We start from the raw sequence: 82,009 nt of genomic DNA, 5'->3' as shown, positions 1-82,009 counted from the left end.
TGGAGCAGCAGAACCTCGCCGAGCAGGCGATGCTGGCCCAGCGCGCGGCGCAGATGCAAGGGCAGGGGCTGGTCATGAAGCTGTAGGCGGTATCCGAATTCATCCATGCAACACCGCATGGACGAACACGCGCTGCTGGAGCAGACCGAGCCGGGTGAGCCCATGTCGCTGCTGGTGTATCTACAACCCATGTCGGCTCACAGTGACTCTGGCGGTAGCCAGCAAATCAGGCCATGAGCCAATGACTCACGCCAACCCGCCTTCGCCATCGTCGTGGCGTTCCAGTCAACGCTGAGCAGGACATCAGTGGGGTATCGCTATGCGCTACATGGGCGTTTTGCGCTGTCGGGAGCCACGCTTTACTGCTTCCCCTCGGGCCGCTAATCACCAAGCAGACGGGGTTGCCGTTGGCCAGGATGCGGATTACCAATTTGCTCGCAACTGGTTTACCATTTTGCGCATCATCAAAGCCAAACATGGGTGGCCCGCGGCGACGCCGGCCGAGCGTGCGACATGAGCACTACCACCGCTCCCGTTTGAATTACCGCACAAGGCTATCCGAGCAGGCGCCCTTGTGGCGCCTTCTTTGTCTGTTACGTCCTGCCATGGCTGTAAGCCAAGCCGACGTACAGCCGCTCGCCGGTTCCCATTTTCCTTAATTGTCGACGCCCATGATTACGATCACGCTTCCCGACGGCAGCCGCCGTGACTTCGAACATCCTGTCAGCCCCATGGAGGTGGCTCAGTCCATTGGTCCGGGCTTGGCCAAGGCGACCATCGCCGGCCAGGTCGACGGCCGCCTGGTCGATGCCTCCGACCTCATCGACCACGATGCCAATCTGCGCCTCATCACCGCCAAGGACGAGGAGGGCGTGGACATCATCCGCCACTCCTGTGCGCATCTGGTCGGTCACGCGGTCAAGCAGTTGTATCCAGAGGCCAAGATGGTCATCGGGCCGGTCATCGCCGAAGGGTTCTACTACGACATCTACAGCGCACGTCCGTTTACCCCAGAGGACATGGCGGCGATCGAGCGGCGCATGCAGGAACTGATCGCGCAGGATTACGATGTGATCAAAAAGGTCACCCCGCGCGCGGAGGTGATCGAGGTGTTCCAGCAGCGCGGCGAGGACTATAAGCTGCGTCTGATCGCGGACATGCCCGAGGACGTCACCGCCATGGGCCTGTACTACCATCAGGAGTACGTGGACATGTGCCGTGGGCCGCACGTGCCGAACACGCGCTTCCTCAAGGCGTTCAAGCTGACCCGCATCTCCGGTGCCTACTGGCGCGGTGACGCCAAGAACGAACAGTTGCAGCGCATTTACGGCACCGCCTGGGCCGACAAGAAGCAACTCGATGCCTACATCCTGCGTATGGAAGAGGCGGACAAGCGCGACCATCGCAAGATCGCCAAGGCGCTGGATCTGTTCCACTTGCAGGAAGAAGGGCCGGGTCTGGTGTTCTGGCATCCCAAGGGGTGGTCGATCTGGCAGGTGGTCGAGCAGTACATGCGCAAGGTGTACCGCGACAACGGCTACGGCGAGGTGCGTTGCCCGCAGATTCTGGACGTGTCGCTGTGGCAGCAGTCCGGTCACTGGGACAACTACCAGGACAACATGTTCTTCACCGAGTCGGAAAAGCGCACTTACGCGGTCAAGCCGATGAATTGCCCCGGCCATGTGCAGGTGTTCAACCAGGGCCTGCACAGCTATCGCGACCTGCCGATTCGCTACGGCGAGTTCGGCGCCTGCCACCGCAACGAGCCGTCCGGTGCGTTGCACGGCATCCTGCGGGTGCGCGGTTTCACCCAGGACGATGGCCACATCTTCTGTACCGAGCAGCAGATCGAGGCCGAGGTCACCGCCTTCCATCGCCAGGCACTGAAGGTGTACACGGATTTTGGTTTCGACGACATCCAGATCAAGATCGCCCTGCGCCCGGAAAAGCGCCTGGGTGAGGATGCGACCTGGGACAAGGCCGAAGCCGCGCTGCGTGCCGCGCTCGGCGCTTGCGGGGTGGAGTGGCAGGAGCTGCCGGGCGAGGGTGCGTTCTACGGTCCGAAAATCGAGTATCACCTGAAGGACGCGATTGGCCGCACCTGGCAGCTCGGCACCATGCAGGTGGATTTCATGATGCCCGGCCGCCTCGGTGCCGAGTACGTGGACGAACACAGCCAGAAGCGGCATCCGGTGATGCTGCATCGTGCCATCGTCGGCTCGATGGAGCGCTTCATCGGCATCCTGATCGAGCACCACGCCGGTGTCTTCCCGGCTTGGCTGGCGCCGGTGCAGGCGATGGTTATGAACATCACCGATGCTCAGGCTGACTATGTAGACAGCGTGCGGAAACTCCTTGCAAATCAAGGCTTCCGCATCGAGGCCGATTTGCGGAACGAAAAAATCGGCTATAAGATTCGCGAACACACGCTGCAGCGGGTGCCGTACCTGTTAGTCGTGGGCGACCGCGAAAAGGAAAACGGCGCCATTGCGGTACGCACGCGCTCGGGGGAGGACTTGGGGACCATGTCGGTTGCCGACTTCGCCGAGCGTTTACGCGCCGAGCAGTCGGCGTAAGATCACCCTGCCGCGGACGGAACTTCCGTTCGCGGTATTCCGATTCCACTTGGAGATTGCAACATCAGTACCCCTGACAACAAACAGAACCGCAAAAATCAAGAGATCCGCGTTCCCCGGGTGCGCGTGATCGGCGCCGATGGCGAGATGGTGGGCGTGTTGAGCCGCGACGAAGCGCTGGCGATGGCTGAAGAAGACGGCCTGGATCTGGTCGAAATCCAGCCGCAGGCCGATCCGCCGGTCTGCAAGATCATGGACTTCGGCAAGTTCAAGTTCGAACAGCAGAAAAAGGCCAACGAGGCCAAGAAGAAGACCAAACAGGTCGAGATCAAGGAAATCAAGTTCCGTCCGGTCACCGACGAGGGCGATTACCAGATCAAGTTGCGCAACATGCGCCGTTTCCTCGAAGAGGGCGATAAGGTCAAGGTCAATATTCGCTTCCGTGGCCGCGAAATGAGCCACCAGGAGCTTGGCCGCGAGATGGCGGCCCGGATCGAGGCCGACCTGGGCGAAGACATCGTCATCGAATCGCGTCCGCGCCTGGAAGGGCGGCAAATGGTGATGATGATCGCGCCGAAGAAGCGCTGATCCCAGAGCACCTGCGATCGCGTCGCCAGTCTCTGCGGTGAGGCCGCTGTCGGGATGGCGCACGCCGGTCGGTGGCAGACGCGCCGCCCGCATGCCGGTGGCGCGTGGGTACGCTGTCCTCCCGAGCTGCAACGAACTACATGATTTGCAAGGCATTCCAAGCCCTGGCATAATAGGCGGCCCAGTTCGCTGGGTTTGCCGTTTGAGCGGCAATCAGGACCTGCTCTGATCCCTTGCGGATCAAAAGCTTACAAGCCGGTAAGGGCACGGATGGAAAGCGTGGCGCCGCCACCGCCCTGACCAGTGACAAAACACTCTCAAGGACATTGCAATGCCCAAGATCAAGACCAACCGGGCGGCGGCCAAGCGTTTCCGCAAGACCGCCTCCGGCAAGTACAAGGCCGGCCACGCCAACCGTAGCCACATCCTCACCAAGAAAGCGACCAAGCGCAAGCGCAACCTGCGGCAGACGAACCACGTCCGTGCCGAGGACGCAGGCCGTCTTGACCGTATGCTGCCCTACCTCTGAGGACTGAACCATGGCTCGAGTCAAGCGTGGCGTCCAGGCGCGCCGTCGTCACAAGAAAGTTCTGAACCTCGCCAAGGGCTACTACAACGCCCGCCGCAAGGTCTTCCGCGTCGCCAAGCAGGCGGTGATCAAGGCCCAGCAGTACGCCTACATCGGCCGCAAGCAGAAGAAGCGCAATTTCCGTTCGCTGTGGATCACCCGCATCAATGCGGCGGCCCGCATCAACGGTATGAGCTATAGCCGTTTCATGAACGGCCTGCTCAAGGCGGGCATTACCCTCGACCGCAAGGTGCTGGCCGACATCGCCGTGCACGACGCACAGGGCTTTGCCGCCCTGGCGGAGAAGGCGAAGGGCGCGCTGGCGGCATAAATGCGGGTCCCTCGCAGGAACCTGCATGGTGTATGCGGGTTTTTCGACGAGGTGCAATCGCACGCATGCGGGGGAAGGGCGCGAGTCCTTCCCCTTTTGCGTTTTGGGTGTCCCGCAGGCGGGGCGTCTGCCAGGGTGTGAGGTGTCCCGCGTTGGCGGGCAACAGTGGTCACGGCTTTGACCGGAGCAGGTGAGGCGCGAGTGCAATGAGTGAAATCGATTCCCTGTGCGGACAGGCGCTGGCGGATATCGCCGCGGCGCAGAGTCCGGAGGCGCTGGAGCAGTTGCGGGTCGCGCTGTTGGGCAAGAGCGGCAGCATTACCGCCCAGCTCAAGCAACTCGGTGGCTTGGCGCCGGAACAGCGCAAGCAGGCCGGCGAGGCGATCAACCGCGTGCGCGATACCGTGTCTGCGGCGCTGGCCGCGCGTCGTGCGCTGTTGGACACCGCCGCACTGGACGCGCGCCTGGCGGTCGAGCGCATTGATGTGACCTTGCCGGGGCGGCGTGGCGAACGCGGTGGGCTGCATCCGGTCACCCGCACGCTGGAACGCATCACCGAGATCTTCGCGCGGCTGGGCTACGAACTGGCCGATGGCCCGGAGATCGAGGACGATTGGCATAACTTCGAAGCGTTGAATTTCCCGCCGCACCATCCGGCGCGGGCGATGCACGATACGTTCTACTTCGGCAATGGTCGCTTGCTGCGCACCCACACTTCCGGTGTACAGGTGCGCTACATGGGCACGCATGCGCCGCCGTTGCGCATGATCGCCGCCGGCAAGGTTTATCGCAGCGACAGCGATCAGACCCACTCACCGATGTTCCACCAGGTCGAGGGCTTGCTGGTGGACGAGCATTCGACCTTCGCCGATCTCAAGGGCACCTTGTCCGAGTTCGTGCGCGCGTTCTTCGAGCGCGATTTCCAGATGCGTTTGCGTCCCAGCTATTTCCCGTTCGTCGAACCTGGCGCCGAGGTCGATATCGCCTGGCAACAGCCCGATGGCAGCACCCGCTGGCTGGAGGTGCTGGGCTGCGGCATGGTGCATCCGAATGTGTTGCGCAGCGTCGGCATCGATCCGGAGCGTTACACCGGCTTCGCTTTCGGCATGGGCGTGGAACGGTTCGCGATGCTGCGTTACGGCGTCAACGACTTGCGCGCGTTCTTCGAGAACGATGTGCGCTTCTTGCGGCAGTTCGCCTGAATTCCCGCCCGGACCCGTTGCGCAGGACACGCAGGAGCATCGGCTCCGGCGGTCCGCGCGTGGTGCCATCCGAGTCCTGAGTCCAGAATCCCGAGTCCCGGAAACAGCATGAAATTCTCTGAAAACTGGCTACGCAGCCACGTGCCCACTCAGGCCACGCGCGAGCAGCTCGCGGCCACCCTGACCGCCATCGGCCTGGAGGTCGAGGAGGTTGTGCCGCTCGGCGAGGCGTTACAGCAGGTGGTGGTCGCGCGGATCGTCGCGACCTCGCCGCATCCGGAGGCCGATCGGCTCCAGGTATGTCGGGTCGATGCCGGGCAGGGCGATGCGCTACAGATCGTCTGTGGCGCGCCGAACGCCCGGCCGGGACTGGTCGCGCCGCTGGCGCTGGTCGGCGCGCAGGTTGGCGGCATCGCGATCAAGCCGGCCACGCTGCGCGGCATCGCCTCCAACGGCATGTTGTGTTCTGCCAAGGAACTGGGGCTGGACAACGATGCCTCCGGTCTGTTCGAACTGCCCGACGATGCCCCGGTCGGACAGCCGCTGGCCGATTACCTGGGCCTGCCCGACGCCAGTATCGAGATCAAGCTCACTCCCAACCGCGCGGACTGCTTCGGCGTGCGTGGCATCGCCTACGACGTGGCCGCAGCCTGCGGCAGCGAGGTGTTGCCGCTTGCGCTCGCGCCGGTGGCGCAAGCCAGTGTACGCGCACTGGAGGTATGTCTGGATGCGGGCGCCGCGGCACCGCGCTATTGCGGTCGCGTGGTCGAGGATCTCGATTCGACTGCGAAGACGCCGCTGTGGATGGCCGAGCGCTTGCGCCGCAGTGGTGTGCGCCCGGTTTCGCTGCTGGTGGATATCACCCAGTACGTGATGCTGGAACTGGGTCAGCCGATGCATGCCTTCGATCTGGACACCCTGCATGGCCCGATCGGTGTGCGTCACGCCCGCGCTGGTGAGACGCTGCCCCTGCTCGACGGTCGCGAGGCCACGCTCGACCCTAGCTTTCTGGTCGTGACCGACGCCGATCGCGCGGTCGCGCTGGCGGGATTGATGGGTGGTCACGCCACCCGCGTCACCGAGACCACCCGTCATGTCTTCCTGGAGGCCGCGCATTTCGCGCCAGCGGCGATTATGGGCCGTGGTCGAAAGTTGGGCCTGCATACCGATGCCGGCCACCGCTTCGAGCGCGGCGTGGACCCGGGATTGCCGCGGCAGGCGTTGGAACTGGCGACCCGGCTGGTGCTGGAACTGGCGGGCGGGCGCGCAGGTCCGGTGGTCGAGGTCGAGCGAAGCGAATTTCTGCCAACGCCGGCGCCGATCACGCTGCGCCGTGCGCGCATCTTCCGCGTGCTGGGCATCGAGATCGCCGATGCCGAAGTGCAGCGCATTTTGCAGGCGCTGGGCATGGAGGTGATGGCGTCGGCGCATGGGTGGCAGGTCACCGCCCCGAGCCGTCGCTTCGACATCGCGCTGGAAGAGGATCTGATCGAGGAATTGGCCCGCATCCACGGCTACGATCGCCTACCGACCACGTTGCCCAGTGGCGCGGCGCGCATCGCCATGGGCAGCGAGACGTGCGTGGACGAGCGTAGCGTGCGCGCGCAGTTGGTCGCCCGCGATTTGCTGGAAACCATCAACTACGCCTTCGTCGACGCAACCCTGCTGGATCAATGGGGTCTGCGTGACGGGCGCGTGGCGCTGGCCAATCCGCTCAGCACCGAGTTGGCGGTGATGCGCCCGTCGCTGTTGCCGGGGGTGGTCGCCGCGCTGGGGCGGAATGTGGCGCGTCAGGCCGGGCGCGTGCGTCTGTTCGAGATGGGCAAGGTCTTCGCCGTTGCGACCAGTGTCGATGCGGCGCCGGGCGAAACGCAGCGCGTGGCCGCTGCGGTGTGCGGCGATGCCGATGCGCTGCAATGGGGCTTGCCGGCGCGCAAGGTCGATTTCCACGACCTCAAGGGCGATCTGGAGGCCTTGGCCGCCGCGTCTGGGGCACTCCTCGAGTACCGTCCGTCGGCGTTGCCGTTTGCGCATCCCACCCGTTCTGCCGACGTGTACCGTGACGGGACCCGGATCGGTTGGATCGGTCAGTTGCATCCGCGGTTGCTGCAGGCGATGCAGGTCGATGTGGAGGTGATCGGGTTCGAACTGGATCTGGCGCCGCTGGTGGCGCGCCCCTTGCCGCGTGCTGCCGAATTGTCGCGGTTTCCCTCGGTGCGTCGCGATCTGGCCATTGTGGTGCCGGAGGCGGTGCGCTGGATGGCGGTGGCGCAGAGCGTGCGGGCTGCGGTCGGTCCACTGCTGCGGGAGGTGGTGCTATTCGACCGTTATGTCGGTCCCGGAGTCGAGGTGGGTTGCAAGAGTCTTGCTATGGGCTTGATTTTGCAGGACAACTCGCGCACTCTGACAGACCGCGATGTGGAGGCGGTGGTCGCCGATGTGGTTGCGGCGCTGGCCCGCGAACACGATGCGCGGCTGCGTGGTTGAGACGGATAGGGGATAGCAGGGTAATGGCGTTGACCAAAGCGGAAATGGCCGAACGGTTGTTCGACGAAGTCGGGCTGAACAAGCGCGAGGCCAAGGAATTTGTCGATGCATTCTTCGACGTGCTGCGCGAAGCATTGGAGCAGGGGCGGCAGGTGAAACTGTCAGGTTTCGGCAACTTCGATCTGCGTCGCAAGAACCAACGGCCCGGTCGCAATCCCAAGACTGGCGAAGAAATCCCGATCTCGGCGCGGACGGTGGTGACCTTCCGCCCAGGGCAAAAACTCAAAGAGCGCGTGGAGGCATATGCTGGATCCGGGCAGTAACCGCGAACTTCCGCCGATTCCGGCCAAACGTTACTTCACCATCGGTGAGGTCAGCGAGTTGTGCGACGTCAAGCCGCACGTGCTGCGCTATTGGGAAACCGAATTTCCCAGCCTGGAGCCAGTCAAACGGCGCGGCAATCGCCGCTATTACCAGCGCCACGACGTGCTGATGGTGCGGCAGATTCGTAGCCTGCTGTACGAACAGGGGTACACGATCGGCGGCGCGCGGCTACGTCTGGAGGGTGAGGGCGCGCGTCAAGAGTCGGCGTTGAGCAACCAGATCATCAAGCAGGTGCGGCAGGAGTTGGAAGAAGTGCTACAGCTTCTGCGCCGATAGCGCCAACCGGGCCAAAACCGCTATACTTGCCAACGCGCCGTCAGGCGGGTTCGCCGCGATGGCGGATGTACACACCGGGGTATAGCGCAGCCTGGTAGCGCACTAGTCTGGGGGACTAGTGGTCGTCGGTTCAAATCCGGCTACCCCGACCAATTACATATGCCGTCATGTCACGGAATATCACGGAACCCCTGAGAAATTAGGGGTTTTTCTTTGTCTTGGTGTCTTGCAAGTTCCCGGAACAGCACTGGATATCACGCAAGTTTGGCGGTGCGGTTGGCGGTATGCGGCGGACTCCTTGGTGCCGGACTGTCGAATGGATGCCGCCAAGATGCCCAAGCGAATTGCCCCGCTGTCCCCGTCCCAAGTTCAGAATGCCAGGTCGCAGGCCAAACCGTACAAGCTGCGCGACGGCGGCGGGCTGTTGTTGACATCCGTGCAGCTGGGAGTGCATCGGACAGCGTAAGCAGATATGCCTCCTTGGCCATCACCGCGCCTCCATGTTTCTTGTTTTTTGCTACTTGCGTGGCGTGGAAAACGTAGCTACATGCCGTACGTAACCCTGATGCCGGTTAATCCATAAAGATCATCAAAGTCTTCTCTGTCGGCTCCTGCGACACAAGCAGGACCACTTCCGGCACCTGCAAGGTGAGGATCACTGTATCTGCGCATGACAAATAGTTTTGCATGCTTCGGATAGATGGCTGAGGGCGCGCTCAAGATTCTGTTGCGCCAGGCTGAATTGGATCATGGCAAAGCCATGTGGCACGCCAGTGGGTGTGTAGAGTGGTCGATCCGTGAACGGCGCAAGTTCCGGGCGGGGTATGCTTATCCGCATTATCGTTGCTACGTCGAATACATATTATCAGTCGGAGGTGTTCGGAATAAGGTTCACCATTTATTCATGCCGGTTCAACACTATGTGCCAGAACGGCTCCTGCCACAGGGGCGCTTGCTTGGAGGCCGAAAAATCGTTCCTAAAATCCAGAGCTGCAATGAATTTTGGTTCTAACCGTCTTGTTCTCCTTCAGTGCGCAGTGTATTGTCAACTTGTCGAGACATTACGCATAAATGTCGGCAGGCAAAAGATGCTTCAGAAAGTGTGGCATGGATGAAGCATGATGATGCAGATACCTGTCGTTGAAGTCTTGGACGATATTTTTAACCATTTTGCTGACGCCACCAAGACCACCAAGAGGGCCTTATGGAAAAACTCACCAGAAGAATAAAATCCCGACTCGGGTATATAGCTGACATCCCGGACATTCGCGACTTTCATTACATTCCGGATGAAGCCTTGATGAGTAAGCTGCCGCCTGCTGTCGACCTGAAGCCGGCTTTTCCGGTCTATGACCAGGGCCGGATTGGCTCCTGCTCGGCAAATGCCCTGGCGGGTGCTGTCCAGTATGAAAGGGCCGCTCACGGTGAATTGCCTAATTTTATTCCCTCACGCCTTTTCATTTACTACAACGAACGCGTCATTGAAGGCAATGTGAATTATGACTCGGGAGCTATGCTGCGCGACGGGATAAAGTCACTGCATAAACTAGGTGTTTGCCCAGAAAAAGACTGGCCGTATAACGTCACGCCGCCGGCACATGACGGCGGCGTTTTCCCTCCGGGCACTGCGGTAAGAAAGAGGCCCAATGCTGCCTGCTATAAGGAGGCATCCAGGTATGTCATTACCCGCTATGAACGTGTCCATCAGGATATTTCTCATCTGAAAGCCTGTATTGCCAGCGGGACTCCCTTTGTGTTCGGATTCCAGGTTTACGACAGCTGGATGAATGGCACTCAGCCTCCCGCCACGCAAATCCCGATGCCGACGCAGAATGACAAGGTGCTCGGGGGGCATGCCGTCCTGTGCGTCGGATATGATGACAGCACACAGCTGTTCCGTATCCGTAACTCATGGGGGGAAGGTGTTGGGGAGAAGGGGTATTTTTTAATGCCCTATGACTATCTGGCCCATCCTCAGCTGGCCAGCGATTTCTGGATGATCCGAATGGTCAAAAACTGAAATCGAGTTAACCGATATTTGCTTAACAGTAAGTGGTAGCCGTAGAGTGGGTGGTGTCGCGATAAAGATGGTTGGTATAAAATTCCTGCTACCACCACTTTGCTTTGGCCCGCGATTAAGAAGAGCGCGACACCGCGAAATTCTGCGATTTCTATCGCGATAGTTGTAAATGGAAGAGAATCTGCCGAGATGTATCGGGATGGGCATGACGGGCCTGCTGATACAGTGCATGGGCGCTTGCAGCAGGTCCACGTCCTGGCCGGTATGACGTTGTTGCGGACTGACATACCCGATGCCGCTGTGCCGATGCGCGGGTCGCACCAATGGACGCGCTCTCTGGCGGCAGCAACCGCGCCATCGCCTTGTCCTTGAACTGCTGTCCGTATCGTGCCACGTGAACCTCTCGTTATCGCCCCCACTGCAAATCCTATCCGGGCGACAACTACTCTGACATGGGGTGGAGGTTCGCCGGCAATCTCAGCTGCGCCGATTTGATTCCCAGTTACCGGTGACCAAGTATCGCAAGGCTTGACATCGAAGGCCGTGACAACACGATTAGACTGTGCGGATGCCAAGTGTTGCCGCTCGTATCGCCACCTTGCTGCGCGAGTTGTCGCTCCTGCCGCATCCGGAAGGTGGACGCTATGCGCGCGTGCACACCTCTGCGCTGCTGGTACAGCATGGGGAGCGCGAGCGACCGGCATGTACCGCGATCCGGCTGCTGCTGGAGCACGGGGAGATCAGCCATTGGCACCGTATCGATGCGGATGTGACCTGGCATTGGGAAGAGGGCAGTGTGCTGGAATTGCTCAGCTTCGACCCGCACTACGGCTTGCAGCGCTATCAGTTGGATTCCAGCGTGCGCGGCGGCATGCCCTCGGTCGTGATTCCTGCGGGGACCTGGCAGGCCGCGCGCCCGCTTGGTCGATATTGTCTGTTGGGTTGCATGGTGGCCCCCGGTTTCCTGTGGGAAACCTTCGAGTTGCTCGCGGCCAGCGATCCGTTGGCGGCGCATTTACCCAAGTTGGTCGACTGAGGCGGCGTTGCCGCGATGCCTGTAACCCGGTGCGTTGCGCATGCGTCGATGCCTTGCCACTCGCGAACGGTGCCAGTGCATTGTTCGCTGTGGTTTACCTGCGTGGGCCTCAGCCTGCGGCGCTCCGCGGTCGGGCAATGCTGCCGAGTTGCGGCCAGCGCGTCAGCACGGCGGCGCGGATGCCAGCGGCGTCGATGCCTGCTTCGGCCAGAAGTTGTTCGCGGCTGGCATGGTGCTGGAAAGCGTCGGGCAAGCCCAGGTGCAGGAGCGGAAGCGACACGCCCTCGGCGTTGAGTAGCTCCGCCACACCGGAACCGGCGCCGCCAGCGATCACGTTGTCCTCGATGGTCACGAATCCCGCATGGCTTTGTGCGAGTTCAAGCAATAGCGTGCGGTCCAGTGGCTTGACGAAACGCATGTTGACCACGCTCAGGCCGAGTTCGCGGCCAACTTGTTCGGCCGCCGTCAGTGTTGCGCCGAATGCCAGCAGCGCGAGCGTCATGCCTTGCACACGGCGCTGCGCCTTGCCGATCGGCAGGGTGTCCAGCGTCGCCGCAGGGGCGACGCCCGGACCGGCGCCGCGCGGGTAGCGCACCGCTGCTGGGCCACGATGGCGCAGGCCCGTGCTGAGCATCTGCCGACATTCGGCTTCATCGGCCGGGGCCATCACCACCAGATGCGGCACGCAGCGCAGGAAACTCAGGTCCAGATTGCCGGCATGGGTGGCGCCATCCGGTCCGACCACGCCGCCGCGATCGATCGCGAACAGCACATCGAGCTGTTGCAGCGCCACGTCATGCACCAGTTGATCGTAGCCGCGCTGCAAGAATGTGGAATAGATCGCCACCACCGGCTTGGCGCCGTGGACGGCCATGCCGGCAGCCAGCGTGACCGCGTGCTGTTCGGCGATGGCCACGTCGAAATAGCGTTGCGGATATTCCTTGCTGAAACGCACCAGGCCCGAGCCCTCGCGCATCGCCGGAGTGATCGCCAGCAACGCCGGTTCGGCTGCGGCCATGTCGCAGATCCAGTCGCTGAAGACATCGGTATAAGTCGGTGCCTTGGTCCCTTGTTTGGACACTAGGCCTTTGCTCGTATCGAACGGACTGACTGCGTGGTAACCGATTTGGTCGCCCTCGGCCAGTTCGTAGCCTTTGCCCTTGGTGGTGATGACGTGCAGCAACTGCGCGCCTTTCAGTGTCTTGAGCGTCTTCAACGCGCCGAGCAGGGCCGGCAGGTCATGGCCGTCGATCGGCCCGGTGTAGTGGAACCCCATCTCCTCGAACAACGTGGATGGCACGAACATGCCTTTCCAGTGTTCTTCCCAACGACGCATGAAACGTGCGGTCCGGTTACGCTTTTTGTCGCCGAGGATCTTTTTGCCGCTCTCGCGGATCGCATTGAGGGTCTTGCTGCCGGTCATGCGTCCGAGCATCTTGGTGACCCCGCCGACCGCTTCGGAGATCGACATGCGGTTGTCGTTGAGGATCACCAGCAGGTTGGGCTCCGGGTCCATGCCGCCGGCGTGGTTCAGCGCCTCGTAGGCCATGCCCGCGGTCATCGCGCCGTCGCCGATCACCGCCACCACCTTGCGTTCGTCGCCCATGCGTTGCAGCGCCACGGCCATGCCCAGTGCGGCCGAGATCGAGGTGGAGGAATGGCCGACGCCGAACGTGTCGTACTCGCTTTCTTCGCGTTTTGGGAATGGCGCCACGCCGTCGGCCTGCTTGACCGTGTGGATGCGGTCGCGGCGTCCGGTAAGGATCTTGTGCGGATAGGTCTGGTGGCCGACGTCCCACACCAGTTGGTCCACCGGTGTGTCGTAGAGATAATGCAGGGCCACGGTGAGTTCGATCACGCCCAGCCCGGCGCCGAAATGGCCGCCGCTCTTGCCGACGCACTCGATCAGGTAGGCGCGCAGTTCCTCGGCGATGGCAGGCAATTCCGATGTTTCGAAACGGCGCAGGTCGGCGGGGATCTGGATGCGCGCAAGGCGCGGATAGCGGGTGGAGTCGATCATCGGAGTGCAGGGTCAGCGACCGGGATATTTTCCTCCCCATTCCGGGCATGGGCAAGTAACCCGTCCAACGGCCAAACGTTGTGGCACGGATGATCGCCGGGGTGCGGCAATCGGTCGCAGGGTGCGGCGTGGGGCGTGTCGGCTTGCGGATTTACCGCGAGAGTTTGGAGCGCTTGGGTAGTTGTGCCTTCAGGAACGACATCTGGTCGGCAAGGATGTTGCGATTGGACAGGATCAGGTGTTCGATCCAGCTCGGTCGGTACGGCACCGCCAGCAGCGGCATCGACGCCTGTTGCGGGGTGCGGTTGCCCTTGCGCGAGTTGCAGTGGAAACACGCAGTGACCACGTTTTCCCAAATGTCGCGCCCGCCCTTGGAGACGGGCAGGACATGGTCGCGGGTTAGCTGCGGACGGCTGAATTGCTGGCCACAATACATGCACAGTTGTGCGTCGCGGGCGAATAGTGCGGTGTTGGTCAGCGTGGGAGTGGGATCCAGTGCGCGTGAGCGGGCATGGCCGCGCGCGGCGATGATCGGGTGCAGGTGCAGCACGCTGCGCTCGCCGCTGGCGCGCGATAGGCCACCGTGGATCTCCATGCACGGCTCGCCCAGGGTCCATGCCACTGCGCCGCGTGCGTAGAGGCAGGCGGCGTCCTGCCAGTTGATCCAGTCCAGTACGCGACCATGCGCGTCCAGCGACAGCAGACGCACCGAAGGTAGACGCGTGGAGCGCGGAGAGGTCGCCGTCGGAACTGCCTCCGACGCGGCATGGGCCCCGGTATCGATCAGACCAAGCGTGATTGTGTCTGTCTCCATCGAGTAAACAGCTTATACCCGATTGTTGACGGTTTGTGTATCTGCTAGTGCGGCGGATCCGCATGCCGGGTCGTATCTTCGCGTCAGGCGGCGATGTGCCCTGTATCTTTTTAAGCCTCGGACGGGCTCAGAACTGTGCGTCGGCCAGTGTCATCAGCGGCTCGGCACCGGCATCGATCGCTGCGGCGTGGGTCAGCGTGCGTGGTAGCAACTTGGTGTAGTAGAAACGGGCGGTTTCGCATTTGGATTGTTTGAATGCTTCGCTATGTGTCGAGGCAGATGCGGCGGCGACACTGCGCGCCCACCAGTACGCCAGCACCACATAGCCGGAATAGAACACGTAGTCGTAGCTTGCCGCCCCGAGTTCGTCGGCGTTGCTGGCGGCACGTTGCAGGATGCGCTTGGTAAGTGCTGCCCATTCCTTTGCTTTCTCGCGCAGCGGTGCGATGAACTCTGCCAGCGCTGGCGTGTCGTGGTGTTCGGCGAGGAATGCCTCGATCTGCGCGAGGAACAGCGTCAGTCCGGCGCCTTGGCTGGAGGCGGTCTTGCGCCCGATCAGGTCCAGCGCCTGGATGCCGGTGGTGCCCTCGTACAAGGTGGTGATGCGCGCGTCGCGCGCCAGCTGCTCCATGCCATATTCGTGGATGTAGCCGTGGCCGCCGAAGCATTGCAGCGCGTGGTAGGTGGTTTCCACTGCCCATTCGGTCTGGCAGGCCTTGGAGATCGGGGTCAGGAAGCTGACCAGCACGTCGGCCTGTTCGCGCTCGGCCGGGTCGGTGGCGCTGTGGGCGATATCGATCAGGCTGGCGGCATGCAGTGCCAGCAGTCGGCTGCCTTCGGTCAGGGCCTTCACTGTGAGCAGCATGCGGCGCACGTCCGGATGCACCAGGATCGGATCGGCGGGTTTTTCGGGTTGTTTGGCACCGCTGAGCGAACGCGATTGCAGGCGCTCGCGCGCATAGCGCAGGGCGTTCTGGTAAGCGCGCTCGGACAGCCCCAGGCCTTGCAACCCGACGCCGAGTCGCGCCGTATTCATCATGGTAAACATCGCCTGCAGGCCCTTGTGCGGCGGCCCGATCAGATAGCCCTGGGCACCGTCGAAGTTCATCACGCAGGTGGCCGAGCCATGGATGCCCATCTTGTGTTCCAGTGCGCCGCAGCGCAGTGCATTGCGTTCGCCGAGTCTGCCGTCGCGCGCGACCCTGTATTTGGGCACCACCAGCAGCGAAATGCCCTTGGCCCCTGGCGGCGCGTCCGGTAGCCGTGCCAGTACCAGATGCACGATGTTTTCGGTGAGGTCGTGTTCGCCGGCGGTGATGAAGATCTTGGTGCCGCTGACCGACCACGTGCCATCGGCGTTGGGCTCGGCCCGGGTCTTGAGCAGACCCAGGTCGGTGCCGCAGTGCGGTTCGGTCAGGCACATGGTGCCGGTCCAGCGGCCATCCACCAGTGGCTTCAGGAAGATCTCTTGTTGCCACGCTTCGCCATGCTGCTTGAGCGCTTCCACGGCGCCGTGCGACAGCAGCGGGAAGTTGCCCCAGGCGAGGTTGGCGGCGTTGACCATCTCGTTCAACGGCGCGCTCAGGGTATACGGCAGACCCTGGCCGCCGAACGCGACGGGCGCGGTCAGCCCGGTCCAGCCCCCCTCGGCGAATTGCCGGTAGGCGTCGCGAAAGCCGGGCGCGGTGGTCACCGTGCCGGTGCTCTTGTCCAGCGTGCATCCATGCTCGTCGCCGATCCGGTTCAGCGGCGCCAGCACGGTGCCTGTGAAGCGTGCGGCTTCTTCCAGCACCGCGTCGATCAGTTCGGCGTTTGTCTCGGCATGGCCCAGGCGTGCGAACAGTGCTTCCACCTGCAAGACGTCGTACAGAGCGAAGCGAAGATCGTTCAACGGGGCCTGGTAGATGCTCATGCGATCGCTCGTGACATGGGCCGCAGTGCGGCCGAGAGTTTCAGGATACTACTGCGTACGGGCTGTGCTGCCGAGGAAGCGCTCCGAAGGTGGGGCCGTGTCGGGATCGCCGCATGCCCTGCGATGCCAGGTGCATGTGGCGCGCTGGGCGTGTCTAATGTCGGTCACCAGTGGGGGCGACGGTGCATGCTCGCTTACTCACCCTCATGCTCGGCATGGAAGCGCACCACAGGTGATGCAGGGGGCGCGATCAGCGCAGCACGCCGTCCAGGCCGGGTGCCGGCGAGAGCGTGTTGTGCGTGTCGATGGCGAAGGTGCGCTGTTTCTTTTCTTCGGGCGTGGCCGCGATGCTGCCCTTGAGCGTGTACTCCAGGCTGTGTTGGCTTGCCAGCGCATCGGCGATGGCAAGGCGTGCTGCAGAACTGGGCTGCACGGCGACGTCGATCACATCCGCCGTTTCCGGGCCGATCGAAATTCCGGGTGTCGCCTGCACCGTGCCAGCGGCCTCGCCACCCACACCCAGGTCCAGGCGTAGCCTGTCGTAGCGCATGGGAATGCTGCTGTAGTTCTGCAGTCGTAACTCCACTTTCCAACTGCCATTGGGATTGACGGTGAGCTGCTGCACGCTCGCAGCCGGGTCGGACACGCGCCGCACCATGCCATCCCCGCACGCGCCCAGTAGCGCCGTGAATATCATCAGCAAGCCGAGGCGAAGCGGGTGACGCATGAGCGAAGTCCAGTGGGGTGTCGACATCGGCGAAGGATACTACGCACCCCGCAAAGCGCTTGTGTCCGGGTGACATCGCCGTGTTCTCGACGGACGCTAATGGGGCGCCTGCTCGGACCGGCCTGTAGTCAGGTCAGGCCGCGACGGAGTGTGCGGTGCAAGAAGAAAAAGCGCCGCAGTCCTCGACGATGCGGCGGGCGGTTTTCGTGGCGGCGTTCGTTTATTGGGCAGATCCGATGCCAAGGGGGCTTGGTCCTTGGTCAGGCTGGCCCTTGCTGTGTCGGTCAGCATATGGAAGGTCGAAACAGCGTGGCTTGCCCAATCCCTATTGCATCGCTATGATGCGCGCCTCGCACCGGTCCTGCCGCGTTGCGCAGTGGCCGAGTAGCTCAGTTGGTAGAGCAGGGGATTGAAAATCCCCGTGTCGGCGGTTCGATTCCGTCCTCGGCCACCATTAGCTCCAGAGCTTTCAGCGACGCAGGCTATCGCATCGTTTATTGAGGTCTCCCCGGTGGCTTCGCGGATCAGTTCGCCAGAATGTCGGAGCGTGATGGCGTGGCTGTTGCAATAGGCCGCCGAGTTTGGCATGCGGCGGTGTCTCTCGCTATGCCGATTTCCCAACGGGAGCCGGACGCTGTCAACTTGTTGCTTTGCAGCAGAGTGACCGCCAACCGCAGCATCCCTTTTGCGATGCATTCGTGAAATCTTGTCTACAAAAGTAGACAAATGCGAAAAATGATTCTTCTTTCGTGACGATTCACTCAACAGGTGACGCGTGCGGTCGTAATCATGTGCGCGGCCGATGGGGACCATACAAACGGCCAATCTGGGGAGTTGCTGATGAATGTTAAACTTGCATTAATTGCCCTGCCCGGGCTGTTGGCATTGATCGCTGCTGGCGACGTTCTTGCTGTGACTGCAATGAAAGCAGAGCCTGGGGTTGGCCTGGATCATCCAGATGCAGAGGGGCCTTACATCGAACAGATTGGGTCCGAGTGCATGATGGTCGACACTTACCTGCAGCAGCATGATGGTGTGTCTAAACGGGTGGTCATGCGTGAGCCGGTGGAGTGTGCCGACCAGCAGAAGGATCGATCACTGGCTAAGCTCGCCATGTGAGTCGGCGCGTATGGCTCGCTGGGGCCTGTCTGACCCAGCTGACGCCGTTTGCCTGCGTGGTGGCGCGCTTCCTCTGGTGCTCCAAGACCGTGGTGGATATTTTGCCTGACCGCCAGTGAGGTTCTAGGCGGTTCAGCCGACTGTGCTCTCACCCTAAACACTTTCTAAGCTGAGACTTTTGTCTCTCCGAGTCGGCGCCTGCGTCTTTCGCCGATTCTGGTACTGCCGCTGTGTGCCGCGCAGCCGGTCAATTCGGTGGCCGAATTCGATCTCGGTCGTTATGCCGGGCAGTGGTGCCAGATCGCGCATCCTGCCGAAAAGAACGGCGTTGCCGATATCAATCACGGCGGGCTATGGGGTGAGCGACGATAGGTCAGATCGGTGCGCGCAACGCCTGTCGGACCGGAAGCGGCGCCATGCTGTTTGCTGAAGGCGTCGCACGGCTCCTAGGCGCTGTCCGCGCCCAGCCGACAGCGACTCGTGACGCCTTTTAGTCGCTCTTAATGAATGAAAGCCGCGCGTGCTGCGGCGAGCAGGTCCGGGCTGTCGCCTTCGCGCAGGGCCTGCAACGCTGTGCGGTCGCCGGTCAGTTGTGTCGTGGTGAACCATTGCGCCATTGCAGGGAAGTCGCCGCCACAGCCGTTCCATACGATGCAGATGGTCTCGCCGACGTTACTGAGGTCGTTCTCGTTCAGGTATCCAAGGGTGCCATCGCGGGCGAGCCAGTCAAGTGCGCGTTGCGCATCCTCTGGGGCACCGTAAGCGGCGCCATCGATCAGCGACAGCATGTCGCTGGTGTTTGCCAGCCTGCCTGCTTTGTGCCGTTCGGCACGGCGCATGCCTTGCAGTACGGCTTTGATGCGGTGTTCGTGGGAAATGTCAGTCATGGCTGCGGGGTAGTTTGGCAGAGAGCGTCGGCGATGGCGAATCGACCCGCAGGTCCAGCTCGCCGTCTAGCAGGCGTGCCCGCAATGGGGCGCCGGGTTTGACTTGTGTCACCGAGCGCACGACGTTGCCAGTGTCGGTGTCGGTTAAGATGGTATAGCCACGCGCCACTGTGGCGAGTGGGCTGATCGCCTCCATTGCGCGCGCCAGCGCGCGCAAGCGTTGGGTCTGGACCTGCAAGCGTCGCGCCATCGCGACAGGCAGATGCCGGCCCAGCGCTTGCAACCGGGTGCGTAGCATCGCAAGCCGACGCTGCGGCTGGGAGGTGCGCAGGATCGCGGCAGCATGACGTAACTGTGCCTGTCGGCGTTCTTGCTGCTGCTTCCACAGTGCGGTCAGCCGGCGTGCGGCATCGCGTTGGCGGCGTTGTAGCAGTTGCAGTTGCACCTGCGGACTTTGCGCTTGCAGGCGTAGTAACGCTTGGTCGGCGCGCTGTTGTGCCTGGCGCAGGCGGTGCCGTTGCCAATGCTGCAATGCGCTGTGTTGGGCGGACAGCCGAGCGGTAATGTCGCGTTGGTCGGGCGCCAGCAACTCTGCCGCGACCGACGGTGTCGGCGCGCGCAGGTCGGCGGCGAAATCGGCCAGCGTCACGTCGGTCTCGTGGCCGACCGCCGACACCACCGGTGTGTTCGAGGCGGCAATGGCGCGCACCAGATGCTCGTCGTTGAACGCCCAAAGGTCTTCCAGCGAACCGCCGCCGCGGGTCAGCAGGATCGCGTCGTAGCGCTTACAGGCATCGGCCTGGCGCAGCAGTATTGCGATCTGCGCGGCGGCGCTGTTGCCCTGTACCAGGGTCGGCAGAATGTCTACCTGCAGCAGTGGCATGCGCCGGCCGAGTACGCTCAGTACATCGCGCACCGCGGCGCCGCTGGGCGAGGTGATGACGGCCAGGCGGCGCACGAAAGCGGGCATGGGACGCTTGCGTTCGATCGCGAACAGGCCTTCGCCAGCGAGTTTGGCCTTGAGCGCTTCGAATGCACGGCGCAGCGCGCCTTCGCCGGCTTCTTCCAGGTGCTCCAGCACCAGTTGGTAGTCGCCGCGCGCCTCGTACAAGGTGAGGCGACCGCGTGCGAGGACGCGCAGGCCCTCGCGCGGTACGAAAGGCAGCCATTGGCTTTTGGGCTTGAACATGGCGCAGCGCACCTGTGCGCGCGCATCTTTGAGGGTGAAGTACAGGTGCCCGGATGTGGGGCGGGTCACGTTGCCCAGCTCGCCTTCCACCCATGCCAGCGGGAATGCGCTTTCAAGTAGATCCCGGGCCAGCGTATTGAGCTGGCTGGGGGTGAGGATCTGGTCGGTGCGATCGGGCATGCAGGTGATGCGGTGGCGTGCTGGCGACTATCCTCGCATGTCTGTGTCTGGTATCGGCTGCGCCAGCGACGTAGGCGGGCATGGTGCAAGTATAGAATCCCGCGCATGTCCGAACGCCTCGATCTCCATACCGTCGCCGCCGCGCGTCGCATCGACGCACAGGCTGTCGCATTGCTGGGGGGGGATGGTGATCGGCTGATGCAACGGGCTGGTCAGGCCGCGTGGCAGACGCTGTTGCAGCGTTGGCCGCAGGCGCAGCGGATTTGTGTGGCCTGCGGCAGTGGCAATAACGGCGGCGATGGCTACGTGCTGGCGCGTCTGGCGCATTGCGCCGGGCGTCAAGTACGCGTGGTGCAGTTGCCGGAGTGTGGGCCGCAGTCGCCGCTGGCGCAGCGTGCCTGCACCGACTACATCGGCGTCGGTGGTCGTATCGTCGTGTTCGATGGCGTGCTTGAACCGGCCGATGTGGTGGTCGATGGACTGCTCGGCATTGGCTTGAATCGCGCGCCAGATGCTGAACTGACCGGGTTGCTCGGTGCGCTGGCCGGGCTTGGTACGCCGGTGTTGGCGCTGGATGTGCCTAGCGGAGTGGATGCGCAGTCCGGTCGCGTGCCTGGTGCGGCGTTGCCGGCGACGTTGACCCTGCAGTTCATCGTCGCCCATGCTGGGCTGTATACAGGTCGTGCGCTGAACTATGTGGGCGAGCGTGCTTTGGCGACGCTGCAGGTGCCTGCCGCGGCGTTTGCCGGTTGCGTGCCGTTGGCCGCGGCCTGGAACGCCGCCGTCCTGCGTGGTCAATTGGTGCCCCGGCGCCGCGACAGTCACAAGGGCGATGCCGGTCATGTGCTGTGCATCGGTGGTAATCATGGCAGCGGTGGTGCGGTCATGCTGAGCGCCGAATCGGCGCTGCGTTGCGGTGCTGGATTGGTCAGCGTTGCGACTCGTAGTGCGCACGTGGCACCGCTGCTGGCGCGTTGCCCAGAGGCGATGGCGCATGCGGTCGAGGGCTCGGAGGCGCTGGCGCCGCTGTTGTGCAAGGCCGATGTGGTTGCGCTTGGTCCGGGTCTTGGTCAAGACGACTGGGCGCAGGCGTTGTGGCATGCCGCGCTCGCCAGCGACGTCGCGTTGGTGGTCGATGCCGATGCGCTGAATCTGTTGGCGCAGGCGCCGCGCCCGTTGCCGCAGGCGGTGTTGACGCCGCATCCGGGCGAAGCCGGGCGCTTGCTCGGTTTGACCGCCGCGCAGGTGCAGCGCGACCGTTTTGCCGCTGCTGCGCTGCTGGCCGATCGCTACCAGGCTGCGGTGGTACTCAAGGGCGCTGGCAGCATTGTCGCCGTGCCAGACCAGCTGCCCCGCGTGATCGCCGCCGGTAATCCAGGCATGGCGGTTGCCGGTATGGGCGATCTGTTGACCGGCGTGATCGCTGCGCTACGTGCGCAGGGCCTGGCTGCGTTCGAAGCGGCCAGCGTGGGCGTGCTGCTGCACGCCTGCGCCGGCGACCATGCTGCTGCGGCCGGCGGCGAGCGTGGCTTGCTGCCCTCCGACTTGCTGCAGGCGTTGCGGCGTCTTTCCAATCTGGAATCCGAACGATGAACTTACAGTTGTTTCTGCCCGACAGCGGTGCCACCGAGCGCCTCGGGCAGGCGCTCGCCGCCACGCGGCCAGCGCAGGCCGCCGTGCATTTGCACGGTGATCTGGGTGCAGGCAAATCTACCCTGGCGCGCGCCTTGCTGCGTGCGTTGGGTGTCCGGGGGGCGATCCGCAGCCCTACCTACACCTTGTTGGAGCGTTATCCGCTGGCTGACGGAGAGGCATGGCATCTGGATCTTTACCGTATAGGTGCCTCTGGGGAGTTGGATTTTCTGGGCCTGGACGAAACAAGTGCCAACCTGTGGCTGGTGGAATGGCCCGAGCGCGGTGGTGATGTGCTGGCGCCGTCGGATCTGGATGTCCTCCTGGCCCTGCACGATGGTGGGCGCATGGCGCAGGTGCGTGCCGGCACTGCGGCAGGGAAGGTGTGGCTGACCCAGATCGTCGATCAGGATGACTTGCGTCAACTTTTTCTTGGCTGACGCTAAAAAGTGGAAGCAGGTTATGGATTATTAAGGGAAAAATGCTTGCGTTTGTGTCGTCGCGATGCTTGAATCAGTGGTATGCGCCTGGGGATACGAGTTTTAGCCTGTTCCGCCATCGCCGCAGGCTGGTGCCTGGCGGCGCATTCGGCGTTTGCGGGTCAGGTTCAGTCTGTCTCACTGGATAACAGCGCAACCGGCACCCGCGCAGAGATCCGTTTGCAGGGCAACGGTGGCTTCAGCACCATATCGTTGGCTCACCCCGATCGACTGGTGGTTGACCTTGCCGACTCTTCCGCAGTCAAGGGCTTGAAGCTGCCCGCCGGCAGCGGTGTGGTCAGTGGCGTGCGTACTGGCCATCCGGTGCCGGGTACCTTGCGCATCGTGTTCGACCTCAGCAACCCGGTGGTCGCGTTCAAGCCGCAGATGCAGACCATTGGCGGTAGTTCGGTGTTGGTGATCGAGTGGCCGGGCGATGCAACGATGAGCACGTCCGTTGCAGTTAGCGACCCGCCGCCCTCGGTATCCGCAGTGCCTGCATTGCCGCCGCCTGTTGCCAAGCCTGACTTGGACCCACGTGCGGAAGCAGCGCGCGCGACGGCGGCATTGACCGCTTCTGTAGTGCAGCATGCGACCCAGCCGGTCGTCGTGGCTACCTCCCCGCCGGTAAGCGATACCGCCGCTGTCCCAGTGGTGACGGAGTCGACGCGTGTACCGCTTGCCAAGTCTGGCGCTGGCGTGACCACGGTGGCGCAGAAAAGCTTGAGTCAGCCCCAAGTAGCGCCGCCGCAGGCCATCGAACCGGCCAACGACCAAGACGATCCGGCAGTGGCCGCGGCAGTCGAAGCGCGGCCGGTGATGCCGAGTGCCCCGTCGCGGGTGCGGATGAGGCCGGGCATGCGGCCGTTGATCGTGGCCATCGACCCCGGACATGGCGGTCAGGATCCTGGAGCCACCGGCCCCACTGGCAAGCACGAGAAGGACGTGACCCTGGCGATCGGTCGCGAACTGGCCCGCCAGATCAATGCAACGCCCGGCATGAAGGCATACATGACGCGCACCACTGATGTGTTCATTCCTTTGCCGATGCGCGCGCAGAAAGCCCGTGCGGCCAAGGCCGACATCTTCATCTCGATCCACGCCGATGCTGCGGAGAGTCGTAGTGCAAGTGGTTCGTCGGTGTATGTACTATCGACCAAGGGTGCTTCGTCGCAGCGTGCGCGATGGTTGGCGGACAAAGAGAATGCCGCCGACCTGGTAGGCGGCGTGCGTTTGCTGAGAACCGATAGCACTTTGGCCAGCGTGTTGCTGGATTTGGCCCAGAGCGGGCACATGAAGGCGTCCGAGGATGCGGCCGCGCATGTGCTGGGCGGGCTGAAGGAAATCGGCAACAACCACAAGCCAGAGATCGAGCGCGCCAACTTTGCCGTGCTGCGGACCTCCGACATGCCGGCGATGCTGGTCGAAACCGCTTATATTTCCAATCCGGAAGAAGAGCGTCTATTGACCGAACCCGCGTATCAGCGCCGTATCGCCAGTGCTGTGCTTGAAGGTGTGAACACCTTCTTTACCCAGCAACCGCCTCCGGGCACGCTGTTCGCCGCGCGCGCGCAGGCCGAGGCGGATGCGGCGGCAGGGACGGTCGCTGGCGGCAACCGCTGACGCGCTCGGCTATCATGGCCGACCAATCCTCGATGGTGGCGTCCGCGCCGTGTGCCGTGCCGATGTGCGTTTTTTGCTGGTGTCCTTGCTCTATCGTTGAGACCGGTGCGCCGATATGGGCATGCGTCGCGGAGCCGGCATGAGCATCCGTCAATTGCCCGAGATCCTGATCAATCAGATTGCTGCGGGCGAAGTGGTGGAGCGTCCGGCCTCGGTGGTCAAGGAGCTAGTGGAGAACGCGCTGGATGCCGGCGCGCGCCGTGTGGACGTCGACCTGGAAGAGGGAGGCGTGCGCCTGATTCGCATCCGCGACGATGGTAGTGGCATCCCCGCCGAAGAGTTGCCATTGGCGGTATCGCGGCACGCCACCAGCAAGATCGCCTCGCTGGATGATTTGGAAACGGTCGGTACGCTTGGGTTTCGCGGCGAGGCCTTGCCCTCGATTGCGTCGGTCAGCCGCTTCACCCTGGCCTCGCGCCGTGCCGACGACGCGCACGGCGCCATGTTGCAGGTGGAAGGGGGTAAGGTCGGTGCTGTGCAGCCGCACGCGCAGTCGCCGGGTACCACGGTAGAAGTGCGCGAGCTGTTCTACAACGTGCCGGCACGGCGCAAATTCCTGCGTGCCGAGCGCACCGAATTGGGCCACATCGAGGAATGGCTGCGTTCGCTGGCGTTGGCACGCCCGGATGTGGAACTACGGGTTTCTCACAACGGCAAGCCGTCGCGGCGCTACAAGCCCGGCGATCTCTATTCGGATGCGCGCCTGGGCGAAACCCTGGGCGAGGATTTCGCCCGGCAGGCGTTGCGGGTGGATCACAGTGGCGCGGGACTGCGCCTGCATGGCTGGATCGCGCAGCCGCATTATTCGCGCGCCAGTGCCGACCAGCAGTACCTGTACGTCAATGGCCGTTCGGTGCGCGACCGTAGTGTCGCCCACGCGGTGAAGATGGCCTATGGCGACGTGCTGTTCCACGGTCGTCAGCCGGCTTATGTATTGTTCCTTGAGTTGGATCCGTCGCGCGTGGATGTCAATGTCCATCCTGCCAAGCACGAGGTGCGTTTCCGCGATGCGCGCCTGATCCACGACTTCGTCTATCGCACCCTGCAGGACACGTTGGCGCAGACGCGTGCCGGCAGCCTGCCCAGCACGGCGGCCGATGCGCCAGTGCAGGCGTTGCCGACGCATGGCTCGGGAGCTGGCGCATGGCCGCCGCCGAGCGTATCGGTAGGTGGTAGTAGCGGTAAGGGGGATGGTGCGCAATGGCGGTCGGCGCAGTCGCCGCTCGGCTTGCGCGTGCAAGAGGCGCCTGCTGCGTATGCGGCGTTGTACGCGGCGTCGGCCGATTCGGGAAGTACGGCGGCTCACCTGCCGAGCCCGCCACAGGACGCGGCAGGCGGGTTGCCGCCCACCGCGCCAGACAGCGGCGTGCCGCCGCTCGGCTACGCGATTGCGCAATTGCACGGCATCTATATCCTGGCCGAGAACGCAGAAGGTCTGATCGTGGTCGACATGCATGCCGCGCACGAGCGTATCGGCTACGAGCGGTTGAAGAGCGCACACGATGGCATCGGCCTGCATACGCAACCATTGCTGGTGCCGATCACCCTGGCGGTTGGCGAGCGCGATGCCGATACTGCCGAGCGCGAAGCGCAGACGTTGGCCGCGCTTGGATTCGAGGTCACTCGCAGTGGGCCGCAGTCCTTGCACGTGCGCAGCATCCCGGCCTTGCTGGCGCAGGCCGAACCGGAGGCTTTACTGCGCGATGTGCTCACCGATCTGCGCGAGCATGGCCACAGCGGTCGTGTCGCTGGCGCGCGCGACGCGCTGCTCTCGACCATGGCTTGTCACGGCGCGGTGCGTGCCAACCGGCGCCTTACGTTGCCGGAAATGAATGCCTTGCTGCGCGATATGGAAGCGACCGAACGCTCCGGACAATGCAACCATGGACGTCCGACCTGGGCACGCTTTACCTTGACCGAAATCGATCGTTGGTTCTTACGGGGGCGTTGATGGACAAGTGGGCGAAGTGGCTATCTGTGCTGCTTGCACTGCTGGCCATGGGAGGATGCAGTAGACAGGCGTCGGCACCGGTTGCGTCGAAGAGCGTGGACGCGCATTTTCTGGCCGACGAACAGGCCTGGCGCGCGCAGCGTCTGCGCGAATTACAGGCTGCCGACGGCTGGACCAGCCTGGTCGGCCTGCATTGGCTGGAGCCGAAGGAACACTACATCGGCAGCAGCCCGGGTAGCGGCATCCGGCTGGCGTTCGGTCCGGCGCGGATGGCCTTGGTATCTCAGGTGCAGGGACAGGTGTATCTGACGCCCGAGCCCGGTGCCGCGCTCCGCGTGGACGGCACGCTGCTGCAAGGGCGTATTCGCCTGTACAGCGACCACGATCCGCAGCCGACGGTGATCGATTTCGATGACGGCAAAGGCAAGCTCAGTTTGATCGAACGCGGTGGTCGCTATGCGTTGCGGGTCAAGCATGCCGATGCGCCGAGCCGGCTGGGTTTCGCCGGATTGCAATATTGGCCGCTGGCCGAATCCTGGCGCGTGCGGGCGCGTTTCGTGCCCAATCCGCCCGGTACTAAGCTGCAAATTGTGGACATCATCGGCGTCAGCATCGCATCGCCCAATGCCGGTGCGTTGGAGTTCGAGCGTGGCGGGAAACGCTTCCGGTTGCAGGCGATCGGTGCGCCTGGACAGCCGCTGTTCGTGGTGTTCGCCGACCGCACCAGCGGACGCGGCAGCTATCCGGCTGGGCGTTTCCTGGACGTGCCTGCTCCGGCGGCCGACGGCAGCGTGGTGTTGGACTTCAATCGTGCCTATAACCCCCCATGTGCCTTCACCCCGTTCGCGACCTGTCCGCTGCCGCCGCCGGAAAATCGCCTCGATCTGGCAGTGGATGCTGGCGAGAAGGTCTACGCCGCTCACCATTGAGGCGAGGTTCCCGATGACTCCGTTATCGCGTCTGTTGCGCAGCGTGCTGCTGGGAGTGTTGGTGTGCCTGGGGCAACCGCTTCTTGCAAGTTCTCCGTCATCGGCGGTTGCGCCGGCCTCGATTGCCCCGCCCACGCCGTTGCTGTGGAAGGTGATTGGCCCGCGTGGCGCGCTGTATCTGCTGGGTTCGTTTCATCTGCTCAAACCGGAGGACTACCCGCTTGCGCACGAGGTCGATGCCGCATACGCGGCATCGACGCGACTGTTGTTCGAATTGGCGCCGAAGGACGTGGATTCGCCCCAGTTGGGCGCGCAGATGCTGCAGGCGGCGCAGCGCCACGATGGCAAGCGCTTGCAGGACGATTTGGATCCGGCGACGTGGCAACGCTTACGCCGTTACGCGGCCGGCCACGGCTTGCCGCTGGCGCAGATGAGTGGCTTGGAACCGTGGTTCGTCGGTCTGAGCATCAGCATCGCTGATATGAAGACGCAGGGGCTGCAGGCCGATGCTGGTCTTGATCGGCATTTTATGGAGATGGCAGTGCTCGGTGGAAGGATTGGAGAGCGCATCGACACAGATCGCGTTGCTACAGGGCATGGACCCTGTGGAGCAGCGGCAGATGCTGACCGAGGCGCTGGACGATGCCGAGCAGGGCGCGACGCAGACTCTGCGCTTGCACGACGCCTGGCGTGGTGGCGACGAGCGCCAGCTGTGGCAGGAGCTTGGCGTGCAGATGAAGCACGACTATCCGCGTCTGTATCAGCGCATCGATGTGGAGCGTAACCGAGCCTGGTTGCCGCGGCTGGAGCAACGTCTGCAGGATGGTCAGGGCGACACGTTGGTGGTGGTCGGCGCGCTGCATCTGCTTGGCCCGGACGGGGTGGTCGAGGGATTGCGCGCGCGGGGTTACAAGGTCGAGCGGCTTTGTGCGGGTTGCCGCACAACGCCAGCGCGGCAACGCTGAGTTTCGTGTCGTGCCATGCCTGGCACGAGATGAGCGGGCAACAGACAGCGCTGGATGCGGATCGCAACCGGAGTTCCGTGAACGATAGTCCGACTTGGAGTAGCTAACAAAACGACTGCATCGTCGCCGGACGCGTGCGGGCAGTGCTTGGAATCCTCATGTATCCCCCCCCTACCTCGCGGTTCCTGCGTGCTGTCCGCGCCCATCTGACAGCAACTGGCGACGTTTTGTTAGCCACTCCTAGTGTCCGTAGGTCACGGACTTAGGAGTGTCGCTGTGCCGGCTGTTCGGTGCACGGATGGGACGACACGCGACGGGTCTTGGGCGCGCGCATTCTTCCCGGTACGCGGTATGGGAATTTAGCGCGGTCGCGATTTCGTCGATGTGGCGCCGGCTGGCGGTTCGCTGGGCTTGTTTGCACCAGCGGCGGGGCGGCCGAAACCGCTGCCAAGGTTGCGCTGGAATTCCTGCCACAACTCCAGGTTACGCTCGGTCAGCTGGTTCATCATCGTCCATGGCGTTTGCCCCAGCAAGTTGCCCATCTGCTGACGGAACTGCTGCTGCTGGTCCAGGAACACCTGCATGCTGCGCTCCAGATAGTTGCCCATGAAGCCCTGCAGCGAGTCGCCGTAGAAGCGGATGATCTGGCTGAGCAACTGGGTGGACAGCATCGGTTCGCCGTCCTGCTCCTGGTCGGCGATGATCTGCAACAGAACCGTGCGGCTAAGGTCTTCGCCGGTCTTTGCGTCGCGTACCTCGAATTCCTCGCCGTCGATGATCAACTGGCGGACGTCTTCGATGGTGATGTAACTGGAAATCTCGGTGTCGTAGAGGCGGCGATTGGGATACTTCTTGATGATGCGGATCTCAGCCATGAAGCGATCGCTCTTTGACGGTAGGCGCGCAGCATGGCGCAGCGCACCAGGGCTTGCAACTGTCGCAGTGCGTTGAATGTTCTAGATGTCATCTGAAAAATGCTGCGCAGCATGCCGGACAGGTTGCGCAGCATAGGTTGCAGGCGGCGAGTGGTGGCGTTATCGCGTTGCTACCGATCGCATGCCGGGGGGCGTGCATCACCAGCCCATGTGGTGGCCGCCGTTGATGTCCAGATTCGAGCCGGTGATCCAGGCCGCCTCTTCCGCCACCAGGAACGCCACCGCGTAGGCGATCTCCCCCGGCTTACCGAGGCGTCCGGTGGGGATGTCGGCGATGATCTTGGCGCGCACTTCCTCCGGCACGGCCATGACCATGTCGGTGGCGACGTAGCCGGGCGAGACGGTGTTGACGGTGATGCCGTAGCTGGCGTTCTCGCGTGCCAGCGAGATGGTGAACCCATGCATGCCGGCTTTGGCAGCGGCGTAATTGGCTTGGCCGTACTGGCCCTTGAGGCCGTTGATCGAGCTGATCTGGATGACCCGCCCCCAGCGCTGCCGGCGCATGCCCTCGATCACTGGGCGGGTGACGTTGAACACCGAATTGAGATTGGTGTTGATGACCTCGTGCCACTGCTCTGCGGTCATTTTGTGGAAGGTGGTGTCGCGGGTGATGCCGGCATTGTTGACCAACACCTCGATCGGACCGAGTTGGCGCTCGACCTCCTGCACCAGTGCCTGCGCGTGTTCGGGCGAGGCGACGTCGCCTGCGATGATGGCGACCTCGCAGCCGCGCTCGCGCAGGCGTTGCTGCCAGGCTTGAGCCTTGGCCGCGTCGCGATAATTGCTGGCGACGCGGTGGCCTTGCGCGGCCAGCCGCTCGCAGATCGCGGTTCCAATTCCGCCGGTACCGCCGGTCACCAGCGCAACGCGTGATGTCATGAATTTTGCTCCGAAGCAATTGGGGGAAGTGCGGCCGCAGCGCGACCGGGCTTCCGATTCTAGTCAGCCTTTAGGGCGCTGTGGATGTTTAAAGTACATCTCACGTGTTAAGAACTCCTGCGTCGGCAGCTGCGCTGGATCGAACGCACGCTGCGCCGCCGTCAGCAGTGCGGATACCTCGCCGATGCCGGCCAGTACCGCTGGCGCCTGTCCTAGCGCCGCCCAGACCAGGCGCAGCGCTGGCAGTGGGTCGGCATCGTCCAGCGGCAGCGCCGCATCCGATTTGGACAGTTTGCGTCCGTCGGCTCCAAGCAGCAGCGGCAGGTGCAGATAGCGCGGCGTCGGTAGACCCAATGCCCGTTGCAGCAGGATTTGCCGTGGAGTGGAATCGAGCAGGTCGGCGCCACGCACGACGTCAGTGATGCCTTGTGCTGCATCGTCGACCACCACGGCCAGTTGGTAGGCCCAGCAACCGTCGGCGCGCAGCAGCACGACGTCGCCGACCTCGGCGTGGACGTCCTGAGTCAGTGTGCCGCGCAGGCCATCGTCGAACGCGACCACGCTGGCCGTGCCGGGGGCTACTCGTAGGCGCAGTGCTGGCCTGGGCCGTGTCTGCGTCGCGACGCAGCGATGATGTACTCCGCTCTGGGCGGCCAAGTCGCTGCGACTGCAACTGCAGGCGAAGGCTTGGCCGGATTGCCGCAGTTGCTGCAGTGCGTCCTGGTAGGCCGTCTCGCGCTCGCTCTGGCGCAGAACCGGTCCGTCGGGCTCCAGTCCGCAGGCGCGCAGGCTGGCGAGCTGGCGCTCGGCGGCGCCGGGGATGATGCGCTGCCGGTCCACGTCCTCGATGCGCAGCAGCCATTCGCCGCCAGCATGGCGTGCCAGCAGCCAACTGCCGAAGGCGGCCAGCAGCGAGCCCAGATGCAGCGGGCCGGTGGGCGAGGGCGCGAAACGGCCACGGTAGAGAGACGAGGACATGGATAAGCTGAATCCTCACGCAGATACGCGCTTGAATTCAAGCCGCCCGCACCGCAGATTCTACCCGACGACTTTTACTCTTACCTTGCGGAGCGCGCGCATGTTCAATCGCATTGTCCTGTTCCTCATCACCAACCTGGCGGTGCTGGTGCTGGCCGGCATTGTCATGTCGGTGTTCGGCATCAACCCCAATCAGATGGGGGGTTTGTTGGTGATGGCCGCAGTGTTCGGCTTTGGCGGGTCGCTGGTGTCGCTGTTGCTGTCCAAGTTCATGGCCAAGCGTGCCACCGGCGCGCAGGTGATCACCGAGCCACGCAACCACACCGAGCGTTGGTTGCTACAGACGGTGCAGCGCCAGGCCCAGGCCGCCGGCATCGGCATGCCGGAGGTGGCCATATACGATGGCCCGGAAATCAACGCCTTTGCCACGGGCGCCAACCGCAACAATGCTTTGGTGGCGGTGTCCACCGGGCTGCTGCACAACATGACCGAAGACGAGGCCGAAGCGGTGCTCGGTCACGAAATCAGCCACATCGCCAATGGCGACATGGTGACGATGGCTTTGTTGCAGGGCGTGCTCAATACCTTCGTGATCGTGCTGGCGCGGGTGGTCGGCGGTGTGCTGGACAGTTATCTGGGAGGCAACCGCGATGACCGCCGGGGGCTGGCGTACTACGCGATCGTGATGGTACTGGAGTTGGTGTTCGGTCTGTTCGCGACGATGATCGCGATGTGGTTCTCGCGCTACCGCGAGTTTCGCGCCGATGCCGGCGGCGCCAGCTTGGCCGGCCGCGCCAAAATGATCGCGGCGCTGCAGCGGCTGGAACTCAACCATGGGCAGAGCACGTTACCGTCGCAGGTTCAGGCGTTCGGGATTGCCGGTGGGTTGGGTCAGGGACTGCGCCGTTTGTTCATGAGCCATCCGCCGTTGGCCGAGCGCATCGCTTTTTTGCGCGCTTCGCAGTTCAATACGACGGTGAGTTGATCAGTCGGCACCGCAAAGGACTATACGAAGGTCTAGTGTCTTGGCGTTTTCGCAGGCATTGCGTTCGAAGCGAAAAGGCGCGGGGGTCAGTTGAAGTCGAAGTTCATTTCCCCTGTTGCCAAGCCGACGAATTCGCCTTGCATGTAGTCGATTCCGGCGTTGAACAGCAGGCTCATCGAGGTGGCGTCTGAGACGAATTCGGCGATGGTACGGATGCCAGCCGATTGCGCGCGCGCGGTGATCTCATGGATTTTGTCCTGTTGTTCGCGCGTCTGGGTCAGGTCCCGTGTGAAGTCGCGGTCCAGTTTCAGAAATGCGGGCTGGAAGTGTGCCAGCAACTGGAACGAGTCCAGGCCGGAGCCGAACTGTTCCAGCCCGACCTTGCAACCTAGCGCGGTGGCGTCGGCGAGAAACTGTTGCGCGTTGCGCAAGTGGGTGAACACCTTGGCCTCCGGTGTCTGCAGCCACAGCCGCGCGCCTGGCACGCTATGTTTAGCTAGTTCGCGCTGAATCAGTTGCACCATCTGCGCGTCGGCGAATGAATCCGTGGTGATCTTGACCAACACGCTGGTTGTATGGCCAGCGCGTTGACGTTCGCCGATCACCGCGATCGCGCGGGAGACGACCCAGCGGTCGATCTCAGCCATCATGCCGTACTCGGTGGCGATGCCCAGGAAGGTGCCCGGTCTGATCAATTCATTGTTGAGTTCCAGGCGTAAATAAGCCCCGTACAGTTCGTGCGGCTCGCCCTGTAGGTTCACCAATGGCTGGTAGTGCAGCAGGAAACCGCCATCGGCCAGTGCTTCGTGCAGATGCTGCACCCAGCGCTGGATGCGCTCTTCTTCCAGACGGTCGGCGGCGCCGGGGTCGAAGATCTTGCAGGCGTTGCCGCCAAGTTCGATGTTGGTTTGCACGTTTTCGCTGGCACGGGCCAGAACCTGACCGACACTGGCGATCTTCTCGCCGATCTGCACGCCGCCGATGCTGACCGTCACCGTCGCCGAGCGTTCACCTACACTGAGTACTTGGCTGGCGTAGGTATGCAGTAGACGTTGTGCCAGCGCGGAGGTGCGCGCGTAGTCGCCTTTCAGCAGGAGTGCAAAATTGTGTTCGCCGAAACGCGCCGCTTGCACGTCGCTGTCGATCGCTGCGGCCAAGTGCTTGGCCAGTGCGGCGATCAGGACGTCGGCCGAGTCCAGGCCGATATCGGTCACCAGCCGCTTGTAGTGATCCGGTTCGACGAGCAGAAAGCCGAATTGGCCATCGCCGCGGCCGACTTGGGCCACCGCGTTTTCCAGCGCCAGCATAAAGGTGGGGCGGTTGAGCAGGCCGGTGACCTGGTCGCGCTGACGTAGGCCCTCGACTTCACGCGCTAGTTCAGGGTCGAGCTCCTCGCGGCGCCTGAACACCACTTGCACGCAGGCCTCGCCTTCGTAGCTGGCCGTGGCGAACTCCATCGTCGCCGGGAAACTTTCGCCCTCCAGTGTGCGTGCGTCGACCTGATACTGCGCTGGAGGCGGTTCTCCCTTGCTTAGCGATTTGAGTAGTTGTTTGAAGTCTTCCACGTGTTGCGGAGCGAGCATGTCCAGCAGCGAGATGCCTTCGACCTCCTCGAATGAGGTGAACCCGAACATCTCCAAGTACGCATCATTGGCACGAATGTGCATGCCTTCGTGGATGTAGGCAATCGGATCGCGCGAGGACGCGATCAGTGCGTCGCAGCGGCGTTCGGTTTCGCGCATTTGCGCTTCGATTCGGCGCAACCCGCGTCTTGCCTGCAGGTCGGCCCAGGTGGTTCGCACCAGCATCAGCAGTTGTTCCGGACGTTGCCGCAGCGCGATCGCGCGCGCGCCGCTGGAGAGTGCGCCGCTCCAGACGTCCTCGTCGATGCGTTCGCTCAGCATGATGACCGGAATGTCCTTGCCGCTGGTTGCCACGCGTTGCAGCACCTGTGTCAGCGGGATCGCCTGCGCGTGTGCGCTGAGTACCAGGTCGATCTGCTGTGTAGCAAGCATGGCGTCCAGTTCGTCGGCGTGTTGCGGCCGCGAAGGGCGCACGGCGATGCCGCTATTACGCAGGCTGCTGACGATCGCTTCGGCATCTTCGCCGCTGTCGTCGACGATCATCAGGCGCAGGGGGTTGTCTTTGCCGTTATGCATTCTGAACTCCAAGAGTGGAATCTTAATACACGAGGGCCGTCGTGGCGTCCATGCGCCAGCTCAGAAAATCTGTATCTCGCCCGGCCGGCACAGCCAAGCGTAGTAGCCGGACCGATTCACACGCAGCACCCTGTACATCGCGCTCTGCCTGAATTTCCGACAATACGTCTGAATGAAGGCGTGCGTTGCCTTTACCACTTGGTAAAGTGGGCTGCGGCCTTTTTAAAGATGTCGCGCTCGGTACTCGGAATCCTCATGAACCACGCGTGCATTACGGTTCCTGCACGCCGTCCGCACCCACAAGGCGGTTGCTCAGTCGTTTTGTTGGTCGCTCTTAGCCACCTTGAGCCCGCGATTGGTCAATTGGCGAACCGCTTCTATCTTGAAACCATCCGCATTACGCTTGTTGCTCATGGACACCTTCGGGCTTGCCATTTTCCATGGCACTGAGATTTCTAGAACACACGGGGCGATTCACGATGGCTTGCGTTGCGTATGCCATCGCGCGGGCTTGCGTGTCGGCAGTGTGCGTCGGCATCTCGTCTAGAGGAATGTACTCAGGCCGCGCTACCGGCGGCGTGGCCGGAGGCCCAGGCCCATTGGAAGTTGTAGCCGCCTAGCCAGCCGCTCACGTCCAGTACCTCGCCGACGAAGTACAGGCCGGGAATTCTGCGCGATTCCATCGTCGTCGAGGACACCTCGTCGGTATCCACCCCGCCCAGGGTGACCTCGGCGGTGCGATAGCCCTCGGTGCCGCTGGCCACCAGCGGCCACGCGCCGAGCAGCGCGGCCGTGGCACGCAACTGCGGTTCGTCCAGTTGGCGTACTGGTTTGTCCGGCAGCCACACCTCGCACAGGCGCTGCGCGAAGCGGCGCGGTAGGGCGTCGCCCAGCACGGTGCGTAGCTCGGCGGCGCCACGCAGGCGCTTTTGCGCGCGCAGCCAGGCGGCCGCATCCTGGCCGGGAAGCAGGTCCAGGCGCAGATCGTCGCCCGGCTGCCAATATGATGAGATTTGCAGGATCGCCGGGCCGCTGATGCCGCGGTGGGTGATCAGCATGAAGTTGCGGAAGCTGGCGCCGTTGCAACTGGCCTCCACTGGCAGCGCCAGTCCGGAGAGGTCGTGCAGGCGTTCTTGATGTTTGCCGCTAAGGGTCAGTGGCACAAGCCCGGCGCGGGTTGGCAGCACGGCGTGACCGAACTGGCGGGCCAGTGCATAACCGAAGCCGCTGGCGCCCAGGCTTGGAATGGAGAGGCCGCCGCTGGCCACCACCAGTGCGGCGGTATGCACCGGGCCGTCGTCGGTATCGAGGTGGAACCCGTCGCCGCCGCGTTCCACGCGGTGCACGCTGCACTGGGTGCGCAGGTTCACCCCGGCCGCGTCGCATTCCTCCACCAACATGCGCACGATTTGCTTGGAGGAGATATCGCAGAACAGCTGGCCAAGTTCCTTCTCGTGGTAAGTGATGCCGTGGCGTTCGACCATCTGAACGAAATCGGCTGGACGATACCGCGCCAGCGCCGACTTGCAGAAATGTGGGTTGGCGGAGAGGAAGTTGTCAGGGCCGGTGCCGGTGTTGGTGAAGTTGCAGCGTCCACCACCGGACATCAAGATTTTCTTGCCGACCTTGTTGGCGTGCTCGATCACCCGTACCCGGCGGCCGCGCTGGCCAGCGGTGAGCGCACACATCAGCCCGGCGGCGCCGGCGCCGATCACCGCGACATCGGTGCGGATCGGCGCAGATGTCGCGTTCATGCCGCGGCTTTGCGTACCGTCGGGGTGAACGTGACGCTGCCGTTGTCGCCCAGCAACTGCACCTCGCTGTCCTGGATGACCACATCGAAGCGCATGCTGCGCTCGATCAGCGCGGCGGCGGCGGCAATCGCATCGGCGGGCAGGTCGATCACCTGCACCGGCTTGAGCTTGAGCAGCGCACTGGCGTTCTTGTCCCACCAGATATCCGCTGCGCGACCGCCGTAATTGACCACGATCACCGCCCGGGCGCGGCCACAGGCCTTACGCAGCCGTGATTCGTCGGGTTGGCCGACTTCGATCCATTGCTCGATCGCGCCGGTATAGTCCATCCGCCACAGATCCGGCTCGTCGTCGCTGCTTAGGCCTTTGCCGAACAGCAGGCGGTCTTCGGCGTAGAGTGCGAAGGCGAGCAGCCGTGCCATCAGACGCTGGTCGGTCTCGGATGGGTGCTGGGCCAGGGTCAAGGAGTGCGCTGCGTAGTAAGCGCGGTCCATGTCGGAGATTTGCAGTTCCGCTTTGCGGAGTGTGGCGGTGAGGGCCATGCGTCGACCGGTGGCGAAGGGCGGCTATGATACTGCGTGACTGTCGCCGATCCGACGTTTGGTTGCGTTTCAACGCGCCGGGCGCCTCATTGCCGCTTTTGCTCGCCTGCTGATGAGCCAGAGCATGCACGGATATCAGCAAGAAGATCGGCTGTTTCATGCCTGACTTTAGAGTTCCGTACAGTTATTACTGTGATTTCGAGCACTTTGTCTACATAAAATTGTCGCTTTTTGACTGCTATCCGCGTACAGTGACCTCACTGTGTTTGCTAGAGTCACCGTGAATCGTGGCTTGGTGCAGTAGATCCTCAGATCCGCTTCATCGTTCCGCTTTACAAACGCCTGCAACTCAGTCTCGGCCCCGATCTCCGGTGGCTGCGATTTCTTAATTTATCAATAGTTTCAGGAGTTTGTAATGAGCGCACAAAACGCAGGTTCTACCCAGGGTCGTCGCCTTCAGGGCACTGTAAAGTGGTTCAACGATGCCAAGGGTTTCGGTTTCATCACCCCGGAAGCCGGCACCGATCTCAGCGACCTGTTCGTGCATTTCCGCGCGATCCAGGGCACCGGCTTCAAGTCGTTGCAGGAAGGCCAGAAGGTGAGCTTTGTCGCTGTCCAGGGCCAGAAGGGCATGCAGGCTGACCAGGTGCAGGTCGTCTAAGGACGTCTGCCACCGCAAGGTCGCCTAACGCCGGGAGCGCAAGCTTCCGGCGTTTTCGTTTTTGCGCCCTTGCCGCAAGAGCCGCGCAGGCCCGCGGTCGCAACGTCGGTGGCGCGGTGTTCGCGTATGTTGCGCCGGCAACCCTGCCACGCGGGGCTACCATGGCGGTCTTCGTGTTGTCGGAGCCGTTGCCATGATCGCCGTGCATCACCTCAATCAGTCCCGGTCGCAGCGTGTGTTGTGGTTGTTGGAGGAGCTGGTGCTGCCGTACCAGGTGGTCAAGTACCAGCGTGACCCTCGGACCATGCTGGCGCCGCCCGAACTGCGCGCGATCCATCCGCTGGGCAAGTCGCCGGTGTTGGTGGACGAGGGTTACGTCCTCGCCGAATCGGGCGCGATCCTGGACTATCTGGTGGACCGCTACGACAGCGAACGCAGGCTGTCGCCGCCGCTGCAGCCGTTGGATTCGCCCGAGCAGCTGCGCTACCGTTACTGGATGCACTACGCCGAGGGCTCGGCGATGCCGCCGCTGCTGATGAGCCTGGTGTTCGGGCGGATCCGTTCGGCGAAGATGCCATTCTTCGCGCGCCCGATCGCCAAGGCCATTGTCGACAAGGCCGTGGAGGGGTTCGTCGGGCCGCAGTTGACTCTGCACCTGGACTGGATGGAGCGAGAACTGGCAGCGACCGGTTGGTTCGTCGGCGATCGCTTCACCGCCGCCGATGTGCAGATGAGTTTCCCGATTCAAGCGGCGGCGGCGCGCATCGGCCTGCACGCACATCCGAACCTGGCCGGGTTCGTGCAGCGGATCGAGCAGCGCCCTGCTTATCTGCGCGCGCTGCAGCAGGGCGGCGCGTTCGCTTTGCTCGGTGCGGGGGCGGATGGCTGAGCCTGGGTTGGCGGTGCGCACCTGCGCCTAGTCATGCCGGTTCAGGGCTGCGCAGGGCGGGCCGCACAGCGGCGCACGAAGGCAATGCTGTCGGTCATGACCGGTAGCGCCGGATCGTCCTTGCGTAGCGCCAGCAACAGGCCCATGTGGCTGACGCCGGGATAGGTCTTGAGTTCGGCCGGCACGCCAACGCCCTGCAACGCCGCCTGTAGCGACTTGCTGTTGCGCGCTTGCACGGTCTTGTCGGCGTCGCCGTGCAGCAATAGCGCCGGTGGCTCGTCGCCATCGACGAACGCCACCGGCTGTGAGCGCTGCTGCTGCGTGGGATCGTGACCGAATATAGCGATCAGGTCGGGATCGGTCAGTGGTAGGAAATCGTAGGGGCCAGCGAGCCCGACCAAGCCGCACAGTTGCCGTGGGGACATGCCATGCGACCGTAGCCAGTGGCCGTCGGTGGCGAGCAGTGCGGCCATGTGCGCACCGGCGGAGTGGCCCATCAGGACCAGTTGTCGTGGATCGCCGCCGTATTCGGTGGCATGGCGCTGGCTCCATGCCACCGCGGCGGCGGCGTCGTGCATGAAGCCGTCGAGGCTTACCTGCGGATACTTGCGATAATCGGGCACGATTGCGACCACGCCGTGCCGTGCCAGCGCTTCCCCGGCCCAGCGGTATTGCTGACGGGTTCCGTGCTTCCAGGTGCCGCCGTGGAAGAACACCACGACTGGCGCGTCCTGTGTGACCACCGGCCGGTAGACGTCCAGCGCCAGGCCGTTGGCGGGGTCGTACACGATTCCGCGCTGCTCGGTCAATCCATGACGCGAGGAACCTGCATTGAGGCCGGCGAAGAAGACGCTGCTGCAGGCCGAGACCAGTAGAGTGGATGCTGCGATCAGTAGGTGGCGTGGCCAGCGTAGCCGCAACGGATGATCTGACATGGAATGGATGCCTGAAAAAGGCTGTAAGGATGCGTTAGTGGGATGTCAGCGAAGAGTGTACAGCGCCATGGGCGGGCCGCCGTGGTGCAGGTGGACCATCTTGGTATGCAATTTGCGCCGCGGTTTTCGCGGTGGAACGGGGTTGGTGGTCCTGCCGGTGCGCGCGCGACGTTGCGCATCCGCGCGGTGGTTCGTGGCCTGCGCCGTCGCATAGCGTGGTCGTGTCGCGTACGCGACGAACCAGCGCCGCACGATTCCAGTTTGGCGCTGGCGCCCGCTGCCTCTAAGCTGGTGGCATGCCACCCTTGTGCTTTGACAATCGATTCACCGCCGAATTGCCGGGTGACCCGGAAACCAGCCTGCGCCGCCGTGAGGTGCTGGGCGCGCTGTGGTCGCAGGTCGCGCCGACGTCGGTGCCGGCGCCGCAACTGTTGGCATACTCGCGCGAGGTTGCGGCCATGCTCGGATTGTCGGAACAGGAGGTGCTGGCGCCGCACTTCGCCGCAGTGTTTGGCGGCAATGCTTGCGATGCGGGCATGCGACCGTATGCGGCGAACTACGGCGGGCACCAGTTCGGGCATTGGGCCGGGCAGCTGGGCGATGGCCGTGCGATCGCCCTGGGCGAGGCGCTGGGCGAAGATGGACGACGTTGGGAACTGCAACTCAAGGGCGCTGGGCCCACCCCGTATTCGCGCGGCGGCGACGGACGGGCGGTGCTACGTTCGTCGATCCGCGAATTCCTGTGCAGTGAGGCGATGCATCACCTTGGTGTGCCCACCACGCGCGCGTTGAGCCTGGTCGGTACCGGCGAGACGGTGGTGCGCGACATGTTCTACGACGGCCATCCGCGCCCCGAGCCGGGGGCGGTGGTATGCCGGGTGGCGCCCTCGTTCGTGCGCTTCGGCAGTTTCGAGTTGCCTGCCGCGCGCGGCGACACGCGCTTGCTAAGGCGCTTGGCCGACTTCGTGATCGCGCGCGATTTTCCGCACCTGCAGGCAAGCGGAAACGACCGCTATGCCGATTGGTTCGCCGACATCTGCGTGCGCACGGCGCATATGGTCGCGCATTGGATGCGGGTGGGATTCGTGCATGGGGTGATGAATACCGACAACATGTCGATCCTGGGGCTGACCTTGGATTATGGTCCCTACGGTTGGATCGACAATTACGACCCGGACTGGACCCCCAATACCACCGATGCGCAGGGGCGTCGTTATCGTTTCGGTACCCAGCCGCAGGTGGCGTACTGGAACCTGGGGCGGTTGGCGCAGGCGCTGGTGCCGTTGTTCGACGAGGTTGCGCCGTTGCAGGATGGTCTGATGCGGTTCAGCGCCGAATACGCGCAAGCCGAGCGCGATACCACCGCGGCCAAGCTCGGTCTGGCCAAGTGCGAGGACGAGGACTTGACGCTGATGCGTGACTTGCTGGCATTGCTGCAGCAGGCCGAGGTAGATATGACCCTCTGGTTTCGCGGTCTGAGCGCGCAGCCGCTGCAGGCGGGGACACCTGCGCAGGCATTGGCGGCGCTGGCCGGCGCGTTCTACGACCCGGCGCAGTTGGCCGCGCAGGCGGCGATGTTCGAGTCGTGGCTGCAGCGCTACGCGCAGCGCCTAGGGCGGGACCCGCTGTCGGCATCGGTGCGCGCGGCAAAGATGCGTGCAGCCAACCCGCGCTACGTGCTGCGCAATTACCTGGCGCAGCAGGCGATTGATCGCGCGGAGCAGGGCGATACTGCGGGTATCGCCGAATTGCTGGAGGTGATGCGTCGTCCATACGACGATCAGCCTGGACGCGAGGCCTTCGCGGCGCGGCGTCCGGATTGGGCGCGGACCCGCGCCGGCTGTTCGATGCTGTCGTGCAGTTCCTGAGCGCATAGGCGTGCATCGGGGCGTGTCGCATCATTGCCTTCGCCAAGAATCGCTTGTGTGCGGTGCGGTAACGATGGGCCGAATCGCCATGCGCCATGGTCGCTCGCGCCGCTGCCGACCTGCGGGTTATGCTGGAGATAGTGGTCGCCGCCGAAGTAGCCGGCTAGCCGCTCCAGCCGATCGTGGATCAGAATGTCGTCGACGAATGCAGCCACCAGCGTCTTGTTTGCCTGGGTTTTGTCGAGGTCCTCTGCCGTTGTCGGTTCGTCGATCACCGAGCGTCCACTTGGAGTGCGAGTGGTCGGCTTCGCTTGCAGATTGTCCCAGTGCTCGAGGATTTTGCCGTTTCCAAAGCGGAAGATGTCGAAACCGATCTTCGGGCCAAAGAAGTCGTATTCCGTGTGTGCGAAGACGTGGTCGCCGTCCTGGAAGACGCGCGCCGTATGCACTTTTGTCGACCCCTTGGGCAGCGCTTGCAGCACCGCAGCGAAGCCGCTAGGCCGTCTGTAAACGCGGTGTGTGAGTGGTTGTGCGTCCCTTCATGAATGTTTTTTTGTCTTTCAGTAAAGTAAATAATTGCCCTCTCTTTACCCAGGATCAAGCGCATGCCCGCGCCATTTGCCCGGTGGCGTCGCTGTACGCTGCTTTTGATCCTGTCCGGTGCTATTTTGGTGTCCGCTGGTTGCAATGGGGTGGGTGGAGTATCGCCGCCATCATCGCCGAAGACGGTCGAGGTGGTGACGCTGCGGCCGCAGCGCGTCGCGTTGAGCGTCGAACTGGCGGGGCGTACCGTCGCCTCGGAGGAGTCGGAGGTCAGGCCGCAGGTCAGCGGCATCCTGCGCCGGCGGCTGTTCGAGGAGGGGGCGACAGTGCACGCCGGGCAGCCGCTGTTCCAGATCGAACCGACTCTGTATCAGGCCGCCGTCAATCAGGCGCAGGCCACTCTTGCCACGACCGAAGCGACCCTGGCCGCTGCCACCTTGCGCGCCGAGCGCTACCGTGCATTGGGCAAGTCGCAGTTGGCCGCGCAACAGGACGTGGACGACGCGCAGGCCGCCTACAAGCAGGCGTTGGCCGGTCGCGACGCGCAACGCGCGGTGTTGGACACGGCGCGCACGCAACTGCGTTTCGCCACTGTGCTCGCGCCGATTGGTGGCCGCATCGGCCGCGCCCGGGTGACGCCGGGTGCCCTGGTCACCGCCAACCAGGTCGATGCAATTGCCAAGATTCAACGATTGGATCCGATCAACGTGGACATCACCCAGTCGAGCAGCCAGTTCCTGGCGCTGCGTCGGGCGATTGCCGCTGGTGGCGTGCAGCAGGCCAGCGCACCGGTGCGGTTGACGCTCTCCGACGGCAGCACATACCCGTTGCCAGGCATGCTGCAGTTCGCCGATATCGACGTGGATGAAACCACCAGTACGGTGACTCTGCGCGCGCGTTTCCCCAATCCCGACGTGCAATTGCTGCCTGGCATGTATGTGCGCGCGCTGGTCGGGCAGGGCGTCCGTCAGAAGGCGTTGCTGGTGCCGCAGGCGGCGGTGGACCGCACCCCGCGTGGCAATGCCGTGGTCTGGGTGGTCGGTGCCGACGATGTGGTGCGCCAGCGCCAGTTCACCACCTTGCGCGCGGTGGGTGACCAGTGGCTGGTCGGCGAGGGACTCAAGCCGGGCGAGCGAGTGGTGGTGGCGGGCCAGCAGGGCCTCAGCGATGGGGCCAGGGTGGTGGTGAAGCCCCGCGTTGCCACTGCCGCCCTCGGCCAAGGCTGAGCCGGCATGCTGCCGCGTTTCTTTATCCACCGCCCGATCTTTGCCTGGGTGCTGGCGATTTGCATCATGGCCGCAGGCGCCATCGCCGTGTTTACTCTGCCGGTGGAACAGTATCCGGACATCGCCCCGCCCACGGTCAATGTGAGCGCCACTTACAACGGTGCCTCGGCACAGACGGTGGAGGACAGTGTCACTCAGGTGATCGAGCAGCAGATCAAGGGCATCGATCACCTGCTGTACTTTTCCTCGACCAGTTCCTCGTCCGGGCAGGCGCGTATCAGCATCACCTTCGACCAGGGAGCCAATCCCGACATCGCCCAGGTACAGGTGCAAAATGCGGTCAACCAGGCGCTCAACCGCTTGCCGCAGGAAGTGCAGCAGCAAGGCGTGACCGTGGCCAAATCGCAGGGCGACAGTTTGATGGTGGTGGCGTTGTACGACACGACCGACAAGCTGGACAACGTCGATATTTCCGACTTCCTGGTCAGTACCTTGCAAGATCCGATCAGCCGCATCGACGGCGTTGGCGAAATCAACGTGTTCGGCGCGCAGTACGCGATGCGGGTGTGGCTGGACCCGCACAAGCTCGATGCCTACAAGCTGATGCCCAGCGACGTGCGCAGTGCGATCCTGGCGCAGAACACCCAGGTCACCGCCGGCGAACTCGGAGCCTTGCCGACCGTGGCCGATCAGGCGCTCAACGCCACGGTGACCGCGCAGTCGCGGCTGCAGACGCCGGAGCAATTCCGCAACATCATCCTGGCCACGCGCGAAGACGGTTCCAGCGTGCGTCTGGGTGATGTGGCGCGGGTGGAAATCGGCGCGGAGAATTATCAAAACACCACCACGCTCAACGGTCATCCGGCATCCGGCTTTTCGCTTACGTTGTCCTCCGGTGCCAATGCACTGGCCACTTCCGATGCGGTGCGCGCGACCATCGAACGGCTTAAGTCGACGTTTCCACCCGGTGTAAAAGTGGCATATCCACGCGATAGCACGCCGTTCGTGCGGGTCTCGATCGAGGGGGTGGTGCACACGCTCGTCGAAGCCATCTTACTGGTGGTCGTGGTGATGTTTTTGTTTCTGCAGAACGGCCGCGCCACGCTGATTCCCGCGATCACCGTGCCGGTGGTGCTGCTGGGCACCTTCGGCATTCTGGCCGCAGCCGGCTTTACCATCAACACACTGACCCTGTTCGCTATGGTGCTGGCGATCGGTCTGTTGGTGGACGACGCCATCGTGGTGGTGGAGAACGTCGAGCGGATCATGCACGAGCAGCATCTGTCGCCGCGCGAGGCGACCGAGTGTTCGATGGGCGAGATCACGGGTGCGCTGGTCGGCATCACGGTGGTGCTGGGTGCGGTATTCCTGCCGATGGCGTTCTTCGGTGGTTCCACCGGCATCATCTATCGGCAGTTCTCGATCACCATTGCTTCAGCGATGGCGCTCTCGGCACTGGTCGCGTTGACCCTGACCCCGGCACTGTGCGCGACCTTGCTCAAGCCGGTGGAGCAGGAACGCAAGCTGAGTCGCTTCTTCCAATGGTTCAACCGTAGCGTGGAGCGTGGCCAGGACGCGTATCAGCGTCGTCTGGGCACACTATTGCGGCGCCCCCGGCGCTGGATGGCGTTGTACGCGTTGGTGGTGCTGGCGATGGCCGTGCTGTACGCACGGACACCGACGGGCTTTTTGCCGGTGGAAGACCAGGGTCAAGTACAGATCCAATTCACCACACCGGAAGGGACGCCATTGGCCAAGACCCAGGCACTGGGCAAACGCATCGGCGACTATTTCATGACTCACGAGAAGGATAATCTCACCGCGATTTTCATGGTTATCGGGCGCAACAACGCTGGCATCGGCCAGAACGCCGGGCAGGCGTTCCTGGCACTCAAGCCCTGGGGCGAGCGCAACCGCGACAACACCGCGCAGGCCATCATCGACCGCGCCAATGCGTATTTCCGCGACTCGGGCGACGCCAAGATCAGCGTGCTGTCGCCGCCGGCGGTGCGTGGCTTGGGGCAGTCCAGCGGATTCGAACTGTGGATCCGCGATACCGACGGTGCTGGCCGGCCGGCGTTGCTGAAGGCGCAGCAGCGGGTGCTCAAGCAGGCCGGCGACGATCCGCACCTGAGCGCGGTGCGGCTCAACGGCTTGGGCGACAAGCCGCAGTTGCAGGTGGAAATCGATCATGCCCAGGCCAGTGCGCTAGGTCTGGCGCCGAGCGATATCAATGCGACCTTGGCCACCGCCTGGGGCGGTAGCTATGTCAACGATTTCATCGACCGCGGCCGGGTCAAGCGCGTCTATATGCAGGGGGATGCGCCGTACCGGTCGCTGCCGGAGGATATCGAGCAATGGTACGTGCGCGGTAGCGGTGGGCAGATGGCGCCGTTTGCCAGTTTCGCCAGCACCAAATGGACCCGTGGGGCGCAATTACAACAGCGCTTTAACGGCTTGCCGGCGGTGCAGATCCAGGGCGCCGCCGCGGCCGGTAGCAGTTCTGGCGAGGCGATGCAGCGGATGCAGGGGCTGGTCGCTCAGCAGGCCGGCTTCGACCTGCAGTGGAGTGGGCTGTCTTATCAGGAGCAATTGTCGAATAACCAGACGCTGCGGCTTTACATCGCTTCAATCCTGTTTATTTTCCTGTGCTTGGCCGCGTTGTACGAAAGTTGGTCGGTTCCGGTGGCGGTGCTGCTGGTGATTCCGCTGGGCGTACTTGGCACCGTGACGGCGACGACGCTGGCCGGCTTCGTCAACGACATCTATTTTCAGGTTGGTCTGCTGACCACGATCGGCCTGTCGGCGAAGAACGCGATCCTGATCGTCGAGTTCGCCGAGTCTGGGCAGCGTGCCGGACGGCCGTTGTTGGAAGCGGCGCTGGAAGGCGCGCGGCTGCGGTTGCGACCGATCGTGATGACCTCGCTGGCCTTCGTCGCCGGTGTGCTGCCGCTGGCGCTATCCACCGGCGCCGGTGCCGCGAGTCGCCGCGAGATCGGCGTCAGCGTGATCGGTGGGATGCTCTTCGGTACCGCGCTGGCGATTCTGCTGGTGCCGTTGTTCTTCGTACTAGTGCGGCGCGCGTTGTTGCGCGATGGTGTTGACGCGGCAACGGTGGTGCGCAGTAGCGGGTAGGATGGCCATCTGCTCCTGAACCATCCCGGCGGCGAGCTGGGACGTATCACCATGACCGATGCCGTCCCCGATTCCCGATGACGGCCCGGCGTACGTCAGAGCGGACTCACCCGGAAGCGGCGGCCTTTGATCTTGCCCGCTTGCAGTTTCGCCAGCGCCTTGCTGGCCTGGGCGCGGGCGATGGCGACGTAGGAGCGGGTAGGGTAGATCGCGATTTTGCCGATGGCCGCGCCGGACAGGCCGGCCTCGCCGGTCAATGCGCCGAGGATGTCGCCTGGACGCAGTTTGTCGGTCTTGCCGCCATCGATGCGCAGCGTGACCATCGCTGCTTGTGGCAACTGTGCCGGGCGCGCGGTGGCCAGTGGTGCGCGCGACCAGCGCAGCGGCAGGCTCTGTTCGGTTTCCAGGGCCTGCGCGCGCTGTAGTTCGCGCGGCGCCACCAGACTCAGGGCCAAGCCATGCTTGCCGGCGCGAGCGGTGCGGCCGATGCGATGGCGATAGGTCTCGGTGTCGGTCGGCAGTTCGTAGTTGAGCACGGCGGCCAGATCCTCCACGTCCAGCCCGCGCGCGGCGACGTCGCTGGCGACCAGCACATTGCAACTGCGGTTGACGAAGCGCACCAACACCTCGTCGCGATCACGCTGTTCCATGTCGCCATGCAGCGCCAACGCCGAGAAGCCGAACTGCTGCAGCGAACTGGCCACCTCGTCGACTTCCTTGCGGGTATTGCAGAACACCACGCTGGACTCTGGCGCGAAGCGCAGCAGCAGGCCGGCCACGGCCTTCTGTCGGTAGCTGGGGTCGACCTCGAAGAACTGCTGGTCGATCTCCGGTGCGCTCTCGGCGCCAGCGACGGTGATCTCCGTCGGATCCTTCAGCAGTTCGCGTGCCAGCGCGCGGATCGTCTCGGGGAACGTGGCAGAGAACAGCAGGCTCTGGCGGTGTTTGTCGCAGCGGCCAGCGATCTCGCGGATCGGCTCCTCGAAGCCCATGTCGAGCATGCGGTCGGCCTCGTCCAGCACCAGCGTGCGCACTCCACCCAGGTGCAAGACACGTTTGCGTGCCAGTTCCTGGATGCGGCCGGGCGTGCCCACCACCACTTGCGGATCGTGTGCCTCCAACGAGGCCAGTTGCGGCGCCAACGGCATGCCGCCGGTCAGCACCACCAGTTTCATGTTGGCAATGCCGGTGGCCAGCTTGCGCACCTGCTTGCCGACCTGGTCGGCCAGTTCGCGGGTCGGGCACAGCACCAGCGCCTGTGCGCGGACCAGGGCTGGATCCAGTTTGTGCAACAGACCCAGGCCGAAGGCGGCGGTCTTGCCGCTCCCGGTGGGCGCCTGCACGATGACGTCGTGGCCGGCGAGGATCGGTGGCAGGCTCTGCGCCTGCACGGGCGTCATCGTGGTGTAGCCCAGTGCGTCGATGCCGGGTGCCAACGCAGGGGAGAGGGACAAGATGTCGAAATCGGTCATACGCCATTTTAAGCGCAATGCACACAAATAGACTGGGACGCGACATCGCGCGCGCATCGCGGTCCTGGCGGATCGGTGCCTGGAACCCGGATGCGATGGCGTGCTTACTGGCGGCATGTGCGGTTTGCAGCAGGTGTGGCACTGCGATCTCGGTTTGCCGCAGCGTCATCCGCTGTGCTGTCGCCGGGGTTCGGAGATACAGTGCCGGATCTTTGGTCGTCGATGCGTGCGGCCTGCTCCGTATTCGGTGAAGGACGCCTCGAAGTACAATGGCGCAATGCCTCTCATCACTCTGCACAACCTCGACTACAGCGTCGGCGGCCCACTGTTGCTGGAAAAGACCGCACTGACGATCGAGCCGGGCGAGCGCATCGCCCTGATCGGCCGCAACGGCGCCGGCAAATCCACGTTGATGAAGCTGATCGCCGGGGAGTTGAAGCCTGACGACGGCGAGATCCGCGTGCAGCAAGGCGTGCGCATCGCGCGGCTGGAGCAGGAGGTGCCGCATGGCGCAGCCGGCAGTGTGTTCGACGTGGTCGCCGATGGTTTGGGCGAATTGGGTCACTGGCTCGCCGAGTTTCATCGCCTGAGTCATGCGCAGGACTTCGACGGTGAAGCGCTGAGCGAGGTGCAATCCAAGATTGACGGCGCCGATGGCTGGGCGCTGGATCGGCGCGTCGAGGAAACCCTGACCCGGCTGGAACTGGACGGCGACGCCGCGTTCGCGCGCCTGTCCGGAGGCATGAAACGGCGCGTGCTGCTGGCGCGTGCGCTGGTGTCGGCGCCGGATCTGTTGCTGCTCGACGAGCCGACCAACCATCTGGACATCGAGGCGATCGACTGGCTGGAAGGTTTCCTGAAAAGCTGGAATGGCAGCGTGGTGTTCGTCACCCACGACCGGCGCTTCCTGCGTGCGCTGGCCACGCGGATTGTCGAGATCGACCGCGGTCAGGTCAGCAGTTGGCCCGGCGATTGGGCCAACTACATGCGCCGTCGCGAGGAGCGGCTCAACGCGCAGGCGCAGGAGAACGCGCGGTTCGACAAACTGCTGGCGCAGGAAGAAGTGTGGATCCGCCAGGGCATCAAGGCCCGCCGGACCCGTGACGAGGGCCGCGTGCGAAGGCTGGAGGCGATGCGCCGCGAGCGCACTCAGCGCCGCGAACTGGGCGGCAATGTGCGCATGGAGGCCGCGCAGGGTGACTCCTCCGGCAAGAAGGTGATCGAGGCCAAGGCACTGCACTTCGCCTTTGGCACGCGCAGCATGGCGCGCGATTTTTCCACGACGATCCTGCGTGGTGACCGGATCGGCCTGATCGGCCCCAACGGCAGCGGCAAGACCACGCTGCTGAAGCTGCTACTGGGCGAGCTGGCGCCGGACAGTGGCGAGGTGTGTGCCGGGACCAATTTGCAGGTGGCCTATTTCGATCAGTACCGCGCGACCTTGCGCGAGGACTGGACTGCGATCGAGAACGTGGCCGAGGGGCGTGACTTCATCGAGATCAATGGCAAGCGCAAGCACGTGCACGGTTATTTGCAGGATTTCCTGTTCACCCCCGAACGCGCACGCGCGCCGATCACCCGCCTCTCCGGTGGCGAGCGTAACCGTTTGCTGCTGGCACGGCTGTTCGCGCAACCCTCGAACCTGCTGGTGATGGACGAACCCACCAACGATCTGGACGTGGAGACGCTTGAGTTACTTGAAGAATTGCTCGGCGAATACACCGGGACCTTGTTGTTGGTCAGCCACGACCGCGATTTCATCGACAACGTGGTGACTTCCACCATGGTCATGGAGGGTGATGGCCGCATCGGCGAGTACGTCGGCGGCTACAGCGATTGGGTGCGCCAGCGTGCCGCGCCGCCGGCCAGCGCAATGGCGGTTGCCAAGGCATCGGCCACTGCGGCGGCGACGACCTCTGTACCGGTCGCTACAGCGGCGGCACCCACCAAGCGCAAGCTCAGTTACAAGGATGCGCGCGAACTGGAACAACTGCCGGCGCGGATCGAAGCGTTGGAACAGCAGGTCGCAACCCTGACCGAGGCGATGACCGATCCGGCGTTCTACCAGGGCGATGCCGCCGCGGTGGCCGCCCATACCCAACTGTTGGCCCAGGCGCAGGCGGAACTCGATGCGGCTTATGCGCGGTGGAGTGCCTTGGATGGGTAGAGCCCGGCCGGTGGTGCCGTTGGCTGGAACCGGGAAGGGCAATGGCAACAGTGTGGTGTTGCCCTGCGACGATGACCGTCGTCGCATCGGATGCAGCGTTCCCGCTGCTGGAAAGAAACCATGACGCTGGTTCTTACCCTAGCGGGTCGCCGCTCTCGTCCTCTGCAACCTGCGTATCCCCCAAGAACGCGACGAAACTGATTCCCTGCCGTGCCCATTCTTTGGCCGCGTCGTCGAGTGTCTTTAGCAACAAGTCGAATTCTTCGCGAGCCAGCGACTGGAGTGCGCCGGCGTCTTCCAGTAGCAGCGCGTAGCCGGTCATCGCGGGTAGCCAGGATAGGTCGCACAGGCCTTTGCTCAGCGCATCCCAGTTGCGACCGAAGCTATTCGGAAAGTCCAGTTGCGCGGCTATTCGCATCAGCAGCATCGCCTTGCCGGTGCAGCCGTGCAGGTCGATCCTGCACAGTCGTAGGCCAGCGTCGCGGGCGAGCGCGGCGACGCTGTCCAGGTCGCGGTTGCCGACGCGGTAGACGCCCGAGGTGGACGGCTCGGCGAGGTTCAATGCGAAAGGCAAGCCAGTCATTGCGTTTGCCCGGTCCTGGGTACCTGAACGTTGCGAAAGCTGGCGTCGTGGTCGTCGCTGTAATACCAAGCTTCTGGCGGATCGCCGCCGGTGACGATCCGCTCTGTGCCGCGAGCCGATGGGCCTGGAGTGTCAATCGTGTACTCGCGGTAATAACCGGGTGGGCGTGCTGGCAGCCGATTGTCGCGGTTGGCGAGCACGCTGCCATCCTGGCGGTGCGGAAATGGTCCGCCATGCTGGATCAGCGCGATGGCCGCGCGGGCTTCCGGCGGCAGGAAAACCGGCCAAGCCTGCGTGGCTGGAGGCGTCGCGCGGGATATGCTGCGCGGGACGGCATATGGCGCTTGCGCCGCAGCGCCGAGCGCAGGCGCGAATTGCGGATGCGGCGGTTGCTGCAGTGCGCGGATGCCCCACAGCCCGACGATCAGCAACACGACTGCGGCGATCAACAGTACGGGTTTACGCATGGGGACTCCTGCAGGAACGGCGCGGGTGCCGCGCAACCGTTGCCATTGACATAGTATGGGCGAGGCTGCCTGTTCCGCTTCTAAACGTTGCCATTTGCATTGGTGCTGGGCGCGATTCATGTCCGTGAGGGTGCGACGAAGGCCAAAGCCGCAATCCAGCAAACAAGCGGACAGGTTTCAATCCACACGCCCGACTTGCCGGTGGCTGGGCATGGTGGCCGTCGATCCTCGCGGCCGACCGGCAGTATGGCGTGTCGCCGGCATGAAAGGGTGTTGCTCTCCTCGCAGTCTTGGTAAGGTCGTCAGCCGTCCTTACCATTACTCACGCAACGCTTGTCTTTTCGACAGCGAACGTCCAGGAGAACCGCATGGCCTACACCCTTCCCAAACTGCCCTACGCTTACGCCGATCTGGAGCCGCACATTGATGCGCAGACGATGGAAATTCATCACTCCAAGCATCACAACACCTACATCACCAATGTCAACGCCGCGCTGGAAGGCACCGAGTACGCCGATCTGCCGGTGGAGGTTCTGTTGTCCAAGTTGAAGTCGCTGCCTGAGAACTTGCAGGGGTCGGTGCGCAACAACGGCGGCGGTCACGCCAATCACTTGCAGTTCTGGACGGTGATGGCGCCCAATGCGGGTGGTACCCCGAGCGGCAACGTCGCCAAGGCCATCGAGCGTGAGCTCGGGGGCTTCGACAAGTTCAAGGAAGCCTTCACCAAGGCCGCACTGGCCCGTTTCGGCAGCGGCTGGGCGTGGATGAGTGTCACCCCGAACAAGACGCTGGTGGTCGAGAGTACCGCCAACCAGGACAGCCCGCTGTTCGAAGGCAATACGCCGATCCTGGGTCTGGACGTGTGGGAACACGCGTATTACCTGAAGTACCAGAACCGTCGTCCGGACTACATCGGCGCGTTTTTCAATGTCATCGACTGGAAAGAAGTGGAGCGCCGTTACAACGCCGCGATCGGTTGATCGCGCGCCAGCGCTGCGCGGAAGCGAGGTCGGGTTCGCCTAGTCTCGCTTTCTGTAGCGATCCGATGCCCATGCCTGCGCTGGCACAAGCGCAGGCCTCGGCTTACGGCAGCGCCGATATCGGCTCTGGCGCCTGATCCAGCGGTTGCAGTGCCATCAGCAGGCCGTGTGCGGCGGTCACGTGCGCAGTGGCGGGTTGATCCTCAAATAGGCGTGCGCTACGCAATGGCCGGAAATGGCCGCGTTCGAAGAACACATTGTTGGTGGTTTGCGCGCTTTTGAGCAGGCGCAGGTCCAGGTTGTTGCGCGGGGTTTCGTTGCGCACGCGGATGGCGCCGTCGTCGAAATGCGTGGCCAATGGCGCCAATTCCGGTGCGCGTGCGGCGGCGAAGAACCCGCCGGCCAGTAGCGAGGGGACGCCCTCGGCGGTTGCGTGGATCCAGGTCATCAGGTCGTCGACCTGTTCGCGGCGGTTGGCGCTGCCGTCCCGCGCCGCATGCAAACGGGTGAAATACAGGTTCAGCGCTTGTCCGTGCAGTTCCACCCGTACCAGTCCGGCCACGCTGTAGTCCTCGGACGGATGCAGTAGGGTTTCGGCTTCTTCCAATACCGGCAGGTGGGTCAGTAGCGCATTGCCGCGGCGCTGTGGCCGGCTTGGCGGGTCGGGGCTGATGAAGTGGCAGTGGTAGCCGAGTCGCGCCGCCAGCCACTGCGCCTGATTTGGCATGTCGGGGGTTTGCAGCACTTCCTGTACGGCAATGGCATCGGGATGCAGACGTTGCAGCGCTTCGACGAGGCGTTCGCCGTGCGTAGGCCAAGCGTCGCGTTCCTGCGCAAGGTTGAGTGTGACAATCGTGAGCGCGGCCCCCGGTGCGCCATGCACTGGAGTCACTACGGATGGTAGCGCCTGCGCATGCACCGCCGCGGCCAGTAGCAACCAGCCGGTGCGATGCCATGGAGAAATGAGGGTGCTCATTGGCTCCATGCTAGGACGCCTGTCTTCAGCATTGCGTGTAGGGCGCGAGATGATGCCGCGCCTGGCGACGCGAGCCACAAGCCATCATCGCACCCGGGCCTGATGCATGCGCTGCCGGAGTTTCTGGATCTGTCAGGGGGCCAGCCCCCTTTCTTGCAACTGCAGTGGCGCGCTGGCTTCGGCCTGTGTCGCCGAACGTCCAAGCATGAATGCGTAAGTGCCGGCGGCGATGTGCCAGTGGCGTTGCGCCGGGTCGTAGTCGGCCAGGGTCTTGGGCTCGGCGACGATGTGGATGCGACGGCTTTCGCCGGGCTTGAGCATTACCTTTTTCCAGCCGACCAAGCGGATCGGCGTGGCGTGTCCTTGCGGCAGGCGTAGATACAGTTGGGCGACATCGGCGCCTTCGCGCGTGCCGGTATTGCGCACCTCGACGCTGGCGACGACATTGGCCCCGTCCATCCGCACGCTGAAGTTGGCGTAGGCGAACTGCGTGTAGGACAGACCATAGCCAAACGGATACAGTGGTTTCAGCCCGCGCGCGGCGAACCAGCGGTAGCCGACATTGGCCCCTTCGATGGTGTAATCGACGTTGCGGCCGGCCGGTTGTGCCGGGTTGGGGCCCAGTCCTGGAATCGAGGGACGCGGGAGTTGCGCCACGTCGCGCAGCCAGGTGACCGGCAGGCGTCCGGACGGATTGACGTCGCCCAGCAGCAGGCGCGCCAGCCCTTCGCCGCCGCGGATGCCGGGGTACCAGGCTTCCAGTACCGCCGGCACCTGTCGTAGCCACGGCATCGCCACCGGGCCATTGGTCTCCAGGACCACGACTGTGCGTGGATTGGCCTTGGCCATCGCGGCGATCAGCGCGTCCTGCTGGCCGGGCAGGCGGATGTCGGGCAGGTCCACCGATTCGGCCGCCCACTGCGTGGCGAATACGATCACCGCTTCGGCACTGCGCGCGAGCTTGGCCGCGGCGGCTAGATCATCGCCGCTGGCGTAGTCGATCTGCGCCTCTGGTAGTGCCTTGCGCAGCGCCTGCAGCGGCGAGGAGGGGTGGTACATCACCGGGCCGGGCCACGTGGTCGGGGCGATGTCCGGTACCGCATTGCCGCCGTTGGCGGTGAAGCCGACCATCGATGAACCGCCACCGCCGATTACGCCCTTGTCGGCATGTCCACCGATCACCGCGATGCGGTGCAGGTTGCGCGGTAGCGGCAGCGTCTGCTGCTCGTTGCGCAGTAGCACCGTGCCTTCCTCGACCAGACGTTGCGCGATCAGCCCGCCAGCGGCATCGTCGATCGGTTGGTGTTGCGGCGGGTGGTCGTAGCTGCCTGTGGCGATGAAGGCACGCAGGATCCGCCGGACCATGTCGTCCACGCGTGCCTGCGGCACGCTGCCGGCGGTTACGGCCATGCGCAGCGGCTGGTCGAAGTACACTTCTTTGTCGAACGCTTCGCCGGCCGACTCCTGATCCAGGCCGGCCATCGCCGCCTTGGCGCCGCTATGCACAGCGCCCCAGTCTGACATCACGTAGCCGGGGAACTTCCATTCTTGTTTCAGTACTTTGTTGAGCAAATAGTCGTGCTCGCAGGCGTACACGCCATTGATGCGGTTGTATGCGCACATCACCGCCTGCGGCGCGCCGATCTTCAGCGCCAGTTCGAAGGCCAATAGGTCCGATTCGTGCATGGCCTGTGCGCCGATGTCGGCGCTGTGGCTGTCGCGCCCGGTTTCCAGGTCGTTGAGCGCGAAATGCTTCATGGTCGAGACCACATGCTGGCTTTGCACCCCGCGGATCAATTCGCCGACCATGGCGCCGGCCAACACCGGGTCTTCGCCGGCATACTCGAAGTTGCGACCGTTGCGTGGATCGCGCTGTAGGTTGACGCTGCCGGCCAGCAGCACGTTGAAGCCTTGCTGCCACGCTTCGCGTCCCATGGTGACGCCGCCGGTGTAGGCCAGTTCGCGGTTCCATGTGGAGGTGGTGGCGAGCGTGGACGGCAATGCTGTGGCATGGTCGCCGGGGCGGATGTTGCCTGGATTGGTCACGCCGACCCCGGCATCGGCCAGTTGCTGCGCATGGATGCCCAGGCGCTCAATCGCCGGTACGTAGCCTGCCGAGCCGATCGCGCCGGGCGGACGCGGATTGCCGTTCTTGCTAAGCCCGAAGTAGCTGCGCAGCATCTGGAATTTTTCGTCCTCGGTCATAGCCTGCACCAGCAGCGCGGCGCGACGGTCTGGTGCCAGGCTACGGTCGGCCCACGGATGCTGTGCATCGACGTTGGTGTTAGGGAGCAGACGCAATGTGTTGAGCCAAGCGAAGTCGTCCGGAGCCGAGGCGCCGTGGCGATTGGTTGTCTGCAACAAGCTGCGGCTGGCGACCGGGACAAAGCGCTCGCGCTGGAAGAATAGCATGGAGACGGGCTCGGGCCTTGAACGTTTTGAATTCAGCGCGTTGCCGGGACGGCGATTGCCGTGCCCGTCCAGGCTGGCGTCGTTGTCGTCGAAATCGCGGCGGAGCGCAGCTAGTCCCGCTGTGTCGGTGCCGACTTTGAAATCGCCCGCCAGCAGCGACGGTGCGCCGTCGGCGCTGTGCGCGATCCACGCAAGCAAATCCTGTAACTCGTGTTGGGTACGGGTGCCGTCGGCGCGATTCAAGTGCAGTGGAGCGGTGTAGAGATTCACTACGCGAGCGCTCACTTCCAGGCGCAGGCGCGTGGCATTGCTGTCGTTGTCGCGTGGGTTCAGGCGAATCTGTTCGCGCGACAGGACCGGGTGTCGGGTCAGTAGCGCATTATCGTGGCGCCGGTTTGCACTGGGCGAATCGATGCTGGCGACGTCCCACGGCTCGCCGAGCTGCGCGGCCAGCCACTGTGCTTGATCGGGCAGGGCGTCGTCCTGCGGCATGTCTTCCAGGACGATGGCGTCCGGTCGTAGCGCGCGCAGCGTATCGGCGATTTGGTCGCGGCGCTGCGGCCAGTCCTGTCGATGCTGAGACAGGTTCAGAGTGACTACGCTTAGAGTCGGGGTGTCCGTGGCTGTGGCTGGCACTGGCGTGGCGAGGACCGGCCAGGCGATTGCGAGGCAACGCAATACTATGGATGCTTTCATAGCGGGTCTGTGGCCTTTCTCTGGTAGCTGAAGGAATGTCGCATCAGTCTCATCTCACGGTTGTGGGATTAGCGTTGGTGGTATGAGGACGGTGCTTCGTCGTTAATCATGATCGGATACAAAAGGAGTCAGGCGCATGCAGTTCCAGCAGAGCCATCAGGAGCCGTGCCTTGGGCTGGGCGATTGGCAGGAACAGCGCGTCGGCGCCGACGGTGCGCGTTTGAATGCGTGGCGAAGCTGGCGTCGTCGGTGCGGAAGGTCTCTATTGGCAATGTCGCCCACTGCGGGTAGGGGATGGAAGCTTATGCCATGTTGGTGCAGATCGGTGCCGAGCAGAGCGGCTTGCGATCTCGCCGGCTTGGTTGTGCTGCATGGCAGCATCGATGGTAGGTGGCGGTTAGCCAAGGGCGGATCATCTTGGCACCTTGCCGAAATTGGCCCCATGATGGGCGTCTTGAACCCTGGAGAGGTGGTGCTGATGATGCTGTTCACTGCGTGGGTCGTTGCGCATATCGGCCGCTGCGGGCTTAGCGAGACCACCTTCCTGATGTTCTTCTTCGCCGCGTTCGCTGCTTCGGGCCTGTTCGGGCTATCCGCGTACCACGGGCGCATGGTTGACCATTACCTTTCCATCTGAGACCTCGCATGCCCTCCATCCCCCCCATCAATCTGATTCTCATCGTCCTCACCGTGCTGGTGTCATGGGGGGCGTTCAACAATCGCAGGCTGCTCGACCGGCTGATTCTGTGGCCGCCGGCGATTGATCGTCACAAGCAGTACGACCGATTGGTGACCTATGGTTTCATCCACGCCGATTTCCCGCACTTGCTGTTCAATATGGTCACGCTGTACTTCTTCGGCGGCCCGATCGAAGTGCTGATGGAGCGTCTGACCGGCAGCACGTTGGTGTATCCGCTGTTTTACCTTGGAGCGCTGCTGGTCTCGATTCTGCCGAGTTACCTGAAGAACCGGAAAAATCCCAATTTCATGAGTCTGGGTGCCTCCGGTGCGGTGTCGGCAGTGCTGTTCGCCTTCATCCTCATAGCGCCTTGGACCGGGATTTTCTTTTTTTTCATCCCGATCCCGATCCCAGCGATCATCTACGCGGTGTTCTACGTCGCTTACAGCATCTGGATGGATCGCCGCGGCGGCGATAATGTCAATCACAGCGCGCATCTGGCCGGTGCGGGGTTCGGGGTGATGTTTGTGCTGATCATGCAGCCAGCGGTGCTGCAGCATTTTCTAAGCGAGTTGGCAAACCCGCGCTTTGGCCCCGGCTGAATTGCACCAGCCGCAGCGCGCGTTGCGGCTGCTCAGGGTGCAGTGGCGTTGTCTCTTCTGCACGGGACGAGGCAAGCTTGGGTGAGCACGTGCGGTGGTCGTGCCGGCGTCAACCGATTTGTTGGCCGCGTAACTGCGCCTTGGCGCTGCCGATGGCAGAATTTTCGTAGGTGCACCGCAGGCGCTCGTAGATCTCGTCGTTGAGTTGCTTGAATCTTCCGTCGTTGAGTTCGCCGTTGAGTGCGAGTTGGAACATCTCTTCTAGCATGGCGGCATCTGGGTCGCCCTGCTGATATCTGTTCTCGCTCATTACGCCTTGCCCCTGTTCGATCGTGTTGTGATGGGATAAGCAACTCCCATGCCAAGGCATTGCCCTGTCATGAGGGTAGCGGCTGCCGATGGCGCGACTTGAGTGTGCTTTAGCGAACGATTTGCTTCACATCACGGTGGCGAGCGGATGTGGACACTGTGCTACCGCAGACACTTCCTTCCTCAGATCCTCATGGCTGCTTCCATCGCGCACGAGCCGCAAGAGCGTCGCTTCACCCTGCACCTTGACGGTCACAGGGCCGAACTCGACTACGTGCTGGAGCGCGAGCGCATGGTGATCGTCCACACCGGCGTGCCGACCGCGATCGGTGGCCGTGGCCTAGCCGCAATGTTGGTGGCGGCAGCGTTGGAATATGCACAGTCGCAAGGAATGAAGGTCGTACCGTCCTGTTCGTATGCCGCGGTCTTCATTCAACGCCACCCACAATACGCGGTGTTGCTCGGTTGAGCGCGCAGGGCAACTCAACCGCACGATGTGCGTCATTCACGTACACACAGCAGAACACGGGAAAGTCGACGTGAGACAGCGCATGCAAATCAGATGTAACCGGCAAGTGGCATGGGTTGTGCTTGCACTGGCAGTGACATTGTCAGTGCTCGGGTGTAAGCGCGAGCAGACGACCGTCTTGGCGCCAACGCTGTCAGCGAGCCAGGCCGATGTGTCTGTTGCACCAACCGGTGCCGCAGCGTTGGAGTTGAAGGACATCGTCGAGCACAACCCAAACTATGTGATTGGGATGACTTTTCCTGCGGCCATCAACCACTATCCGGGTCTGGCCGAGGCGGCTAATCGTTATGCGCAGCGTGCGCGCGGCGAGTTGATGCAGGCGGTCGAAGGCATCGGTAACGACCGTTCGCGTGCACCTTACGAATTGTCCCTGCAGTTCGATCTGTTGCTGGAACAGCCGGATCTGGTCGCGTTGGCGGCCGATGGCAGTCGCTATACCGGTGGCGCTCATGGCGAGCCACTGCTTGTGCGTTTTGTGTGGTTACCGCAGCAGCAACGTATGCTGACCGCCGAGGAATTGATCCCCGATGCCGGTCATTGGAAGAGTGTGGCTACTTACGCTGCCGCGCAACTTCACCATGCGCTGCGAGCACGGGTTCATGCCGCGCAGCTGCGGCGAGACGATCAGGATCAGCTGATACTCAATGTCGACAAGCTGATCGCCGAGGGCACCACGCCGCAGGCCCGCAACTTCAGTCAGTTCCAGCCGCTGGTCGATGCGAGCGGCAAAATCACCGCTGTGCGCTTTGTGTTTCCGCCGTACCAGGTGGGGGCGTATTCCGATGGCACGCAAATAGTCGACGTGCCGGCCAGTGTATTGCGTGCTCTGGTTGCACCCGAATATGCGAGGTTGTTCGTCGCCTAGCTACTGCTGCAAGGCGAAGCGACTACCTGTGGCGGGTTCCTGTTCGCGCCGTCGCCGCGCCTTGTATCGGGAGTGTGCAATGTTGAACCGAGCATGCCGACGTTTCCACTTTCCTCGGCATCAGTCACACTGAGCAGCATTGTTGTCTTCGCCTCCACTCTCCACCTGCGATTACCCCCAAACCCCTATGAGCAGTTTCGATCAGACCGAGCGACGTGTGGTCTACACATGCGAGCGCTACCATGCATTTCCACGTTCTCCGGCCGTGTTGATGCGGTTGGTCAAGCATCTTTACAAGCGCGTCCACGCCAACGCATGCGTGGCGCTTAAGGATTACGGCATCAGCCCGCCGGAATACGATATCCTGATGATGCTGTACGGCACACCCGGCAACTGCATGACTCCCACCGAAGTGGCCGAGGCTGCCAGTGAGAAACCGGCCAACATCACCCGCCTTACCGATAGCCTCTGCAGCAAGGGTTTGCTGTTGCGCATGGCCAGTCATGAAGACCGCCGCAAGGTTGCAATGACCCTGCAACCAGCCGGTATCGCCTTGATCGAAAGGCTGTTGCCAGATGTGTGCGCGTTTCTATACGCCGAAACCAAAGGCCTGAATGTCGACGAACAGCAGCAATTGGAGCGTTTGCTGAAAAAGATGTTGAGTGGCGTCGACTCTCACGCTCAGGTTGGCTAGCGCCAGCCGCGCGTGCCGTTCGCCGTTACAGATCTTGGCCTGTAACTCACTTGTAACTCACCGTGAGCTATAGCTCCAGTGTTTGTACCAGAGCTCCCGGCGCTGTCGTCAAACGTTGGTATCGCCCAGTGCCGCCGTTGCCGTGCTGCGTCGCGGTGCCGCTGCGCTTGACATAGGCATGCATGCCGGTGGTTGGCTGATCGGCCTCAGGTACTGATGCTGTTTGGTGTGCGTTTTCATTCGTCAAGATGCGTGCCGGAATACGTGCATCGAGCATTGCGGCGAAGTCTGCGCGTAGTTGCAAGCTTGGGCGTGCGGTGAGGGGGCATCGCGCATGCCCAGCCGGTGAATGCGGCCTGTCTGCATCTATGTTCCTGTTGAAGTGGCGTTGCTTTTGACTCGTATATAAGGGACCAAGCCACTGATTCCCGGTGGCGGAATGAGGAGAACGCAATGAACAGCAAGACCAAGACTCTGATGGCGAGCGCGGTGCTGGTGGCGATGGTGGCGATGGCGCCGTGTGCTGGTGCGCAGGCACTGGGTGGCGCGGGCGGCCTGGGCGGTGCGGTGAACGGCACCCTGGGCGGGCAGGCGGCGGGGAATTTGGGCGCTACCGCTGCGGGCGCGGGCCGAGTGGATGCGGGCGCTCCGCTGGAGCATGCCCGCGACGGCATCGAACAAACCTCGCAGCACGTACGGGCGGGCGCAGCGCGCGGTGCGGCGGCGGCACGCAAGACGGCGAGCGGGGCGATGACCGAGGCCGATGGCGCGCTGGGTACTGCTGCCAGCGCAGCCAAGTCCGGTACGGCGCTGTCTGCCGCAGGCGACGCGGCCGGCAGTATGGATGGCGTGGCGGGCGCGAGCGGTAAAGCACACAGTCACGCCAAGGGCAGCGCGTCGCATCGCGCGACCAAGGGCGGTGCGGCCGGTGGTGCCGTGTCGGCTTCGGGTCAGGCGGGCGCGGAAGGGAAGCAGGCGAGTGGCTCTGCCTCACTTGGCGCGGATGCCGGTGTCTCGGCCGATGGCAAGTAAGCCCATCGGTGCGCATTGGTATCGCCCTTTGCGGCGTGCCTAATGTCGATCGGTTTGTCACGACGCCCGGCTAGTCCGGGCGTCGTGCTGTCCATGCGAGCGTTTTGTTCGTCCCGATCCTGTTGCCGTGGAATTTGCCCCGTGGAAGTGAAGATGTCGCTCGCTGTCTGCGAGTGGCCGAGCGCGGCGGCGGCAGCGATGTGCAGGCTCGGTCTAGTACCATTCCCGAGAAGCGAGACTCATGGAGATGCAGACCACTGCTTATACCTTCACTGCGACGACCCTGGATGGCCATGTTCAGCCGCTGGTCGATTACGCCGGCAATGTGCTGCTGATCGTCAATGTTGCATCCAAATGCGGCTTCACTCCGCAATATGCAGGTCTGCAGGCGCTGTGGGAGCGGTACCGCGATCGTGGCCTGGTGGTACTCGGTTTCCCGTGCGATCAGTTCGGTCATCAGGAACCGGGCAATGCCGATGAGATCCGCCAGTTCTGTTCGTTGAGCTACGGTGTCGATTTCCCGATGTTCGCCAAGGTGCAGGTCAATGGCGAGAAAGCGCATCCGTTGTGGCGCTGGCTCAAGCAGCAACAGCCGGGTGCATTCAGGATTGCGGCGATCAAATGGAATTTCAGTAAGTTTCTGCTTGATCGCAAGGGGCAGGTGCTGGCGCGTTATGCGCCCACCACCAAGCCGGAAGCGCTGGCCGTACAGATCGAGCGCGCGTTGGGCTGAGCGCGGCGATGCCTGCTGTCGTCGAGTCCTGACGACGGATCGAGCTTCTGCCGCACTATTTTTCGACGAAAGCGCGCTCGAACACGTAGTGGCCCAGGGCGCCGATGCGCGGCGAAGCGACGAAGCCGCGCGCGTCCAGGCTCTGGCGCAGATCGGCCAGCATCTGTGGGCTGCCGCAGATCATCGCGCGGTCGTGCTCCGGATCCAGCGGCGGCAGGCCCAGCGTGCGCTGCATCGCGCCGCTGACGATCAACTCGGTGAGGCGGCCATGGTTGCGGAATGTCTGGCGGGTCACCGCCGGGTAGTACAGCAGTTTCTCGCGGATGGTTTCGCCGAGGAATTCGTGCTGCGGCAGTTCCTTCTCGACATAGTCGCGATAAGCCAGATCCTTCTCGAAGCGCACGCCGTGGGTGAGGATCACTTTGTCGAAGCGTTCGTAGGTTTCCGGATCCTTGATTACCGACAGCCACGGCGCCAGACCGGTGCCGGTGCCCAGTAGATACAGATGCCGGCCTGGATGCAGGTCGCTGATCAGGAGCGTGCCGGTGGGTTTCTTACCGACCAGCACCGAATCGCCTGGCTTGATGTGCTGCAGGCGTGAAGTCAGTGGGCCGTTCGGCACCTTGATGCTGAAGAACTCCAGCTGCTCCTCCCAGTTGGCGCTGGCGATGGAGTAGGCGCGTAGCAGCGGCCGGCTCTCCGTCTCCAGGCCGATCATCACGAACTGGCCGTTTTCGAAACGAAAGCCATCGTTGCGGGTGGTGGTGAAGCTGAAGTAGTCGTCGGTCCAGTGACGGACATCGAGCACCGTTTCGGGGCCAAAAGCGGAGGACATGCCGTTGATCGTGATGGGGAAGGAGCGGAAATCATTCTATCCCATGGTTGTTCAGGCGATATCAGATCTTATTTGTGTCCGTCCCGACGTCGGATCTGCGCGCCAGCTCGTTTCACTTCTCGAACGAGACTTCATACGACAGGTACAGTGGTGCCTGCGGCGGCGCCAGCAGCGGGCGTTGACGCAGAAAGCGTTCCAGACACAGCGCCATCGGTGTGGTGCCATTGCGCCAGCTTGCGCCGACACTGCCGTCGGCCTGCAACTGGACCACGATGACGAACGCGGAGGTATCCGGACGCGGCGTGGCGCAATTGGCCACACCCTCGTCCAGTGCGGCGCGTTGCAGCGTGTGCAAATGCTCGCTTAGTGGCGTCGGCAGCATGGCCTCGTCGTGGTCGGCGAGGGCCTTGGCCGCGCTGTAGTCCACTGGCATCGACGGGGCGGCGAGGGGAGCGGCGGACGCGGGCGCGGCAAGCAGGGCGGCAAGTAGGCAGGGCAGAAAGCGATGCATCGTGGCGGGTGTCGGATTGGGGGGGGATCGGACTCAACGATACCCAGCGGCCTGTAGTTCGAACAGTTCCGCGTAGCGTCCGCCTTGTGCCATCAGCTCGTCATGAGTGCCATTGGCTTCGATGCGGCCATCGGCCAGTACCAAGATGCGGTCGGCCATGCGCACGCTGGAAAAGCGGTGCGAGATCAGCACGGCGGTGCGCTCTGCGGACAGTTCCTTGAAGCGCTGGAACACCTCGAACTCGCTGCGCGCGTCCAGCGCCGCGGTCGGTTCGTCGAGGATCATGACCTGCGCCTCGCGCATGTAGGCGCGGGCGATGGCGATCTTCTGCCACTGCCCGCCGGACAGGTCCACGCCAGTTTTGAAGCGGCGTCCGATCACCTGCGCGTAGCCCTGTGGCAGGCCCTCGATCAACTCGGCGGCCATCGCGCGCTGCGCGGCCCTGCGGATGCGTGCATGGTCGTGCAGCGCTGCGATCTGGCCGACGCCGATGTTCTCGCCAGCGCTGAAGTGGTAGCGCACGAAGTCCTGGAAGATCACCCCGAGGTTGCTGCGCAGGTCGTCCAGATCGTAATCGCGCAGGTCGCGGCCATCGAGCAGGATGCGGCCTTCGTCGGGGTCGTACAGCCGCGCCAGCAGTTTGACCAGGGTGGTTTTGCCGGTGCCGTTCTCGCCCACCAGCGCCAACACTTCGCCGGTGCGCAGTTCGAAGTTCAGGTCGCGCACTGCCCATCGTTGGGCATCGGGATAGCGGAAGCCGACATTCTCGAACACGATGCCGTGCGCGATCGGACGCGGCACCGGCAAGGCGTCGGGCCGCGAGCGGATCTCCGGCACGATGCGGAAGAACGCGTACAGGTCGTCCAGATACAGCGCTTGCCCGGCCACCTGCGAGAAACCGATCAGCAGCCCTTCGAACAATTGGCGCAGGCGCAGGAAGCTGCCGGCCAGGAAGGTCAGGTCGCCGATGCTGAAATCCCCGCGCACGGTACGCCAGGCGATATAGCCGTAGGCGGCGTAGTAACCCAGCGTGCCCAGCGCGGCCAGCAGCGTGCCCCACAGCATGCGCTTGCGCGCCAGCGTGCGGTTGGCTTGGAAGAAGCGCTCGGCCAACGCGCGGTAGCGCGCGATCAGAAACCTGTGCAAGTTGAAGATTTTCACTTCCTTGGCGGTCTCGACGCTGGCGCCGAGTTGGCGCAGGTAGTCGAGTTGGCGGCGCTCGGCGGTCCATTGGAAGTTGAGCGCATAGCCCAGTGCATTGAAATGCGCTTCGCCAATGAATGCCGGTAGCAAGGCCAGCGCAAGCAATGCGATCAGCCACGGTGCGTAAACCAGCAGACCGATCGCGAAACTGATGACGGTGATCGCATCCTGCACCTGGCCGAACAATTGGCTCATCAGGTTCATCCGGCCCATGGTCTGGCGTCGCGCGCGGTCGAGCCGATCCTGCTGCTCTGGGTTCTCGAAATCCTCAAGGTCCAACTGTGCGGCATGCTCCATCAATTGCACACTGGAGCTGTTGTTGAACAGTTCCGACAGCAGCGTGTCGGCATAGCTGATCAGTCGCCCGAGCAGGTCCGACCCGATCGCCAACGTCAGTTCCAGCGCCAGCAGTTCCAGTAGCCGGTTCAGCCGGCCACTGCTCAGCGCTTGGCCGAAGGCGACGATGTGCTGGGATTGCCCGACCAGGTGGATGGTCTCATCGATCAGCAATTTGCCGACGTACAGCGCAGCCACAGGCAGCAGTGCGCGGACGATGCGCAGGCCGATGCTGCTGAGGGTCAGCCAGTGGCTGCTCTGCCAGATCTGGCGTAGGAACGGCGGCAGGTTGCGCATTGCCGCGAAGCGTTCGCGCAGGCTTGGGCCGGTGCGCGAGGCGGGGCGGGGGGCGCCGTGAGACGGAGAGGCGGATGTCATCGGCATAGTGTGCCGACGCCGGTGTGGGCGGGGAGTGTGGGGTGTCCACAACCGTGGGCAAGAACGCAACAGGGCGTCCCGGCGTGACCGCGCGGCGGAGCGGACACTTTGCCCTAAAATAGTCTGGTTTCCCCAGCCAGCCGCAGAGCCCGCCGTGACCTCGATCAAGCAGGAAGACCTCATCCAGTCCGTCGCCGACGCGCTGCAATACATCAGCTACTACCACCCGGTCGATTACATCAAGAGCCTGTCGGCGGCTTACGCGCGCGAGCAGTCGCCTGCGGCCAAGGACGCGATTGCGCAGATCCTGATCAACTCGCGCCTGTGCGCCGAGGGCCACCGGCCGATCTGTCAGGACACCGGCATCGTGACCGTGTTCCTCCAGATCGGCATGCAGGTGCGCTGGGACGACGCCACGATGGGCGTGGAGGACATGGTCAACGAAGGCGTGCGGCGGGCCTACAACCATCCGGATAATAAACTGCGCGCCTCGGTGTTGGCCGACCCGGCTGGCAAGCGCCAGAACACCAAGGACAACACGCCGGCGGTGGTCAACGTCAAGGTCGTTCCGGGCGATCGGGTGGATGTGATCGTCGCCGCCAAGGGCGGCGGCTCGGAGGCAAAGAGTAAATTCGCCATGCTCAATCCTTCCGATTCCATTGTCGATTGGGTGCTCAAGACCGTGCCGACCATGGGCGCTGGCTGGTGTCCGCCGGGCATGCTCGGTATCGGCATCGGCGGTACCGCCGAGAAGGCCATGCTGCTGGCCAAAGAGGCGCTGATGGAGCCGATCGATATCGTCGACTTGCAGGCGCGCGGTGCCTCCAACCGTGCCGAGGAGTTGCGCTTGGAGCTGTACGAAAAGGTCAACGCCTTGGGCATCGGCGCGCAGGGTCTGGGCGGTTTGACCACCGTGTTGGATATCAAGGTCAAGGACTACCCGACCCACGCCGCCAACCTGCCGGTGGCGATGATCCCCAACTGCGCGGCGACCCGGCATGCGCACTTCACCCTGGATGGCAGTGGTCCGGTGATGTTGGATCCGCCGTCGTTGGAAGACTGGCCCACGCTGACCTACAACCCGAGCAACGCGCGTCGGGTCGATCTGGACACCATCACCCGCGAGGATGTGGCCAGCTTCAAGCCTGGCGAGGTGATTCTGCTCAATGGAAAGCTGCTCACCGGTCGCGACGCCGCGCACAAGCGCATGATCGACATGCTCAACCGTGGCGAAACCCTGCCGGTGGATTTCACCAATCGCTTTATCTACTACGTTGGCCCGGTCGATCCGGTGCGCGACGAGGTCGTGGGGCCGGCCGGCCCGACCACCGCCACGCGCATGGATAAATTCACCCGTCAGATGCTGGAGCAGACCGGCTTGCTGGGCATGGTCGGCAAGTCCGAGCGCGGCGATGCGGCGATTGCCGCGATCCGCGACAACAAGGCGGTGTACCTGATGGCGGTGGGCGGCGCGGCCTACCTGGTGTCCAAGGCGATCAAGGCTAGCAAGGTGCTGGCGTTCGAGGACCTGGGCATGGAGGCGATCTACGAGTTCGAGGTCAAGGACATGCCGGTGACCGTGGCAGTCGATGCCAGTGGCGAGTCGGTGCACAAGACCGGCCCGCGCGAGTGGCAGGCGCGCATCGGTAAGATCCCGGTCGTGGTCGAACCTGCTTGAAGCCTGCGCTGATCGGCGGCGTTGGCCATGCGGTGGCGCTCTAGAACCATTCCAGCAGCGAAATCCCCAGGCCAAGGTAAGTCGCGCGATGGTTGTAGTCGATCATGCTTTCGCCATAGCCGTCGAACACCTGCACATGACCGCGTAACAGGTGGCTGATCGGGAAGCCCCAGTCCAGTTGCACCGCGCCGTGAGCGCGGTCGCCGCCACGCAGCGAATGCCGCGCCATCAGCGCTAACTCCTGGCCGCCATGGTTGTAGATCAAGGTCGCGTCGCCGCGGCCCATGTAATCTTCGATGTCCGGGTTGTTGTCCTGCTTGCGGGTTTCCGGGAGCCGGTACCACGGGCGCAGGATCAGCGCCCAGTTGTCGCGATCCAGGCCGATGTTGAGGATCGCTCGGTTCCAGCTGCGCGACAGCGGATCGCTCTGACCGTTGGACTGATGGGTCAACTGGATCGCACTCATCCGGCCCTTCCAGCCGAACAGGCTGTAGTCGTTGCGGAACGCCAGGATCAGTTCCGGCTCGTAGTCGGTTTCGCGGAACGGCCGCGACTGTCGGGCGTTGTAGAGCTGCCAGCGCGAACTCTGGGTGTAAGTCGCCCACAGGTCGCCGTTGTCGCCGAAGATGTTCTGCGCGATCTTGGTTTTCATGCTGAGCTGGAATTTCACTTCCATGCTGTCCAGCTGTTCCGCGCGGGTCACCGTGTTGACCGGGTTCGGCGAGGTGGGCAGCGTGTTTTTCCTGCTGGTCCAGAACGCTGGTAGCAGATACATCGGCTTGTAGCCGCGTAGCTGGAAGGTGCCTAGCTTGGAGTCTTGCGCCAGCTCCCAGCGGCTGTCCAGCATCGAGCCATTGCCGGCGTTGGCGGTGGTGCTGTCGTAACGATCCTGCTGGAACGGTGGGTTGGCGTGTGGGCGTGTACGTTTGGCGACTCCAGTGTCCTTTGGCAATGTGGTGTCCAGTGGCTGTTTCTGGCGTTTGCCTGGGGGCTGGGGGGGCGAGTCGGGTGCTGGCTGGCTGGCGACCCGGCGCGACAAGGCTTGGTCGTAACACGACAGGCGTGCGGCATCGTTGGAAATGGCGACGCAGGCTTCCGGTGAGGCGGGGGTGGGCATGAATTCTTGTGCGTGCGCCAGCTGCACGGTTGCGATCGACAGTAACAGCAGGTGGGGAGCCTTGCGGTGAGGCATCTTTTTTCGTTCTCGTTGCTGGTGTTGGCGCGGGTGTGTGGTTGCTGCGGGAGGGGGGGCGAGGAAAATACAGGGGTCTTATTCTCACGCACGCATCAGGTGGCGTCGACAGCGCCTTCAGAACAGCCACGCTGCGGCGAACAGACCGATCATGCTCAGTGCCAGGGCGAGTTTGGCCGCCATGCCGAGGACGATGCCCATCCACGTCCCCATCCCCACCTTTGCGGCTTGTCGCAACTGGCGGCTGTGCCAGTATTCGCCGGCCAACGCGCCGACGAAGGGGCCGACGAACAGACCGATTGGCATGTAGGGCAGGCCAGCGATGCTCCCCAGAATTGCGCCCCACACGGCTTTGCGGCTGGCGCCGACGCGACTGGCGCCTAACGCGGTGGCTAGCAGGTCCACCAGAAGCGAGGCTGCGGTAAACACAGCCAGCACGGTCAGCGTGGTCCAGCCAACGTGCTCGAAGTCATCGGCCCAGGCCGCCAGAAGCATGCCGGCGAACATCAGCGGCGTGCCGGGCAGGGCGGGTAGCACGACCCCGGCCAGTCCGATCACGACAAGCAGGCTGGCACAGAAGTAGTAGATGAACCCAGGACTCACGTGGCTTGTTACGCTGGTCGTTTTAGGGTTGACAGTGGCGTGTATTTGTTGATTGCATTTTCATTTTGGCCGGGGTAAGTTGCAGCCGCTGTGCTTGCAAAGGTCACCCTGAATCGTGGCCTGATGCGGTAGATCCACCGATCCGCTACATCGTTATACCTCGCTTCCTCCTTGCAACCAGCCGCCGCAACCCACGGCGTACCCACCCCTGAGACATGTTCCAAGGAGAAAGTCCATCATGAGCGACGAAAATCACACTCGCGAGGTAGGTTTAGTGAAATGGTTTAATGATGCCAAAGGTTTTGGGTTCATTAGCCGCACGAACGGCGAGGATGTGTTCGTACACTTCCGCGCTATTCAGACCCAGGGCTTCAAAAGCCTCAAGGAAGGCCAGAAGGTGAGTTTCATCGTGGTCCAAGGCCAGAAGGGCCTGCAGGCCGACGCGGTGCAGCCGGTCTGAATCCCCATTGCGGACGGCTTGGTCCGCACGCAAAATGGCCCGCGCTGCGGGCCTTTTTGCGTTGGAGAGACCTGGGGGCGATCAGCGTGGCACGACGCGGCCGTTCACCACACGGACGTAGGTGTTCTCGCCAATGCCGGCCAAGTCGCGCTGGTTGACGACGAGTATGCGGCCGTCGTCCATCTGCACGCGGATATCGTAGGTGTCGCTGGTGACGTTTTTCTGGATCTGGTTGCCGGCCAGAGCGCCAGCGGCCGCACCAGCCACTGCGGACACGTTCTGGTTGCCCTTGCTGCCCCCTGTGTGATCGGAAATTTCATGGCCGGCGATCGCGCCGACGATGCCGCCGAGGATCGCACCGGTGGCCGACGGCGCGGTGCGCCCAGACGTTACCGTATCGATGCGGGTCACAATGCCGCAGTCGACGCAACGCGTTTCGGCGTAGCCGCGCGATGGCTGGCGGTAGTCGCCGCTATAGCCGCCGCCGTAGCCGGGTGATGTTGCACAGCCTGCCAGCGCTAGGGTGGCCACTGCGCCGGTGACAAGTAAATGGATCTTCATGTGTGCTCTCCTCGACAGGCGGTGATGGGGCGCGGCATGCCGCGCTCAAGGGAATGCTCAAGGGAATCGTGTCGGCCATAGCGTGAATACAACGCCAACCCTCGTGCTGATGTTCAGCCTGGGCGGCTGGGGCGTCAGCCGTAATTCAGCGGAAATCGCGATGGCAGGCGTCGCACTGCTCGTCGATTGCCTGGCGCGCTTGCGCGAGCGCGGTGCAGTCGGCCGGCGGTGTTGCCAGCGCCATATCCACTTGCGCGCGCAATGCATCGGCGTGTTCACGGAAACGGCTGTCGTCGTTTAGCTCGGGGAAGGCCGTGTCCAGCTCGCCGCCGAGAAGGCGCAGCGTGCGCAGCGGCACCTGTGTATCTGGAGCGTTGCAGTGATGCAGGGCACGCGCACGTTCGAGCAGCGCCAATTGTCTGCCCATGACCTGCATCAGGCTGCGTGGAAATAGATCTTGTCGCGCCTGCATCACGCGCAAGCCCATGACCGTGACGGCCAGACCGATCAGGATGCCGGCGCTCAATACAAAGAGATAACGCGAAGCGGCAGTGTGCGGGGACGTCGTCGTCATGGGTGCAGCATGTGGGTGGCGGACATAGAGGGTAAGACTTATGCGCGCAGCGTAGAGGAAGATGCCGTGTAAGTAGCATCGATAGCATAAAATGCCTGCATGAACGAACAATTGCACGAGCGCTTTGCCGGCATCGACCGACTATACGGGCGTGGCAGCATCGAACGGCTGGCGTGCTGCCGGGTGGCGGTGGTGGGCATGGGCGGGGTCGGTTCGTGGGTGGTGGAGGCGCTGGCGCGTTCGGCGCTCGGGCATCTGACCCTGATCGATGCCGACGACATTTGCGTCTCCAACACCAACCGGCAATTGCCGGCGCTGGCCGGGCAGTACGGACGCAACAAAGCAGTGGCGATGCGCGAACGTTGCGTGGCGATCAATCCGATGATCGAGGCGGTTGCGGTCGAGGCGTTTCTGGCCCCGTCCAACATCGCCGAGTTGCTTGGCGACGGTTTCGATCTGGTGATCGATGCGTGTGACAGTTTCCGGGTCAAGGTCGAGAGCATCGCCTGGTGTCGGCGTCGCAAACTGCCGCTGCTGACCGTGGGCTCGGCTGGTGGGCGCACCGATCCGACCCTGGTGCGTGTGCGCGATGTCTCGCGCACCGAACACGACGCCATGCTGGCGCTGATCCGCAAGAAGCTGCGCAGCGAGTTCCATTTTCCGAAGAATCCGCAGCGTTACTTCGGCGTACCGGCGGTGTATTCGCTGGAGAACGTGCGCTATCCGCAGGCCGATGGCAGCGTCTGCGGCTTGCGGCCTGCATTGGGCGCGGATGCGGCCTTGAACCTGGATTGCGGCGCGGGTCTGGGGGCGGCGACGCACATCACGGGTGCCTTTGCGTTTGCCGCCGTCGGCAAGGCCCTTGAGTTGCTGCTGAAGCGTCCTGCCGATCGCGCAGATGGCGGACATCCGGCGCGCGTCCCTAGTACGACTGTTACGTATTCGCTTGCGCAGTGACCAACTGTTCCAGATCGTGTGGCGATTGTGGCCGCCCGAACAGGAATTCTGGGAGCCGTCGACAGCCCATCGCCGAGAGCATATCGCACTGCGCGGTGTCTTCGATCGATGACGTGCCAACGTGCAGATCGCGCTGCCCATTTCACAGTTTCGTTCGAAATACCTGCAAATGCGCTGTCAGCACGGTTCTGTGGAGGTTGTTTGCAGTCCGAACAACTGCTGTGCATTGCGTGTTGTCTGTGCGGCGATGACGGCCGCTGGCTCGCGACGCAGCGTGGCAATGGTGTCCAGCACAGTGCGCAACCGTGCCGGTTCGTTACGTTGACCACGGATCGATGCGTCGGGTTGGTCGGGTGCATCTGTTTCCAGCAGTAACTGCTGCAGTGGCAGTTCTGTGGCCAGTCGTCGTAGCCGTTGCGCACGCGGGTAGGTGATCGGACCACCGAGGCCGATCAGAAAATCCAGGTCGCGCAATTGCCGGGCTTGCTCGGCGCTGCCAGCGAAACTGTGCACGACGCCACGCAGGCGTCCGACTTTGCGGATCGCCAGGATCACCGCGTCCACCGAGCGCCGCGCATGCACGATCACGGGCAGGTCGAACGTGCGTGCCAAGTGCAGTTGCGCGGCGAAGTAGCGTTGCTGCTCGGTGGGATCAAGTCCAGCGACGAAGAAGTCCAGGCCGCATTCGCCGATTGCGCAGGGGCGTTCGCGGGCGACCCAGTCGGCGAGTGCTTCCAAGTGTGTGGACCGATGTTGTGCCAGGAACAGCGGATGCAACCCATAGGCAGAATGCAGATCTGGCGCCGTCGCGCACACCGCGCGCAGTGTGGGCCAGGAGGCCGCCGTCACCGCGGGCACGATCTGTGCGACGACGCCGGCGTTCTGCGCGCGGGCGATGACCGCAGCGCGGTCGTGGTCGAAGGCGTCCGCGTCCAAATGACAGTGGCTGTCGATCAATTCCATCGGTGCTCAGTGGTGCAGATGAGGCGTGCTGGAGATCGGCGGCCCAGGCTGTTGCATGCCCGACACGAATCGGTCGGTGACCATCCGCAAACGCCTCGGGTCGCGCAATTTCCGGCTCATTGCGGCAGCGCCAGCATGATCGAGTAAGGCATGGAGGGTTCTCCGACCAGTGGATGGAAACGCTAACACGCCCGTCATGCTGGCGTTTTTATCGTGGTCGCCGATGACGTTGGAGTAGATTGCTGAATATGGCTGAATAGGTAGCGGATTTGTTCAGCTTCGGCGTGATAATCACAGCACCGTAGACAACGCGGCCAGCCCGCAGGACAGACAGGAGAGAGACGATGAAGACCACGACGACAACCATTCTGGTCGCGGCTGGCGCATTGCTGGTCGGCGGTGCCGCGACGGCGGCGTTCATGAACAACCACAACAGGTCCGACGATTACTCCGGCAGCGCCGATGTACGTCCGGCGTTGGACAGTAGCCGCGGCGACAGTCCGCTCGGCAACGGTGTCGGCGGCAGGCTGGAGTACGCCGATGTCGTACGGGTGGATCCGATCACCCAGCAGCAGCCGCACTATGCCGATGTGATCGGCGTCCAGCCGTTGCGCGAGATCGCCACCACCGACATGCCGCGGCATGTGTGTCACGACGTGGTGGTGCAGGAGCGCCTGCCGCGGCGCGACGTCAACAACATCGGCGGTACCGTGATCGGTGCCTTGGTCGGTGGCTTGGCCGGTAACCAGGTCGGTCATGGCGGTGGTCGCAGTGTCGCGACCGCGGCCGGTGCGGTCGCCGGCGGCTTCATCGGCAATCGCATCGAGCAGAATTACGTCGGTGGCCGGGTGGTGGATCGTGACGTGCGCCGTTGCCACACCGAGGATGGCGTCGCCGAGTCCTCCCGTATCACCGGCTACGACGTGACCTATCGCAACGACGATGGCACCACCGGTACGATGCGTATGGACACCCGGCCGGGGAGCCGCATCGAGTTGGGCAGCCAGGACGTGGTCAAGGGCTACGACGTGACTTACCGCTACGACGGCCAGGAAAAGACCGTGCGCATGGACCAAAAGCCCAATAGCGATCGCCTGCCGGTGCTCGATGGGCGGTTGGTGACGCAGACGGCCTCGGCCGTCGATACCATCAGCCAACGCTGATTCGGCGGCGAAGGTTCCCGACGAAGGCCGGCGCATGCGCCGGCCTTCGCATGTGCGCATTTGCATGGTGGACGTTCGCATCGACTGCATGGGTTTCGTGGACATGTGCCGACGCATTGCGCCCGTGAGCGTTGTCGAGACCGCACATTAGAGCGGCGAGGTAACTCATCGGGTTGGCCTGGGCCGGTGGAATGGGGAAACCGGCGCCACGCAACGGTTCTGGCAGGTTCTCAACGGGTTGTCCACAGATTTGTCCCTGGCTGGTTTCCACACCGTCGATTAGCATCTGCGGTCGGGCTGCGGTGAAGCCGCGCCCGCCGACTGCGCCTCCAGAGAGAAACCCCTGCCCATGTCAGCACGTCCCGGCTACCGCGGCGATCGCAAAAGCGAGCGTGGCGAACGCAGCGAGCCGCGTCTGGATCAATTGCGCGTGCCACCGCACTCGATCGAAGCGGAACAGGCCGTGCTTGGCGGCCTGATGCTGGCACCGGACGCCTACGACCGGATCAACGACCAGCTCACCGACAAGGATTTCTACCGGCGCGACCACCAGTTGATCTACCGCGCGATCCGCGAACTCGCCGAAAAGGACCGTCCGTTCGACGCGGTGACCCTGGGCGAGTGGTTCGAGTCGCAGGGCAAGCTGGAGATGGTCGGCGATGGCGCTTATCTGATCGAGTTGGCTAGCACCACGCCTTCGGCTGCCAACATCGGCGCCTACGCCGAAATCGTGCGCGACAAAGCGGTGCTGCGGCAATTGATCGAGGTCGGTACGGCGATCGTCAACGACGGTTTTCAGCCGGAGGGCCGCGAGAGCGCGGAGCTGCTGGCCTCGGCGGAGAAGGCGGTGTTCCAGATCGCCGAGGCCGGCGCACGCGGGCGCCGCGATTTCGTCGCCATGCCCGGCGCATTGAAGGACGCGTTCGAGGAACTGCGCAGCCGCTTCGAGAGCGGCGGCAACATCACCGGCCTGCCGACCGGCTATAGCGATTTCGATGCGATGACTGCCGGCCTGCAGCCGACCGACCTGATCATCCTCGCCGCGCGTCCGGCGATGGGCAAGACCACCTTGGCGCTGAACATCGCCGAGTACGCGGCGATCAAGTCGAAGAAAGCAGTGGCGGTGTTCTCGATGGAAATGTCCGCCTCGCAGCTGGCGATGCGCCTAATTTCCTCCAATGGCCGCATCAATGCTCAGCGCCTGCGCACCGGCCAGCTCGAAGATGAGGACTGGGCACGGGTCACCGGCGCGATCAAGATGCTCAAGGAAACCAAGATCTTCATCGACGATACCCCGGGCGTGTCGCCGGAGGTGTTGCGCTCCAAGGCGCGCCGGCTCAAGCGCGAGCACGATCTGGGCCTGATCGTGATCGACTATCTGCAACTGATGTCGGTTCCTGGCAACAGCGAGAACCGCGCCACCGAGATTTCGGAAATCTCGCGTTCGCTCAAGGGCCTGGCCAAGGAATTGGGCGTGCCGGTGATCGCGTTGTCCCAGCTCAATCGCTCGTTGGAGACGCGCACGGACAAGCGCCCGGTGATGGCGGACCTGCGCGAATCCGGCGCCATCGAGCAGGACGCGGACATGATCGTGTTCATCTACCGCGACGACTACTACAACAAGGAAAATTCGCCGGACAAAGGGCTGGCCGAGATCATCATCGGCAAGCACCGCGGTGGTCCGACCGGGTCGTGCAAGCTCAAGTTCTTCGGCGAATACACCCGCTTCGACAATCTCGCCCACGATTCGATCGGCGCTTTCGAGTAGTTGCGCGCCGCGCTTTGCCGCATCTGCGGCATTGTCGATGCGGCGGGCGTTGCCGCGCTACGGGCTAATGCGGGAGGTCGACGTGGTTCTGGTGGTACTCACCTTGTCGATGCGATCGATCCGTATCATGGCGCATCTCTCGCTGCTCCTCGCGTGCGTATGAGCTACGCCATCGTCTGGTTTCGACGCGATCTACGCCTGCACGATCAGCCCGCCTTGCAGGCCGCCCTCGTGGCGGGACATACCCCGATACCGGTCTACCTGCACAGTCCCGAGGACGAAGGCGACTGGGCGGCCGGTGCCGCGTCGTGCGCTTGGCTACAACGCTCGCTGGCCGCGTTGGACGCGCAATTGCGCGCCTGCGGTTCGCGCTTGATCCTGCGGCAGGGGCCGGCCGAGCACGCGCTGCGCCAGCTGATCGCCGAATGCGGGGCGGTCGCGGTGTACTGGAATCGCCGTTACGAACCGGCCACGCAGCCGCGCGATGCCCGGCTCAAGCGCGACCTGCGCGCGCTCGGATTGGAGGTGCATAGCCACAATGGCGCGTTGTTGTTCGAGCCTTGGCAATTGGCGACCCAGCAAGGTGGCCCGTACAAGGTGTTCACCCCGTTCTGGCGCAGTGCGCTGAGTCGCTGGCAGGTGCCTGCGCCGATGCCCGCGCCGGTCACGTTACCGCCGCCGCCGCAGGCACTGCACAGCCTGGCGCTGGACGCGCTCGGGTTGATGTCGGCGCACGATTGGGACCGCGGCTTCTGGGAGTTCTGGCAGCCGGGCGAAGAGGGGGCGCACGAGGCCCTGGACGTATTCGTCGATGGCGCACTACGCGACTATGTTGCCGGTCGCGATCGGCCCGATCAGGTCGGCACGTCGCGTTTGTCGCCACACCTGCATTTCGGTGAAATTGCCCCATGGCGGATTGTCGCCGCTGTGCAACAGCAACGTCGCGCCGCCACCGCTACGGCGATCGATGGTTATATCCGTCAACTTGGCTGGCGCGATTTCGCTTATCACTTGCTGCACCATTTTCCGCATACGCCTGAGCGTAACCTCAATCCGCGCTTCGAGCGTTTCCGCTGGGCGACCCCGGATCCTGTGCAGTTGCAGGCATGGCAACGTGGACGTAGCGGCGTGCCGATCGTCGATGCCGGTCTGCGCGAGTTGTGGCGCACCGGCTGGATGCACAATCGCGTGCGCATGATCGTCGCCAGCTATCTGTGCAAGCATCTGCGCGTGCATTGGTCCGAGGGGGCGCGCTGGTTCTGGGACACGCTGGTTGATGCCGATCTCGCCAACAACACGCTGGGTTGGCAATGGGTGGCTGGTACAGGTGCCGATGCCGCACCGTATTTTCGCGTGTTCAATCCGGTCACGCAGGCGCAGAAGTTCGATCCGCAGGGCGCGTACATCGCGCGCTGGGTGCCGGAGCTGGCGGCGCTGCCGGTCCCCGATCGTTTCGCGCCGTGGTTGGCGCCGCAGCGTTTGGCGCGTGTCGCGCCGCACTATCCGCGTCAGCCGATCGTCGATCTGGCCGCTGGCCGCGATGCCGCGCTGGCCGCGTACCGTGAAACCGTCGCTGGCTGAGTAGTCGCGCTGCGCGAGAACAGCGCGGACACGATTGACGCCCTTCGCCGGGCCATGATTCACTCCGGATCCGCACAGGAGCCCGCATGGCCGCCAGCAGATCAGCTCGCCGTAATTCGCAGCGCGAACCGATGTCCCGCGTGGATACCGCCTGGTTGCGGATGGACCGGCCGACCAATCCGATGATGATCACCGGCGTGCTGATGTTGGACGAGCCATTGACGTTAGAGCGGCTCAAACAATTGGTGCGCAAACGTTTCCTGGCGTTTCCACGTTTTCTGCAAAAGCCGGTGGAGGCCGCCACCGGGGCCTATTGGCAACGCGACGACGATTTCGACTTGGATTGGCACGTGCGTCTGTCGGCATTGCCTGGGCGTGGGCAGAAGAAAGCGCTGGAGCGGTTTGCCGGGCAGATGGCGTCTACGTCCTTGGACAAAACCAAGCCGCTGTGGCAATTCCATTTGATCGAGCGCTACGAGGGCGGTTCGGCTTTGGTGGTGCGTATCCACCACAGCTATGCCGACGGTATCGCTCTGGTGCAGGTGCTGTTGTCGCTGACTGATACGCAACGCGTGCCGGAGCCGTCGGCACAACTTGGCCGCGCCTGGCTGAAAGACGATGGCAAGGAGGTGGTGCGCCGGGTCGGTGCGATGGATCGTTATCTCAAGCTGGGCGGGCGCATGCTCGATAAAGGTCGGGCAATGGCGCAGGATCCTAACCTGCCGACCATACTGGCGCGCGAAGGCGGGCTGATCGGCCGCGAACTGGTCAACGCGCTGCTGTTGTCCGACGATCCGCCCACGCTGCTGCGCGGTCGTCTAGGCGTCAGCAAGCGTGTGGCCTGGGCCGCGCCGCTGGACTTGAGCGAAGTGAAGGCAGTTGGCCGCGCTTGCGATTGCACGGTCAACGATGTGCTGATGGCGACCATGGCCGGTGCGTTGCGCGACTACATGCTCGAACGCGGCGAACGCCTGGAGGGAGTGACCCTGCGCGCCACGGTGCCGGTCAATCTGCGTCCGCTTGAACACGCGCGCAAGCTCGGTAACCACTTCGGTCTGGTGTTCCTGGATTTGCCGGTGGGCGAAGCCAATCCGGTGCGGCGGCTGCAGTGTGTCGCCGCGTCGATGCAACAACTCAAGCAGTCGCGTCAGGCGATGGTGGTGTTCGGGTTGTTGGCTGCGGTGGGGATGGCGCCGGCGGCGTTGCAGTCGGCGGCGCTGGATTTGTTCAGCCGCAAAGCGACCACGGTGGCAACCAACGTGCCGGGGCCACAGCAACCGCTGTATCTGGCGGGGAGTGGGGTGCGCGAGATGATGTTCTGGGTGCCGCAGACCGGCTCGATCGGCGTTGGCGTGTCGATCATGAGCTACAACCATCGCGTGCATTTCGGCCTGATCGGCGATGCGCGGCTGATTCCCGATCCGGATGCGGTGATGCGGCGTGTGGCGGCCGAGTTCGAGAAACTGCTGTACCTGGCGCTGATGGGGGACTGGGAGTATCCGTTGCGTGCAGTGGATGCGGAAGGCTTGTTGTCGCTTCCCTGAACCGTGCGCATGCCGCGCATGTCCAAGTTTATCCGCATCGCGCACAGGACTGTTTAAGCTGACCGCCCCTCCATCCATTTTCGGTAGAGATCACGATGAAAGCGATCGCCCTTTCAAGTCTGTCTGTTGCACTGATCGGTGCGCTGTTGCTATCGGCCTGCGCCACCGGCGGATCGTATGTACAACGCGATCAAAACGGTCAGCCCACCGAGCAAGAGAATCGTACCGGGCGCGGTGCGTTGATCGGAACCGCAGTGGGAGTGGTCGCCGGTCTGCTCAGTGGCAGTAGTGCCACCGAACGTCGCCAGCACGCGATGATTGGCGCCGGTATCGGTGCGCTGAGCGGCGCGGCGATCGGTAATTATCAGGACCGCCAGGAGCGCGCGTTGCGCGAACGCACCGCTAACACCGGCATCGACGTGCGCCGCGATGGCGACAACATCACCTTGAACCTGCCCGACGGCATCACTTTCGATTTCAATCAGTCCACGCTCAAGCCGCAGTTTTATTCCGCGCTCAACGGCGTGGCGAAGACGTTGAGCGAGTACAATCAGACCATGATCGAAGTGGTCGGTCATACCGACAACATCGGCAGCGATGCGGTCAATCAACGTCTGTCCGAACAGCGTGCGTCCTCGGTGGCGGCCTACCTGACCGCGCAGGGCGTGCAGCCCGAGCGTATCCAGACGCTGGGTGCTGGCAAGAAGTATCCGATCGCCGACAACAGCACCGAGGCCGGGCGTGCGCAGAACCGTCGTGTGGAGATTCGTGTGGTGCCGCTGCGTTCCTGATCCAACTCTGGCGATACGGATTTGCTGTCAATGCCTGCGTCGGCCCGGCGACGATGCGCTCGTGCGGTGTTGAGCGCCGCGCTCAGTCCTGTGTTACGTCCTCGGCCACTACGTAGGTATCGCGGCCGTTGTTCTTGGCCTGATAGAGCGCGGCGTCCGCGCGCGAGAACCAGTCCTGCCATTGTTGTTCGTCGCACAGCATCGCCGCGCCCAAGGACACGGTGATGGCCCCGCTGGGGCTATGCAGGACGCTGCGCGTTGCCTCATACAGGCGCTTGGTGAACGCGGTCAGTTCGTGTATCGATTGCAGCCGGGTCACGATCACGAATTCTTCGCCGCCGAAGCGGAACACCTCGTCCGGCGCATGCACTTGCAGTCGCAGCAAGGCGGCGAGTTCGGTCAGGGTTCGGTCGCCTTCGGCGTGCCCGTGCAGGTCGTTGACCTTTTTGAAGTGATCGATGTCCAGCACGACCAGTCCGTGTCGCCGCACCGTCCGGCGCGGGTCGGTCACGCATTGTGACAGGCTGCGTTCCAGCATGCGTCGGTTTGGTAAAGCGGTCAGTGCGTCGTGCGAGGCCAGTTGTTCCAGTTGCACCCGGTCGTCTTCCAGGCGCAGCGACAGCATATAGCCCAGCCCGGTGATGAGGAGCGAAACCGTCAACAGCGAGAACATATGTTCCGGGCCGAGGAAAGTGCCTGGGATGATGAGCAGCAGCATCACGATCAGCGTGATGTTGCAGGCCAGTCCCACCGTGCGCCCGACCACGAAGAAGTTGCTCATCATCACCAAGTACAGCCATGGCACCGCCGCATGGTGAAGCACATGGCACACCAGGGCGCAACCCAGTAGCCAACTCAGCGATAGCAAGGGGCCCATGCGTCCGTCGCCATGGTGCAACGACAGCCAGGTTGCCAGCGCCGCCAGATTCGCCAATGCCAGGTTGGCGACCGCCGCCCAGGGTTGGTCCAGCGATGCCTGGTAGGCCCCGAACAGCAGGAACAGTGCCGAGGTGGACGGCCCGAGGATCTTGATGATGCCGAGCCGGAATTGCCGGCGCATGGACAGACTCATGGCGCCAGGCTCGCAGGGCCGTGCGGGCTTGGGTGGCATGGAGGGATGATGCGAGAAACGATAGGCATAGAGCGGTGCGGTTAGGCAAAAGCATCCGTATTTGGAAGGCAAGTTTCATGCCGGACTGCGCGTTGCGGAGCAGTTTCGCGCATTTCGTATCCGGACGGATAGGCTATTGTGTTGTTCAGTCCTATCGGCGGGCGACCATTGTCACAGTGCTGATGCGCGCAGCGGGGAGCGATGACTTCTTTCGCCTTTGGCCGCCGCCGCGTCGGGGCGCGCGTGGTCACTTCGATTACAGTCTTCGGCGTGGTGGGCGACATTATTTCGCAACGCCGTCAGGACGCCGTCGTAACAGTGCTGCGCGCATGCTTGGCCTACCAGCTGTGCGGCCCAAAGCGACGCTCAGGGCTGCTTCAAGGATGCAGGCATCCGCGGCTGGACCAATTCTTTAGCGCACCGGCCGGCCCGTAGGGCTGCCGGTGCGGATTTCATTTCGGCCCATCGTGCGGTACTTGCGGATCTTCGGGTTCAATTGGCCTTATACATCGCCATCACATCCTGCCTTAGCGCGCGCTGGCTATCGGCGCGGTTGTAGAACATGTGGCCGCCGGGGTAATTCTTGACCTGAACCCGGTTCGGGTCATTGCCCATCACCGGCATCTGGTCCACGATCAGCACCGAACCCATGAAGGGGCAGGAGAGGTCGTTCCAGCCGTGCACGATCAGCACGCGCAGTTTGGGATCGATCGCCACCATCTGTCGCAGTTCGGTCACTGAGCCTTTGTGTGGATCGTCGTTCCAATCCCACAGTGCGTTCAAGTCGTAATTCAGCGCATGGTAGCGCGCATCCACTTTCCAGCCGACTACACGGGTCACGAAGTCGACCATCGCGGTGGTGGTGGGAGCAATGATGCTGTCCAGTATTGGATCGTTGGAACGCTGCTCGGGTGCGTTAGGGAACGGGTCGAAGGCGGTGACGTTGGAATCGTAGCGGCTGCCGAGTTCGGCTTTGTCGCGGAACACCTCGCGCAGATAGGCTTGGGTTTCCAGGCGACCGCCTGCGCGGCGCACGAAAACCGGATCCAGTCCCGTCATTGCGGTCACCTGCTCGATCATGCGTGCGCTGCCCGCCGGGTCCGAACGTCCGCGCAGCAGCGCAGTGACGTAATCGCCGCGGGTGTATTCGATCACCTTGTGCATTGCCTCGGGCGTCAGGCGTCCTTCGCGCTCCAGATGCGCGGCTGTGATCGAGGGTAGGGTCAGCATCCACGGCAGCGGCGAGACGTCGCCGTTGTCGTCCATCGGGTTCAGATATGGCGAGACCAGCACCACGCCATTCATCCCCACCCCGAGCCGGGTCTGTAGATAATGGGTGATGCGTGGGCCGCGGAAGCCGCCATAGCTTTCGCCGACCAGGTACTTGCGCGATTGCAGGCGCTGGTTTTTCAGCAGCCAGTCGTAGATGGTGCGCGACAGATACTCGACGTCGGCCTTGGGGGTATAGAACTGTTTCTTGGCCTGTTCCTCGCCGATGCGGGAGCGACTGAAACCCGTGCCGACCGGATCGATGAACACCAGGTCGGTGAAATCCAGCCAGGTGCCAGGGTTGTCGTGCAGCTGGGCCGGTGCCGAGGTACTGTCGCCCTCGCTGCCGAAAGTGACCACCTTGGGGCCGATCGCGCCCAGATTCAGATAGACCGAGGCCGCTCCGGGGCCGCCGTTCAGCGCGAAGGTGACCGGTCGGTCCTTGCCGTCCATGGTGTAAGCGGTGTACACCACGTCGGCGATGATTTTGCCTTGGCTGTCTTTGATCGGGAGCGTGCCGACCTTGACCTTATAATGCAGTGTCTTGCCGTTCAACTGGGTGGTCTGGCTGGTTTGCGCATCGGCTGGCAGCGGCGCGGGCTTGTCCGCGTCGGCATGCTCGGCTGCATCGGACTTCTCATTGTTGTGCGCCGTCTCGGTGGCGAGCGCGGTGGAGAACGGCAACATGGCCAGCAATAGCGCGCTGGCGAGCAGGGGCGATGAGGGATTCGACACGCGCGGGCGCTCGGCAATGGGGAACGGCATCCTAGGCGCGATGGTGCCGCCAGTGAATGTGCATAAAGACACTGTCGGGATGAACATGGTCATCGAGCCAATGCATGGCGTGAGCGCACGCAGGCGCGTCGGGAGCTGTTTTGGCTTGCTTGCGTCGAACGGCGGGGTTCGGTACGCCGCCGAGCCCTGCCGCACGTCACCACACATCCGCGACCGGGGCTAAGGGAGTCGCGCGTCAAGCGCATGACGCGGCGCTGTGCGCACCGGATCGTCGCGCTGAAGTCGGGGCAAAACGCCCCAGCGCTCCAGCCAATCCACAGCCGTCGTTACCCCATCCTCGGCACGGATGCGTTGGCCCAGTTGCGCCGCTGCTCGCACCATCGCCGGTTGCGTTGTCTGGTTGATGGCGTCGGTCAGGGTCTGTGCTTGCATTTTTCTACGTACAATTGCCGGTGGTGCCACGCCCTGCCGCGCCAGGCAGTGTGCCCAAAATGGTTGGTCGAGGAAGAACGGAACCACCACCGAGGGCACGCCCGCCGCCGCCGCCGCACCGGTGGTGCCGGCACCACCGTGGTGCACAACCGCGGCCATGCGCGGAAACAGCCAACTGTGCGGTGCCTGTTGCAGCGGAAAGATCTGCGCATCCGCTTCCACGTGTGCCGTGTCCAGCGCACCCCAGCCGCCGGCAAGTATGGCGCGCCGGCCACTGCGTCGTACCGCTTCGATCACCGTCGCGGTCAATGCCTGTGGATCCCCGGTGACCATGCTACCAAAACCGATATAGACCGGTGCCGGACCAGCGTCGAGAAACGCCTGCAACGCCGTAGGTGGCTGCCATTGCGGTTCCTGTAGCATCCAATATCCGCAGATCTGTGCCGAATCCGGCCAGTCGGCGGGACGCGATACCACGTGCTGGCTGAAGCCATACACCACGCGGATCTGCGCCCACCGTCGCTGGAAGTAAGGCCCGTACCAAGGATAAGCAGGCAGCCCAAGCGCACGCACGCATTGATCGATGGTGGGCTTCACCATTATCCGCCACATCGCAAGGCGCAGCGCTTGATAGGCGGCAATATTCAAAGGCCCTGGCAGAGTGCGACTGGTCAACGACATCGGCGGCAAGTACCGGGAAGGCGTCAACGGCATCAAATGCGCG

The 82,009-nt window shown here is 63.3% G+C and carries 70 protein-coding genes, 2 tRNA genes, 2 other RNA genes and 4 pseudogenes (1 of these 78 cut by a window edge); 45 read left to right on the top strand and 33 right to left on the bottom strand.

Annotated features, from left to right (window positions below):
* Positions 1–105 precede the first annotated feature (105 nt).
* From XalbCFBP2523_RS17345 to XalbCFBP2523_RS11265, 12 genes are all read left to right on the top strand, one after another.
* The gene (locus XalbCFBP2523_RS17345) at positions 106–237 is read left to right on the top strand and encodes a hypothetical protein (RefSeq protein ID WP_268988946.1); all 132 of its coding nucleotides are present in this window, start codon (positions 106–108) and stop codon (positions 235–237) included.
* A 434-nt stretch (positions 238–671) separates the two neighbouring features.
* On the top strand, positions 672–2,576 hold the full coding sequence (thrS, locus tag XalbCFBP2523_RS11315; RefSeq protein ID WP_012915595.1) for a threonine--tRNA ligase: 1,905 nt from the start codon (positions 672–674) through the stop codon (positions 2,574–2,576).
* A gap of 63 nt (positions 2,577–2,639) precedes the next feature.
* Positions 2,640–3,164, top strand: coding sequence for a translation initiation factor IF-3 (infC, locus tag XalbCFBP2523_RS11310; RefSeq protein ID WP_230596011.1), 525 nt, complete (start codon positions 2,640–2,642; stop codon positions 3,162–3,164).
* Positions 3,165–3,495: 331 nt separating this feature from the next.
* Positions 3,496–3,693, top strand: coding sequence for a 50S ribosomal protein L35 (gene rpmI, locus XalbCFBP2523_RS11305; RefSeq protein WP_010342861.1), 198 nt, complete (start codon positions 3,496–3,498; stop codon positions 3,691–3,693).
* Positions 3,694–3,703: 10 nt separating this feature from the next.
* Positions 3,704–4,063 carry a 50S ribosomal protein L20 gene (rplT, locus tag XalbCFBP2523_RS11300; protein WP_010342859.1) on the top strand — a complete coding sequence of 120 codons (360 nt, stop codon included), beginning with the start codon at positions 3,704–3,706 and terminating at the stop codon, positions 4,061–4,063.
* A gap of 206 nt (positions 4,064–4,269) precedes the next feature.
* Positions 4,270–5,265, top strand: coding sequence for a phenylalanine--tRNA ligase subunit alpha (pheS, locus tag XalbCFBP2523_RS11295; protein WP_012915597.1), 996 nt, complete (start codon positions 4,270–4,272; stop codon positions 5,263–5,265).
* Positions 5,266–5,373: 108 nt separating this feature from the next.
* Complete coding sequence (pheT, locus tag XalbCFBP2523_RS11290) at positions 5,374–7,752, top strand: phenylalanine--tRNA ligase subunit beta (RefSeq protein WP_012915598.1); 2,379 nt, start codon at positions 5,374–5,376, stop codon at positions 7,750–7,752.
* A gap of 23 nt (positions 7,753–7,775) precedes the next feature.
* A complete protein-coding gene (locus XalbCFBP2523_RS11285; RefSeq protein WP_012915599.1) occupies positions 7,776–8,075 on the top strand; it encodes an integration host factor subunit alpha in 300 nt (99 codons plus the stop codon).
* Positions 8,056–8,412: a MerR family transcriptional regulator gene (locus XalbCFBP2523_RS11280; protein ID WP_009597860.1), complete on the top strand. Its 357-nt coding sequence runs from the start codon at positions 8,056–8,058 to the stop codon at positions 8,410–8,412. The genes XalbCFBP2523_RS11285 and XalbCFBP2523_RS11280 overlap by 20 nt, the downstream gene beginning before the upstream one ends.
* A gap of 75 nt (positions 8,413–8,487) precedes the next feature.
* A tRNA-Pro gene (locus XalbCFBP2523_RS11275) sits at positions 8,488–8,564 on the top strand.
* Between the two features lie 1,052 nt (positions 8,565–9,616).
* Complete coding sequence (locus XalbCFBP2523_RS11270) at positions 9,617–10,432, top strand: C1 family peptidase (RefSeq protein WP_012915601.1); 816 nt, start codon at positions 9,617–9,619, stop codon at positions 10,430–10,432.
* A 568-nt stretch (positions 10,433–11,000) separates the two neighbouring features.
* The gene (locus XalbCFBP2523_RS11265) at positions 11,001–11,468 is read left to right on the top strand and encodes a cupin domain-containing protein (protein WP_012915602.1); all 468 of its coding nucleotides are present in this window, start codon (positions 11,001–11,003) and stop codon (positions 11,466–11,468) included.
* A gap of 109 nt (positions 11,469–11,577) precedes the next feature.
* Here the strand turns inward: XalbCFBP2523_RS11265 and dxs are convergent, their stop codons facing one another.
* The 4 genes from dxs to XalbCFBP2523_RS11245 all read right to left on the bottom strand — a co-directional run bounded on the left by dxs (position 11,578) and on the right by XalbCFBP2523_RS11245 (position 16,941).
* Positions 11,578–13,488, bottom strand: a complete 1,911-nt coding sequence (gene dxs / locus XalbCFBP2523_RS11260) for a 1-deoxy-D-xylulose-5-phosphate synthase (protein ID WP_012915603.1) — start codon at positions 13,486–13,488, stop codon at positions 11,578–11,580.
* A gap of 151 nt (positions 13,489–13,639) precedes the next feature.
* Entirely contained in the window at positions 13,640–14,302 is a 663-nt protein-coding gene (locus XalbCFBP2523_RS11255) for an HNH endonuclease (protein ID WP_012915604.1), read from the bottom strand.
* Positions 14,303–14,429: 127 nt separating this feature from the next.
* Positions 14,430–16,214: an acyl-CoA dehydrogenase C-terminal domain-containing protein gene (locus XalbCFBP2523_RS11250; protein ID WP_012915605.1), complete on the bottom strand. Its 1,785-nt coding sequence runs from the start codon at positions 16,212–16,214 to the stop codon at positions 14,430–14,432.
* 250 nt (positions 16,215–16,464) lie between these two features.
* Positions 16,465–16,941, bottom strand: coding sequence for an LEA/WHy family protein (locus tag XalbCFBP2523_RS11245; RefSeq protein WP_012915606.1), 477 nt, complete (start codon positions 16,939–16,941; stop codon positions 16,465–16,467).
* A gap of 378 nt (positions 16,942–17,319) precedes the next feature.
* Here XalbCFBP2523_RS11245 and XalbCFBP2523_RS11240 point away from each other — a divergent pair.
* Positions 17,320–17,395: transfer RNA gene (locus tag XalbCFBP2523_RS11240), tRNA-Phe, on the top strand.
* 386 nt (positions 17,396–17,781) lie between these two features.
* Positions 17,782–18,060: a hypothetical protein gene (locus XalbCFBP2523_RS11235; RefSeq protein ID WP_146084074.1), complete on the top strand. Its 279-nt coding sequence runs from the start codon at positions 17,782–17,784 to the stop codon at positions 18,058–18,060.
* 500 nt (positions 18,061–18,560) lie between these two features.
* Here XalbCFBP2523_RS11235 and XalbCFBP2523_RS11230 read toward each other — a convergent pair whose 3' ends face one another.
* The gene (locus XalbCFBP2523_RS11230) at positions 18,561–18,947 is read right to left on the bottom strand and encodes a hypothetical protein (RefSeq protein ID WP_012915608.1); all 387 of its coding nucleotides are present in this window, start codon (positions 18,945–18,947) and stop codon (positions 18,561–18,563) included.
* Positions 18,940–20,316 (bottom strand): exodeoxyribonuclease VII large subunit, encoded by a 1,377-nt coding sequence (gene xseA / locus XalbCFBP2523_RS11225; RefSeq protein ID WP_012915609.1) that lies wholly within the window; start codon positions 20,314–20,316, stop codon positions 18,940–18,942. Before xseA ends, XalbCFBP2523_RS11230 begins: the two co-directional genes overlap by 8 nt.
* Before the next feature lie 105 nt (positions 20,317–20,421).
* Here xseA and XalbCFBP2523_RS11220 point away from each other — a divergent pair, with 105 nt between their 5' ends.
* From XalbCFBP2523_RS11220 to XalbCFBP2523_RS11190, 7 genes and pseudogenes are all read left to right on the top strand, one after another.
* Positions 20,422–21,909, top strand: a complete 1,488-nt coding sequence (locus tag XalbCFBP2523_RS11220; RefSeq protein WP_012915610.1) for a bifunctional ADP-dependent NAD(P)H-hydrate dehydratase/NAD(P)H-hydrate epimerase — start codon at positions 20,422–20,424, stop codon at positions 21,907–21,909.
* Positions 21,906–22,388 (top strand): tRNA (adenosine(37)-N6)-threonylcarbamoyltransferase complex ATPase subunit type 1 TsaE, encoded by a 483-nt coding sequence (gene tsaE / locus XalbCFBP2523_RS11215; RefSeq protein WP_045765528.1) that lies wholly within the window; start codon positions 21,906–21,908, stop codon positions 22,386–22,388. Before XalbCFBP2523_RS11220 ends, tsaE begins: the two co-directional genes overlap by 4 nt.
* An 81-nt stretch (positions 22,389–22,469) precedes the next feature.
* Positions 22,470–24,050 carry an N-acetylmuramoyl-L-alanine amidase gene (locus XalbCFBP2523_RS11210; RefSeq protein ID WP_045765529.1) on the top strand — a complete coding sequence of 527 codons (1,581 nt, stop codon included), beginning with the start codon at positions 22,470–22,472 and terminating at the stop codon, positions 24,048–24,050.
* 139 nt (positions 24,051–24,189) lie between these two features.
* On the top strand, positions 24,190–26,061 hold the full coding sequence (mutL, locus tag XalbCFBP2523_RS11205; RefSeq protein ID WP_045765530.1) for a DNA mismatch repair endonuclease MutL: 1,872 nt from the start codon (positions 24,190–24,192) through the stop codon (positions 26,059–26,061).
* Positions 26,061–26,990, top strand: a complete 930-nt coding sequence (locus tag XalbCFBP2523_RS11200) for a DUF1684 domain-containing protein (protein WP_045765531.1) — start codon at positions 26,061–26,063, stop codon at positions 26,988–26,990. The genes mutL and XalbCFBP2523_RS11200 overlap by 1 nt, the downstream gene beginning before the upstream one ends.
* Positions 26,991–27,003: 13 nt before the next feature.
* Positions 27,004–27,955, top strand: a pseudogene (locus XalbCFBP2523_RS11195) (TraB/GumN family protein).
* 158 nt (positions 27,956–28,113) lie between these two features.
* A non-coding RNA gene (locus XalbCFBP2523_RS11190) (sX9 sRNA) lies at positions 28,114–28,191 on the top strand.
* A 123-nt stretch (positions 28,192–28,314) separates the two neighbouring features.
* Here the strand turns inward: XalbCFBP2523_RS11190 and phaR are convergent.
* From phaR to gluQRS, 3 genes are all read right to left on the bottom strand, one after another.
* Positions 28,315–28,830, bottom strand: a complete 516-nt coding sequence (phaR, locus tag XalbCFBP2523_RS11185) for a polyhydroxyalkanoate synthesis repressor PhaR (protein WP_045761780.1) — start codon at positions 28,828–28,830, stop codon at positions 28,315–28,317.
* A gap of 198 nt (positions 28,831–29,028) precedes the next feature.
* Entirely contained in the window at positions 29,029–29,769 is a 741-nt protein-coding gene (gene phbB, locus XalbCFBP2523_RS11180; protein WP_012915617.1) for an acetoacetyl-CoA reductase, read from the bottom strand.
* 63 nt (positions 29,770–29,832) lie between these two features.
* Complete coding sequence (gluQRS, locus tag XalbCFBP2523_RS11175; RefSeq protein WP_045765532.1) at positions 29,833–30,747, bottom strand: tRNA glutamyl-Q(34) synthetase GluQRS; 915 nt, start codon at positions 30,745–30,747, stop codon at positions 29,833–29,835.
* A gap of 100 nt (positions 30,748–30,847) precedes the next feature.
* On the opposite strand from gluQRS, the gene htpX reads away from it, so the two are divergent.
* A complete protein-coding gene (gene htpX, locus XalbCFBP2523_RS11170) occupies positions 30,848–31,732 on the top strand; it encodes a protease HtpX (protein WP_045765533.1) in 885 nt (294 codons plus the stop codon).
* Between the two features lie 86 nt (positions 31,733–31,818).
* Here htpX and XalbCFBP2523_RS11165 read toward each other — a convergent pair whose 3' ends face one another.
* Positions 31,819–33,891: an EAL domain-containing response regulator gene (locus XalbCFBP2523_RS11165; protein ID WP_045765534.1), complete on the bottom strand. Its 2,073-nt coding sequence runs from the start codon at positions 33,889–33,891 to the stop codon at positions 31,819–31,821.
* 255 nt (positions 33,892–34,146) lie between these two features.
* Here XalbCFBP2523_RS11165 and XalbCFBP2523_RS11160 point away from each other — a divergent pair.
* A non-coding RNA gene (locus XalbCFBP2523_RS11160) (sX9 sRNA) lies at positions 34,147–34,221 on the top strand.
* Positions 34,222–34,448: 227 nt separating this feature from the next.
* Here XalbCFBP2523_RS11160 and XalbCFBP2523_RS11155 read toward each other — a convergent pair.
* Both XalbCFBP2523_RS11155 and XalbCFBP2523_RS11150 read right to left on the bottom strand, forming a co-directional pair.
* Positions 34,449–35,645 carry a BaiN/RdsA family NAD(P)/FAD-dependent oxidoreductase gene (locus XalbCFBP2523_RS11155; protein ID WP_045765535.1) on the bottom strand — a complete coding sequence of 399 codons (1,197 nt, stop codon included), beginning with the start codon at positions 35,643–35,645 and terminating at the stop codon, positions 34,449–34,451.
* A complete protein-coding gene (locus XalbCFBP2523_RS11150; RefSeq protein ID WP_045757903.1) occupies positions 35,642–36,187 on the bottom strand; it encodes a YaeQ family protein in 546 nt (181 codons plus the stop codon). Before XalbCFBP2523_RS11150 ends, XalbCFBP2523_RS11155 begins: the two co-directional genes overlap by 4 nt.
* Before the next feature lie 415 nt (positions 36,188–36,602).
* On the opposite strand from XalbCFBP2523_RS11150, the gene XalbCFBP2523_RS11145 reads away from it, so the two are divergent.
* A complete protein-coding gene (locus tag XalbCFBP2523_RS11145) occupies positions 36,603–36,848 on the top strand; it encodes a cold-shock protein (protein ID WP_012915623.1) in 246 nt (81 codons plus the stop codon).
* A 193-nt stretch (positions 36,849–37,041) separates the two neighbouring features.
* On the top strand, positions 37,042–37,737 hold the full coding sequence (locus XalbCFBP2523_RS11140) for a glutathione S-transferase (protein ID WP_045765536.1): 696 nt from the start codon (positions 37,042–37,044) through the stop codon (positions 37,735–37,737).
* A 41-nt stretch (positions 37,738–37,778) separates the two neighbouring features.
* On the opposite strand, the gene XalbCFBP2523_RS11135 is transcribed toward XalbCFBP2523_RS11140, so the two are convergent.
* On the bottom strand, positions 37,779–38,672 hold the full coding sequence (locus XalbCFBP2523_RS11135) for an alpha/beta hydrolase (RefSeq protein ID WP_045765537.1): 894 nt from the start codon (positions 38,670–38,672) through the stop codon (positions 37,779–37,781).
* 296 nt (positions 38,673–38,968) lie between these two features.
* On the opposite strand from XalbCFBP2523_RS11135, the gene XalbCFBP2523_RS11130 reads away from it, so the two are divergent.
* Positions 38,969–40,540: a protein adenylyltransferase SelO gene (locus XalbCFBP2523_RS11130; RefSeq protein ID WP_045765538.1), complete on the top strand. Its 1,572-nt coding sequence runs from the start codon at positions 38,969–38,971 to the stop codon at positions 40,538–40,540.
* On the opposite strand, the gene XalbCFBP2523_RS16835 is transcribed toward XalbCFBP2523_RS11130, so the two are convergent.
* Positions 40,453–40,989, bottom strand: coding sequence for a hypothetical protein (locus XalbCFBP2523_RS16835; RefSeq protein ID WP_196297582.1), 537 nt, complete (start codon positions 40,987–40,989; stop codon positions 40,453–40,455). The genes XalbCFBP2523_RS11130 and XalbCFBP2523_RS16835 overlap by 88 nt on opposite strands.
* Positions 40,990–41,145: 156 nt before the next feature.
* Between XalbCFBP2523_RS16835 and XalbCFBP2523_RS11120 the strand changes: the two genes are divergently transcribed.
* Complete coding sequence (locus tag XalbCFBP2523_RS11120; RefSeq protein ID WP_045765539.1) at positions 41,146–42,309, top strand: efflux RND transporter periplasmic adaptor subunit; 1,164 nt, start codon at positions 41,146–41,148, stop codon at positions 42,307–42,309.
* Between the two features lie 6 nt (positions 42,310–42,315).
* Positions 42,316–45,444, top strand: a complete 3,129-nt coding sequence (locus XalbCFBP2523_RS11115; protein WP_045765540.1) for an efflux RND transporter permease subunit — start codon at positions 42,316–42,318, stop codon at positions 45,442–45,444.
* A 95-nt stretch (positions 45,445–45,539) separates the two neighbouring features.
* Here the strand turns inward: XalbCFBP2523_RS11115 and dbpA are convergent, their stop codons facing one another.
* A complete protein-coding gene (dbpA, locus tag XalbCFBP2523_RS11110; protein ID WP_012915630.1) occupies positions 45,540–46,916 on the bottom strand; it encodes an ATP-dependent RNA helicase DbpA in 1,377 nt (458 codons plus the stop codon).
* A gap of 277 nt (positions 46,917–47,193) precedes the next feature.
* Between dbpA and XalbCFBP2523_RS11105 the strand changes: the two genes are divergently transcribed.
* Complete coding sequence (locus XalbCFBP2523_RS11105; RefSeq protein WP_045766677.1) at positions 47,194–49,083, top strand: ATP-binding cassette domain-containing protein; 1,890 nt, start codon at positions 47,194–47,196, stop codon at positions 49,081–49,083.
* A 133-nt stretch (positions 49,084–49,216) separates the two neighbouring features.
* On the opposite strand, the gene XalbCFBP2523_RS11100 is transcribed toward XalbCFBP2523_RS11105, so the two are convergent.
* Positions 49,217–49,666, bottom strand: coding sequence for a barstar family protein (locus XalbCFBP2523_RS11100; protein WP_045765541.1), 450 nt, complete (start codon positions 49,664–49,666; stop codon positions 49,217–49,219).
* Positions 49,663–50,133 carry a guanyl-specific ribonuclease gene (locus tag XalbCFBP2523_RS11095; RefSeq protein ID WP_045765542.1) on the bottom strand — a complete coding sequence of 157 codons (471 nt, stop codon included), beginning with the start codon at positions 50,131–50,133 and terminating at the stop codon, positions 49,663–49,665. Before XalbCFBP2523_RS11095 ends, XalbCFBP2523_RS11100 begins: the two co-directional genes overlap by 4 nt.
* A 368-nt stretch (positions 50,134–50,501) precedes the next feature.
* Here XalbCFBP2523_RS11095 and XalbCFBP2523_RS11090 point away from each other — a divergent pair, with 368 nt between their 5' ends.
* Positions 50,502–51,113, top strand: coding sequence for a superoxide dismutase (locus tag XalbCFBP2523_RS11090; protein WP_012915634.1), 612 nt, complete (start codon positions 50,502–50,504; stop codon positions 51,111–51,113).
* Between the two features lie 103 nt (positions 51,114–51,216).
* Here XalbCFBP2523_RS11090 and XalbCFBP2523_RS11085 read toward each other — a convergent pair whose 3' ends face one another.
* The 3 genes and pseudogenes from XalbCFBP2523_RS11085 to XalbCFBP2523_RS17170 form a co-directional block, all read right to left on the bottom strand.
* On the bottom strand, positions 51,217–52,089 hold the full coding sequence (locus tag XalbCFBP2523_RS11085; protein ID WP_045765543.1) for an endonuclease/exonuclease/phosphatase family protein: 873 nt from the start codon (positions 52,087–52,089) through the stop codon (positions 51,217–51,219).
* Positions 52,090–52,221: 132 nt separating this feature from the next.
* A complete protein-coding gene (locus tag XalbCFBP2523_RS11080) occupies positions 52,222–54,390 on the bottom strand; it encodes a beta-glucosidase family protein (RefSeq protein ID WP_045766678.1) in 2,169 nt (722 codons plus the stop codon).
* Positions 54,391–54,651: 261 nt separating this feature from the next.
* A pseudogene (locus XalbCFBP2523_RS17170) lies at positions 54,652–55,197 on the bottom strand (endonuclease/exonuclease/phosphatase family protein); the annotation flags it as partial.
* A gap of 442 nt (positions 55,198–55,639) precedes the next feature.
* On the opposite strand from XalbCFBP2523_RS17170, the gene XalbCFBP2523_RS11070 reads away from it, so the two are divergent.
* Positions 55,640–55,834 (top strand): hypothetical protein, encoded by a 195-nt coding sequence (locus XalbCFBP2523_RS11070; protein WP_045765544.1) that lies wholly within the window; start codon positions 55,640–55,642, stop codon positions 55,832–55,834.
* An 8-nt stretch (positions 55,835–55,842) separates the two neighbouring features.
* Positions 55,843–56,478 (top strand): rhomboid family intramembrane serine protease, encoded by a 636-nt coding sequence (locus XalbCFBP2523_RS11065; RefSeq protein WP_012915637.1) that lies wholly within the window; start codon positions 55,843–55,845, stop codon positions 56,476–56,478.
* A gap of 109 nt (positions 56,479–56,587) precedes the next feature.
* On the opposite strand, the gene XalbCFBP2523_RS11060 is transcribed toward XalbCFBP2523_RS11065, so the two are convergent.
* Positions 56,588–56,788 carry a hypothetical protein gene (locus tag XalbCFBP2523_RS11060; protein ID WP_012915638.1) on the bottom strand — a complete coding sequence of 67 codons (201 nt, stop codon included), beginning with the start codon at positions 56,786–56,788 and terminating at the stop codon, positions 56,588–56,590.
* Positions 56,789–56,980: 192 nt separating this feature from the next.
* Here XalbCFBP2523_RS11060 and XalbCFBP2523_RS11055 point away from each other — a divergent pair, with 192 nt between their 5' ends.
* From XalbCFBP2523_RS11055 to XalbCFBP2523_RS11030, 5 genes are all read left to right on the top strand, one after another.
* Positions 56,981–57,256 (top strand): GNAT family N-acetyltransferase, encoded by a 276-nt coding sequence (locus XalbCFBP2523_RS11055; protein ID WP_104629956.1) that lies wholly within the window; start codon positions 56,981–56,983, stop codon positions 57,254–57,256.
* An 82-nt stretch (positions 57,257–57,338) separates the two neighbouring features.
* A complete protein-coding gene (locus XalbCFBP2523_RS11050; RefSeq protein WP_045766679.1) occupies positions 57,339–58,181 on the top strand; it encodes a DUF3298 and DUF4163 domain-containing protein in 843 nt (280 codons plus the stop codon).
* Positions 58,182–58,368: 187 nt separating this feature from the next.
* Positions 58,369–58,875, top strand: a complete 507-nt coding sequence (locus tag XalbCFBP2523_RS11045; protein WP_045765545.1) for a MarR family winged helix-turn-helix transcriptional regulator — start codon at positions 58,369–58,371, stop codon at positions 58,873–58,875.
* A 453-nt stretch (positions 58,876–59,328) separates the two neighbouring features.
* Entirely contained in the window at positions 59,329–59,907 is a 579-nt protein-coding gene (locus XalbCFBP2523_RS11035; RefSeq protein ID WP_052687924.1) for a hypothetical protein, read from the top strand.
* Positions 59,908–60,148: 241 nt separating this feature from the next.
* The gene (locus XalbCFBP2523_RS11030) at positions 60,149–60,640 is read left to right on the top strand and encodes a glutathione peroxidase (protein ID WP_045765546.1); all 492 of its coding nucleotides are present in this window, start codon (positions 60,149–60,151) and stop codon (positions 60,638–60,640) included.
* 55 nt (positions 60,641–60,695) lie between these two features.
* Here the strand turns inward: XalbCFBP2523_RS11030 and XalbCFBP2523_RS11025 are convergent, their stop codons facing one another.
* The 3 genes from XalbCFBP2523_RS11025 to XalbCFBP2523_RS11015 all read right to left on the bottom strand — a co-directional run bounded on the left by XalbCFBP2523_RS11025 (position 60,696) and on the right by XalbCFBP2523_RS11015 (position 63,903).
* Entirely contained in the window at positions 60,696–61,475 is a 780-nt protein-coding gene (locus XalbCFBP2523_RS11025) for a ferredoxin--NADP reductase (protein WP_045756782.1), read from the bottom strand.
* A 112-nt stretch (positions 61,476–61,587) separates the two neighbouring features.
* Positions 61,588–61,986, bottom strand: a complete 399-nt coding sequence (locus XalbCFBP2523_RS16830; protein ID WP_045765547.1) for a hypothetical protein — start codon at positions 61,984–61,986, stop codon at positions 61,588–61,590.
* A gap of 33 nt (positions 61,987–62,019) precedes the next feature.
* Complete coding sequence (locus XalbCFBP2523_RS11015) at positions 62,020–63,903, bottom strand: ABC transporter ATP-binding protein (protein WP_045765548.1); 1,884 nt, start codon at positions 63,901–63,903, stop codon at positions 62,020–62,022.
* 154 nt (positions 63,904–64,057) lie between these two features.
* Between XalbCFBP2523_RS11015 and XalbCFBP2523_RS11010 the strand changes: the two genes are divergently transcribed.
* Positions 64,058–65,581 (top strand): fumarate hydratase, encoded by a 1,524-nt coding sequence (locus XalbCFBP2523_RS11010; protein ID WP_045765549.1) that lies wholly within the window; start codon positions 64,058–64,060, stop codon positions 65,579–65,581.
* A gap of 40 nt (positions 65,582–65,621) precedes the next feature.
* On the opposite strand, the pseudogene XalbCFBP2523_RS11005 reads toward XalbCFBP2523_RS11010, so the two are convergent.
* From XalbCFBP2523_RS11005 to XalbCFBP2523_RS11000, 3 genes and pseudogenes are all read right to left on the bottom strand, one after another.
* A pseudogene (locus tag XalbCFBP2523_RS11005) lies at positions 65,622–66,452 on the bottom strand (phospholipase A); the annotation flags it as partial.
* Between the two features lie 164 nt (positions 66,453–66,616).
* A pseudogene (locus XalbCFBP2523_RS17415) lies at positions 66,617–66,773 on the bottom strand (phospholipase A); the annotation flags it as partial.
* A gap of 117 nt (positions 66,774–66,890) precedes the next feature.
* Entirely contained in the window at positions 66,891–67,376 is a 486-nt protein-coding gene (locus XalbCFBP2523_RS11000; protein WP_012915649.1) for a DUF456 domain-containing protein, read from the bottom strand.
* Between the two features lie 238 nt (positions 67,377–67,614).
* Between XalbCFBP2523_RS11000 and XalbCFBP2523_RS10995 the strand changes: the two genes are divergently transcribed.
* Positions 67,615–67,836, top strand: a complete 222-nt coding sequence (locus XalbCFBP2523_RS10995; protein ID WP_012915650.1) for a cold-shock protein — start codon at positions 67,615–67,617, stop codon at positions 67,834–67,836.
* A gap of 81 nt (positions 67,837–67,917) precedes the next feature.
* On the opposite strand, the gene XalbCFBP2523_RS10990 is transcribed toward XalbCFBP2523_RS10995, so the two are convergent.
* Both XalbCFBP2523_RS10990 and XalbCFBP2523_RS10985 read right to left on the bottom strand, forming a co-directional pair.
* Positions 67,918–68,397 (bottom strand): glycine zipper 2TM domain-containing protein, encoded by a 480-nt coding sequence (locus tag XalbCFBP2523_RS10990; RefSeq protein ID WP_045765551.1) that lies wholly within the window; start codon positions 68,395–68,397, stop codon positions 67,918–67,920.
* Between the two features lie 145 nt (positions 68,398–68,542).
* Positions 68,543–68,971 carry a cytochrome c gene (locus XalbCFBP2523_RS10985; protein WP_045765552.1) on the bottom strand — a complete coding sequence of 143 codons (429 nt, stop codon included), beginning with the start codon at positions 68,969–68,971 and terminating at the stop codon, positions 68,543–68,545.
* Positions 68,972–69,070: 99 nt separating this feature from the next.
* Here XalbCFBP2523_RS10985 and XalbCFBP2523_RS10980 point away from each other — a divergent pair, with 99 nt between their 5' ends.
* Complete coding sequence (locus XalbCFBP2523_RS10980) at positions 69,071–69,928, top strand: tRNA threonylcarbamoyladenosine dehydratase (RefSeq protein WP_012915653.1); 858 nt, start codon at positions 69,071–69,073, stop codon at positions 69,926–69,928.
* Positions 69,929–70,105: 177 nt separating this feature from the next.
* Here the strand turns inward: XalbCFBP2523_RS10980 and XalbCFBP2523_RS10975 are convergent, their stop codons facing one another.
* Positions 70,106–70,891: a TatD family hydrolase gene (locus XalbCFBP2523_RS10975; RefSeq protein ID WP_045757912.1), complete on the bottom strand. Its 786-nt coding sequence runs from the start codon at positions 70,889–70,891 to the stop codon at positions 70,106–70,108.
* Positions 70,892–71,235: 344 nt separating this feature from the next.
* Here XalbCFBP2523_RS10975 and XalbCFBP2523_RS10970 point away from each other — a divergent pair, with 344 nt between their 5' ends.
* From XalbCFBP2523_RS10970 to XalbCFBP2523_RS10950, 5 genes are all read left to right on the top strand, one after another.
* Complete coding sequence (locus XalbCFBP2523_RS10970; protein WP_045765553.1) at positions 71,236–72,054, top strand: glycine zipper 2TM domain-containing protein; 819 nt, start codon at positions 71,236–71,238, stop codon at positions 72,052–72,054.
* 349 nt (positions 72,055–72,403) lie between these two features.
* On the top strand, positions 72,404–73,822 hold the full coding sequence (locus tag XalbCFBP2523_RS10965; RefSeq protein WP_012915657.1) for a replicative DNA helicase: 1,419 nt from the start codon (positions 72,404–72,406) through the stop codon (positions 73,820–73,822).
* Positions 73,823–73,981: 159 nt separating this feature from the next.
* Positions 73,982–75,403, top strand: a complete 1,422-nt coding sequence (locus XalbCFBP2523_RS10960) for a cryptochrome/photolyase family protein (protein ID WP_045765554.1) — start codon at positions 73,982–73,984, stop codon at positions 75,401–75,403.
* A 131-nt stretch (positions 75,404–75,534) separates the two neighbouring features.
* Positions 75,535–76,947: a WS/DGAT/MGAT family O-acyltransferase gene (locus XalbCFBP2523_RS10955; protein WP_230595874.1), complete on the top strand. Its 1,413-nt coding sequence runs from the start codon at positions 75,535–75,537 to the stop codon at positions 76,945–76,947.
* A 95-nt stretch (positions 76,948–77,042) separates the two neighbouring features.
* Positions 77,043–77,738: a YiaD family glycine zipper/OmpA-like lipoprotein gene (locus tag XalbCFBP2523_RS10950; RefSeq protein WP_012915660.1), complete on the top strand. Its 696-nt coding sequence runs from the start codon at positions 77,043–77,045 to the stop codon at positions 77,736–77,738.
* 82 nt (positions 77,739–77,820) lie between these two features.
* Here XalbCFBP2523_RS10950 and XalbCFBP2523_RS10945 read toward each other — a convergent pair whose 3' ends face one another.
* The 3 genes from XalbCFBP2523_RS10945 to XalbCFBP2523_RS10930 form a co-directional block, all read right to left on the bottom strand.
* Positions 77,821–78,810, bottom strand: a complete 990-nt coding sequence (locus XalbCFBP2523_RS10945) for a GGDEF domain-containing protein (protein WP_045765556.1) — start codon at positions 78,808–78,810, stop codon at positions 77,821–77,823.
* A 531-nt stretch (positions 78,811–79,341) separates the two neighbouring features.
* Entirely contained in the window at positions 79,342–80,805 is a 1,464-nt protein-coding gene (locus XalbCFBP2523_RS10940) for a S10 family peptidase (protein WP_104629957.1), read from the bottom strand.
* Positions 80,806–81,072: 267 nt separating this feature from the next.
* On the bottom strand, positions 81,073–82,009 hold the 3' portion of the coding sequence (locus tag XalbCFBP2523_RS10930) for a glycosyltransferase (RefSeq protein WP_045765558.1). The gene runs 401 nt beyond the window's last position; 937 of the gene's 1,338 nt are visible here — the last part of the coding sequence; the start codon falls outside the window, past its right edge; the stop codon is at positions 81,073–81,075.

This window comes from Xanthomonas albilineans, from assembly GCF_002939705.1.
GTDB lineage: Bacteria > Pseudomonadota > Gammaproteobacteria > Xanthomonadales > Xanthomonadaceae > Xanthomonas_A > Xanthomonas_A albilineans.
This window is presented reverse-complemented; position numbering and strand designations above follow the sequence as displayed.

What these genes read in the sequence shown, in the direction of transcription:
- XalbCFBP2523_RS11030 (WP_045765546.1), top strand. Translation starts at nt 60,149, where the DNA reads ATGGAGATGCAGACCACTGCTTATACCTTCACTGCGACGACCCTGGAT.
- XalbCFBP2523_RS11285 (WP_012915599.1), top strand. Translation starts at nt 7,776, where the DNA reads ATGGCGTTGACCAAAGCGGAAATGGCCGAACGGTTGTTCGACGAAGTC.
- gluQRS (WP_045765532.1), bottom strand. Translation starts at nt 30,747, where the DNA reads ATGTCCTCGTCTCTCTACCGTGGCCGTTTCGCGCCCTCGCCCACCGGC.
- XalbCFBP2523_RS11265 (WP_012915602.1), top strand. Translation starts at nt 11,001, where the DNA reads ATGCCAAGTGTTGCCGCTCGTATCGCCACCTTGCTGCGCGAGTTGTCG.
- XalbCFBP2523_RS11150 (WP_045757903.1), bottom strand. Translation starts at nt 36,187, where the DNA reads ATGGCCCTCACCGCCACACTCCGCAAAGCGGAACTGCAAATCTCCGAC.
- XalbCFBP2523_RS11070 (WP_045765544.1), top strand. Translation starts at nt 55,640, where the DNA reads ATGATGGGCGTCTTGAACCCTGGAGAGGTGGTGCTGATGATGCTGTTC.
- XalbCFBP2523_RS10975 (WP_045757912.1), bottom strand. Translation starts at nt 70,891, where the DNA reads ATGGAATTGATCGACAGCCACTGTCATTTGGACGCGGACGCCTTCGAC.
- XalbCFBP2523_RS11200 (WP_045765531.1), top strand. Translation starts at nt 26,061, where the DNA reads ATGGACAAGTGGGCGAAGTGGCTATCTGTGCTGCTTGCACTGCTGGCC.
- XalbCFBP2523_RS10980 (WP_012915653.1), top strand. Translation starts at nt 69,071, where the DNA reads ATGAACGAACAATTGCACGAGCGCTTTGCCGGCATCGACCGACTATAC.
- XalbCFBP2523_RS11130 (WP_045765538.1), top strand. Translation starts at nt 38,969, where the DNA reads ATGCCACCCTTGTGCTTTGACAATCGATTCACCGCCGAATTGCCGGGT.
- phbB (WP_012915617.1), bottom strand. Translation starts at nt 29,769, where the DNA reads ATGACATCACGCGTTGCGCTGGTGACCGGCGGTACCGGCGGAATTGGA.
- XalbCFBP2523_RS10990 (WP_045765551.1), bottom strand. Translation starts at nt 68,397, where the DNA reads ATGAAGATCCATTTACTTGTCACCGGCGCAGTGGCCACCCTAGCGCTG.
- XalbCFBP2523_RS11095 (WP_045765542.1), bottom strand. Translation starts at nt 50,133, where the DNA reads ATGCGTAAACCCGTACTGTTGATCGCCGCAGTCGTGTTGCTGATCGTC.
- XalbCFBP2523_RS11230 (WP_012915608.1), bottom strand. Translation starts at nt 18,947, where the DNA reads ATGACTGACATTTCCCACGAACACCGCATCAAAGCCGTACTGCAAGGC.
- XalbCFBP2523_RS11045 (WP_045765545.1), top strand. Translation starts at nt 58,369, where the DNA reads ATGAGCAGTTTCGATCAGACCGAGCGACGTGTGGTCTACACATGCGAG.
- XalbCFBP2523_RS11155 (WP_045765535.1), bottom strand. Translation starts at nt 35,645, where the DNA reads ATGAACGCGACATCTGCGCCGATCCGCACCGATGTCGCGGTGATCGGC.
- XalbCFBP2523_RS10945 (WP_045765556.1), bottom strand. Translation starts at nt 78,810, where the DNA reads ATGAGTCTGTCCATGCGCCGGCAATTCCGGCTCGGCATCATCAAGATC.
- rpmI (WP_010342861.1), top strand. Translation starts at nt 3,496, where the DNA reads ATGCCCAAGATCAAGACCAACCGGGCGGCGGCCAAGCGTTTCCGCAAG.
- XalbCFBP2523_RS11015 (WP_045765548.1), bottom strand. Translation starts at nt 63,903, where the DNA reads ATGACATCCGCCTCTCCGTCTCACGGCGCCCCCCGCCCCGCCTCGCGC.
- XalbCFBP2523_RS11060 (WP_012915638.1), bottom strand. Translation starts at nt 56,788, where the DNA reads ATGAGCGAGAACAGATATCAGCAGGGCGACCCAGATGCCGCCATGCTA.
- dxs (WP_012915603.1), bottom strand. Translation starts at nt 13,488, where the DNA reads ATGATCGACTCCACCCGCTATCCGCGCCTTGCGCGCATCCAGATCCCC.
- mutL (WP_045765530.1), top strand. Translation starts at nt 24,190, where the DNA reads ATGAGCATCCGTCAATTGCCCGAGATCCTGATCAATCAGATTGCTGCG.
- tsaE (WP_045765528.1), top strand. Translation starts at nt 21,906, where the DNA reads ATGAACTTACAGTTGTTTCTGCCCGACAGCGGTGCCACCGAGCGCCTC.
- XalbCFBP2523_RS11065 (WP_012915637.1), top strand. Translation starts at nt 55,843, where the DNA reads ATGCCCTCCATCCCCCCCATCAATCTGATTCTCATCGTCCTCACCGTG.
- XalbCFBP2523_RS11120 (WP_045765539.1), top strand. Translation starts at nt 41,146, where the DNA reads ATGCCCGCGCCATTTGCCCGGTGGCGTCGCTGTACGCTGCTTTTGATC.
- XalbCFBP2523_RS10955 (WP_230595874.1), top strand. Translation starts at nt 75,535, where the DNA reads ATGTCCCGCGTGGATACCGCCTGGTTGCGGATGGACCGGCCGACCAAT.
- rplT (WP_010342859.1), top strand. Translation starts at nt 3,704, where the DNA reads ATGGCTCGAGTCAAGCGTGGCGTCCAGGCGCGCCGTCGTCACAAGAAA.
- XalbCFBP2523_RS11280 (WP_009597860.1), top strand. Translation starts at nt 8,056, where the DNA reads ATGCTGGATCCGGGCAGTAACCGCGAACTTCCGCCGATTCCGGCCAAA.
- XalbCFBP2523_RS11210 (WP_045765529.1), top strand. Translation starts at nt 22,470, where the DNA reads ATGCGCCTGGGGATACGAGTTTTAGCCTGTTCCGCCATCGCCGCAGGC.
- XalbCFBP2523_RS10960 (WP_045765554.1), top strand. Translation starts at nt 73,982, where the DNA reads ATGAGCTACGCCATCGTCTGGTTTCGACGCGATCTACGCCTGCACGAT.
- XalbCFBP2523_RS10950 (WP_012915660.1), top strand. Translation starts at nt 77,043, where the DNA reads ATGAAAGCGATCGCCCTTTCAAGTCTGTCTGTTGCACTGATCGGTGCG.
- XalbCFBP2523_RS11145 (WP_012915623.1), top strand. Translation starts at nt 36,603, where the DNA reads ATGAGCGCACAAAACGCAGGTTCTACCCAGGGTCGTCGCCTTCAGGGC.
- pheS (WP_012915597.1), top strand. Translation starts at nt 4,270, where the DNA reads ATGAGTGAAATCGATTCCCTGTGCGGACAGGCGCTGGCGGATATCGCC.
- phaR (WP_045761780.1), bottom strand. Translation starts at nt 28,830, where the DNA reads ATGGCTGAGATCCGCATCATCAAGAAGTATCCCAATCGCCGCCTCTAC.
- XalbCFBP2523_RS11090 (WP_012915634.1), top strand. Translation starts at nt 50,502, where the DNA reads ATGGCCTACACCCTTCCCAAACTGCCCTACGCTTACGCCGATCTGGAG.
- dbpA (WP_012915630.1), bottom strand. Translation starts at nt 46,916, where the DNA reads ATGACCGATTTCGACATCTTGTCCCTCTCCCCTGCGTTGGCACCCGGC.
- XalbCFBP2523_RS11165 (WP_045765534.1), bottom strand. Translation starts at nt 33,891, where the DNA reads ATGCATAACGGCAAAGACAACCCCCTGCGCCTGATGATCGTCGACGAC.
- XalbCFBP2523_RS11245 (WP_012915606.1), bottom strand. Translation starts at nt 16,941, where the DNA reads ATGCGTCACCCGCTTCGCCTCGGCTTGCTGATGATATTCACGGCGCTA.
- thrS (WP_012915595.1), top strand. Translation starts at nt 672, where the DNA reads ATGATTACGATCACGCTTCCCGACGGCAGCCGCCGTGACTTCGAACAT.
- XalbCFBP2523_RS11035 (WP_052687924.1), top strand. Translation starts at nt 59,329, where the DNA reads ATGAACAGCAAGACCAAGACTCTGATGGCGAGCGCGGTGCTGGTGGCG.
- XalbCFBP2523_RS11100 (WP_045765541.1), bottom strand. Translation starts at nt 49,666, where the DNA reads ATGACTGGCTTGCCTTTCGCATTGAACCTCGCCGAGCCGTCCACCTCG.
- XalbCFBP2523_RS10970 (WP_045765553.1), top strand. Translation starts at nt 71,236, where the DNA reads ATGAAGACCACGACGACAACCATTCTGGTCGCGGCTGGCGCATTGCTG.
- XalbCFBP2523_RS11220 (WP_012915610.1), top strand. Translation starts at nt 20,422, where the DNA reads ATGTCCGAACGCCTCGATCTCCATACCGTCGCCGCCGCGCGTCGCATC.
- XalbCFBP2523_RS11140 (WP_045765536.1), top strand. Translation starts at nt 37,042, where the DNA reads ATGATCGCCGTGCATCACCTCAATCAGTCCCGGTCGCAGCGTGTGTTG.
- XalbCFBP2523_RS10995 (WP_012915650.1), top strand. Translation starts at nt 67,615, where the DNA reads ATGAGCGACGAAAATCACACTCGCGAGGTAGGTTTAGTGAAATGGTTT.
- XalbCFBP2523_RS11235 (WP_146084074.1), top strand. Translation starts at nt 17,782, where the DNA reads ATGAATGTTAAACTTGCATTAATTGCCCTGCCCGGGCTGTTGGCATTG.
- XalbCFBP2523_RS11025 (WP_045756782.1), bottom strand. Translation starts at nt 61,475, where the DNA reads ATGTCCTCCGCTTTTGGCCCCGAAACGGTGCTCGATGTCCGTCACTGG.
- XalbCFBP2523_RS11250 (WP_012915605.1), bottom strand. Translation starts at nt 16,214, where the DNA reads ATGAGCATCTACCAGGCCCCGTTGAACGATCTTCGCTTCGCTCTGTAC.
- pheT (WP_012915598.1), top strand. Translation starts at nt 5,374, where the DNA reads ATGAAATTCTCTGAAAACTGGCTACGCAGCCACGTGCCCACTCAGGCC.
- XalbCFBP2523_RS11270 (WP_012915601.1), top strand. Translation starts at nt 9,617, where the DNA reads ATGGAAAAACTCACCAGAAGAATAAAATCCCGACTCGGGTATATAGCT.
- XalbCFBP2523_RS11135 (WP_045765537.1), bottom strand. Translation starts at nt 38,672, where the DNA reads ATGTCAGATCATCCGTTGCGGCTACGCTGGCCACGCCACCTACTGATC.
- htpX (WP_045765533.1), top strand. Translation starts at nt 30,848, where the DNA reads ATGTTCAATCGCATTGTCCTGTTCCTCATCACCAACCTGGCGGTGCTG.
- XalbCFBP2523_RS10985 (WP_045765552.1), bottom strand. Translation starts at nt 68,971, where the DNA reads ATGACGACGACGTCCCCGCACACTGCCGCTTCGCGTTATCTCTTTGTA.
- XalbCFBP2523_RS11255 (WP_012915604.1), bottom strand. Translation starts at nt 14,302, where the DNA reads ATGGAGACAGACACAATCACGCTTGGTCTGATCGATACCGGGGCCCAT.
- XalbCFBP2523_RS11055 (WP_104629956.1), top strand. Translation starts at nt 56,981, where the DNA reads ATGGCTGCTTCCATCGCGCACGAGCCGCAAGAGCGTCGCTTCACCCTG.
- XalbCFBP2523_RS16830 (WP_045765547.1), bottom strand. Translation starts at nt 61,986, where the DNA reads ATGCATCGCTTTCTGCCCTGCCTACTTGCCGCCCTGCTTGCCGCGCCC.
- xseA (WP_012915609.1), bottom strand. Translation starts at nt 20,316, where the DNA reads ATGCCCGATCGCACCGACCAGATCCTCACCCCCAGCCAGCTCAATACG.
- XalbCFBP2523_RS10940 (WP_104629957.1), bottom strand. Translation starts at nt 80,805, where the DNA reads ATGTTGCCGTTCTCCACCGCGCTCGCCACCGAGACGGCGCACAACAAT.
- XalbCFBP2523_RS11050 (WP_045766679.1), top strand. Translation starts at nt 57,339, where the DNA reads ATGCAAATCAGATGTAACCGGCAAGTGGCATGGGTTGTGCTTGCACTG.
- XalbCFBP2523_RS10965 (WP_012915657.1), top strand. Translation starts at nt 72,404, where the DNA reads ATGTCAGCACGTCCCGGCTACCGCGGCGATCGCAAAAGCGAGCGTGGC.
- XalbCFBP2523_RS17345 (WP_268988946.1), top strand. Translation starts at nt 106, where the DNA reads ATGCAACACCGCATGGACGAACACGCGCTGCTGGAGCAGACCGAGCCG.
- XalbCFBP2523_RS11105 (WP_045766677.1), top strand. Translation starts at nt 47,194, where the DNA reads ATGCCTCTCATCACTCTGCACAACCTCGACTACAGCGTCGGCGGCCCA.
- XalbCFBP2523_RS11115 (WP_045765540.1), top strand. Translation starts at nt 42,316, where the DNA reads ATGCTGCCGCGTTTCTTTATCCACCGCCCGATCTTTGCCTGGGTGCTG.
- XalbCFBP2523_RS11085 (WP_045765543.1), bottom strand. Translation starts at nt 52,089, where the DNA reads ATGAGCACCCTCATTTCTCCATGGCATCGCACCGGCTGGTTGCTACTG.